Origin of the sequence: Lentibacillus jeotgali (genome assembly GCF_000224785.1) — a bacterium.
Classification (GTDB): Bacteria; Bacillota; Bacilli; order Bacillales; family Amphibacillaceae; genus Lentibacillus; species Lentibacillus jeotgali.
Genome location: NZ_AGAV01000025.1, coordinates 57,672 through 139,035, shown reverse-complemented (window position 1 = coordinate 139,035; position 81,364 = coordinate 57,672). Strand labels below are relative to the sequence as shown.

The 81,364-nt window shown below is 42.2% G+C and carries 85 protein-coding genes, 2 tRNA genes, 1 pseudogene and 1 other annotated feature (1 of these 89 running past the window's edge); of the genes and pseudogenes, 17 read left to right on the top strand and 71 right to left on the bottom strand.

The window, feature by feature from the left end; translation table 11 throughout:
• The 12 genes and pseudogenes from ON01_RS18340 to ON01_RS18290 form a co-directional block, all read right to left on the bottom strand.
• A pseudogene (locus ON01_RS18340) lies at positions 1-292 on the bottom strand (ArpU family phage packaging/lysis transcriptional regulator); the annotation flags it as partial.
• Between the two features lie 54 nt (positions 293-346).
• Entirely contained in the window at positions 347-517 is a 171-nt protein-coding gene (locus tag ON01_RS19715) for a hypothetical protein (RefSeq protein WP_175284980.1), read from the bottom strand.
• A 13-nt stretch (positions 518-530) separates the two neighbouring features.
• A complete protein-coding gene (locus ON01_RS18335) occupies positions 531-776 on the bottom strand; it encodes a hypothetical protein (protein WP_010532483.1) in 246 nt (81 codons plus the stop codon).
• Entirely contained in the window at positions 769-1,191 is a 423-nt protein-coding gene (locus ON01_RS18330) for a hypothetical protein (protein ID WP_010532482.1), read from the bottom strand. The genes ON01_RS18335 and ON01_RS18330 overlap by 8 nt, the downstream gene beginning before the upstream one ends.
• A 51-nt stretch (positions 1,192-1,242) precedes the next feature.
• Positions 1,243-1,470: a hypothetical protein gene (locus tag ON01_RS18325; RefSeq protein WP_010532481.1), complete on the bottom strand. Its 228-nt coding sequence runs from the start codon at positions 1,468-1,470 to the stop codon at positions 1,243-1,245.
• A 13-nt stretch (positions 1,471-1,483) separates the two neighbouring features.
• Entirely contained in the window at positions 1,484-1,687 is a 204-nt protein-coding gene (locus tag ON01_RS18320) for a hypothetical protein (RefSeq protein WP_010532480.1), read from the bottom strand.
• Between the two features lie 100 nt (positions 1,688-1,787).
• Complete coding sequence (locus tag ON01_RS18315) at positions 1,788-1,970, bottom strand: hypothetical protein (protein ID WP_010532479.1); 183 nt, start codon at positions 1,968-1,970, stop codon at positions 1,788-1,790.
• Between the two features lies 1 nt (position 1,971).
• Complete coding sequence (locus ON01_RS18310) at positions 1,972-2,751, bottom strand: ATP-binding protein (RefSeq protein WP_010532478.1); 780 nt, start codon at positions 2,749-2,751, stop codon at positions 1,972-1,974.
• Positions 2,752-2,764: 13 nt separating this feature from the next.
• On the bottom strand, positions 2,765-3,568 hold the full coding sequence (locus tag ON01_RS18650) for a phage replisome organizer N-terminal domain-containing protein (RefSeq protein WP_050901146.1): 804 nt from the start codon (positions 3,566-3,568) through the stop codon (positions 2,765-2,767).
• Positions 3,569-3,666: 98 nt separating this feature from the next.
• The gene (locus ON01_RS18300) at positions 3,667-4,179 is read right to left on the bottom strand and encodes a helix-turn-helix domain-containing protein (RefSeq protein ID WP_010532476.1); all 513 of its coding nucleotides are present in this window, start codon (positions 4,177-4,179) and stop codon (positions 3,667-3,669) included.
• Positions 4,180-4,228: 49 nt separating this feature from the next.
• Positions 4,229-4,435 carry a helix-turn-helix domain-containing protein gene (locus tag ON01_RS18295; protein ID WP_010532475.1) on the bottom strand — a complete coding sequence of 69 codons (207 nt, stop codon included), beginning with the start codon at positions 4,433-4,435 and terminating at the stop codon, positions 4,229-4,231.
• Positions 4,435-4,665 carry a helix-turn-helix transcriptional regulator gene (locus ON01_RS18290; RefSeq protein ID WP_010532474.1) on the bottom strand — a complete coding sequence of 77 codons (231 nt, stop codon included), beginning with the start codon at positions 4,663-4,665 and terminating at the stop codon, positions 4,435-4,437. Before ON01_RS18290 ends, ON01_RS18295 begins: the two co-directional genes overlap by 1 nt.
• A 174-nt stretch (positions 4,666-4,839) precedes the next feature.
• Between ON01_RS18290 and ON01_RS18285 the strand changes: the two genes are divergently transcribed.
• From ON01_RS18285 to ON01_RS18275, 3 genes are all read left to right on the top strand, one after another.
• Positions 4,840-5,235, top strand: a complete 396-nt coding sequence (locus ON01_RS18285) for a helix-turn-helix domain-containing protein (protein WP_010532473.1) — start codon at positions 4,840-4,842, stop codon at positions 5,233-5,235.
• A gap of 123 nt (positions 5,236-5,358) precedes the next feature.
• Positions 5,359-5,859: an ImmA/IrrE family metallo-endopeptidase gene (locus tag ON01_RS18280; protein ID WP_010532472.1), complete on the top strand. Its 501-nt coding sequence runs from the start codon at positions 5,359-5,361 to the stop codon at positions 5,857-5,859.
• 82 nt (positions 5,860-5,941) lie between these two features.
• Positions 5,942-7,120 carry a tyrosine-type recombinase/integrase gene (locus ON01_RS18275; protein WP_010532471.1) on the top strand — a complete coding sequence of 393 codons (1,179 nt, stop codon included), beginning with the start codon at positions 5,942-5,944 and terminating at the stop codon, positions 7,118-7,120.
• 124 nt (positions 7,121-7,244) lie between these two features.
• Here ON01_RS18275 and ON01_RS18270 read toward each other — a convergent pair.
• From ON01_RS18270 to ON01_RS18235, 8 genes are all read right to left on the bottom strand, one after another.
• A tRNA-Arg gene (locus ON01_RS18270) sits at positions 7,245-7,318 on the bottom strand.
• 15 nt (positions 7,319-7,333) lie between these two features.
• A tRNA-Gly gene (locus tag ON01_RS18265) sits at positions 7,334-7,404 on the bottom strand.
• Positions 7,405-7,623: 219 nt separating this feature from the next.
• Positions 7,624-8,136 (bottom strand): metallophosphoesterase, encoded by a 513-nt coding sequence (locus ON01_RS18260; protein ID WP_010532470.1) that lies wholly within the window; start codon positions 8,134-8,136, stop codon positions 7,624-7,626.
• A gap of 9 nt (positions 8,137-8,145) precedes the next feature.
• Positions 8,146-8,751, bottom strand: coding sequence for an XTP/dITP diphosphatase (locus tag ON01_RS18255; protein WP_010532469.1), 606 nt, complete (start codon positions 8,749-8,751; stop codon positions 8,146-8,148).
• A complete protein-coding gene (rph, locus tag ON01_RS18250; RefSeq protein ID WP_010532468.1) occupies positions 8,748-9,515 on the bottom strand; it encodes a ribonuclease PH in 768 nt (255 codons plus the stop codon). Before rph ends, ON01_RS18255 begins: the two co-directional genes overlap by 4 nt.
• Before the next feature lie 142 nt (positions 9,516-9,657).
• Positions 9,658-10,788 carry a GerMN domain-containing protein gene (locus ON01_RS18245; protein WP_010532467.1) on the bottom strand — a complete coding sequence of 377 codons (1,131 nt, stop codon included), beginning with the start codon at positions 10,786-10,788 and terminating at the stop codon, positions 9,658-9,660.
• A gap of 148 nt (positions 10,789-10,936) precedes the next feature.
• Positions 10,937-11,755: a glutamate racemase gene (gene racE / locus ON01_RS18240; RefSeq protein WP_010532466.1), complete on the bottom strand. Its 819-nt coding sequence runs from the start codon at positions 11,753-11,755 to the stop codon at positions 10,937-10,939.
• Positions 11,756-11,775: 20 nt separating this feature from the next.
• Positions 11,776-12,225, bottom strand: a complete 450-nt coding sequence (locus tag ON01_RS18235; protein WP_010532465.1) for a MarR family winged helix-turn-helix transcriptional regulator — start codon at positions 12,223-12,225, stop codon at positions 11,776-11,778.
• Positions 12,226-12,476: 251 nt separating this feature from the next.
• On the opposite strand from ON01_RS18235, the gene ON01_RS18230 reads away from it, so the two are divergent.
• Positions 12,477-12,701 (top strand): helix-turn-helix domain-containing protein, encoded by a 225-nt coding sequence (locus ON01_RS18230; RefSeq protein ID WP_010532464.1) that lies wholly within the window; start codon positions 12,477-12,479, stop codon positions 12,699-12,701.
• A gap of 169 nt (positions 12,702-12,870) precedes the next feature.
• Here the strand turns inward: ON01_RS18230 and ON01_RS18225 are convergent, their stop codons facing one another.
• The 4 genes from ON01_RS18225 to ON01_RS18210 all read right to left on the bottom strand — a co-directional run bounded on the left by ON01_RS18225 (position 12,871) and on the right by ON01_RS18210 (position 16,562).
• Positions 12,871-13,311 carry an acyl-CoA thioesterase gene (locus ON01_RS18225; protein ID WP_010532463.1) on the bottom strand — a complete coding sequence of 147 codons (441 nt, stop codon included), beginning with the start codon at positions 13,309-13,311 and terminating at the stop codon, positions 12,871-12,873.
• Positions 13,312-13,382: 71 nt separating this feature from the next.
• Positions 13,383-14,147 (bottom strand): succinate dehydrogenase iron-sulfur subunit, encoded by a 765-nt coding sequence (sdhB, locus tag ON01_RS18220; RefSeq protein ID WP_010532462.1) that lies wholly within the window; start codon positions 14,145-14,147, stop codon positions 13,383-13,385.
• Positions 14,148-14,149: 2 nt separating this feature from the next.
• Positions 14,150-15,913: a succinate dehydrogenase flavoprotein subunit gene (gene sdhA, locus ON01_RS18215; RefSeq protein ID WP_010532461.1), complete on the bottom strand. Its 1,764-nt coding sequence runs from the start codon at positions 15,911-15,913 to the stop codon at positions 14,150-14,152.
• A gap of 28 nt (positions 15,914-15,941) precedes the next feature.
• Positions 15,942-16,562 carry a succinate dehydrogenase cytochrome b558 subunit gene (locus tag ON01_RS18210; RefSeq protein ID WP_010532460.1) on the bottom strand — a complete coding sequence of 207 codons (621 nt, stop codon included), beginning with the start codon at positions 16,560-16,562 and terminating at the stop codon, positions 15,942-15,944.
• 287 nt (positions 16,563-16,849) lie between these two features.
• On the opposite strand from ON01_RS18210, the gene ON01_RS18205 reads away from it, so the two are divergent.
• Positions 16,850-17,287 carry a YslB family protein gene (locus ON01_RS18205; RefSeq protein ID WP_010532459.1) on the top strand — a complete coding sequence of 146 codons (438 nt, stop codon included), beginning with the start codon at positions 16,850-16,852 and terminating at the stop codon, positions 17,285-17,287.
• Between the two features lie 97 nt (positions 17,288-17,384).
• Here ON01_RS18205 and uvrC read toward each other — a convergent pair whose 3' ends face one another.
• From uvrC to zapA, 12 genes are all read right to left on the bottom strand, one after another.
• On the bottom strand, positions 17,385-19,178 hold the full coding sequence (gene uvrC, locus ON01_RS18200) for an excinuclease ABC subunit UvrC (protein WP_010532458.1): 1,794 nt from the start codon (positions 19,176-19,178) through the stop codon (positions 17,385-17,387).
• A 325-nt stretch (positions 19,179-19,503) separates the two neighbouring features.
• On the bottom strand, positions 19,504-19,821 hold the full coding sequence (gene trxA, locus ON01_RS18195; RefSeq protein WP_010532457.1) for a thioredoxin: 318 nt from the start codon (positions 19,819-19,821) through the stop codon (positions 19,504-19,506).
• Positions 19,822-19,966: 145 nt separating this feature from the next.
• Entirely contained in the window at positions 19,967-20,932 is a 966-nt protein-coding gene (locus ON01_RS18190) for an electron transfer flavoprotein subunit alpha/FixB family protein (RefSeq protein ID WP_010532456.1), read from the bottom strand.
• A 27-nt stretch (positions 20,933-20,959) separates the two neighbouring features.
• Positions 20,960-21,733 (bottom strand): electron transfer flavoprotein subunit beta/FixA family protein, encoded by a 774-nt coding sequence (locus ON01_RS18185; protein WP_010532455.1) that lies wholly within the window; start codon positions 21,731-21,733, stop codon positions 20,960-20,962.
• Positions 21,734-21,758: 25 nt separating this feature from the next.
• Complete coding sequence (locus ON01_RS18180) at positions 21,759-22,532, bottom strand: enoyl-CoA hydratase (RefSeq protein WP_010532454.1); 774 nt, start codon at positions 22,530-22,532, stop codon at positions 21,759-21,761.
• Positions 22,533-22,545: 13 nt separating this feature from the next.
• Positions 22,546-23,136 carry a fatty acid metabolism transcriptional regulator FadR gene (locus tag ON01_RS18175; protein ID WP_010532453.1) on the bottom strand — a complete coding sequence of 197 codons (591 nt, stop codon included), beginning with the start codon at positions 23,134-23,136 and terminating at the stop codon, positions 22,546-22,548.
• A 136-nt stretch (positions 23,137-23,272) separates the two neighbouring features.
• Positions 23,273-24,955, bottom strand: coding sequence for a long-chain-fatty-acid--CoA ligase (locus tag ON01_RS18170; protein ID WP_010532452.1), 1,683 nt, complete (start codon positions 24,953-24,955; stop codon positions 23,273-23,275).
• A gap of 334 nt (positions 24,956-25,289) precedes the next feature.
• The gene (locus ON01_RS18165; RefSeq protein ID WP_010532451.1) at positions 25,290-25,703 is read right to left on the bottom strand and encodes a DUF350 domain-containing protein; all 414 of its coding nucleotides are present in this window, start codon (positions 25,701-25,703) and stop codon (positions 25,290-25,292) included.
• 22 nt (positions 25,704-25,725) lie between these two features.
• Positions 25,726-28,068: an endonuclease MutS2 gene (locus ON01_RS18160; RefSeq protein WP_010532450.1), complete on the bottom strand. Its 2,343-nt coding sequence runs from the start codon at positions 28,066-28,068 to the stop codon at positions 25,726-25,728.
• Between the two features lie 59 nt (positions 28,069-28,127).
• The gene (polX, locus tag ON01_RS18155; RefSeq protein WP_010532449.1) at positions 28,128-29,849 is read right to left on the bottom strand and encodes a DNA polymerase/3'-5' exonuclease PolX; all 1,722 of its coding nucleotides are present in this window, start codon (positions 29,847-29,849) and stop codon (positions 28,128-28,130) included.
• Between the two features lie 164 nt (positions 29,850-30,013).
• Positions 30,014-30,571 (bottom strand): CvpA family protein, encoded by a 558-nt coding sequence (locus ON01_RS18150; protein ID WP_010532448.1) that lies wholly within the window; start codon positions 30,569-30,571, stop codon positions 30,014-30,016.
• Positions 30,572-30,574: 3 nt separating this feature from the next.
• Entirely contained in the window at positions 30,575-30,838 is a 264-nt protein-coding gene (gene zapA, locus ON01_RS18145) for a cell division protein ZapA (protein WP_010532447.1), read from the bottom strand.
• Positions 30,839-31,040: 202 nt separating this feature from the next.
• Between zapA and rnhC the strand changes: the two genes are divergently transcribed.
• Positions 31,041-31,970: a ribonuclease HIII gene (rnhC, locus tag ON01_RS18140; RefSeq protein WP_010532446.1), complete on the top strand. Its 930-nt coding sequence runs from the start codon at positions 31,041-31,043 to the stop codon at positions 31,968-31,970.
• Between the two features lie 139 nt (positions 31,971-32,109).
• Here rnhC and pheT read toward each other — a convergent pair whose 3' ends face one another.
• From pheT to ON01_RS18125, 3 genes are all read right to left on the bottom strand, one after another.
• Positions 32,110-34,536 (bottom strand): phenylalanine--tRNA ligase subunit beta, encoded by a 2,427-nt coding sequence (gene pheT, locus ON01_RS18135; protein ID WP_010532445.1) that lies wholly within the window; start codon positions 34,534-34,536, stop codon positions 32,110-32,112.
• Positions 34,536-35,585, bottom strand: coding sequence for a phenylalanine--tRNA ligase subunit alpha (gene pheS / locus ON01_RS18130; protein ID WP_010532444.1), 1,050 nt, complete (start codon positions 35,583-35,585; stop codon positions 34,536-34,538). The genes pheT and pheS overlap by 1 nt, the downstream gene beginning before the upstream one ends.
• A gap of 337 nt (positions 35,586-35,922) precedes the next feature.
• The gene (locus ON01_RS18125; RefSeq protein ID WP_010532443.1) at positions 35,923-36,660 is read right to left on the bottom strand and encodes a TrmH family RNA methyltransferase; all 738 of its coding nucleotides are present in this window, start codon (positions 36,658-36,660) and stop codon (positions 35,923-35,925) included.
• Between the two features lie 99 nt (positions 36,661-36,759).
• Here ON01_RS18125 and sspI point away from each other — a divergent pair, with 99 nt between their 5' ends.
• The 5 genes from sspI to ON01_RS18100 all read left to right on the top strand — a co-directional run bounded on the left by sspI (position 36,760) and on the right by ON01_RS18100 (position 41,740).
• Positions 36,760-36,978, top strand: coding sequence for a small acid-soluble spore protein SspI (gene sspI / locus ON01_RS18120; RefSeq protein WP_010532442.1), 219 nt, complete (start codon positions 36,760-36,762; stop codon positions 36,976-36,978).
• Between the two features lie 159 nt (positions 36,979-37,137).
• Positions 37,138-38,724 (top strand): flagellar basal body-associated FliL family protein, encoded by a 1,587-nt coding sequence (locus tag ON01_RS18115; protein ID WP_010532441.1) that lies wholly within the window; start codon positions 37,138-37,140, stop codon positions 38,722-38,724.
• Between the two features lie 16 nt (positions 38,725-38,740).
• The gene (locus ON01_RS18110) at positions 38,741-39,961 is read left to right on the top strand and encodes an ABC transporter permease (protein ID WP_010532440.1); all 1,221 of its coding nucleotides are present in this window, start codon (positions 38,741-38,743) and stop codon (positions 39,959-39,961) included.
• The gene (locus ON01_RS18105) at positions 39,958-41,076 is read left to right on the top strand and encodes an ABC transporter permease (RefSeq protein WP_010532439.1); all 1,119 of its coding nucleotides are present in this window, start codon (positions 39,958-39,960) and stop codon (positions 41,074-41,076) included. The genes ON01_RS18110 and ON01_RS18105 overlap by 4 nt, the downstream gene beginning before the upstream one ends.
• On the top strand, positions 41,069-41,740 hold the full coding sequence (locus ON01_RS18100) for an ABC transporter ATP-binding protein (RefSeq protein ID WP_010532438.1): 672 nt from the start codon (positions 41,069-41,071) through the stop codon (positions 41,738-41,740). The genes ON01_RS18105 and ON01_RS18100 overlap by 8 nt, the downstream gene beginning before the upstream one ends.
• Positions 41,741-41,957: 217 nt before the next feature.
• On the opposite strand, the gene ON01_RS18095 is transcribed toward ON01_RS18100, so the two are convergent.
• Together ON01_RS18095 and ON01_RS18090 are read right to left on the bottom strand one after the other, a co-directional pair.
• Positions 41,958-43,043, bottom strand: coding sequence for a M42 family metallopeptidase (locus ON01_RS18095; RefSeq protein WP_010532437.1), 1,086 nt, complete (start codon positions 43,041-43,043; stop codon positions 41,958-41,960).
• Positions 43,044-43,367: 324 nt separating this feature from the next.
• A complete protein-coding gene (locus tag ON01_RS18090) occupies positions 43,368-43,853 on the bottom strand; it encodes a dUTP diphosphatase (protein ID WP_010532436.1) in 486 nt (161 codons plus the stop codon).
• Between the two features lie 147 nt (positions 43,854-44,000).
• On the opposite strand from ON01_RS18090, the gene ON01_RS18085 reads away from it, so the two are divergent.
• Positions 44,001-44,393: a hypothetical protein gene (locus ON01_RS18085; protein WP_010532435.1), complete on the top strand. Its 393-nt coding sequence runs from the start codon at positions 44,001-44,003 to the stop codon at positions 44,391-44,393.
• Between the two features lie 43 nt (positions 44,394-44,436).
• On the opposite strand, the gene ON01_RS18080 is transcribed toward ON01_RS18085, so the two are convergent.
• The 12 genes from ON01_RS18080 to ON01_RS18025 all read right to left on the bottom strand — a co-directional run bounded on the left by ON01_RS18080 (position 44,437) and on the right by ON01_RS18025 (position 55,197).
• Complete coding sequence (locus ON01_RS18080) at positions 44,437-45,009, bottom strand: TVP38/TMEM64 family protein (protein ID WP_010532434.1); 573 nt, start codon at positions 45,007-45,009, stop codon at positions 44,437-44,439.
• A 73-nt stretch (positions 45,010-45,082) separates the two neighbouring features.
• The gene (locus ON01_RS18075) at positions 45,083-45,331 is read right to left on the bottom strand and encodes a DUF1294 domain-containing protein (protein WP_010532433.1); all 249 of its coding nucleotides are present in this window, start codon (positions 45,329-45,331) and stop codon (positions 45,083-45,085) included.
• 320 nt (positions 45,332-45,651) lie between these two features.
• Positions 45,652-46,008, bottom strand: coding sequence for a 50S ribosomal protein L20 (gene rplT, locus ON01_RS18070; RefSeq protein ID WP_010532432.1), 357 nt, complete (start codon positions 46,006-46,008; stop codon positions 45,652-45,654).
• A 61-nt stretch (positions 46,009-46,069) separates the two neighbouring features.
• Positions 46,070-46,267 carry a 50S ribosomal protein L35 gene (gene rpmI / locus ON01_RS18065; protein WP_010532431.1) on the bottom strand — a complete coding sequence of 66 codons (198 nt, stop codon included), beginning with the start codon at positions 46,265-46,267 and terminating at the stop codon, positions 46,070-46,072.
• 31 nt (positions 46,268-46,298) lie between these two features.
• Positions 46,299-46,802: a translation initiation factor IF-3 gene (gene infC / locus ON01_RS18060; protein ID WP_010532430.1), complete on the bottom strand. Its 504-nt coding sequence runs from the start codon at positions 46,800-46,802 to the stop codon at positions 46,299-46,301.
• 72 nt (positions 46,803-46,874) lie between these two features.
• Positions 46,875-47,002: a sequence feature (ribosomal protein L20 leader region), on the bottom strand.
• 311 nt (positions 47,003-47,313) lie between these two features.
• Positions 47,314-49,260 carry a threonine--tRNA ligase gene (thrS, locus tag ON01_RS18055; RefSeq protein WP_010532429.1) on the bottom strand — a complete coding sequence of 649 codons (1,947 nt, stop codon included), beginning with the start codon at positions 49,258-49,260 and terminating at the stop codon, positions 47,314-47,316.
• A 365-nt stretch (positions 49,261-49,625) separates the two neighbouring features.
• Positions 49,626-50,471: a sporulation protein YtxC gene (gene ytxC, locus ON01_RS18050; RefSeq protein ID WP_425357520.1), complete on the bottom strand. Its 846-nt coding sequence runs from the start codon at positions 50,469-50,471 to the stop codon at positions 49,626-49,628.
• A gap of 211 nt (positions 50,472-50,682) precedes the next feature.
• Positions 50,683-51,615: a primosomal protein DnaI gene (gene dnaI / locus ON01_RS18045; protein ID WP_010532427.1), complete on the bottom strand. Its 933-nt coding sequence runs from the start codon at positions 51,613-51,615 to the stop codon at positions 50,683-50,685.
• Between the two features lie 11 nt (positions 51,616-51,626).
• Positions 51,627-52,961, bottom strand: coding sequence for a replication initiation and membrane attachment family protein (locus tag ON01_RS18040; protein WP_010532426.1), 1,335 nt, complete (start codon positions 52,959-52,961; stop codon positions 51,627-51,629).
• A gap of 86 nt (positions 52,962-53,047) precedes the next feature.
• Positions 53,048-53,518 (bottom strand): transcriptional regulator NrdR, encoded by a 471-nt coding sequence (nrdR, locus tag ON01_RS18035; protein WP_010532425.1) that lies wholly within the window; start codon positions 53,516-53,518, stop codon positions 53,048-53,050.
• Positions 53,519-53,539: 21 nt separating this feature from the next.
• On the bottom strand, positions 53,540-53,932 hold the full coding sequence (locus ON01_RS18030) for a hypothetical protein (RefSeq protein WP_010532424.1): 393 nt from the start codon (positions 53,930-53,932) through the stop codon (positions 53,540-53,542).
• A gap of 233 nt (positions 53,933-54,165) precedes the next feature.
• Positions 54,166-55,197 carry a glyceraldehyde-3-phosphate dehydrogenase gene (locus ON01_RS18025; protein ID WP_010532423.1) on the bottom strand — a complete coding sequence of 344 codons (1,032 nt, stop codon included), beginning with the start codon at positions 55,195-55,197 and terminating at the stop codon, positions 54,166-54,168.
• 228 nt (positions 55,198-55,425) lie between these two features.
• On the opposite strand from ON01_RS18025, the gene ON01_RS18020 reads away from it, so the two are divergent.
• Positions 55,426-55,929, top strand: coding sequence for a GNAT family N-acetyltransferase (locus ON01_RS18020; protein WP_010532422.1), 504 nt, complete (start codon positions 55,426-55,428; stop codon positions 55,927-55,929).
• Positions 55,930-56,021: 92 nt separating this feature from the next.
• Here the strand turns inward: ON01_RS18020 and coaE are convergent, their stop codons facing one another.
• The 9 genes from coaE to citZ form a co-directional block, all read right to left on the bottom strand.
• Complete coding sequence (gene coaE / locus ON01_RS18015) at positions 56,022-56,621, bottom strand: dephospho-CoA kinase (RefSeq protein WP_010532421.1); 600 nt, start codon at positions 56,619-56,621, stop codon at positions 56,022-56,024.
• A gap of 9 nt (positions 56,622-56,630) precedes the next feature.
• Positions 56,631-57,461 (bottom strand): DNA-formamidopyrimidine glycosylase, encoded by an 831-nt coding sequence (mutM, locus tag ON01_RS18010; protein WP_010532420.1) that lies wholly within the window; start codon positions 57,459-57,461, stop codon positions 56,631-56,633.
• 12 nt (positions 57,462-57,473) lie between these two features.
• Positions 57,474-60,113, bottom strand: coding sequence for a DNA polymerase I (polA, locus tag ON01_RS18005; protein WP_010532419.1), 2,640 nt, complete (start codon positions 60,111-60,113; stop codon positions 57,474-57,476).
• Positions 60,114-60,248: 135 nt separating this feature from the next.
• The gene (gene pnpS / locus ON01_RS18000; protein WP_010532418.1) at positions 60,249-61,631 is read right to left on the bottom strand and encodes a two-component system histidine kinase PnpS; all 1,383 of its coding nucleotides are present in this window, start codon (positions 61,629-61,631) and stop codon (positions 60,249-60,251) included.
• On the bottom strand, positions 61,631-62,323 hold the full coding sequence (locus tag ON01_RS17995; RefSeq protein ID WP_010532417.1) for a response regulator transcription factor: 693 nt from the start codon (positions 62,321-62,323) through the stop codon (positions 61,631-61,633). Before ON01_RS17995 ends, pnpS begins: the two co-directional genes overlap by 1 nt.
• A 183-nt stretch (positions 62,324-62,506) precedes the next feature.
• Complete coding sequence (locus ON01_RS17990; RefSeq protein ID WP_010532416.1) at positions 62,507-62,980, bottom strand: hotdog family protein; 474 nt, start codon at positions 62,978-62,980, stop codon at positions 62,507-62,509.
• A 607-nt stretch (positions 62,981-63,587) separates the two neighbouring features.
• On the bottom strand, positions 63,588-64,526 hold the full coding sequence (gene mdh, locus ON01_RS17985) for a malate dehydrogenase (RefSeq protein WP_010532415.1): 939 nt from the start codon (positions 64,524-64,526) through the stop codon (positions 63,588-63,590).
• Positions 64,527-64,759: 233 nt separating this feature from the next.
• The gene (gene icd, locus ON01_RS17980) at positions 64,760-66,034 is read right to left on the bottom strand and encodes an NADP-dependent isocitrate dehydrogenase (protein ID WP_010532414.1); all 1,275 of its coding nucleotides are present in this window, start codon (positions 66,032-66,034) and stop codon (positions 64,760-64,762) included.
• A gap of 159 nt (positions 66,035-66,193) precedes the next feature.
• Positions 66,194-67,303, bottom strand: coding sequence for a citrate synthase (citZ, locus tag ON01_RS17975; protein ID WP_010532413.1), 1,110 nt, complete (start codon positions 67,301-67,303; stop codon positions 66,194-66,196).
• Positions 67,304-67,600: 297 nt separating this feature from the next.
• Here citZ and ytvI point away from each other — a divergent pair, with 297 nt between their 5' ends.
• Positions 67,601-68,710, top strand: a complete 1,110-nt coding sequence (gene ytvI / locus ON01_RS17970; RefSeq protein ID WP_029329192.1) for a sporulation integral membrane protein YtvI — start codon at positions 67,601-67,603, stop codon at positions 68,708-68,710.
• Position 68,711: 1 nt separating this feature from the next.
• Here ytvI and ON01_RS17965 read toward each other — a convergent pair whose 3' ends face one another.
• The 8 genes from ON01_RS17965 to dnaE all read right to left on the bottom strand — a co-directional run bounded on the left by ON01_RS17965 (position 68,712) and on the right by dnaE (position 79,510).
• Positions 68,712-69,101, bottom strand: coding sequence for an FxsA family protein (locus ON01_RS17965; protein ID WP_010532411.1), 390 nt, complete (start codon positions 69,099-69,101; stop codon positions 68,712-68,714).
• A gap of 37 nt (positions 69,102-69,138) precedes the next feature.
• On the bottom strand, positions 69,139-70,899 hold the full coding sequence (gene pyk, locus ON01_RS17960) for a pyruvate kinase (protein ID WP_010532410.1): 1,761 nt from the start codon (positions 70,897-70,899) through the stop codon (positions 69,139-69,141).
• Positions 70,900-70,921: 22 nt separating this feature from the next.
• Positions 70,922-71,881, bottom strand: coding sequence for a 6-phosphofructokinase (gene pfkA, locus ON01_RS17955; protein WP_010532409.1), 960 nt, complete (start codon positions 71,879-71,881; stop codon positions 70,922-70,924).
• Positions 71,882-72,010: 129 nt separating this feature from the next.
• Positions 72,011-72,967: an acetyl-CoA carboxylase carboxyl transferase subunit alpha gene (gene accA / locus ON01_RS17950; protein WP_029329191.1), complete on the bottom strand. Its 957-nt coding sequence runs from the start codon at positions 72,965-72,967 to the stop codon at positions 72,011-72,013.
• A complete protein-coding gene (accD, locus tag ON01_RS17945) occupies positions 72,964-73,824 on the bottom strand; it encodes an acetyl-CoA carboxylase, carboxyltransferase subunit beta (protein WP_010532407.1) in 861 nt (286 codons plus the stop codon). The genes accA and accD overlap by 4 nt, the downstream gene beginning before the upstream one ends.
• 113 nt (positions 73,825-73,937) lie before the next feature.
• Positions 73,938-74,552, bottom strand: a complete 615-nt coding sequence (locus ON01_RS17940) for a FadR/GntR family transcriptional regulator (RefSeq protein ID WP_040912610.1) — start codon at positions 74,550-74,552, stop codon at positions 73,938-73,940.
• Positions 74,553-74,584: 32 nt separating this feature from the next.
• A complete protein-coding gene (gene ystJ / locus ON01_RS17935) occupies positions 74,585-75,784 on the bottom strand; it encodes an NADP-dependent malic enzyme (RefSeq protein ID WP_175284981.1) in 1,200 nt (399 codons plus the stop codon).
• 360 nt (positions 75,785-76,144) lie between these two features.
• A complete protein-coding gene (gene dnaE / locus ON01_RS17930) occupies positions 76,145-79,510 on the bottom strand; it encodes a DNA polymerase III subunit alpha (RefSeq protein WP_010532404.1) in 3,366 nt (1,121 codons plus the stop codon).
• 145 nt (positions 79,511-79,655) lie between these two features.
• Between dnaE and ytrH the strand changes: the two genes are divergently transcribed.
• The 3 genes from ytrH to ON01_RS17915 all read left to right on the top strand — a co-directional run bounded on the left by ytrH (position 79,656) and on the right by ON01_RS17915 (position 80,790).
• Positions 79,656-79,988: a sporulation membrane protein YtrH gene (ytrH, locus tag ON01_RS17925; RefSeq protein WP_010532403.1), complete on the top strand. Its 333-nt coding sequence runs from the start codon at positions 79,656-79,658 to the stop codon at positions 79,986-79,988.
• Positions 79,988-80,488, top strand: coding sequence for a sporulation membrane protein YtrI (ytrI, locus tag ON01_RS17920; RefSeq protein WP_010532402.1), 501 nt, complete (start codon positions 79,988-79,990; stop codon positions 80,486-80,488). The genes ytrH and ytrI overlap by 1 nt, the downstream gene beginning before the upstream one ends.
• A gap of 104 nt (positions 80,489-80,592) precedes the next feature.
• Entirely contained in the window at positions 80,593-80,790 is a 198-nt protein-coding gene (locus ON01_RS17915; RefSeq protein ID WP_010532401.1) for a YtzJ family protein, read from the top strand.
• Positions 80,791-80,905: 115 nt separating this feature from the next.
• On the opposite strand, the gene ON01_RS17910 is transcribed toward ON01_RS17915, so the two are convergent.
• Positions 80,906-81,364, bottom strand: the end of a protein-coding gene (locus ON01_RS17910) for a DHH family phosphoesterase (protein ID WP_010532400.1). The gene runs 489 nt beyond the window's last position; the window shows 459 of its 948 coding nt (coding positions 490-948); its start codon lies beyond the right edge, outside the window; it ends in the stop codon at positions 80,906-80,908.

The following is an 81,364-nucleotide window of genomic DNA, read 5'->3' as shown; positions in this document are numbered from 1 at the left end:
TTAAAGATTGAATGGCTGAATGCAGCGTCTCCAACCATTCTGATACTTGTATTGCTTTTATGGCATACATTTCCGTCTTGCTCTTTTTGAAATTACTGGACCCATGAGGCATATCCGGTATGGAAGAAACAATGCTCGGTACTTGCGTTTCGTTTGCCATTGCTTTAACTTTGAAATACCGATTTAGCCAGTTTTTTTCCGCATGCTCAATATAGAAATTCTGTTCATCCTTTAAAATATCTTCAATTTCCGCTTGCGTGAATATGTTCTCAACATCCGTGCTGAATTGCATGATGCGATTCACCCTTTCTTACATCTTAGATATTGATTTCAACCCTGGTTTTCTTCAATTGGCAGGATGATGCTTAGCCAATGAATGCATGACCCATGCTATCCGTTGAAAATAAATTGAGGCATGATCCAAATCATCTTGTTGGATAGTTTCTAAAGCTTTAGCTAGGTTCATATCATAATAATCCCATTCTTGTTTCATATACCCTTGATCAATTTGAAACATAACTATCTCCCCTTTATAAGTTGTTACTTAAAATCTCACTGACACAATCATATAAATCTTCTTTATTGGAATAGCATTCATGGTTGGATTTCGTGACCATTTCGTACAGGCCATGCTGATTGACTTGAACAGTTGCTTTTATTTCAGGAAGAAATAGCGATTCTTCACCTTGCAACATACCGATGGCTATATACAATGGATCAGACGCTTTTCCCAGGTATTCATAAACGTGTAATTGATGAGCCATGTTATCAGTCACGATGTTCTTCCTTCCATTTGCGTATTCTCGCATCCCCAAAATGCCGCCCAGTCCAAGACGTCAATTCTTCTAGATAAAATGGTTCTTCACAACGTGGGCAGGATGGTAGCATCTTTTTTCCTCGATACTTTTGCTCTAAATGACGTATTGTCTTTAGCCATGGTTTATAATTAATAATTCGCTTTCGTTGTTCAAGCATGTATGCCAATTGTTCATTCATTTGCTCCCAGCGTGATGCCATATCATACATGGCATCATAGGGATCAATCATTGCCCCACAGCTTGAGCACATGACGCTTCTATTTCGTGTATCAAGCATGTATTTTCTTTTTTGGCACTTGCATATCTTTTCCATCCCACGATTGATTCGAATTTGATCCATATGAATGATCTTGTTAGGCAGTTGGTCAGTCATTTTACATCCCCCCATTCATGAAATATTACATTCAAACAGCTCTCCATCTCATCAGCTTTGCCATGCCATCACTTCTTCCTCGCAGACTTCTTCACACGTAACGCCATATTCGTTTGCTAAATTTTTGATATTACTTTTTGAATAATCATTTGCTAAACACAATCGCTCGTAAAATCCGGCTCTCGGATTCGTGATTTTTAACCAAAACAGCCTTCTCCTCACGGCTTTCATATAATTCAAGTTGCTTTTAACGTCGCGAATAGACTGATTGATGGTCATTTTGATCCCCCTATCATTCAGTAATTGTCTTTTCTGGTTCCGGGTTCATAAGATCATGCAGCAACTCACCTATCATTTTTTCTTCTTCACTATTTTTTCCATTCAATGCTTCCATCCGCAGCCTGTATAAAGATAACGCTTCCCGAATAAGGTGTGCTTCCGAATAGCCGGCATGAAGCACCAATATCTTGTCATCACTTTTATTGATCACTTGCATCTACATCCTCCTGATTAGGTTTATTTATTTGACGATTTTACATATCAGCTAAGCATGGTATAATGGAAGATATCTTCTTGAACATCAGAAAGTTTGATATTTAGGCGTGTCGTTGCTTTCTGTTTTCCAGTTCATTAAGATATTTTCTTGTTTCAGCTGCCGTTGGGACATATTTGTCACCAACGGCGCTTTTATGTTGCATCCATTCCCGCCACTTCCTGTCGGTCTCCACTTGGCTATCCTTCGGGTCAAACACCATCACACTTTTCATGCCTTGCCACATCTCAAAAATTCCTCCTTCTGTAATCTAAACCATTCATAACGATAACGTTTGTATTGTCCATCATTCTTGAAAAGTTCCGTTCATTCACCCGTTCTTTGAGTTCATCACTACTTAAATTAGTCGTATAAACGGTTGCTTTACCTGAGCGATCATCGATTACTTCGAAAAGTTTAGACGTAGACCATTCTGTTTTTTGTTCCGCCCCAATATCGTCCAGCACTAATAAGTCTACACGTTGAATAACGTTTAGCAGCTCATCTTCTGTGACGCCTTGTGTATTATAGGTTCGCTTGATCTTCGTTAGCAGTTTTGGAAGGGAGAGAAACAAGCATTCATAGTCTCTTTTCATCAACGCTTTTGTTATCGAAACCGAAAGATGACTTTTTCCTGTTCCATAACCGCCTGTCAATAAGAGATTCTGTTTTCGATCAAATGAGTGGCTATACGCCAATGCCTTTTCCTTAGCCTTCTTTAAATTGCTGTCAGGTGCATCAAAGTTATCAAATGTTGCTTCTTTCAGCGAGTCATTTATCAGTGAATAATAATTAAATCTATCCATCAGATTACGATGTTTGAGCTGACTGTATTTTTTTCTGGCTGCCTTTGCCAGCTTGATATCTTCACAACTGCATCCGTAATTTGCTATGACGCGCTCCCCTTCACGTGGTCCAGAAGGGATGATCAATTCTGTTTGTGACACATGCTGATGGCAACCATCACACACAAACGTTTGAAGTCGTTTTTGTTCTGGACTTGTTATATGCTGTTTGATACTTTCCATCAGGAATCCCCCCCTAAAATCCATAATGATAACCATCATCCGCAGCAGTTGGCTTCTTATGTTCCTTTTGGCTGTTTTCGATTTCTTCCAGCGTCAATAACGATTGATTTTCCCAGTTTCGAAGAATACCCTCAACGTAATTCAACTGCCTTTTATTATTGGCACATGCTATTTCCATAGCCTTGCGTATGATTTTTTCAGGTTGCTTAAAAGAAGAATCATCCAACCACGACAACAACTGGTTTTTTGCCTGAATATTATTTAACCCGAATCCGTTACCATCCCAAAATTGAATGATTGCTGACGTCTGTTGTTGTTCTTGTTCTTTGTCTTCTTTCTTCTTTCTTCTCTCTTGTTCTTGTTCTTCTTCTGTTGCGTGATTGTCACGTGACGTCACATTTTTGGGTTTTTGTTCAATTTGTTTAGCCTTCTCACGCTCCCTTTGTTTTTGTTTTCTAATTTTATTCTGGTGCCTCACTCTATCCATTCCTTCAACATTCTGGTGTTTTTCCCAATTGCTAATGTGAATAAAGGAATCTTCGTCGATATGAATCATTCCAAATTCACGTAGAGTTTTTAATGCAAGCCTTACGGTATTAACTGGTCTACCGAATATCGTAGCAAGCATTTCTTCCGTGTATGGAATATTTTCATTTAGATAAATATAGCCATTTGCATTTGTTTTTCCTGCTTGCGCCAATAGTCTTACCCAGATTATTAGAATTGTATCTGCCTCTGGCATTTGTTCGATTAGTTTAATCTTTTCATCTTCAAACATGGAGATATTTAATTTAATCCATTTTAACTCTCGCATCATTTTCCCCTTCCTTATTTTGAATAAAAATGGCACATTTAGCTCTTGTTCCGCTATTTACTTAAAAACATTCCCCAAAATGATAAAGCTGACATTTCAATCTAAATCCACTCCTCTGATTTCCAATATGACAATCTGCTTTTCATACATTCTCGAATGGAAATACCATATTCCTGTTCTAAACAAGCTAAAAATGAATTGATAATCATTTGTAGATCCAGTAATTCTTCAGCTCTTTCTTTTATTTGATCCAATTCGTCGTTATCAGCAAATTCTGGAGGTTGAACAAAACTAAATTCGTTAAATCGTTCTATAGCTTTTTTAGATTTGTTAATAAATACTTGTTCCAAAGCTAACCTGTGCCATTCAATCGCATCCCCTGTCGTAGTAAGTGGTGCAATATAATCCATCGCAGTTTTCCGAGCGATTTCAAATCCGTACTGTGCCTCATTAAAAGCAGATGCACTCGTTATTGCTAATTCCTTTGTCATTTCCCTCCTATCGTTTTCCAAGTGTGATGCAAAGGAATTGCTTACGTGTAATTCTGTAGCTACATTTTCTTGTGTGTATCCTTTTCTTTTTCTTAATGCTTTTAATTCAATGCCCGCCTTCATTTCTTCTTCTCCCTTTTTGTATAGATTTTCATGGATTTAAGTACCAAAATCAGTAGTAAGATAGAGTCATAGATTGTTCATCTTGAACATTGTTCTGTTCCTGCTCTCTTATCCAATTATCAATAGCTTCTTTCGAGAACATAATTCGGCGACGTAGGCGAAAATGCGGAATTTCCTTTTTTCGGACCATGGTGTAAACAGTATCTTCACAAACACCCAAATATTCTGCAGCTGCTTTAACGGTAAATCGATTCATTAGATTACCTCCTTCGAGTAATTTTCATTGCATCCTTTGTAATTTTTTTCAAAAAATACAGTCCAATCGAAGCCAAGAATTGACGATATTTTTTTTGCATTCTTTACGGTTGCACCACGTTCGCCTGTTTCAATCATAGAATAAGTTGTTCTGGCAATTCCTGCTTTTTTCGCAACTTCAGCTTGTGTAAGTTCCCTTTGTTTTCGAATGGATAAAAGCCAATCTCTCATGTTTTACCTCCCAATTACACATTGTGTGTATCTATGTTTATAATTATATGTCACACTTAGTGTATTAGTCAACCTTTTAACTATATTTTTACACGTTTTGAAACATTAGTTTAAAGTCACAAATTGTGAAGTTATAATAATAATATAATGAGGGACAAATCGAGAGGTATTTGTATGCTAAAAAAACGTTTGGCACATTTAAGGAAAGAAAAAAATTTAAACCAAGAAGAATTAGCTAAAATTATCGGTGTAGCTAGGACTACTTACGCTATGTATGAACAAGGCCATAGAAGTCCTGATTACGAAACACTTAATAGGATTGCCGACTTCTATGACGTAGATGCAGATTTCCTTCTAGGACGTACAGACAATCCAAAATCATCAAGTGACGACTTTGATTCTCTGACAGAAATAAAAAAAATAGTAGATGACCTTGGCGTCCAAGATTTATTTTTTAATAACATTGATGATTGGAAAAATCTCACTCCCGAAGATGTAGAAGAATTAAGACAAGATATGGAGTATATCATGAGGAAGGCCAGGCGAAGAAAAGAGAAAGAAGATAAATAGTAATCTTGATGTACTTTATTACAATTCTATAAATATAAAATAGGTCTATGGTGTACTTTAATTTGTACACCTTTTGTTTTACAATGACATCGAACAAATGTTTGCTTGTCTGGAGGATATATGATGAACTATATTACCACCCCATTAGAAGATCATGTAGCAAATATGTACTATAAAATTGGAATATCTGAACCGGATAGCTCAATAGAAGAAATTGCAAGAAGACTGGGCATAGTGCTTTTATACAGAAAAAAACCATCATTCAGCATGGAAGGCGTAATCACTTTAAATCCGTTCACCTCCAAGGAGGTAAGGAAGATAACATTTGCTCATGAATTATATCACACGTTATATCATGTCGGAACGCAAATTGACATGCCACACTTATTTAGACAGCTACAAGAATGGCAAGCAACTAACTTTGCTTATCATTTCTGTGTGCCAACATTCATGCTGCAAAAATTAAAATTACCAGCATATAGGTCAGAAGCAATAACATTTATTGCAGAAACCTTTTGCGTAACAAATCAATTTGCAAAAGAACGACTGACTATTTATGAAAAACAAATTATTGGAACGTTATTTCACGAAAGACTATCGAGTTCTAAGGAGCTGCCCGGCTAAATGATTTGAAATAAATTGTATAGTTTCCATGATACATTTATACATTTTACTATTTTATTTTGAATAAAAAGGAGTGAATAAAATGGCCTACATTGAGAGAAGGGGAAAAAATAGTTTTCGGTTAGTAGTTACAATCGGTTATGACGAAAAAGGGACACCTCTACGGGAAAGACAAACAGTTAAAGCTAAAAATACAACAGAAGCTAAAAAGAAGTTGTCATTATTTGAAGCTGAGATACTCACAGGCAAATATGTAAAACCCGAAAAAATAACTCTGAACAAATTATATGACGAATGGTTGAAGAACATCACTGAGGACGTTCTCTCAAAGCGAACAAAGAATGAATATGTAAACGTATTCGAAAAGCGTATAAAGCCCCTATATGGGCATATGAAGCTTTCAGAAGTTAAACCAATTCATGTATTAAACTTTGTGAATGGACTGAAAAAAGATGGCGCTCGTTTAGACGGCAAAAAAGGCTCATTATCAACTTCTAGCATTAACAATTGTTATAAAGCATTCAATCACATATTAGAATTTGCAAAGAAGATGAAATGGATATCCGAAAACCCTGGGGCAGATATAGATACACCTACCGTACATCATAAAGAGACAGAGATATACAGTACCAATGAATTATTAAAGTTCATCGATTATGTTCAATGTCTTTCCTTTCGGTGGCAGGTAATTATCACTCTTGCACTATCTTCAGCAGCACGACAAAGTGAAATCGCGGCACTTGAAGCAAAACATGTTGATTTTCAGCGAGGTGGTATTCATATCAATCAAGCGTTATCTATCGAAAAAGGATCAGGTGTATTTATTAAAGATACGAAAAATAAACGTAAAAGATTTGTATCACTCCCAGTTCAGCTAATGGAGTTACTTAAAAGGCTAATTCGTATTCGGAAGCAAGAAGAGCTTAAAGCTGGAGAATATATAGAATGGCCCGGTCATTTATTTCTTTTTGCAAATGAATTCGGTAGACCACTTCGTCCAGACTCAATAAGTCAATGGTGGGGTCGGTTCATGAAAAGTGATCAATTTAATAAACTTAATTTGAGACATATCCGATTTCATGATTTAAGACACTCCTCACTAACTTATTTAAGTGAGAAGGGGCTCAGGTCGAAAGCAGTACAAAATCGCGCAGGACATGCTCGTATTACAACTACATTTGATATTTATGGCCATGGGGTCGAATCGGATGAGAAAATTGCTGCTGAATTTATCGGTGAAATGTTTAAAAATAATGCCTAAAAACCAATCCAACCCCAATTCAACCCCAATAATATATCTTCTTTACTTAGATAAAGTGATTTGTTTATCACATGAAAAAGCCTCATCCCTTGTCTATCAACGGATGAGGCTTTTTTATTCTTTACGTCCCAGGCAGGATTCGAACCTGCGACCTACAGCTTAGAAGGCTGTTGCTCTATCCTGCTGAGCTACTGGGACATGTGATATGTATGAAGCGGGTGATGGGAATCGAACCCACGACATCAGCTTGGAAGGCTGAGGTTTTACCACTAAACTACATCCGCATGATAAGTAATGATTTCTATACTGCATTCATGCACTTCAACCACGTTGGCGACTTGTAAATTATGTATGCAAGTGTTTGTCTTTCATGAACAAAGATTATTATATGCACTATTGAACGATTTGTCAATAGTTTGAAGCAATGTGTTATTGACCAGATTTTAATCCTGCCAGATTAGCAGAAATCGGCGGCAGAGCCGATTTCGTACTATTTTGGTGTGTTACGGCAGGGAGGTTGTTAACGATAACTCCTCAACAAGTTCTCCGTCAGCCGTATAAAAATGAACTTCAATTTCATCCAGTGTTTCCCATTCCATAACAGCATATGTTTTCTCCGGTCTCGTCCGCGGCAGCAAAACGCTTCCCGGATTTATCATCAATTGATTACCTATTTTTTCTGCACCGGCAATATGTGTATGACCAAAACAGACCACCTGTGCCTGGTTTTCTTCAGCCCGATAGGCAATCGCGAGCGGATTCGTTTTTACCTGGTGCAAGTGGCCATGTGCAATAAAAAAAGTAATGTCTTCTATTGTGCTTACCTGTTCTTCAGGAAATCTGGCATCTGCATCACAATTGCCACTAACTTTGATAAATCCTTCCAATGCCGGGTCATCCATTTCAAGCTCTGAGTCCCCGCAGTGGATTTTGTGCTCAATGTTATGGCGCTTATTAATGACCGCAAGTTCTTCTGTCGACCCATGACTGTCACTTACAATCAGCACGCATGGCAAATTATCACCTCATTTGGTTACCGCAAATTTTTTGACCCATTCTCGCAATTGGCGAATAGCATCACTCCTGTGGCTGATCTGATTCTTTTCCTCTGAAGAAAGCTGTGCCATCGTTTCTGAATAGCCTTTTGGTATAAATATCGGATCATAGCCGAATCCGTTATGGCCTGCTTGTGCATCGGCAATTCTGCCATCACAGTATCCTTTTTTAAAAACCGTTTCTTCACCTGGCACAGATACTGCCAACACACATACGAATCGTGCCTTGCGCTCGTCCGATTCCACACCCTGCAATTCAGCCAGCACTTTATCAATGTTCTTTTGATCATCTTTCGGTTCACCGGCGAACCTTGCTGAAAAAACGCCAGGGCGTCCATCCAGTGCATCAATCACCAGACCGGAATCATCAGCCAGCACAGGGGTCTGCAGCAATTCCGCTATCTGCTCTGCCTTCAGTGCAGCGTTTTTTTCAAATGTTGTTCCTGTTTCTTCAATGTCGTCAACTTCACGTGATAGTTCGGGAAGTGACACAGCATTTATTCCATACTCGGCGAAAAATGTTTTGAACTCTTTGGCTTTACCAATGTTTTTTGTCGCAATAATCATGTTCTTCATGGTGAGTCTTCCTTTGCTTTTTTTGTCTCCCCAACTCGGTCAGCAAGCTCGCCCAGCACCGATTTTTGAATCGCACTTAAATCCTGTATTCCGCTGCCGACAAGATGAAGCATCGACTGGAGCTGATTGCCGGTGAACGTTGCTTCTTCACCGGTTCCCTGGATTTCAATGAATTCCCCTGTACCTGTCATCACCACGTTCATATCAACAGATGCTTCGGAATCCTCTCTATAATTTAGATCGAGCAATTCTGTCCCATCCGGTGCAATCCCGACTGATATAGCTGCCAAAAAATCTGTAACCGGCATTTTTTTAATCGTCTTAGCTTGAAGTAATTTATTAAAAGCCAAAACGACAGCCACAAACGCACCGGTTATTGAAGCTGTACGCGTGCCTCCATCAGCCTGGATAACGTCACAGTCGACCCATACAGTACGTTCGCCAATTTGATTCAAATCTACAACCGATCTCAGAGCACGTCCGATTAATCGTTGGATTTCCATCGTGCGTCCGCTTACTTTTCCCTTGGACGATTCTCGAATATTTCGCTGTTCTGTAGCCCGGGGAAGCATCGCATATTCTGCTGTGATCCAGCCTTTTCCTTGACCGCGCATAAAAGGGGGCACCCGATCTTCAATACTTGCATTGCAAATCACTTTTGTATCCCCAAATTCAATAAGGACAGACCCTTCCGGATGTTTAACAAAGTCCGGTGTTATGGTTACTGACCGCAGTTCATTTTGTTGACGCTGATCATATCTCAATAGACCCATGCCTCCTTCATCATGCATTATCAATTATCCTAACATATTTTTTACAAAGACACATGATTTATGAATCCGGAACAAAAAGAAAAAAGACTGCTTAGCGCAGCCTCCTGGCAACGTCGTTAAATATTCCTTCACACTACAATTTTTCTTTTGAAATAAATGTTTGTTTAGTAACAGGTTCCGTATATGGTTCACCGTTTTCATTAAAGAGCGTTTCGACGTCTTCCACTTTCACTTCCACCGCTTCTACCGCTTCATCTTGTGTCAGAGTTCTCACAAGCGTTCCCATAACTTTATTGGAGATAACTGCCTGATCGGTATCCTGTAATACCTCCTGATTGAATACCACTTCAAGTACGCCGTCATTCAAACTTGGCTTATTGGCCAACTCTGCAGAACTGTTAAAAACGTGCTGTAAATTCGTTTCGGTATCCGGTCCCTGCATTAACGCCTGAACCATGGATCCGTATAGATTATTGTTTTCAATATCAATGTGCTGGGTTACAGGAACAAAATATTCATTCTCACTTTGAGTTGACGGATAGTACAGTGTCACCGGCTCGCTTCCCAGCAAATCTACTGTATTGGATTGAACCAGATTAATGCCATTTACTCTTGAATAGCCATCACCAATTGGTGTGCCATCCACAGGCATAGTATCCTGCGGTGTTCCATTAATTCGCAGCTTCATATTGTCCACATTTTCAAACTGCGTTACTGTATATGTCATGGCCTGCAGTATTTCGAGCTCATTTTCTGCCTGATAATTTTTGAAATCCTCGGAAACATCAACAATCATCGTTCCATTATCCTGAAGATCCAACCCGTGAATTTGCGTCCCTGCAGGTAAAACTGCCTGAAAGCCATTTGGCAGCAGCGACGTGACCGGCCCATCTTTCACCAGATATTCCAATGATTGTTCTGCCACCGTATGCGATTCCGCTTGAGGCAGCTGTAGTGTCTGCGGCGCTACCATCCCATTGGCATCAAGCAAATACAATTGCCTGTCCACTGTTGACGAGGGAGAGCTCCCTTTCGTTTCACTTGCTTCTTCGCTTTTATTTTCTTTTCCGTTTTTACTTCCTTCTCCTTGCTTATTAGCTTTGTCGCTTTGTTCACTCGGCAATTCATCAACAGCTTCAGCATCTTTTGGCGGATCCATTTCTTCGTTGTTATTCTCCAATGATTGTTCCCCCTGAAAACACCCGGATAATATAATAGTGAGAAACACCGTTAGGCCCAATAACAATAGACTGCGCTTCTGCATTTTTTTCCCTCCTACGATGGTTTGTACTATTATATATACGAGCTCAGACGGAACTTTAGACCAATCTGTAAACAAAAAAATTGAATCCCTCCTGAAAATACGTATTAGGAAGGATTCAGCGTAAAAAATGACGGTTCATCCAATTGGCTTAATATGGAAGACTTGCTTTTTCTATTGTAACAGACTGAAAATAATCAGTTGCTTCTCTGAAAATCCCTTCTGTAATCTTAGCAAAAACACCCATTTCTCCCGTCGTATAAAAACGATGCCCGGGTGAACTCGTTCCATTATATAGTTGACCGTAAAACTCCAGAATGGTACTGACCTCACGTGCTGTTTCTTCGCTTGAAGAAATCACGGTGACCTGGCCGCCGATAACTTTTTGAATGGTATCTTTAATTAACGGATAATGTGTACAGCCAAGAATCAATGTATCAATATGATTTTGTTTTTTCATCGGCAGAAGCGTTTGTTCAACTATCTTCTCAGCTTCAATTCCCGAGAGCACGCCTTGTTCAACCATCGGCACAAATAATGGACATGCCAGCGAATTAACGCAGAGGTGGGCGCTTATGCTTTTCAACGCCTTCGTGTAAGCGCTGCTGCGGATTGTCCCTTCCGTGCCGATGACACCTATATGGGTGTTTTTTGTAAACTTGACAGCTGCCCTGGCCCCGGGTTTGATGACTCCAATAACGGGAATCGACAGCTGGTTCTGAAGTTCCTCCAGCGTAAATGCGGTAGCCGTATTGCATGCCACAACAAGCATTTTAATATTTTTTTCAACCAGGAAGTCTGCCATTTCCCACGTAAATTTTTTAACCTCATCTTCTGGCCGCGGCCCGTATGGACACCTGAGCGTATCACCCAAGTATATCAGACTTTCTTTTGGCAGCTGTCGCATTAATTCATGGACAACTGTCAGACCGCCCACTCCGGAATCAATCACTCCTATTGCCCGACTCAAATAATCCCCTCTTTATGCTGTTATTTGTGATCGACATGTTGCATTTCTTCATACAAAAATGTAAGCATTTCGTTTAATAATTCTGTCTGGTCTCCAGAAAAATTATCCAGAACATGACCTAAATATTTCTGACGCTTCTCAATGACCTCCTCTATTATCGTCCGGCCCTTTGACAAAATATGAATTCTTACGACACGTCGGTCATTCGTATCTCTTACACGCTCAACCAGTTTATTCTTTTCCAGGCGGTCCACCAGGTCTGTCGTCGTACTGAATGCTAAACCATTTTTATTTGACAGCTCGCCAATCGTCAAATCGCCCTCTATCAGAAACTGCAGGGCAATAAATTGCGGTGAAGTAATCGGGTAATGGTTCAATATTTTCCGCCCGTTCTGCTTGATCATACCTGATATGTAGCGTAACCGCTTTTCGAGAATTGCAATGGTTTCTGTTGATATTTCATGATTCAATACAGGTGTACCTCCTCAGGAATTTTCCATTTTTGTATACGTATTTTAACACATCACGACAAAAATAGCAGTGTTTCCAGTAGATCAGCAAAATAAAGTATGTGTGAGCAAACCCTATAATGGACTACTGTCATAATATTAAACTTCCTTTCAAAATGTGCTCACCGTTTACACATATTTTCATACGCTAATAGTGACTAAATAATTCACCCTTCATCTGCAGCTCTTTGACAGCAAGGAGGGGTTATCATTTGAAGGACGATACGTACAAACCAAAGCAACTATTAACAAAACGTGAAAAAGAAGTTTTCGAACTCTTAGTACAAGATAAAACAACCAAGGAAATTGCCCAGGAATTGTTCATATCTGAAAAAACGGTCCGGAACCACATTTCCAATTCAATGCAAAAATTAGGAGTCAAGGGGCGATCACAAGCAGTGGTAGAGCTTCTCCGCATGGGGGAGTTAAAACTCTGAAAAAAAACCGACTTTCTTCAAGGAAGTCGGTTTTCACATTGGTTATTTATAAATGATATTTTCATGACGATGTTAGTTTATTATATCCGAAAGGCGGAAAGTTTCCGTCAGCAGCGAATCCAACAAAGACAAGAGATATCGACATGGACAACTTCTAAAAACTTAAGTATTATTCAGCCTTAAGACTGCTTTTCATGGAGTCGGATAATGACACCGGCTCACCGGTTTTACGATCTATGTAAACCATTCTTCCGCGTCCTGTCAGACAGAGTTCATTTTCACCGTCTACACCCATGTAATGAACATCAAACGAAGTCGTCCCGATATGACCAGCTTTTACATACAGTTTCAAGTCTTCATTGAAATACAACTGCTTAAGATAATCGCACTGCAGGTCTGCCACAATCGGCATACCTCCACTGTAGTCATTATTAAACAGACCGATGAATTTCAAAAATTCAATGCGTGCCTCTTCGAAATAAATGAATGGTGATACGTTATTAACATGACCGAACATGTCAGTTTCAGAGAACCGTATTTTGATTGGAATATAGAAAGAAAACGCAGACCGCCAATCTTCCATGTTTTCAATATAAGAAACTTTACTCAATTTGATCGCCTCCCTATTAAAATGACCCCTGCCGCAATTTGACAAGGGTCATAAGATTCATAGATTCATAGTTAATGAGCTTCATCACTACCAAAGAAGTTCTTAAATGCCTGAATGTTGGTTGCGCGGTTCATAGCAGCAATTGATGTTGTCAATGGAATTCCCTTAGGACAAACCTGTACACAGTTTTGTGCGTTACTGCAGCCGCCAATCCCCCCATCTTCCATTAAGCCTTCCAGACGTTCACTTGCATTCATTTCACCTGTTGGATGTGAATTGAACAAACGAGCTTGTGATAAAGCAGCTGGACCAATGAAGTCCGACTTGTCATTAACATTCGGGCATGCTTCCAGGCAAACCCCGCAGGTCATACACTTTGACAATTCATAAGCCCATTGGCGTTTCTTTTCCGGCATACGGGGGCCAGGACCGAGATCATACGTTCCGTCAATTGGAATCCATGCCTTGACTTGTTTTAGCGCGTCAAACATCTGTTCCCGATCAACGAACAAGTCTCGGATTACCGGGAATGTACTCATTGGCTCCAAGCGAATCGGCTGTTCAAGCTCATCTACCAGTGCAGCACATGACTGCCGTGCTGTTCCATTGATAACCATGGAACAAGCACCGCAGACTTCCTCAAGACAGTTCATATCCCATTGAACCGGCGCTGTGTCTTCCCCATTGGCATTCACAGGATTTCTGCGAATTTCCATAAGCCCGGAGATAACGTTCATACCCGATTTATACGGGATTTCAAAGGTCTCTTCATAAGGAGAAGAATCCGGGCTGTCCTGACGAGTTATAACAAACGTTACAGTACTTTCTTCAGCCATTATTACTTACTCCCTTCGCTTTTTTTAGTGTAGTCGCGTTTACGTGGTGGAATATGCGATAAATCAACTTCCTCATATGTGATGACCGGGTCGTTGGTCTTTTCATCATAGTGAGCAATCGTTGTTTTCAGGAAGTTTTCGTCGTCACGTTCAGGAAAATCCGGTTTATAATGTGCTCCGCGTGTTTCATCACGCTTAAGAGCGCCATTGGTTATAACGCGGGCTAAATGAAGCATGCTTTCAAGCTGGCGGGTGAACATAACACTTTGGTTGTTCCAGCGGGATGTATCATTAATATTAATGTTTTCCCAGCGCTCCATCAGCTCCTGGATCTTCTTATCTGTCTCCTTCAGTTTATCGTTGTAGCGGACAACGGTTACGTTATCTGTCATTAACTCTCCCAGTTCTTTATGAATCTGGTAAGCATTTTCAGTACCGTTCATCTGCATCAGCTTTTCGAAATTTTCCTGCTCTTCTTTTTCTCTGTCTTCGAACAGTTTTGATGGCATATCATCAACATGTTTCTCAAGACCTTCAATATATTCAATTGCTTTCGGTCCGGCTACTGATCCGCCATAAATCGCGGAAAGTAATGAATTGGCTCCCAGTCGGTTGCCCCCATGCTGAGAAAAATCACATTCCCCGGCAGCGAAAATCCCAGGAATGCTTGTCATCTGATCGTAGTCAACCCAGAGTCCGCCCATTGAGTAGTGGACAGCAGGGAAAATTTTCATCGGCACCTTGCGCGGATCGTCACCAACGAATTTTTCATATATTTCAATGATACCGCCCAGCTTAACGTCAAGTTCTTTCGGATCTTTATGGGACAGGTCAAGGTAAACCATGTTCTCCCCGTTTATGCCAAGTTTCTGGTGAACACAAACGTCAAAAATTTCCCGTGTTGCAATATCACGCGGAACCAGATTACCGTATGCCGGATACTTTTCTTCAAGGAAGTACCATGGCTCGCCATCTTTATACGTCCAGATCCGGCCGCCTTCACCGCGTGCTGACTCACTCATCAGACGGAGTTTATCATCGCCCGGTATGGCAGTTGGATGGATTTGAATAAATTCACCATTTGCATATTTAGCGCCTTGACGGTATAAAATGCTGGCTGCCGATCCGGTATTGATCATTGAGTTCGTTGATTTACCAAAAATAATGCCTGGTCCGCCCGATGCCAAAATGACGGCATCAGCAGGGAATGACTTAATCTCATGGGACCGGATATTTTGACCGACAATACCACGGCCAGTGTTTTCTTCGTCAATAATCGCACCGACAAATTCCCAGCTTTCATATTTATTGACCAGACCTTCTACTTCATAACGGCGTACCTGTTCATCCAATGCATACAGCAGCTGCTGGCCAGTGGTCGCTCCTGCATATGCTGTGCGATGGTGCTGTGTACCTCCAAAACGACGGAAGTCAAGCAGCCCTTCAGGTGTTCGGTTAAACATAACGCCCATGCGGTCAAGCATATTGATAATGCTTGGAGCCGCATCACACATAGCTTTAACCGGGGGCTGATTGGCAAGAAAGTCTCCGCCGTAAACTGTATCGTCAAAGTGAATCCATGGCGAGTCGCCTTCACCTTTCGTATTTACCGCACCATTGATTCCACCTTGAGCACACACAGAGTGAGACCGTTTAACAGGCACAATAGAAAACAAATCAACATTCACACCTGCTTCTGCTGCTTTGATTGTTGCCATGAGACCGGCTAAGCCGCCGCCGACAACAATAACTTTACGATTACTCATATCGATTACTCACTCCTTGTTTTCTGTATTAAACTCCGTAAGCAAATTGAATCAGTGCTCTGACACCAACATAGCTAAGAGCAAGAAAGACGATTAGTGTTGCGTATGTAGCATATTTCTGGGATTTTGGTGATTGTGTGAAGCCCCATGAAACAAGAAAGCTCCAAAGACCATTGGCGAAATGGAATGTGGTCGAAATAACACCAATAATATAGAACCAGAACATGACTGGATTTGATAGAATATTTTCCATCAGATTATAATCAAGTTCCACATTGCCAAGACCAATTTGAACACGTGTTTCCCATACATGCCATGCAATAAATACGAACGTAATGATACCTGTTATCCGCTGCATCAGATACATCCAGTTACGGAAATAACCATAATGGTTTGTATTGCTCTTTCCAACAAAGACAATATAAACGCCCAAGATTGCATGGAATAAAATCGGCAGATATATCACCAGGATTTCCAGTGCTAACCGGAATGGCAAGTCATGCATAAAAGATGCTGCCTGATTAAAACTTTCCTCGCCATATACAGCGAAATGGTTAACAACAAGGTGCTGAATAAGGAAAACCCCGATTGGTATGACGCCTAATAGGGAATGGAGCCTGCGGTAAAAAAACTCTCGATGTTCTGCCATTTGTTTACCCCCCTCGTTTAAGATGTTAAGTTTTTACTGGATGCACATTTTTAACAATAAACCCCTATACTTTTATTGCCCAAAAATGTACAATTTATGACATATTTATTGTACTTCTAACTATGATGGGCGTCAAGAAAAGGAAATACTCTTGTGTGCCGCGGCACCAAAATCTTGCTGATGCCGCTTGAACTTTGACACTTTTGCATGGATAATAATAATAGAAGAACAATTGATTGAAACAATGAATTTGCCGTGCATTTGTTACTTGGGAAAGGATGACATCAATGTCAAAAGATCACGATTCCATGCCTATCACACTTCTGGACCAATTACATACAACTGGAGCCGGATACGACATTATCCGCTACATCGGTTTACCTGATGTATTTGGACAAGAATCACCCACCCTTCTCTATTTTATGGGGAAAAATATTGCCAGAAAATTGGATATGCAAACTGTATCAGATATTATCTATGCATTCGAAAAATTAGGGTGGGGGCATTTGGAGCTTGTTAAAGAAAAAAAGAATGAACTTGTTTTTCAATTGATGGCCGATTCAGTCGTATACCGTCTTAACGCCCCACTGAATACTGAGTTCCGTCTTGAAGCGGGATTTCTATCCGAATCAATTGAACGAATCAAAGAACGATCATGCGAATGCAAAGAAGAGCTGTATAAAAAGATTCACCAAATCGAATTCACTGTCGTGTTCTCGGATTAAAACATTCAGAGGAGACTCCCAACATGGTTTCTCCCACTGAATGTTACTTGAACAGTATCGGATATTTGCGGGATAAAATGGAGGGAAGCCGAATGACTTACGTTGTTTCGCTGCCCTCTTCATGGTTCAGGTGAGACAGTATTTTTTTAGCGACATCCTGCGGTACACCCAGTTTTGTAATATTCTCCACAGAGGCTTCTTTGATTTCGCTGATATTTTTGAAATGTGCGAGCAGAAGCCGTCTCCGCTGTTTGCCTACCCCAGGGATCTTATCGAGCTCTGATTGAACCAGATTTTTTCCGCGCAGCTGCCTGTGAAATGAAATCGCAAACCGGTGGACTTCATCCTGAACCCGCTGCACAAGATAAAACGCCTGGGATTTTCTTGACAATGGGACAATAGCAGGCGGATGGCCATATAGCAATTCGCTGGTTTTATGTTTATCATCCTTCACCAAACCACATAGCGGAATATCCAGGCCCAGTTCATTTTCCAGAACATCCAGCGCAGCACTCATCTGTCCCTTACCGCCATCGACAATAATCAAATCAGGGAGCGGATGCTTCTCTTTTAATACTCTTGTATACCGCCGGCGTATGACTTCCCGCATCGTTTCATAATCGTCCGGGCCTTTGACATCTCTGATTTTATATTTGCGGTATTCTTTCTTATCAGGTTTGCCGTCTGTAAAAACAACCATAGCCGAGACCGGATCAGTTCCCTGAATATTGGAATTATCAAACGCTTCAATTCTATGCGGCGTTTCAATACTGAGGGTCTCACCCAGCTTTTCAACGGCTTCTATTGTTCTCTCCTCATCACGCTCAATTAACGAAAACTTTTCATCAAGCGCAATGTCAGCGTTTTTTATGGCCAGCTCAACAAGTTCTTTTTTTCTGCCGCGAAATGGGGTGTGTACATTTATTTCCAACAGTTCACCTAATATATCTGTATCTGTTCCAATCGGCACCAGTAGCTGTTTTGGCTTCAAATGGCGCTGGTGTAAATAAAATCGTCCAATAAAACTGACAAACGTGTCATCAGGATCATCGAAAAATGGGAAAATCGACACATCCCGTTCAATAAGTTTTCCCTGCCTGACAAAGAATACTTGGATACACATCCAGCCTTTGTCATAGCTATAACCGAATATATCACGGTCAACCTGATCATTCAGTGTCATTCGCTGCCGCTCCATAACAGCCTCAAGATGCTGAATCAGATCACGGAGTTCTTTTGCCCGTTCAAAATTCAGCTCTTGACTTGCCTCGTGCATTTTTGCAGTAAGATCATTTTTAATCTCTTTATGTCCGCCCTGTAAAAATGATGTGATACTTTGCGTGATTTCTTTGTATGTTTCTTCCGGCACCGGTTTTTCGCTGCATGCCAGACACTGTCCCATATGATAATAAATGCATGGGCGACCGGGAGGATTGTTGCATTTACGCAACGGATACAGCCGGTCAAGCAATTTTTTGGCTTCCTTGGCCGCCATTACATTGGTATAAGGCCCAAAATACTTCCCTCTATCCTTTTTTATGTTTCTTGTGATAAGCAGGCGCGGATGCCGTTCAGAAGTGATTTTTAAATACGGGTATGATTTGTCATCTTTTAAGCGAACATTGTATCTGGGATCGTACTTTTTAATTAAATTCATTTCCAGAATCAATGCTTCCATTTCGGATGTGGTCACAATATACTCAAAATCCTGAATCTCCTGAACCAGCCGCTGTGTCTTTCGGTCATTTGCTCCTGTAAAATAAGATCGAACTCTGTTTCGAAGCTTTTTCGATTTTCCGACGTAAATGACAGTTCCGTTTTTGTCTTTCATCAGATAGCAGCCGGGTTGTGCCGGCAGAACCGCCAATTTTTCACTTAGTTGCTGGTTCATCTGCAAACTCATCCCCCGAAAAAAGTGTACCAGAATCTGTTCAAAAAGGAGGCTAAAAGGACCGAGAACTTCAAGGCAGCTCAGTTTCGAGCACAAGGAAAGCTTCCTTGAGTTTACATCACACGCGAGCATTAGTGCTTTTCTTTTCCAAGGAGCAGAATGTATGCATTTAGATACATGAACCGCGGAGAAACAAGCCAACGCCGAAATTCAATGTGTCAGTTTTACCGGACTTTTTGAACAACCTCTATCAGATTACACAGAATCCCTTGTCACATAATGTGGCAAGGGATTCTGTCAAGAATTCCAAATTCTATTATACACCTTAAGAGGCATGTTTGTTAATTAAATCAACTAAGGCTTCTTTTGGCTGAAAACCAACAACTTGATCGACGACTTTTCCGTCTTTGAAAAGCAGGAGCGTCGGGATACTCATAACCCCATATTTTCCGGCGGTTTCCTGATTTTCATCAACATCAAGCTTAACAATTTGTACTTTGTCTTCCATCTCACCGTCTATTTCTTCCAGTACGGGTGCAATCATTTTGCATGGTCCGCACCATGGAGCCCAAAAATCAGCCAACACTAAACCTTCAGCTGTTTCCTGGCCAAAGTTTTGGTCAGTTACATGTTCAATTGCCATTGTTATTTCCCTCCTCAATCAATAAACTATGTTTTGAGTATATCATCGTTAGTAATTCCTCGCGAATACTTTGCTTATTCCTCTGACGTAGGGCAGAAGGCGAAAAGGTCTGACCAGCAAGCGATCAGACCTCATTTAAACGTATCTACACTGTCTGTTTAAGCTCCTCAGTCAGCTTTGGAATGACTTCAAATATATCACCGACGATGCCATAGTCCGCGACATTGAAAATATTAGCTTCCGGATCCTTGTTGATAGCAACTATCACTTTTGAGTTGGACATACCGGCCAAATGCTGGATGGCACCCGAAATACCGACAGCTATATACAAATCGGGTGTTACCACTTTACCTGTCTGGCCAATCTGCAGGGAATAGTCACAGTACTCAGCATCACATGCACCACGGGATGCTCCGACTGCCCCACCCAGTATGTCGGCAAGTTCATAGAGCGGTTCGAAGCCTTCTGCGCTTTTCACACCGCGTCCGCCGGCAACAATGACATTTGCTTCAGATAGGTCAACGCCTTCAGAAGCTTTGCGGATGACATCTTTTATGACGGTATTGATGTCTTTAACATCAACCTCTTTTGACGTTACATCACCTGAGCGTGACGCGTCACGTTCTAATGCAGGAATATTGTTCGGGCGGATGGTTGCGAACGTTAAACCGCTTGTCATCACCTTTTTCTCAAATGCTTTTCCGGAATAAATTGGCCTGGTAAACACCGCTTTATCACCATCATTTTCAATATCAGTGGCGTCGGAAATTAAACCGGTTCCAAGCTTTGCAGCAAGTTTTGGTGTCAAATCCTTGCCGATGGCCGTGTGGCCCATGACAATTCCATCCGGTGATTCATCTTCAATAACGGCCATAACCGCCTGGGAATAACCTTCAGACGTATATGATTCCAGGTTATCATGCGTTACTGTTACGACACGGTCGGCACCATGATAGATGACTTCCTGCCCTGATTCATTCAGATCATCACTGCCGCACAAGACACCAACAATCTCCGCATCGGAATCGATTTTTTTGGCAGCTGCCACTGCTTCAAATGTGACATTACGCAATTCACCATCTCTTGCTTCCCCTATGACAAGTAGTTTCATACTGTTTTCCTCTCCTCTCCGTTATGTTTAAAGTACTTTTGCGTCATCTTTAAGCAGGGAGATCAATTCTTTCACCTGATCATCAATCTCGCCTTCCAGAACACGTCCTGCTTCTTTTTCCGGAGGCAGAAATACGTCAATTGTTTCAGTTTTTGCTTCGACATCATCTTCATCAAGATCCAAATCATCGAGTTCCAGTTCTTCCAGCGGTTTTTTCTTAGCTTTCATAATTCCCGGAAGTGATGGATATCTCGGCTCGTTCAGACCTTGCTGACAAGTTACGAGCAACGGAAGGCTTGTTTCGATTTTCTCAACATCACCTTCAACGTCTTTATCGATCTTAGCTGTATCGCTATCAATCTCAAGTGCCGTGATGGTCGTCACATAATTGATCCCCAGACTTTCAGCGAGTCTTGGACCAACCTGACCACTTGCTTCATCGATGGCTACGTTTCCTCCCAGGATAAGGTCAGCTTCTTTATCTTCAAAGTATGCATGCAGGATTTGGGCTGTGGTGAACTGATCCCCGTCCTCGACATCGTCTTCCGTGTTGATCAGCACAGCCTTATCAGCGCCCATAGCAAGTGCCGTGCGCAGCTGTTTTTCAGACTCTTCATCACCTACAGTGATAACCGTCACTTCTCCTCCGTGTTCGTCCCGCTGCTTAATCGCCTCTTCCACTGCATACTCATCATATGGATTGATAATATATTCAGCACTCTCATCTTCAATTCGTCCGTCAGATACGATAATCTTCTCTTCTGTATCAAACGTTCTTTTCAGCAATACGTAGATGTTCATATTTTTCCTCCTTATCCCTATCAATCTATTTATCACGAAAATTCGGTTTACGCTTTTCGATAAAAGCCTGAATGCCTTCTGAAGCATCTTCTGTTCCGAATACTTTCGCGAATGCTTTAGCTTCTTCCTGCACGCCTTTGGCAAATTGTTCAGATTTCGCATAAGGAATCAGCCCCATAACCGCTTCAACCGACAATCTGCTCTTACCGGCAATCGACTGGGCAAGTTCGTGTGATTTCTCAAATACTTCTTCATCCTGAACAACCTGATTTGCCAGCCCCGATTCTTTTGCTTCTTTTCCTGTGATCGGCTGACCGGTTAGTATCATTTCATACGCTTTTGCTGTACCAACATAACCTGGCAGGCGCTGTGTTCCGGCAAAACCCGGGATGATCCCCAGCGTCAACTCGGGCAGACCGAGTTTGGCGTTTTCACCAGCTATTCGGATGTGACAGGCCATCGCCAGCTCAAGCCCGCCTCCTAAAGCGGCGCCGTGAATGGCAGCAATGACCGGTATTTTGAAATGCTCGATTCTTTCAAACAGCTGATGACCTTTTTCGGATAAAGATTCATAATCAGAGTCACTTTGCAATGCCGTAAATTCTTTTATATCTGCTCCTGCAGAAAAGAATTTCCCTTCCCCATTCAGAACAACAGCTTTAGCCGTGTTATCGTTTTCAATTTCGTCAAGGCGGTTGCCTAAATCATCTAACAAACCACTGGATAATGCGTTTGCCGGTGGACTTTGTATCGTCAGCACCGCTACGTTATTTTTCACTTCGTACGCAATTGTCGTCATATCAATCCCCCCTTTATTTACTTTGTACTGAAAGTCCGTTAATGATGAATGCATGAACTTCCGGAGCCTTCCGGACAAGATCATATTTCTGTTCTTTCATGACCCAGTTCGTCACAATTTCATCCAGAGTACCAAAAATCATCTGTCTGATGAGGAGAACATTCAGATCATCCCGAAACATGTTTGTCCTGGTCCCCTCTATGATTATATCATCAATAACGGTTAAATAGGGTTTTAAAATCGAATTAATTTTCAGCCTTAGATCTGTATTGGATTGTCTTAATTCCAGCTGAGTCACAATAGCCAAGTGATGATCTTCGGAAAGCTGGTGGAAATGCATTTCAATCAGCTTTAAAAGTTTCTCCTCAGCATTATTCATGTTGCTGATGGCGTGGGCGATTTTTTCAATAAACTGACCCATTTTTTCCTCAAAAACAGATATTAGAATGTCCTCTTTATTATTAAAGTAAAGGTAAATGGTTCCATCAGCGACACCTGCTTTTTTAGCAATTTTAGATACTTGTGAAGCATGGTATCCATTTTCTGCGATAACTTCTACGGCTGCCTCAATAATTTGGTTGTATTTTGGTTTATTTTTTTTCATCTCTATCTCCTTAGCAAACACGGTATCCCCTGAAAGTGAATGAATAATCATTCATGTTTTAGTTTATAAAAATAATATGAATCTGTCAATATACAGCTTGTTCAAAAAACCACTAAAAAAGAGGGAGACTCATGTGTTAAACAGTCTTCTTATTCACTTCATCTTCTTTTTCGGTCAGCTTACGGCGCAAAATTTTTCCGACAGCTGTCTTTGGCAGTTCATCGCGGAACTCATATATTTTCGGTGCCTTAAACGCTGCGAGATTGTTCCGGCAATAGGCGTTTAATTCGTTCTCAGTTACTTTATAACCGTCTTTAAGCACAACATACGCTTTAACCGTTTCCCCCCGATATGGGTCTGGCAAACCTGCTACGACAGCCTCCTGAACTGCTTCGTGTTCGTATAATACTTCTTCAACTTCCCGCGGATAAATATTAAACCCACCAGCAATGATCACGTTCTTTTTCCGATCGGCCACGTAAAAATAGCCATGTTCATCCATGTAACCCATGTCCCCGGTGAATAGCCAGCCATCTTTAAGAACGTTGTCCGTTTCCTCCTTGTTATTCCAGTAACCTTTCATAATCTGTGGACCTTTGACGGCAATTTCACCAATCTCGCCTATTTCTGCTTCATCACCTGTTTCGGTAATGATTTTGGCATCAGTGTCAGGCCAAGGTACGCCTATACTGCCATTAATCCGCTTGCCCCATATGAAATTTGCATGTGTCACCGGAGATGATTCGGTTAATCCGTATCCTTCCACGACATTACCATTGGTGACTTTCTCAAACTGTTCCTGCACCTCTATTGGCAATGGGGCGGACCCGCTTATGCACGCTTCAATTGAAGAGAGGTCATATTTTTTCAGGTTCGGATGGCTTAACAGTCCGACATATATCGTTGGGGCACCTGGAAACATTGTCGGCTTTTGCTTTTGGATTGTTTTAAGCACGTCTTCTGCATTAAATTTCGGCATCAAAATCATTTCGTAGCCATACACAACAGACATATTCATGACAGCTGTCATCCCATATACGTGAAACAGCGGCAGTACTCCCAGCACCTTATCACCAGGTTTTGATTTATACAGCCATTTCTGACACATTTGAACATTGGCAACCAGGTTGTGATGAGTCAGCATAACACCTTTAGGATTTCCGGTTGTCCCGCCGGTATACTGCAACAATGCCAGATCCTCTTTGGCATCAATATCGACCGGGGTATAGCTTTCAGGCCCTTCATTCATAAACGTTCTCCATACGTGTGTGTCCTCTGACGGCTCCACTTTCACAACCATTTTATATTCTTTCTTCTGAATAAAGGGATAGACAAGACTTTTAGGGAAAGGCAGATAATCTTTAATCCCTGTTACAATCGTATGCTTTAATGATGTCTTTGCACGTACATTACTGACACGCGGAAACGATATGTCCAGACAAACAATAAATGCTGCCCCCGAGTCATTCAGCTGAAACGCCAGTTCCCTTTCTTTATAAAGCGGATTGGTTTGTACAACGATTCCCCCTGCAAGTAAAGCCCCATAATAACTGACGACAGCCTGTGGACTATTCGGAAGCATTATGGCGACCCTGTCTCCCTTTTCAAGACCCAGAGACTGGAAATAAGCTGCCAGCTTTCTTGCTTCGGAATAGACATCTGCAAATGTCATTTCCTTCCCCATAAAATGAAGCGCTTTCTTTTTCGGGAAATGCTCAGCCGTTGATGCCAAAAAGGAATCAAGCGGCTTCTCATCATATGCTATGGTTGTCGGGATCTCGTCAGGATAATGGGCATGCCAGCTCTTTTCTTCCCCCAATGAAATTCCTCCTTTGAGAATATGGTTATCTCTATTATACAAAGAAATAAGTGTTTTTTGAAACTTTAATCACTCATTTTCTAAATTTTTTCTAAGAGTTTATTCAAAAGGAAGTTAAAAAGGACCAAGAAGTTCGAGGCGGCGCAGTTTCGAGCAACGGAATGTATGGCATTTAGATACGTGAGTAGCGGAGAAACAAGCCAACGACGAAATTCGATGTGTCATTTTTACCGGACTTTTTGAACAACTTCTCTAAAGGAAATAGACAACCCCGACAATCATAAATATTACAGCTACGATGAACATCCATTTTGCCAGCTTATCCAGAAACAGTTTAATCTCCTCCAATACTCGCTCCGATGACGAATGATAAACCAACGGAAATAAGCATTGATATGAGTCCAACTGCCTTATTCCCGTTCCCGATTTCCTCATCCGTATTAATGGATGGTGTCATAAATTCAAAGATGATATAACCGAACAGCATCAAGACAAACCCAAAGGCACCCCACCCGATACTCTCGATTAGCGTATCATTATGCTCAATGGAATACCGGAAAACCGTTGCGATACCAAAAATTTTCCCTCCGGTTGCCATAGCCACTGCCAAATTGCCTTTTTTGATCTCCTGCCAGTTACGGTATGATGTAACGAATTCAAATATGGCCAAAAACACGATGGTACATAGGATGACAACACTGTACCTTGCAGCAGTCTCCACAAAAATATTTTCCCAAAAACCAGCCATTATAAATGAACCCCTTTACCGATTACTTTAATTCAAGAACTGTTACACCACTGCCGCCTTCACCTGTTGATCCCGGCCTCTCTGACGCGATGCGGGTGTGCTTTTTTGCGAATTCCTTTACACCCTTGCGAAGTGCGCCGGTTCCTTTACCGTGTATGATGAAAACTTTTGGGTATCCGGCAAGTAATGCGTCATCAATATATTTTTCCAAATCCCCCATTGCATCCTCGAAACGCTCGCCGCGCAGATCCAGTTCAGTTTTAACATGGAAGCTTGAGCCCTTAACTGTCGCGAGCGGTTTTTCGGTTACAGAGCTTTTATGTTTGATAAGCTGTATTTCACTGCGCTTCACTTGCACTTTCATGATGCCAACTTGAATTAAATATTCATTCTCATTCAGTTTTTCAAGAATGGTTCCCTGCTGATTCGCAGACAGTAACTTAATTTCATCACCAGGTTTAAATTCCTTTGCAGTATTTGGTTGTTGTTTGGGTTTATTCGCTTTTTTGGAAGACAGTTTCGGCTGCGCTTCTTCAAGCATCTTTCGGGCTTCAATCCATTCATGTTCTTTTAATTGGGCATCGGTTTTCATATGACGTATTTCATCTACGATCGTTTCCGCTTCATCTCGGGCTTTCTGTAATGCCTTGTCAGCTTTTTCCTCTGCTTTTTTATATAAGTCTTCCCGTTTATTTTCGTACTGCTGCCATGCTTTTATGAGATCGTTGCGCAACTCTTCACTTTCCTGCAAGATCTCGTGTGCTTCCTCGTAATCGGCTTCGGCCTGACGCCGGGACTGCTCGAGTGAAGCAATCATATTCTCAACACTTTCGGAATTCACACCAACCTGATTTTTCGCCCGGTCGATAATCGATTGAGCAAGCCCAAGCCGTCCTGCTATTTCAAAAGCGTTACTTCTGCCGGGCACACCAATCAATAACCGGTAAGTAGGCTGTAATGTTTCCACATCGAATTCGACTGACGCATTGATAACATTGTCACGATTAAAGCCATAAGCTTTTAATTCCGGATAATGTGTTGTCGCCACAACTCGAGCACCGCGGGACACGACATCATCCAGAATGGACATGGCAAGTGCAGCACCTTCCTGAGGATCTGTGCCCGCACCAAGTTCATCAAATAAAACCAGGGATTTATCATCTATCCCGCTTAATATCGAAACGATATTGATCATGTGCGAGGAGAAAGTACTTAAATTTTGCTCGATCGACTGTTCATCACCGATATCAGCAAAAACGTCGTCAAAAACTGCCATTTCACATCCATCAGCAGCAGGAATTTGCAACCCGGATTGGGCCATTAGTGTAAACAACCCGATCATTTTCAAAGTAACGGTTTTACCGCCTGTGTTAGGCCCGGTTATAACGATTGATGTATAATCCTTCCCGAGGACAACATCATTGGAGACAACCTCGTCATCAGGGATCAGCGGGTGGCGCGCCTGTTTGACATTGATAATGCCATTATCATTGATAGCAGGCATGGCAGCTTTCATTCCTCTGCCCAGTTTTGCTCTCGCTGTAATGAAATCAATTTTGGCCAAAACGGTAACATTCTCGGTAAGAATCGCTTCATCATCAGCAATTTTTCCACTCAATTCGCGAAGAATCCGTTCAATTTCCTTCTTTTCGTTTACTTTTGCTTCCTGGAGCTGGTTATTCAAATCAACGACTGCCTTTGGTTCCATAAACAGTGTCGCACCTGAAGCTGACTGATCATGGACGATTCCGCCGATAGCCCCGCGATACTCCTGTTTCACCGGAAGAACATAACGGTCATTGCGGATCGTGATGATGGCATCCGATAACATCTTGCTTTGCGATTTCGTATAGCTGTCCAGTTTATCGCGCACCCTGCTTTCGTAAGTTCGGATGGAAGAACGGATACTCCGTAATTTAACAGACGCACTATCCATGACATTGCCTCTGTCATCAATACAGCTGTTGATGTCTGTTTCCAGTTTGCGCAACGATATGATTTTTTCCGCAAGACCCTTTAAAATCGGCAAATCTTCTTCCATTTTTCCTAAAAAGTTTTTAGCCTGACGCCCCCCGTATAAGGTGCTGGCAACATCAAGACATTCACCGGCTGTCAGAACGCCGCCAATCACACTTCGCTTAACAGCAGCACGGATGTCGGCTACCCCGCCCAGCGGAATGGTCAGATTTAGCCGAAGAATTTGACTTGCTTCATCAGTTTCAGCCTGCATTTCCCTTACATCGGCTGCATCCGAGGAAGGCTTAAGCTGTGAAGCCAATTCTTTTCCGACCGACGTTTCCGCCTGGCTTTTTAATTGTTCTATTATCTTGTTGAATTCCAATGCCTTAAGTATTCGTTCGTTCATCAGGATTATCTCCTTCATGTGGCTCCAAGCACTCTGTGATCATCGCAATTTCATACGTATCATTTTCTTGTACGATTCATAAAGTCCATAAGTTTCTGTTTGGACCAGGTATTTAAAACTGTGTCTTTTCTTATCCAGCCTTTTCGCGCAGTGCCAACGCCATACTTCATATGCTCAAGCATAAAATAATCGTGGGCATCTGTATTAATGGCAAGCTTAACACCCGCTTCCTGTGCTTTCTGTACCCATTCACTGGAAAGATCAAGTCTGTTTGGATTCGCATTGATTTCCAGTGCTGTATCAGTTGCTTTGGCACGTTCGATCAACTGCTCAACGTCGGCTCTATAGCCTTCACGCCGCCCGATTAGTCTACCGGTCGGGTGGGCAATCAACGAGACATACGGATTATCAAGTGCAGCATTCAGCCGTTGCATGATTTTTTCCCGTGACTGATTAAAGCTTGAATGAATCGCACCAATTACAAAATCCATCTCCTGCAAAAATTCATCGCTGAAATCAAGTGACCCATCAGGCAGAATATCCATTTCAACACCGGCAAAAATGTGTATGTCATGATATTTTTCATTTAATTCAGCAATTGCATCACGCTGTTTCCGCAATCTGGTTTCATTTAACCCGTTTGCAACGCGTAAATACTTGGAATGATCTGTAATGGTGATATAATCGTATTTTTTCAAACGAGCCTGGTTCACCATCTCTTCCAATGATTGTCCGCCGTCACTCCAGGTCGTATGCATATGCAAATCACCCCGGATATCTTCTAACTCAACTAAGGGAACCGGCTCGCGATAGGTCTCGACTTCACCGGTGTTTTCCCGTACTTCCGGCGGGATATAATGTAAGTCAAAGTGATCAAAAAATTCCCGTTCACTCTTAAATGTCAGCGTCTCACCAGTCTCCTCAACCTCAACACCATATTCGTTAATTTTCTCACCTTTTGACTTGGCTAGCTGCCGCATTGCGACATTATGATCCTTTGATCCGGTGAAATGATGCAATGTCGAGGCAAATTCAACCGGTTCAACTATCCTGAAGTCCACGTTTATATCATAGACATCTTCCAGAGTGACCGATACTTTTGTTTCCCCCTGTGCAATCACTTCTTTTACCCTTTCCAACTCAAGCAGACGGTCACGAACCGCTGAAGGATTGTCAGATGCAATAATATAATCAATATCCTTAACCGTCTCACGCATTCTTCTCAGACTTCCGGCACGCGAATAGTCCTGGATCTCCGGTATTGTTTCCAAGTAATCTTCAATTTCCTCGGCAAGCGGCAACATGGTTGCAATCGGTAAGCGCTCGGGGCGTTCATTTGCTTCCGCCAGTGCCGTCAGGATTTTTTCAGCTGATTTTTTTCCGAAGCCTTCAAGTTGCTCAACTTCTTTCTTTTCACACGCCTTTTTAAGTGAGTCAGCATCCGTGATATTAAGCTCCTGATAAAGCTTGGCCAGTTTTTTACCGCCCAGTCCGGGCAAGTCCAGAAGCGGGATTAACCCTGCCGGAATTTCATTTTCCAGCTGACTGAGTGTCTCCGAAGATTCGTGTTGGATATATTCTGTGATGACAGAAGCCGTCCCATTGCCAATTCCCTTGATTTTAGTGAAATCATCGATAGCTGCAATCGATCGATCATCCCGTTCCAGTGCCTGGGAAGCTTTTCGGTAAGCCGATATTTTGCAGGGATTTTCCCCTTTCAGCTCCAAGTAAACAGCTATTTTTTCCAACAATTTAATCACATCTTTTTTATTCACGGCCATTATTAACCACCTGTTTCAGTATAGTATAAAAGCTTTATTCAGGGGACGCTTTTTCCAAAAAAAAGCATATCTGCCTCAACACGAAAAAAGACCGATTCATGCCCCGGGCTATATGCATTGTACGAAACATACAACCGTACTGCCTATGAACCAGCCATGTCACGTCAATCGGCGTTAATTAATTCATCCATGCCGGTCGACCATAACGCTTTAATCTGTTCGGATAAAACGGGGGTATGCTCAATAATAAACAATGCTATAAATGAATCATTGATCCATGATTGAATTACAGCTAATGGTGTCAATGCCAATATATATAACACGATAAATAATATTAAATATACCTCGACAAAGCCTAGAATGGACCCGAGTATTCTATTAAGTAAATGCAAGATCGGCAATTCAGCGACAAAATCAAGCATCGAGGCAAGTATCTGAAGAAGTATCTTCACAGCGAAAAAGATAATGGCAAACGCTATCGCACTGTAAAAAGTACCTTCAAGGGGGATAGCTTGCAAAAAATCCGCCCATGCACTGCTATCATCCAATTCGGGGTATGGTATCCATAACGCCAGCTGAGGTGCCAGTTTATCGTAGTATAAAGCGGCAACAATGAAGGCGGCAATAAATCCAGTCAAATGGAAAACCTGTAAAATAAACCCTCGTTTCAGGCCGATGAAAAAGCCAAAAATTAGTAATATGATTAAAATAAAGTCTATCATCTGCTATTTATCCTTTTTTTTATTTTGTGATCCAATCAGTGCTGCATACTCTTCCTTCAATTTCATGTAATCATTCATTGTATTAACCGCAGTTAATACAGCCAATTCAGCCGTTGTCAGCTGCTGATTCGCACTATGAATGTCACGCATTTTCTGATCGACCTGACTGGCTACCAGATTGACATGGTTTGAATCTTCTTCTCCGACAATCGTGTAGTTCTTATTATATATCTCAACTGTTATCCGTGTTTTATCATTTTGTGCCACACGCGACACCCTCCTGTATTTTTTCGGGAAAAACTGTTTGCCTTAAGTTAAAAATCAGTAATAACTATTGAGTTTCTACCGTTTAAAATAGTCCACTATATAGTAACACAAAGACTAGCAATCGGGAAATCCAAAACAGATTGTTGCCATTATAACTCCTGATTTGCTATAGTTTATCTAGTTCGTTGACTGGAGGATCAGTATGCCACAACAAGTACATAAACTGTCGCCTGAAACAATTGAAACAATGAAAAGATATTATACAAAAACGCTGCAAGCAACTCCTCAAGGGGCTGTTTTCCGCGCCAAAACACCAAATGCAGTTATCACCGCCTATAAATCCGGAAAAGTATTATTCCAGGGGAGCCACCCCGAAGCTGAGGCAGAAAAGTGGACTGACGGAAAGCAAGCAACCCCGAAAAAGCCGAAAAAAACTGAAAAGAAAAATTCATTCGCCCCGCCGGAGGCACTTTTAACCGGCAGTCATATCGGTTCCGATGAAGCAGGAACGGGTGATTTTTTCGGTCCTATAACCACAGCAGCCGTTTTTGTCAAAGAAGACCAAATTACACTGCTGAAAGAACTGGGTGTAAAAGATTCCAAAAACCTTTCTGATAATTCAATCCGTCAAATAGCAGAAAATATTTTGACGCTTGATATGCCCTATTCCCTTTTAGTGCTGCGAAATGAAAAGTATAACAAACTGCAAAAACGCGGCTGGTCACAAGGGAAGATGAAAGCAATGCTTCATCATCATGCGATTTCAAATGTCAAAGGCAAAATAAATTCTGCTGTATCAGAAGGCATATTAATAGACCAGTTCTGTGAGCCGGCAGTCTATAAACGCCATATTTCAGCTGAAAATGAACAACTGCATGCCAGAACATATTTCATGACAAAAGCGGAAAGTTATTCCATTTCAGTAGCCGCTGCTTCCATTATTGCCAGGACCAGCTTTTTGAAAGAAATGGACCAGTTATCCAAAGCAGCAGGGTTCACACTTCCAAAAGGGGCGTCTGGAAAGGTTGATCAGGCCGCTGTCCGCCTCATCAAATCTAAAGGCCGGCAAGAGCTGGACGCGTATGCCAAAACACATTTTGCAAATACCAAAAAGGCATTAAACCGTCTATAGAGGGAACTTCATTCAGTGAGGCGTTTTCCCACTGTATGTTAGTTGAACAGAATTGGGCATTGAGGGGCATTTAGCCACCGTACTTTAGCTGGATAAGAAAGAGCAAGCACCGGATCAGGGTGCTTGCTCCTTTTCAAAATTATGATCTTACAAATGCATTGAACTTCTCATTAACCGCACCGACAATTTCTTGATAGGATTGTTCAACCTCAACATCTTTAAGCGTTTTTTCCGGGTCTTGATAACGCAGACTGTACGCAATTGATTTCTTGCCTTCAGGTAAATTCTCACCTTTATAGACGTCAAAAACCTGTACATTTTTCACCAGCGGAGCTCCGGTTTCTTTAATCGTCTCTTTAATATCACCCGCCTGAACATCTTCATCTACAATGAAGGCAATATCTCTTTCGACTGACGGATATTTAGGTATCGGCCTGTAGCCAGGTGTGTTGGTATATGCTGTCAGAACAGCTTCCATGTCAATGTCAAACACATACGTTTCCTTTAGATTCATTGATTTTTCCAATGTCGGATGCACTTGCCCCAAGACTCCGACAAACCGGTCGTTTATTGAAATCGTGGCACATCGGCCCGGATGCATGTCAGTCAATTTGGCCTTTTCAAAACTGACCGGAATATCCAGGTAATCGAAGAGCCCCTCTACAATCCCTTTAGCCAAATAAAAGTCTACCTGCTTTTTCTCCTGCTGCCATGGATGGGAGACCCAAAGTCCGGTAAGCGCACCCGCTAAGCGCAATTCTTCCTCGGGTTGGCGTGTCATAGCTTTTTCATCAGTAATAAACACATTCCCTAGCTCATAATAGTGGATGTCAGTTTGTGTGCGTGCACGATTATGTGCCAGTGATTTCAGCAATTCAGGCAAGATGCTTAATCGCAGATATTTATGATCCTCGCTCATCGGCATTGCGAGTTTAACGGGATTTGGATGTTTTTCCTCCAGTTCCGGACTGATCAGCCGATCAATCATCGCATCATCAGTAAGTGAATAAGTGATTGTCTCCATCAGCCCAGTGCTCTCCAGGTAGTTTTTAACCTCGCGTTTCAATTGCTGTTTGTCCGTTAATCCGCCGGTTTGTGAAGCTCCTCGAGGAAGTGTGAACGGCAGATTGTCATATCCATAAATACGCGCGATTTCTTCCAGCATATCCTCGAAAATCGTAATATCGCCGCGCCGGGTCGGAACATGGACAATAAATTTCGAATTATCCTGCTCAAATGAAAACTGCAACCTATTTAAAATTGAAACAATTTCATCTTCTGTGATCACTGTACCTAGCCGCTTATTTATTTCATCCGTATCCATTTTTACTGTGTCTTCATTGCGGTCAAGCTCATCAAATGAAACAGGGCCAGCGAGGATGGTTGCGCCTGCATATTTTTCAAGTAAATGACACGCACGAAAACCGGCTTCTTCCACCCGATTTGGATCGACACCTTTTTCAAATCGCGTACTCGAATCACTGCGCAACCCTGTATCCCTTACTGCTTTTCTTACAGCAGTCGGGGCAAAATAGGCAGCCTCAAGTAAAACAGTTGTTGTATCTTCACTTACTTCCGTATTTAAACCACCCATCACACCGGCAAGCGCCACTGGTTCTTTCCCATTAGTAATGACAAGATTCTCATCCGACAGGGTCCTTTCTTCACCATCGAGTGTCAACATTTTTTCATTTTGCCCTGCACGCCGTGTGACAACCTGATCAGAGCCAAACCGATCATAGTCAAAAGCATGGAGCGGCTGGCCATACTCGAGCAGAACATAGTTTGTAATATCAACCACATTATTGATAGGACGTACTCCGGCAGCAGTCAGCGCATTGCGCATCCATAATGGTGCCGGCTTAATCTCAATATCCTTGGCAATGAAGGCGCCGTAATAAGGATTCAACGCCGGGTCTTCAACGCTGACTGAAATGTAATCCATAGCCTTTTCGCTGGTAGGATGGATCTCTTCATTCGGCGTTTTCACTTCCTGATTAAGAATAGCTGCTGTCTCGTATGCAACACCGAGCATGCTCAAAGCGTCTGCACGGTTTGGCGTCAAATCGAATTCCAGGACAGCATCGTTTAAATTAAGGAGCGGCTCGACACTCTCCCCAACGGTAACATCATCTGGAAAGACAAAAATGCCTTCAGAAATGTCTTTCGGTACATATTTCTCGTCTATTCCGAGCTCCTGCAGTGAACAAATCATACCATTGGATTCAACACCGCGGAGTTTAACTTTTTTTATCTTAAAATTATTTGGGAGGACGGCGCCGGGTTTGGCCACAGCCACTTTCTGACCCTGTCTGATGTTCGGTGCACCGCAGACAATCCGCAATTGTTGGTCGCCGGCATCAACCTGGCATAGGCTTAATTTATCAGCATTGGGATGCTGTTCGCATAACTCAACGTACCCGACAACAACATCACTGCTTTTTTCAGCAATATACTCAATGCCATCGACTTCGATACCGGTCTTCGTTATTTTTTCGGCCAGTTCCTCAGAGCTGATTGAACTGATATCGACGTAGTTTTTCAGCCAGTTTAGTGATACAAACATTATAATGCCCCTCCTTTTGCATGATGGTATTGGGTAAGGAATCGTTTATCATTTATATAGAAATTGCGAATATCATCAATTCCGTATTTGAGCATGGCAATACGCTCCGGTCCCATACCAAATGCGAAGCCTGTATATTTCCCAGAGTCATACCCCGCCATTTCTAATACATTCGGGTGCACCATTCCACCGCCAAGGATTTCGATCCAGCCAGAATGTTTACAAACAGAACAGCCCTCACCTTTGCAGACCTTGCACGAAATATCCATTTCAACAGACGGCTCAGTGAACGGAAAGAAGCTTGGGCGCAGGCGAATCTCCCTGTCTTCACCAAAAATACTTTTCGCAAAACGATTCAACGTTCCTTTTAAATCACTCATACGGACATTCTCGTCAACGTAAAGCCCTTCAATTTGTGTAAACTGATGTGAGTGCGTTGCATCATCCGTATCCCGGCGGTAGACTTTACCTGGACAGATCATTTTTACCGGCTGCATGCCGCCGTACTGTTGCATCGTCCTTGCCTGCACCGGCGACGTGTGGGTCCTAAGCAAAAGCTCATTTGTAATATAAAATGTGTCCTGCATGTCGCGTGCCGGGTGATCTTTAGGCAGATTCAGCGCTTCAAAATTATAATAATCAGTTTCGACTTCCGGGCCTTCTCGCACCTCATAACCCATTCCAATGAATAAATCCTCAATTTCTTCGATAATACTGGTAAGCAGATGAGGACCGCCTACTTGGACCGGACGGCCAGGCAGCGTCACATCAATAGATTCTTTTTCCAATTTTTCTTCCATTGCTTTATTTTCAAGTATTTCCGTTTTCTCATCAATTTCCTTCGTGATGGCTTCGCGTACATTGTTGGCAATCTCACCAACAATAGGGCGTTCCTCTTTGGACAGTTTGCCCATACCGCGCAATACACTTGTTAAGGACCCCTTCTTGCCCAGATAGGTTACTTTTATATCCTGAAGGTTTTTTAAACTTTGTGCTTCTTTTACTTCAGCTATCGCTTCCTGGCGAATCGTTTCCAGCTGCTCTTTCATAACTATGCCTCCCTCTCTTTTATCCATTAAAAAAAGCCCTCATCCCACTAAAGGGACGAAGGCTATTTTCGCGGTACCACCCTTGTTGACACAACTGTGTTGTGTCCAACTTCATCGTGATAACGGATTAACATCCGGGGCACCTTTACTCATATTAAGGTCCAAGTGCCAGCTCCAGAGTGAAATTGCAGTAAATGTACAGTGGAGGTGCTTTCAGTCCGTGACACCTCTTCCCTGTTCACTGTACAGGCTATTACCGCACGTCTCTTTCCAAGCTTTTAAAATGTCGTTAAATCAAATATCTTCTATTATAAAAAATATATAAGCAATATGCAAACTATTCTTTAAGATGATACATTAATATTCCTGCTGCAACACTGACGTTCAGTGATTCCGCCTGTCCGAATATCGGGATTTTAACAGTTTGATCCGCTGATTCAATAAGCTCGTTCTGAACCCCCGCCCCCTCGTTTCCTACGATTAAGGCGGTCTTGTCATCTGCCTTCATTTCTTTAAACGAAACAGCGTCTGTAAGCGCTGATGCCAATACCGTAAAGCCATTACGCTTCAACTCAGGTATTTTTTCTAGCAAATTTGTCTGTAAAATAGGTAAATGAAATAACGATCCCTGTGTTGCGCGAATCACTTTATCATTGTACAGGTCTACCGTGCCTTTGCCGAGCAAGACCATATCGAATCCCGCCGCATCCGCCGTTCGAATAATCGTGCCCAAATTACCCGGATCCTGCAATGAGTCGATTAACAGTACTGTATCACCGGCAAATTCCTTTGGTTCCTTCATTTTGACGACTGCAGCAATTCCCTGTGGCGTCTCGGTCCGGGTGATATGCTGCAGCACCTTTCTGCTGACAGTTACAGCGGAGAAATGATCGCGCCAGCCTGAATAATCAAGTCCGTCCTCTACAATAATTTCAGCTATCTCCCAATTACTATTATAGGCTTCTTCAACCAAATGGAATCCTTCAGCCAAAAACGTGCCAGATTGTCTGCGTCCTTTCCGCCTTTGCAGTTTCGCCCATTCTTTGACTTTCTCACTTTGAAGCGATGTTATCATCATATTCATCCCATTTCGACATTTTTTCTTTAATCATACATATTTTGTCCTCAACAGGTCAAACTATCGTTAGTTTAAACAATCTGAAGAGGTGGTTTCATGGATCTTAATTTACGAAAAGCCATTCTGTCCAATATTTCGGAAAATAACCAGGAACAGCTGGAAGCTACAATCTCCGATGCCATTCAGGACGGTGAAGAGAAAATGCTCCCCGGTCTGGGAGTACTCTTTGAACTCATTTGGAAGCAATCTGATGAAGAGGACAAGCAAGAGATGGTTGAAGCATTAGAACAAGGTGTTAAACAAGCTAATCAATAATCCGGACAAAGGTTCAGAGCCTTTGTCCTATTTTTTTCAACAATTTCCAGCAATAATGAGCAAAATTTTGAATAATGATATATAATAGAACTATTGTATTAAGACGAGGTCTTCATAATACATATTATTTTATAAGGACTCAGAAAGGAGATTAGCAGAATGGAAGAAAATGAACAAAACAAAAAGGGGATTTCTAAAAAAGTCATTGCCATTATTGTGGCGGCTGTTTTAATCGTGGGCGGAAGTGCAGCAGCATTTGTGCTTATTACCAGCTCACCAAAGGCGGAATATTTTAAAGCAGAAAAGAACACCGTAGAGTTTTTGGGAGAGAAGGTGGAAGAACGCTATCAGCCGGAATTTGATTGGGCAGAAAGTACGAGGGAAAATCCAACTGAAAATACGGTGGAATTATCCGCTAAATATAATGGGCCTCCAACCGGCGGAATGGGAATGAGTCCGGGACAGGTAATCAACAATTCTACTTTAACAATGACTTCGCAATTCAACCCGGATGAAAACCGGCTCGCAACTGACTTGCAAGTAAACTTTGCCGGAGTCGAAATGAAAGATATCAAACTATTCATGGGTGGCGATAATGCCTTCCTGCAGCTCCCTTTTCTCGAGGAAGTCTTGACAATTCAGGATAGTGAATTGAGTCGACTGCTACAGGAAGCCGACCCGGCATTTAAAGGTGCAGAGATTGATTTTGAAGCATTATTTAAACAAGTGGATGGTTTGCTGTCTGAAGAAGATAAGGAATATTTAACAGATGAGTATCTTATGATGATCTACAACGAATTGCCTGACGACGCCTTCAAATCAGAAAATGAAACCGTTACTGTCCAGGACGAATCGGTTGATGCTGAAAAAATAACGTTCAGCCTTTCAGAAGAGCAATTTAAAGAAATGATCCAAACCGTCCTAGAAAAAGCTAAAGATGATGATCGCTTAAAAGAAATCGTTGAAAAGCAAATCAGAAACCAATTTGGCATCTTTACCTCAGGGTCACTCCCTGCTGAAATGGAAAATGAAGTAAGTAGTGCTATGAAAGATTACGAGAAATCGATTGATGAAGCATTAAATGAATTGGCAGATTTTCAAATTCCCGATGGTTTGTCATCTGTCATTTGGGTCAAGGACAATCTGATTGTTAAACGTGATTTTTCAATCGGTATGGCTCCAAAAGATGAGGAGGTTTCCACACTATCGATTACCGGCGATCAATTGCTGAATGATTCGGAACAAAACCTGGCTTACGAATTTTCTGGGGACGCCTCGTCAGCAACAATTGATATTAATCTATCAAATCAGGATAATAATCTAGAAGACTCCATCACAATTGCTGGCGAAGAATTCGAACTTTCCTACAACGGTGAATCAACACTTGAAGATGGAACAAGAGAGTTTGAACGGACTTTTTCATTCTCTGCACCTGAACCAAACGGATCCGGCAGCCTGAATTGGAGTGGTGAGGCAACTTATAAGAATGACCAAAAAAGCGCAGATCATACATTCACCGTAGAACTGCCTGACCTGCCGCAAGATATTGTCAGCCTGAACATCAAGAACGACGCCAAAACAATTAAAGAGGTGGAGCAGCCAGATGATTCCAACGTGAAAAATCTGGGAGACATGTCTGCACAGGAATTGCAAAGATACTTCCAGACAGAGGTAGCCGGCAAATTCCAGCAGTGGCTGATGGAGACAATGGGGGTTCCCGGCGGTGGCAGCATGAACAGTTTTTAACTAAGGAAGTGCCGGTATGACTTTTGTAAAACACTACTTACTGTTTATACACAGCAATCTGAAGAAACTGCAGAGGAAGTGGCGATCACTTCCTCTGCTTTTGCTGTTTCCTGTTATACTCGTAGTGCTTATTGCCGTTATTGCCATAGCGATCTTTCTGCCCGATGAAAACGAACCAATTCGTGTCGGATTAGTGGACCTCGACAAATCACAGGAAACAAAAACGGTCATTAACTTAATTGAAGAGTCATCACAATTAGGCAGCTTTATCAAAATGGAAGCCCTGACTGAGTCTGAAGCTAAGGACCGCATAAACGGTCAATTAAGCGCTTATATCAGCTTTCCGGAAGGTTTTACAGAAAGTTTGTACAGCGGCGATTCTATCACCCTCGCCATCACAGGCAATCCCGGGAAACGAACAGAAAGCCATCTTGTAAAGGAATTGCTGGACAGCATAGCCAGACATATTCGTACATCACAGGCGAATATTTTAACGGTGAATTATTATTCGAAGCAATTATCCATTGACAGTGACACACGCCAGGACATGGTGCTGCAGCAATTTAATAACTTTCTTGTTTATACTGCGGGAAAAGACAAAATAGTGGATGAGGAAAAAATCAGCAACAATGCTACCAGTTCACCTGTACATTATTACAGTCTGGCTGGCTGGTTTATGATCCTTACAATCTGGCTATTGGCATTCTATTCATTTTTTACGAATGATGAGCAAATGCGTTTGCAAAGAAGAATGCGATTATATGGTGTTACACTTCTTCAGCAGCTGATAGCCAAAATAACAACATCATTCATACTCGCAGCCGTCTTTGCCGGGACTTTCCTGTACCTATGTGTCTCATTAATGACGATTCCATTATATAGTGAAGATTTTGTTCGAATCGCTCTGATAACCGGATTGTACAGTTTAATATACTTGAGCGTCCTGGCCATTCTGGAAACGATTTTTACAGGACAGAAAATACGTCTGCTGATGCAATCATTGTTGACACTGATTGTCTTGGCGGCGAGCGGAGCTATTATACCAACGTTATATTTTCCGTTATATATACAGAATTTGCTGCCATATTTTTTCGCGAGTGAAGGTTATCGCTGGCTGCAGGAGATCTTATTAAATGGCAGGCTTTACGCGGATTATATACCACTGACAATCATGCTGGCGGCAGCTGCCTTGGTGTTAATCGGCACCTCCGTCTGGAAGGAGCGTGTTCTTAGGTGAAACAGATTATCGCGACACGCTTGATGCATTGGAAGAAACAGTGGATCAGCCTTGTATTCTGGCTTTTGTTTCCGCTTATTGCCACGGTCAGCATCACGATGGTTATCGATACACTGCAGGAAGATGCTAAAGTGCCTGTCGGTATTGTCCTGAAAGAACAGACTGACGCAGCGGAAGAATTAGTGGCAGAAATAAAATCGGCACCGTATGTGAGGTTGCAGCTTCTTTCTGAAAACGAAGCATTACAGGAATTGGAGAAACAAGATCTCGACAGTGTGTTCGTGATTCACGGGGGCTTTGAACAAAACATTGAACAGGATAACCGATCCGGACTGATCACCGGCTATGAGTCCGATGTGTCGTTTGCCTACCTGCCTGTTAAGGAGATGATTATCTCACATGTTCAGCAGGAAACCGGAAGAACAAAAGCTGCATATGCTGTCAAAAATCTTGAACAGCAATATAATGGACAAGAAGAATGGACGCTTGAAGAAATCAAAGCTAAGAGTAAAGAAATACAGCAGGAAGAAAATCTTCTCAATACAGCATTAACGTTCCAGGGGACACCAGAAACGGTTAATGATAACCCGCGATTGTTTCCGGTATGGAACTTATGGGGAATATTCAGCCTTTTATCAACACTGCTCGTGTTTGATTGGGTTATTAAGGAAAAACAATCGAAAGCAATTATGCGCCTGGCATTTTCCCGCTGGTCACTAAAATCATATTTACTGCAAAATCTTGTTCTTTATACAGTTGTGTTGTGGATCATCAATCTATTAGCAGCCGGTTCATTGTATTTTATATTTGGAGAATGGATCAGTCCCGCGAACCTTTTATCTTTCCAAGTGTTACTCAGCATGGCGGCATTCCTGTTTGCCAATATGTTTAACAGTCCGTTTTATTATTACACGATGTCGTTTGCACTTGCATTAGTCGTTGGCGTCTGCAGTGGCGCTTTGCTTCCATCGGCAATCGCAGCCAATTGGAAGTGGTTCGATGCAATAAACCCCCTCAATCCGCTGCTTTCAGGTGACTACCTCAGCTTATGGACGGCTGCTGTTGTGTTATCATCTGTATTGTGGTTTTTCAGAAAGGAGCAATATCATGCTTGATGTCCAGTCACTTTCAAAAGCATATGGCAGGAAGCAGATATTGAAGAACCTGTCGTTTTCGGTAAAGCCCGGCGAAGTAATTGGACTTGTCGGGGAAAACGGGGCAGGCAAATCAACTTTGCTGCATATTCTAGCAACTTTATCCAATCCGACATCCGGTACTGTCATGTTAAATAATCATTCCTACCAAACCAGCATTAAGAAAATCCGCAAACGAATCGGATTTGTATCACAGGATATTGCATTGTGGGAGGAATTCACTGTAAAAGAGAATATGATTTTTTTCGAAAAACTTTCCTGGAACGATAAAACCAATGAAGAACTCAGGCAGCTGTGCAGCGACATGAAACTGAACAAGTGGAACGATACCGTTAAAAATTTATCCGGCGGCATGAAACGCAAATTGAATATCGCTGTCAGCCTGATCCATGACCCTGACCTGCTTCTTCTGGACGAACCGACTGCAGGTATTGACTTGAAATCCCGCAAAGAAATTGGTTCTTATTTATCCAGTCTGGCAAAAGCACAAGATAAAATGATAATATACACGTCACACGATATGGATGAAATCATGCAAGTATGCGACCGGATTTACTGTATCGGGGACGACCCCTTTTACCATGAGGTCCTTGAATCTTATGGTAAAAACCCGGAATTATTGTAAAAATAAAAGCTGGACAATCGTACTTAAGGCATAGAAAAATCCGAACGATGATTCAAGTTCCTTTAGATAGATTTTGAATCAGTTCGGATTTTTCTATCAGCCGCCCCGGAAAGCGAATATTTTTCCGCAGCGACGGTTAATACTTACCCAACATTCAAACCTTCAGATTATTTTGTTTTGCCCCAGCCTTATTTTTGTGTTTCTGTTCTGCTTAACACTAACCGAGTTTAATTTCTTTCACTTTATCTGCATCCAATTTTTTAATCGTGGCCACTATCAGCTTGACGGCATTTTCGAAATCATCACGGTGTAAGATCGCTGCATGTGAGTGAATATAGCGTGTTGCAATGGTAATTGACAGTGACGGAACACCGTCTGCCGTCAAGTGAATGGAACCGGAATCCGTTCCCCCGCCGGCAATAGAGGCAAATTGATATGGGATGTTCTGCTCATCCGCAGTATCAACAACCAAATCGCGCACACCCTTGCTCGGAACCATAGATGCATCATAAATAATAATTTGCGGTCCTTCTCCAAGCTTGCTGTCTGCTTCTTTATCAGATACCCCAGGCATGTCTCCAGCAATTCCCACATCAACACCGAAGCCGATATCCGGTTTAATAGCATATGCTGAGGTACGTGCTCCGCGCAAACCAACCTCTTCCTGAATGGTTCCAACACCATAAACGATGTTCGGATGCTTTTCACCTTTCAGCTGTTTTAATACCTCAATCGCAATAGCACAACCTATCCGATTATCCCAAGCCTTGGCCATTAGCATTTTTTCGTTTTTCATCTGTGTGAATTCAAAGTAAGGTACAATCGAATCGCCGGGGCGGACACCAAACTCTTGAGCTTCCTCTCTGCTTGATGCACCAATATCGATAAACATATTTTTAATCTCAACCGGTTTTTTGCGCTCTTCAGCTGACAATACATGCGGCGGTTTGGAACCAATGATACCAGTCACATCACCACGTGCTGTCATAACCGTTACTCGCTGCGCTAGCATGACCTGATTCCACCAGCCGCCGACAGTCTGGAAATACACAAAGCCCTTATCATCAATCCGTGTAACCATGAAGCCAACCTCGTCCAAATGACCAGCCACCATAATTTTCGGCCCGTTTTCCTCACCGGTCTTTTTCGCAATCAGACTTCCCAGGTTATCTGTATAAAGTTCATCAGCATAAGGCGAAATGTATTTTTCCATAACCTCCCTTGGCTCTTTCTCATTGCCCGGAATCCCCCGCGCATCTGTCAGATCTTTTAACATCGTGTTTGTCTCATCTAAATTTGCCATATGTATAAACCTCCTTCTTCATCCTCTTTTATTATAACGCCAACACCATAAATGACAAAATTTTTTTGCTATATAAGTTAGTGTTAAATTTAGCGGTGAATTTATACAAGATAAGCCACGTCCGGTTCCAGCGACTAGCGAGATCTCCCTCATCTCCGTCCGATAAGTTAACAGCGGTTCGCTTACGCTCATCGTGTTTCCTTCATCTCCTGCGGCTAGTGGGGTAGTTCGGCTAAAACCACCGCGATGCGCGGCAACGCCGACCCACCTGCGACGCGCAGGCGCAGTTCTTACGTCGCTAACCGGGCGCTAGCACCTTTGCACTTAATATCCCTGATTTTGTCGCTCATAATTGATTTCATTCTTTTTTAAATAGGCATCTTTTACCCCTTGTTCGTCAAATCCAAGCAAATTACCCAGATCCAGGTAACTGTCAAATAACTTATTGTAGTTTTTCTCCGATGGCTCTCGGTAAAATGCCGCGCATAAATCATATACACGGTTAAACTGCCCAGTTTCGTCGTTCTCAGTCGAATTTATCGAACCAGTAGCATAGCGGTAACCCTTGTCCAGTCCCAGTGAGAGAATAAAATGAATCCCGTCGACATATTCCTCTAAAATAACGGATTGATCATTCCGGGGTTTGACACTCCAAAATTTAAAACACCTTGTTTCATTAGCCAGCTCTCCCAACTCCACAAGCAAAGCCAAGTATTTCTCCTTGAACAAATCCTTGCCTGACAGATCATGCTGGGATTCAATATAGGCATCCAGCTGTTTTTGCATCGAATATAATGATGACCATTCCACTTTACCTTACCCCATTTCACGTTGCAGATACATAGCAACCCTCAAAATATTTGCTTATAATTGTATCATGAAATCATTATATTAGTGAAACCTCCAGAGAACTCGTAACGTATAGATACTATTAAGTGTTACAAGGAGACAGGGGATATGATTGTTCTTTTATTTCGATTGCTTATACTGATCGCACTTGCACTGATCGTCTATACAATTGTTCAATACTTCCGTAACCCAGACCGAAAACTGCAAATCGCCAAAGAAGCCAATACGTTCTATATGGTGGATGATCCCGGCAATTCCAAAAAGAATATTCAATTTGTATATAAAAGCTGTCTGTTTGAAGGCGAAAAATATATTGACGCGACCGAAGACTCGTTTGAAGTTGTTGATATTCACATATTTGCCCGTAATACCAATGAACTGGAAGGGATAACCCGGGATGATTTATATTTTATTGAAAAAGAATTATTAATCCGCTATCCGCACGCCGCCATAACGTGGAAGTACCCAATTAACAAACTGGTACTGACAACGATTGATTAAGAAAACAGAAGAAATGCGCATCCCGGCGTCGGATGCGCATAGTTCACGTGCTAACTTGGAAAAAGTCATTCCATTTAATAATAATTTCCTTTCGTCTCAGAATGTAGATAAATGGCAGCATTAATAATAATAGGATGAGAATGTGGAACGGGGACAAACTGGATATCCACTTGCCAACTGACGTGTAGACAAATGCCAGTGGAATGTTTGTCAGAATGGATGATTTGGTGTAATCTCTGAAGTTTGAGGATATTTCAATCAGACATAGAGACAGCAAATGGAAATGGATAAATGGAACGAGTCTCAGCAGAGCGATTTGCGATGTTGTAAATTCGGAATTCTTCCCCATCAGTTTCTGCTTCAAATTAACAAGTTTTGCGAAAGTGTTTGGCATCCAGCGAATAATTGCGTAAAAAATGAGACTGGAAAGTGTTATACCAATCACGGAGTATAATGTCCCTGCAACAGTCCCAAAAAGCACGCCTCCTGAAATACATATTAAAACAACGGGAAGAAAAAATAAGGGTCTTAATAAATGAAAGCTAATGAATAAAACCGGTGCAAACAGCCCGCCTGTTTCTATAAAAACCATTATATAATGGCTAACCTGCTCCATGCCCAGCCTCCTTCCCCGGTACTCGTTTCATACGCCAGTACAAGTATATGACAATAGACGAGCCATTATGACATTAAAATAATGAAACCGCGAAAACAACTTGAATACTAACTAACACCGGCATTCCTATCACAAATGAACGATGCCTTGTTTTATGCCGGAAGCTTTTCATACCGGCCCATATTCCAATTGCACCGCCCAATATAGCCAACCCCCAAAAGGTTCGTTCGGGAATGCGATATGATTCTCTTTTTGCTTTTTGCTTATCCACTCCCATAATCAGGAATGCTATTATATTAACGCCAAGTATATAAGCGATCATCATTTTTATCTCCCCTGCCAATTCTTAATTTTTAACATATTAAAATCTGATGGGAATAGACGGTCCTCATTATACCTGAAACAATTGGTCAATACGATCTTTATGAAAACTTAATTCATCGCTGAGCAAAAATTTCAATCTATCATCGAGTGCCGGTCAAAATAATATCACGAATTAATAATCATGATATAATGACAACTAATAAGTTTACGATCTTAATCAATCGAATAAGAGAGAATGACAAAACCTGCAACAAAAGTAAATTTTATATTAAAAAGCCAAACCCTGATGAAAATGGGTTTGGCTTTTTAATGATGTCATTATTTCAATGCTGCTTTAGCCTTATCGGCTAATTGCGCAAATGCTTTTTCATCACTGACAGCGAGGTCTGACAGCATTTTGCGGTTGACTTCGACGCCTGCTTGCCTTAGACCATGCATTAGTCTGCTGTATGAAATGTCATTCATGCGGGCTGCAGCATTAATGCGGGAAATCCATAGCTTGCGGAAGTCACGTTTTTTCTGTCTGCGGTCACGGTAAGCATATTGTCCGGACTTCATGACCTGCTGTTTTGCTTGTTTAAATAATGCTCTTTTCGAACCATAATAACCTTTAGCTAATTTCAATGTTCGTTTACGGCGTCTGCGCGTAACTGGTCCACCTTTTACACGTGGCATAGTAATTCCCTCCTAATACAATTGAAAATCGTTACTTATTTAAATGAGTACATCGGCCTTTTTATTTATACGGAAGCATTGTTTTAATACGTCTGAAATCACTCTTGGAAACGATAGCGGATTTACGAAGCTTACGTTTCTGCTTTGGTGATTTATGTGCGAACATATGACTTGTGTACGCATGTGCGCGTTTCAGCTTTCCTGAACCTGTTTTGCGGAAACGTTTTTGTGAACCTTTATGGCTTTTCATTTTAGGCATATTGATATCCTCCTTATTCGTTAAATGCTGCTTACTTTTCTTTGATTGGTGCAAGCATCATAAACATATTACGGCCTTCCATTTTTGCTTTGGATTCAATTGTGGCAACATCATTTGTTTCTTCAGCCAAACGGTCAAGCACTTCACGGCCTAAATCCTTGTGTGTAATAGCCCGACCGCGGAAACGGACAGAAGCTTTAACTTTGTCGCCTTTACTTAAGAATTTTCGTGCATTCTTCAGTTTTGTGTTGAAATCATGCTCGCCAATTCCTGGAGTAAACCGCACTTCTTTTACATTAATGACTTTTTGTTTTTTACGCGCTTCTTTTTCTTTCTTCTGCTGCTCATAGCGGTATTTGCCATAATTCATGATACGGCATACTGGTGGTTTAGCATTTGGTGCAACCAAAACTAAATCCAAATCGCGCTTTTGAGCAATATCCAGCGCCTCATTGCGTGATTTCACTCCTAACTGATCCCCGTTAGAGTCGATCAGACGTACCTCGCGGGCACGGATTTTTTCATTGACGTTCATTTCTTTGCTAATTGCCAGCCACCTCCAAAATATTTTTATTACCCTGATCCGTCATTGACAAGTGATTCTATCGCAAATAAAAAAGTGTCGGTACATACTGCACCCACACGTCTCCAATAAATCGCTATTGAAAAGTTCAGAACCAGCCGACTGCATAATTGCGTCGATCAGGTGAGAAGCGGGTGCTTCTACTTGTCTCAGACCATTTTGTTCAACTTTTATAGAATAGCATCTATTAAACCGTATGTCAACAGGTTTATGCTTCTTATAAAAGTTCTATAATCAGTTTATCATGATCACAGCCAAAAAGGAAGCCCAGATTCCTTTACTGTTCTGAGAAGACGTTCACGGTCCAATTATAATGTAGAGAAGCTGGGACAATCTTTAACGGCCAACTTTAAACAGCTTATGCAAAAACCTCTGCCAGCGCGATAATTAATTTTTTCTGCTGATGTTCCTGGCCATCTGCTGATATTTCTCCTCATCTGCAGATTGTCCCACTCTCTTACTGTTATTTTTTATTGAGAACCTTTTGATCAATTTCTTCCTCAATCAATGCTTTAAATTCATCAAAGCTCAATGTTCTGGATTCTTTTTCGCCATAACGCCGGACATTCACGCTATTATTCTCAATTTCATTATCCCCCAGCACTAAGCTGAAGGGAACTTTTTGTGTCTGTGCTTCCCTGATTTTATAGCCAATTTTTTCATCGCGTTCGTCAACTTCGACTCGTACACCCTCGAATCGCAATTTATCCGCGACTCCTTTCACATAATCGAGATGAGCATCTGGTGCGACAGGGATAACCTTTACTTGAACAGGTGCGAGCCAGGTTGGGAATGCACCCTTATATTCTTCAATTAGAAATGCCACGAAACGTTCCATCGTCGAGACAACACCGCGGTGGATGACGACCGGGCGATGTTCATTCCCGTCTTGACCGATATATGTCAAGTCAAAACGTTCTGGCAGTTGATAATCAAGCTGGACAGTGGAAAGCGTTTCGTCCTTTCCTAACGCTGTTTGAACCTGCACGTCCAATTTTGGACCGTAGAAAGCAGCTTCCCCTTCAGCTTCAACGTACTTGACGTCCATCTCTTCCATCGTTTCTTTCAACATGACCTGTGCTTTTTCCCACATTTCATCATTATCAATATACTTCTCTTTATCTTCAGGATCCCGGTACGACAGACGGAAATAATAATCCTTAATCCCGAAATCCTTATAAACTCTTTGCACAAGTTCCACAACCCGAATAAATTCATCCTTTAACTGATCAGGCCGTGCAAAGATATGGGCATCATTCAGGGTCATCGCCCGGACACGCTGCAACCCTGCCAGTGCACCGGACATTTCATGGCGGTGCATCATTCCCAGTTCAGCGATTCTAACCGGTAAATTACGATAACTGTATAATTGATTTTTGTACACCATCATATGATGCGGGCAGTTCATTGGACGGAGAACCAGATCTTCGTTGTCCATTTCCATTGTCGGGAACATATCATCCTGATAGTGATCCCAATGACCGCTTGTTTTATACAAATCAACACTGCCTAGAACAGGTGTGTACACATGGTCATAACCTAGGCGTTCTTCAATATCAACGATGTAGCGCTCAATAATACGGCGGATTGTCGCCCCATTAGGGAGCCATAACGGTAGCCCCTGTCCCACTTTTTGAGAAACGGTAAATATTTCCAGTTCCTTACCAAGTCTACGATGGTCGCGCTCTTTCCGCTCCTCGAGGATGTGCAGATGTTCCTCAAGTTGACTTTGTTTTTCAAAAGCTGTTCCGTAAATCCGCTGCAGCTGTTTATTATTGCTGTCACCCCGCCAATAGGCTCCGGATACACTCAGCAATTTAAAAGCTTTTATTTTACTTGTCGATGGAACATGAACACCACGGCACAGGTCAAAAAATTCACCTTGTTTGTAAATTGTCACCTGCTCGTCCTCCGGGATATCGTCGATCAATTCAAGTTTCAGATCGTCCCCGATTTCCTGGAACATCTCCTTCGCTTTATTGCGGGAGACCTCAATGCGTTGAATTTCCAAGTTTTCGTCAATAATTCGTTTCATTTCTTTTTCAATTTTAGGAAGATCTTCAGGTGTAAGGGCATGATCCAAATCAATATCATAATAGAAGCCTTCTTCAATAACTGGACCAACGCCGAATTTCACATTATCAAACAACCTGGTAACCGCTTGTGCCAGTAGATGGGCTGTTGAGTGGCGCATAATCTCAACGCCTTCCTGATTTTTATACGTCGTGATTTCAATCGCCCCGCCATGGGGAAGCTCCCGTCTGAGATCATATAATTTGCCATCGACCTTGACTGCCAGTGCCTGTTTCTTTAACCCGGGTGAAATCGAACCTGCAATATCTTCTCCAGTAGTTCCCGCAGGAAACGATTTGCTCGCCCCATCGGGAAATGTAATTGTAATATCCGCCATATTTATCACTCCTTCGGTATATGTTTGATTTAAATTTTTCAAAATAAAAACGCCCGTCCCTATGCTTCAAAGCAAAGGGACGAGCGTTCAGCACGCGGTTCCACCCTAAATTTCCGCAACAAATGCGGCTTCATTTATCCTTAACGCAGACGTTACGCTACTGCTTACTCCTTGTTCAACAGTAGAGTTTAAAGGCGGTAATCATTTGCAGGCATAGTGGAAGCTTTCAGCCAGCGGCTTCCTTCTCTTATCTATCCAAAAAGACAAACGATCATGTCCTTATCGTTACTTTTCCATTCATCAATTTATATAAATGGTATTATAGCTTGTGTTTCAAATAAAATCAAGTTTAATCATTTATTTTTTTAAGTCATGTGAAACGGAAATCTACTGTAAGGTTCAAATTCAACCCGTTCCTGAAAAATATTAATAACAGTTAGAGTTTTTGGATCTGACGGCTCATCACCAAACAGCTTGATTTTTTCGGGAGCCATGGCGATCAGCGGTGATAAATTCAGCTCATCAGCATCAAGGCCGACAAGGTAGAGCGGTTCTTTCTGCATGAGCACACGCAGTTCCATCCGTGAAAACTGTTTGCCATCCGGTTTAAAAAAAGAAAGCGGCTCACCTTGTACAACATGAATGGTTTCAAACACGGGTTCTCGCCTTATGATATAATTCCTGAGCGTATCGATAAATGCCTGGTGTTCCTCTTCTCGCTTAAATTCATCAATCGCAAGCCCGACATAGTGGACAAGCTGATCCTTAAACACTTTCAATTGAAAATTTATGAGTGAATCAAAATGGAGTATTCTCGAATTTTTAATATTGACGAGAAAAAGTGAGTGCAGCAATTTAGTTGGATCTTTATTATTTCTGACATGCTGACTGTCCTCATCATTTCCGGCAACAATCCAATGCGATAAATCCATGATACGCTCAATCTCATCAGAATTTGAATAATAATAATTATGTTTAATAACCCGATTGATCATGTTTGTAAGCCGGTGTGCTACGAACACCCTGACCATTGAACCGGCGATGGCTTCGGTAAATTTATCACCTGATTCCTGATAATCCAGCTGCAGATGATTTCCCCATTTCTCTGTTGTTTTCCAATGTAATTCAATTTTTTTATTCAGTTGAAACAAATTCTCGCAGAAACTTATGGCTTCTTTATCCGACTCAAAGTACACTTCCAGCAAAAACATCACCCTCACCCAAGACCAAACTGTTACATTATATGGACATCCCTCTTAAAAAATGTATGCTCCAATGAAACTAGTAAATATCTATAGCCCGGGTGATTAAGATAGGGCGTTGTTTAGTTATGTCCCAACCTCTAACTGAAAAAAGTGTCATACCCTGTGAGCATAACACTTTTAAACTAACTGTATTGAGAAAGTATATGAGACAAGACAATTATGATTCACGGCGATTTTTACCAGACAACTTGACTTCCTTGCTGACCTGCTTAATACGTTCAATAATCCGACCTGCTTTGACCGTTTCACTGCCTCCGCGGCTTGTGGTAGCAAGCTGCTCCTCTAACTGCTGCAGACTATAATTGGATGTGAAAAAGACCGGCAGCTTTTCCATCATTCGGTACTGTAAAATAGATCCCAGAATTTCATCTCTGAACCAGGCTGATTGTGTCTCTGCACCAATATCGTCAAGAATCAGGACATCAGTTGTTTTAAAATAATTGATTTTTTCGTTAATGGAATCGTCTTTGATAGAGCCTTTCATCTCGCGGACAAATTCAGGCATATAAATAAGCATTGATGATATATGATAGTCTTTTAAGGCATTCGCCAGCGCACCAAGCAAATATGTTTTCCCGACACCAAAAGGGCCGTGAAAGTAGATGCCTCTTGCAGGGAGTTCTGTACGAGCATTTTCCAGGAAAAGAAGCAATTCATGTATACCGCTACCCCGTTGATTATCATGATCAATATCGTCAATAGTGGCGTTTAATATATCTTTCGGCATATATAAACTCTGAATCAGCTTTTGCTGTTCCCGTTGTTTTTCAGCATCCACAAGTTTATGGCATTTCTCATATACCAGGTGTATTTCATCGTTTTCCACACGAAGGATTGGCGAGTAGCCTTGAATCATGTTAATGCAGCCGCCAACTGATTCACACCTGTCACATTGTTTGGACTGTGACTTATACTCGTATAGCTTTATCAGGTTTTTATTGATTTCTTTTTGCGGTAGCTGCGGATGTAATGAGAGAAACTCGCTGATTTCCGGGTCAGTCAGGACTTCCTCTCTTACTTTCGTGTAATTCTCCTTGAAGTTTTTATTTTGCTGCATCCATTTTTTTAATTCAGATTGAACCGGCTTCATTTATACCATCCTTACAAATGACTATTCTTCTTTTTAGAATACTTTTTCAGAAGTGCTTCCGTTTCTTCCCATTCTTTATCTGCATTACCATTCTGCTGTGCAGTACTGACCGCTTTCTGTCCCTTTTTCCGTTCTTTGAACCAATCTGGAATAACCTCTTTTGATGCAGGTTTTCGGTTGTTTTTAGGATTATTTTTACGCTGTTGGTACTGGGCCTTCTGCTTTTTGGCAAATGCCATCGCCTCTCTGGCCGTCTTCAGATTAGCCCGTGACCAGTGGCTGGCGATGGTTTCCATATATGCTTTTGATAACTTCATGTCGGTTTGCAGCAGGACATAATGAATCAGCACATTCATGACCGGTGAGGGCAGTCCCTGCGTTGTCATGACTTCACGAATCATCTTTAAGTCCTGACCGGATGCCTGCCCACCGCTTGATAAATCTTCAAGCAGGTTTCTCGGTGAGATGTTTTCAAGTTTTTGAATCAGCTGTTCTTCTTTCGTTGTCGGTTCATACACGTCCGTTGTTTCGTTCTGTTTTTTATCAGTTAATCTAATGGCCGACTGATGTTTCGATTGGAACAGATCATGGCAAGCTTCTTTGAATTCTTTGCTTGCGAGTGTGTTCTCGTCGGTCAGCGCCCATAAAACGGCTTTTTCCACTTCAAATTCAGCCAAGTCATACAGCGCCATCATTTGTGACATCATTTTTTTATTAACTGGCGTCAGCACTTTATTAACCGGAATCATCCGTGTCTGCAGCATTTGTTCCATCCAGGCGAAATCAATTGATGGGACATTTTCTTCCGCATTGTGATCTTCCGCTGGAATGTCCATCCCAATTGAGTGCGGCTGGAATGTTTGAAACACGTCATTAAATAAAGCGGTAATGTCCGACCCTTTGTGGCCAGTCTTTGTGCGGAAATGTTTCTGCAGCATGGTAAACTTTGCCTGTCCGATATGGTGGTACAGCAACTGTGTAAGCATATCATCGGTAAAAAATTCAGCTGGGGCAAACGGACGCTGAATTTCATAAGCATAAGTGTTTTGCTGATCGGATTCCTGCTGATACGTCTTTAAGAGACCGATTCCTTCCAATTTCAGTCTGGCCCGGTAAATGTCATCCAGTGGCAAATTCATATAGTTCATCAATGTATGATGCGTCTGGGTTGTGTTCCCATCCTGAAAATCCAATTCATTGATTAAAGTCAGATACAATGATACCGCCTGTATTCCAATCATTGGCTGATAAAGGTGTGTTAGTGATTTAGTGTAGTCTGCGGGCAGACTTCCCTTCAGTAAAACCCGGTACCCCTCAATTGGCAGAATTTTTCCGATATCTCGCATGATGTTATCCCTTTCTTCTAGAGTCTGTTCAAAGCTGTGTCATTTTTACCGGACTTTATTGAACAACCTATTCTACCCAAACTTCCTTATTCGGATTGCTCTTTATCCGATTTAATCAGATCTTTCAGTTCGTCCAAAAACACCGATATATCCTTGAATTGGCGATAAACCGATGCAAAACGAACATAGGCAACTTCATCAATCTCTGAAAGCCGCTCCATGACCATTTCACCTATTTCATCGCTCTCAACTTCGGAAACCCCTGTGTTCCGGAGTTCTTTCTCTACATCGATTGCAATGCCTTCAATCTTCTCAAGCGGGACAGGCCGTTTTTCACAAGCTTTAATCAATCCCCTGATAAGTTTTTCTCGACTATATTCCTGTCTGGTACCGTCTTTCTTAACGATAATCAGCGGCACTTCTTCGATCCGTTCGAATGTCGTGAACCGGAAGCCGCACCGCTCGCATTCCCTCCGTCTGCGAATTGACTGGCCTTCTTCAATCGGTCGAGAATCCAATACTTTTGTACTTTTGTTTTGGCAATTTGAACATCGCATGTTGTCCAACCCCATTCATTATTACTGCCGCTTATTGTCCACCAGCGGCAGTTCTCTGTCGACATATGTATATAATTGCTGCATCAGTCTGTAACTGTAGCCAAAGTCAATTGGGAGCATCGACTCGGTTGTGACCGAAAAATCAATCGCCGTTCTGTACGGTCTGACCATAATAACCGTTGCGACGATGAATGCTTTTTTTCCTTTGACAATCGTTGCGCTGATTTCTCCGCGGTCTTTGGACACCGCATTAATATGGTATTTGGAATTGTTTTGAAATAAATTTTCAAGTATATTCAGGCCTTTTTCACCTGTCGTTTTATAATAGTGTGTCTGCAACGATTCATCGATATGTACATCGTTTGTTTCGGCATGATCACTGAAATACCTTGCAATAGTTTGACGAAACGACATTTCGTGCACCTCATCCCGAAGAACTTCTTGAGATTTGCATACGCTAATACCTTCATAATCCATGTCTTTATATTGTAACATGATTTTTATCGTTTCAGTAGGCTATTTTCTTAAAGAATACTGTTTTATGACACTGATATCGACAGCCACATTGTGATATGACCAAAAAAGATTGACCCTTTTATTGAACAGGCCAATCTCTTCTACGGTTTTACATATTATTAATTCTGTCATCACGAAACTTTGACATGACGCTGTTTCATATAGCTTCCCACATGTCTTGCAAGGTCGACGACACGTGTGGAGTAGCCCCACTCATTATCATACCAAGCTAGAATTTTAATTTTATTATCTTCCATCACCATCGTCGTAAGTCCATCTATAATAGCTGAATAATCGGTCGTTGTATAATCAATTGATACAAGCGGTTCCTCACTGTATTTGATAATCCCTTTCAATTCATTTTCTGAAGCTTTACGGAAGATATTATTAATCATTTCACTGGTTACAGATTCCTCTACATCAACGACAAGGTCAACGAGCGAAACATTCGGAGTCGGAACTCGCAGTGCCATACCGTGCAGTTTTCCTTCCAAATGCGGTATTACCTTGCCAAGCGCTTTTGCCGCACCGGTGGATGTCGGGATAATCGATTGTGTGCATCCGCGGGCACGACGTAAATCTTTGTGCGGGTTATCGAGGTTTTTTTGATCATTTGTAAACGAATGAACAGTCGTCATCAAACCGTTTACAATCGTTAAGTTAGCATCCAATACCTTTACAATCGGTGCAAGGCAATTAGTTGTACAGGATGCATTAGAGATAACCTCATCTATTTCAGGATTATAGGATTGTTCATTGACGCCCATGACAATTGTATTATCGACTTGTTTTCCGGGAGCTGTAATGACAACTTTTTTGGCTCCTGCCTGAATGTGACGTCCGGCCTCTTCTTTCGTTTTGAACTTTCCAGTCGCTTCAATCACAATATCAATTTCATGTTCTTTCCACGGAAGCTCTTCCGGATCTCGGGAACTGACAATGTTTATGAACGCCCCGTCAATCTCCAAACCGTTTTGGAGCGCTTTAACTTCTCCGTCAAAGATGCCATGGATGCTGTCATACTTAATCAAATGTGCCAGTGTTTCGGGAGGATAATTGGCATTTATTGATACGACGTCTAAATCATTATTTTTCACCGCCTGACGAAAGACCATCCGGCCAATGCGGCCAAAACCATTAATAGCAATCCGGGTTCTACTCATTTTACATCCCCCAATTTATGTTATACTTTTTCAACTGTCATTTGCAATTAGTATAACATATTAAACCGAAGAATGTGCTATTTTTTATTAAAAAATTTCCCTTGATTTAAAAGATGTTCTAATGCCTATGTTAAAATAGAGTGAAAATTCAATCAGCGGGGCGCTTTTATCCATCGTCTGAACTGGGTCTCGTTCCGGCAAATGATTATTATTATGGAGGTGCCATCCTTGAATATATCCGTTATTAAACCGCAGACAAAACACGCAGCAGCGATTGCAGAAATTTGTGCAACAGGCTGGAAACAAACAGTCGAAGGAAAGCTAAGTGAAGAATACCAGAAAAGGAATGTTGAATTTTGGTATAACCACGAACGGGTACTCAACGACATCAATGGAGGAGCTTACACACATGCTGCACTGATCGAATCAGACATTGCCGGTGTGATTGGCGGCGGTATGACCAGTTCGGATACCAGCGAAATATTTCTGCTTTATGTAGATGAAACGTTCCGGTATCAAGGGATAGGCAAACGGTTGCTTGAATCACTGACCCGGGAGCAAATTAACCAGGGAGCAACGGGGCAATGGGTTTCTGTACAGGAGGAGAATCAGCTTGGTATCCCTTTTTACGAAGCAAGAGGCTTTATGTATCAAGAAAAAAGGCTAACGCCAACTGAAACGGGCGAAGTACAGGTATCCATTCGATACGCACGGTCTTTACTTGATACTTAGGACAACGCGATTATACTGCATTAATTAAGCTCGGTTCAGCAAAACCGAGCTTAATTTTGTAAGGATGTTTTGGTTATACCGAACACTTGACTTCAAATAACCTCCCATTCTTTAAGCAGCGATTCAAGCTGTTCATAGGAATCATGCTTTGATCCATTATTATCAACAACGGCATCAGCAAGATCAGCCTTTTCTTTGACCGGCATCTGTGCATTAATCCGCTGGTAAGCTTCTTCTTCCGAGTAACCGTCACGTTCCATCAGACGCTTCAACTGCACATCTTCATTAACATAGACCACAAGGGTTTTATCCACAAAGTGTGTCAGTTTGCTTTCGAATAACAATGGAATGTCGAGCACAACACTTCTTTCACCGGCTGCCGCAAATGCATCCCGGCGTTCGATCATTTTTTCCCTGACGGCCGGGTGCACAATACTGTTTAAAATTTTACGTTTTTCTTCATTTTCAAATACAATAGCGCCTAATTTCTTCCGGTCGAGTGATTTGTCATCGCGTAACACACCCTCACCAAATGTATTCACAATCTGTTCGTATGCCGTCTCACCAGGTATGACAACTTCGCGTGATAATTTGTCTGCATCGATCACTGGAATATTAAAATCATCAAACATTAATGAAACGGTACTTTTACCGCTCGCGATACTCCCTGTCAACCCAATAACTAGTGTCATTTGCAATCCTCACTTCATTTTTTGGCACGAAACACAAACGTGAGTGCCTCGACCACCGATTTTCATTTTCACAATTGGCTTGCCGCATGTTTTGCATGGTTCATTCGCCTGGCCGTACACAAACAGTTCCTGTTGAAACATACCCATAACGCCCTGGGAATTGACGTATGATCGAATCGTAGTACCTCCTTGGGCCACCGCCTCTTTCAAGGTGTATATCGCTGCTTCCCAGATCACTTTCACTTCTCTTTTCTTCAATTTATTCGCTTTACTTAACGGGTGAATATTTGCTTTAAACAACGTTTCATCAACATAAATATTTCCCAACCCGGCAACAATCGCCTGATCCAATAACACCGATTTGATGGCACGGTCTGTTTTTTTCAACTTTTGGTAAAAATAATCCAGCGTGAATGCCTCATCAAATGGATCAGGACCCAATTGATTCAACGGTTTATTATTCCGTTCATCACCTTTTTTAAACAAATGCATCGTCCCGAATTTGCGTACGTCATTATAGCGGAGTTCCTCGCCATCGCTGAATTTAAAAATGACGTGTGTATGCTTTTTAACTGGTTCTCCTGATGGATGGACACTGTACTTGCCTTCCATCCGTAAATGGGATACCAGTACAGCATCATCCAGTTCAAACAACAGGAACTTGCCTCTTCTGTGTATATCTTTGATCGATTGTTTCATTAAAAGATGTTTAAAATGATCAATATCATCAGGCTGTTTAATAATATTTGGCCAAAATACAGATACATCTATAATGGTTTTATCGATTACAAATCGTTTGAGCGTATTTTTTATTGTCTCGACTTCTGGTAATTCCGGCATGCCATCTTCCCCTTATTTTGCATTAAACCAGCTGTCACCATATTCATAATCAACTTTCAATGGCACATTCAAGTCCACGGTATTCTCCATGACGGCTGGTACGATTTCTTTTAGTTGCTTAATCTCTTCTTTTGGTGCTTCCAGGATCAATTCGTCATGCACCTGAAGCAGCATCCGTGCTTCGAGTTTCTCATCTTTGAGTTTTTCATGCAGATCAATCATTGCTTTCTTGATAATATCAGCAGCACTGCCCTGAATTGGCGTATTCATAGCCGTACGTTCAGCAAAGGAACGCCGGTTGAAATTTCTGCTTGTAATTTCAGGCAAATAGCGTCTGCGATTCATGATTGTCGTGACGTAACCCTGATGTTTTGCCTCCTGGACAATGTCATCCATATACGCTTTTACATCAGGATAGCTATCAAAATAACGTTCGATGAACTGCTTGGCTTCCTTTCGTGTTATACCAAGGCTCTGCGAAAGACCGTAATCGCTGATACCATAAACAATCCCAAAGTTCACAGCTTTGGCCTGACGGCGCATATTGGATGTTACCTCTTCCCGCTCAACATGGAATACATCCATTGCTGTCTGGGTATGAATATCAAGGTTATTCGTGAATGCTTCAACCAGCTTTTCATCACCCGCTATATGGGCGAGTACCCGTAGTTCAATTTGCGAATAATCGGCAGCAAACATAACCCAGTCTTTCCTGGACGGCACGAATGCCTGTCGAATCTTACGCCCCTCCTCCAGCCGGATTGGGATATTCTGCAAATTTGGATCGACCGAACTCAAACGGCCTGTCTGTGTCAACGCCTGATTATAGCGCGTGTGGATTTTATGGTTATCCTGATCCACCACTTTCAGCAGTCCTGCAATATAAGTCGACTGTAATTTTCCCAATTGCCGGTAAAGTAGCAGTTTCGGAATGATCTCATGTTCATTTTGCAGCTGTTCGAGAACATCCGCTGCTGTTGAATAACCCGTTTTCGTCTTTTTGATCACTGGAAGACCAAGTTTTTCAAACAAAATCGGTCCAAGCTGTTTCGGTGAATTCAAATTAAATTCCTCACCGGCCAGTTCATAAATTTCACGCTCAAGATCACTGAGCCGCTGTTTCAGATCATCGCCCATTTCCCGAATGCGCTCAACGTCAACAAGTACACCGGTATGCTCCATTTCACCCAGAATAAGGGCAAGCGGCATTTCCAATTCTTTGAGCAGTTCATATTGTTCATTCGATTTTAGCTGCTCTTTCATATCATCTTTAATCTGAAACAGAACGTTTGCTTTTCGGGCAACATGTTCACTCAGCTTGTCCTGTTCAGGCACCTGCATCTTGGCGCCTTTTCCGTAAACCTCTTCATCAAACAGCACATCTGTCGCGCCCAACCTGTGAGCAATCGCCGGAATATCATGATTGTTCTCAGCCGGATTGAGCAGGTAAGATGACAGCAGCATATCAAACGTGATGCCCTTAATATGGATATCCTTATTCAACAAGGCCACCAATGTTTTCTTCGCATCAAATACGACTTTGGATTTACTGCTGTCCTCAGCCCATGATTTAAATGCTTTTGACTCAGTGGCCGTTTCGGCCGGAATAAAATACGCATTGGATTGATTCACGACACCAATACCTTCAATCGTGCCATAATGATAGTTTTCCTCAAGCATTTCCAGCACCAACGCGGCCTCATCACCCAGCATGTCTTCAGTGACATTGTCAACAACTGTATAATCAATGTCACTTAGTTCAACTTTTTCCTCGTCAGCGTCATCCGTCTCACCGCCAATCCGGTTCAACAGTGACTGAAAACCCAGATCCTTAAATATAGCACTGACTTCGGCTTGCGGATAACCTGCATAAGTTATCTTCTCAAGCGAAACGTCGATTGGTGATTCACGGTCAATGATGACAAGCTTCTTGCTCATAAACGCATCATCTTTATGATTTTCCAGCTTTTCTTTTAATTTCTTACCGCTCACTTCAGCAAGATTCTCGTATACATTATCAACCGTTTCGAACTGTTTCAGCAGTTTGACAGCCGTCTTTTCCCCGACTCCCGGTACTCCCGGGATATTATCCGAACTATCGCCCATTAATGCCTTCAGATCAATAATCTGTTCGGGAGATATGGACATCTTTTCCTGCATGAACCCAGGTGTGTATGCTTCAATGTCGCTGATGCCTTTTTTGGTCAGGTTCACTGTTACCTTGTCCGACACAAGCTGAAGCAGGTCCTTGTCCCCGGAGATAACCGTAACATCCCAGTTCTCCCCCTGCGCCTGCTTTGAAAGCGTGCCGATGATATCATCAGCTTCATACAAATCAAGCTGATAATGCGACACATGAAACGCATCAAGCACTTGTTTCAAAAGCGGAATCTGTTCCGATAATTCAGGCGGCGTCTTCTGCCGACCGCCTTTATATTCTTTATATGTCTCATGCCGGAAAGTCGTTTTGCCGGCATCAAAGGCAACGAGCATATGTGTCGGTTTTTCATCCTCAATAATTTTCAAAAGCATATTGGTAAAACCATAGACGGCATTTGTATAAACGCCCTTATCATTATTCAATAATGGCAGTGCAAAAAATGCCCGGTAAATGACACTGTTCCCATCAATCAGTACAAGTTTATTACGCATCAAAACATCCTCCGATCATAGCGTTATCATGCATCAATAATCCGCCAAAGGACGACGGCTAACTGTCCATAAATACCCGATTTTGTTCAACTTATCATCATTATTTTAACATAGTATAACAAAAAGCACCCCCGATTAAGAGGATGCCGGATCATTTTTCGGTAAATAGACATGAAAGGTTGAGCCTTTATCCGGTTCACTTTCTACCGATATGTTTCCATCATGCACTTCAACAATGTGTTTGACAATTGCCAGACCCAGTCCTGTGCCACCGGTATTCCGACTTCGTGCCTTATCAACCCGGTAAAAACGCTCAAATATTCGCGTAATAGCTTCTTTCGGGATTCCGATGCCGTCATCTGATACGTGTATGTGGATCGACTCGCCTTCATCCGTCACAGCCAGATTCACTGCGCCGTTTTCACCAGTGTAACTGATGGCATTGGTTAGTAAATTCATGATAATCTGTTTGATTCGTTCACCATCAGCCCTAAGCGTTATGTCCCCTTTCACATCTGTTGTCAGCGTAATGTCTTTCTGTTTCACCCGCTGATCAATAACCGGCAAAACTTCTTCAATCAGCTGATTCATATCCACATCGGTCCGGGCTATTTTGAATTCATCAGATTCAAGTCGAGACAGGGTCAACAAATCTTCAATCAGGCCCTGCAGACGCGAGCTTTCATCATAAATAATCGTTAAAAACCTATCGAGTGATTCCTTATCATTTTTTGCCCCGCTGAGCAGTGTTTCCGCAAAGCCGCTGATTGATGTGATCGGTGTTTTCAGCTCGTGCGAAACATTTGCCACAAAGTCTTTGCGCATCAGTTCGAGCTTTTTCAAATGGGTTATATCATACAGCAGAAGAACAGCACCTTTCAGCATTCCGCGTTCATTAAATATCGGCGCACCGACAATTTCAATGTATTTAGTATCGATCTCGAACGTCTGGGTGAACGAGTGTTTGATGTTTGTCTCGTACAGGAACGCTTCCTGAACAGTTTCATGTATTGTTTCATCTGCGAGCACGTCGTAATATAAATAACCCTGATAGTCATGGGCGTTCCCGCCAAACATGGATATAAACTTGCGATTGACCAAATGGATATAGCCTTTTTCATCAATCAGCACTAAACCACTCTGGGTATTGTCAATTACCGTTGAGAGTCTGTCTTCCTGCATCTGTTCCTGAATTTCAAACTCACTCAGATTCCGTGCCAACGCATTTAATTTATTGTTCAACTCAGCAATATTGCCGCCTGCCGAATGATGAATCCGTACCCGATAGTTGCCTTTAACAAGTTCGTTTACTGTCTGAGTCGTCTTTTTTATCGGTTTCATATATTTATCATAAAGATGAAGCATGATAATTAGCAGAATGAAATATTCCACAAACAAAATTGATCCGAGGATAATGTATTCAGATGTCAGTTGGGCTGCAGCGACCCCCGTTAGAAAAACGAGCGAAAACAGACCTGCATGATAAGCTAATAGCGGTTTTTTAAATAAAGGCAGCATTATTTCGGTTCCTCCATTTTATAGCCAAGCCCGCGGACTGTCTTAATATAGACGGGCTTTTTCGTATCCGGCTCAATCTTTTCGCGCAAATGGCTGACATGGACATCAACAATACGGGTGTCCCCCACAAAGTCATAATTCCACACAGCGCTCAGAAGCTGGTCACGTGACAGAACAATTCCTTTATGGGAAGAAAGGTAGTATAAGAGCTCAAATTCCTTTCTGGTAAAAGTCAGTGCATCGCCATTTATCTCAGCTTCATAACGATCGGGATAAATGATTAAATCTCCAATCTGTGTTGAAAGTGTATTTGCCTCTTCAATTTTTTCCGACCGTCTTAGAATTGCTTTTATCCTTGCAACAACCTCTTTAGGGCTGAACGGCTTCGTTAAGTAGTCATCTGCGCCAAGTTCCAGTCCCAATACCTTATCAAATTCCTCATCTTTTGCGGTCAACATCAGAATCGGGGTGTCAATTTTGTTTGTCCGCAAATGCTGGCAGACCTCCATGCCATCCATTTCAGGAAGCATCAGATCAAGGATAATCAGGTCAAAAACTGCTGATTCAGCTTTAGATATGGCTTGTCCACCATCATAAGCAACATCCGTTTCAAAGCCAGCCTGCTCAATATTAAATTTTAAAAGTGTCACGATTGATGCTTCATCATCAACAATCAAAATTCGCTTCCCCATCAACAATCCCCATTTCTATCTCAATATATTCTACCTTTATCTTACAATGAAAGAGACGCAAAGTGAACAGATGGAGATGTAAAGAAAAATTTACAAAGGCTAATAGCGGCGCCATTATTGCTTTGCAGTTCTTGCCCGGAAAGAAGTTATGAACTGGGATTAATATTCTAAAAGCATTAACTGTTAAAAGAAATTCTCCAGTGAACTCCCTGTCAGTGATTCAGGTTCATAGGCAGGTGAGGCATTCAGTTTTCCCTGCAATATTGCATTACCGTCACCATCAAAACCGATAATTGAAAGTGTTGCTTCATGATTCTCAAAATCTATCGCAATGACTTCAAGTGTTATTTTCACTTCGGAATAATGGAACAGTGGTTTTGGAAATGTTATCTCATGCTGGGTGATATGACTGCCTGGTCCGGGCAGATGCAGGGAAACAATGGATGATACCATGCCAAACAGCATGACGGACGGAACGACAGGTTGTTTATATGGGGTCTGCGAAGCATAATCATGCTGAAGGTAGAGCGGATTGGCATCATCAGTCAACCCTAAATATAATAATAAGTCCTTGTCTTCGATAATATGAGATGCTGTGTACGAATCCCCGATCCGCAAATCCTCAATCCTTTTTCCCAGCTTTCGTTTGCCAATCATTGAATCACCTCCATTCCTGTAAGCGCTTTCCATTATACCAGAAAATGTGAACTGCCGCTATAGCAGTTATTAAATAAAGCTTCTCTTTAACATCATGAATAAAGAGAAGCTTTTTCTATAAGACTCTTAAATTTAAGATTGTTGTTACACAACGTTACAGTTGAGATAAACTGCGACATAAACCAGAAGTTAGCGAGAATCTCTAACGACGCAGCTGGAATATACTCGCTTCCCGTGGGCTCACCACAAGCCTCCTCGCTCGCAAAGAACGCTCGCTGTCGGGTCTCTTAGGCTCGCTTTCCCACAGGAGTCTCACATATTCCAGCTGCTTTTAAGCGTTAAGCAATCCAGTTTTATCTGTCATAAAATATTTTGTTTTACCAAGATATAGTGAACAAAACTTAGCGGAGGAAATACACGGAGACTCCTGTGGGAGCAGAGGCATAGGTGAGACCCCGCAGTGCGTCAGCACGCGGAGGCTCACCAGCCCCCACGGAAAGCGTAGTGTATTTCCGAAGCGTTATTATCGCACACAAGTTTTTTGTGTCGCAGTTTATAGATTTTGTGTCAAAAAGCACCTTTTAGTAAACAACTTTCAGAAGTTTATTTACTTAAATACATCAAGTACATTCTTCACGGATTCTGCTGATTTGTCCAATTGGGCTTTCTCATCGTCAGTCAGGTCAAGTTCGATGATTTCTTCCAGACCGTTCCCGCCAATGATAGTAGGGACACCTAGATAAATGTCTTTGTAGCCATATTCGCCTTCCAGATAGGCAATTGATGGAAGGACGCGGCGCTGATCTTTCAGGATTGCTTCCGCCATAACAGTCAAGGAAGCAGCAGGTGCGTAATAGGCACTGCCATTACCCAATAAACCAACTATTTCTCCGCCGCCTTTGCGGGTACGTTCAACGATTTCATCGAGACGCTCTTTGGAAATCAATTTTTCGAGTGGGATTCCGCCGGCATAGGAGTAACGGATTAATGGCACCATGTCATCGCCATGTCCGCCGAGAACAAAGCCGGTAATATCTTTTACAGACAGATTCAGTTCCTCAGCGACAAATGTGCGGAACCGTGCCGTATCCAATACACCTGACTGCCCGATAACCCGCTCTTTAGGAAGCCCGGATTCTTTGAAAACAGTATAAGTCATTGCGTCTACCGGATTGGTTAAGACAACAATTGTCGTGTCCGGTGAATATTTTACGATATCCTTTGTGATGGTCTTCATGATTTTAGCATTAGTATTGACAAGATCATCACGGCTCATGCCTGGCTTACGGGCAATACCGGCAGTGATGATGACAAGATCGGAATCCTTCGTGTCTTCATAATCGGCTGTACCGGTAACATTGGCATCAAAGCCCTGTATAGGACTTGCTTCCTTCATATCCAAAGCTTTCCCTTTTGCCGGGTCTTCCATATCCGGAATATCAACCAAAACGACATCCCCCAGTTCCTTTTGTGCCATCATTAAGGCTGTCGTAGAACCGGTGAAACCAGAGCCAATGACAGAAATTTTCCTCCGTTTAATAGCCATGCAAATCCCCTTCCAGCATTAAGAAAGATATTATTTTATAAAGTGAAATTTCATTCACCGGGGTGCATTTCCCCGTTGAATGTTAGTTGAACCGAATCGGGCATTTACGAACAGTTAGTCGTCGTTTTTTGACGGGTTACTGTTCGTTACATGCGGGAAAAAGCAGCTGACAAAACAAGCAATGTCAGCTGCCATATCCCTTTTATAACAGTAAGAGCACTTCCGTTTTCACTTTAATCCATGTTTTTAATCAGTTCATCGCCGAACTCGGATGTTTTCACTTCGGTCGCGCCATCCATCATACGGGCAAAGTCATAAGTGACCACTTTAGAGGCAATTGTTTTATCCATTGCTTTCATAATAAGGTCACCCGCTTCTCTCCACTCAAGATGGTTAAGCATCAGAACAGCTGATAGAATAACAGAAGACGGATTAACTTTGTCCATGCCCGCATACTTCGGTGCGGTGCCGTGTGTCGCTTCAAAAATCGCATGGCCGGAATCATAGTTGATGTTTGCTCCCGGCGCAATGCCGATACCGCCAACTTGGGCTGCCAGCGCATCAGAAATATAGTCACCATTCAGGTTCATTGTGGCAACAACATCAAATTCTTTCGGTCGAGTCAGAATCTGCTGCAGGAAGATGTCGGCAATTGCATCTTTGACAAGAAGTTTGCCAGCAGCGACCGCTTCATCTTGTGCTTTGTTTGCCGCATCTTTGCCATCTTTTTCAACGATACGGTCATACTCAGCCCATGTGAAGACTTTATCGCTATATTCCTGTTCAGCAACTTCATATCCCCATGCTTTAAAGGATCCTTCCGTGAACTTCATGATGTTACCTTTATGTACTAAAGTAACACTCTTACGTCCTTCATTAAGCGCATAGTCAATTGCAGCGCGGACCAAACGCTTTGATCCTTCTTCAGATACTGGCTTCACACCGATTCCTGAAGTCTCAGGGAAACGGATATTGTTGACATCCATTTCATTTTGCAGGAAGTTGATGACTTTTTTCACATCATCTGAGCCTTTCTGCCACTCAATACCTGCATAAATATCTTCAGTATTTTCACGGAAAATGGCCATATCCACATCTTCAGGATTTTTGACCGGTGACGGAACACCTGTGAAATATTGGACAGGTCGCAGGCAGGTAAATAAGTCCAGTTCTTGACGCAATGCAACATTGAGGGAACGAATTCCACCGCCGATTGGTGTCGTAAGCGGACCTTTTATTGCGATTTTATATTCGTCTATCGTTTTAAGCGTTTCATCCGGCAGCCATTCACCAGTTTTATCATATGCCTTCTGACCAGCATAAACTTCTTTCCAGTCAACCGCTTTCTCGCCATTATAGGCTTTTTCCACGGCAGCTTCAATGACCCGGCGTGCTGCAGCCCAAATATCCGGCCCAGTTCCGTCACCTTCAATGAAAGGCACAATTGGACGATTTGGAACATTCAGCTTCCCATTATTATCAACTGTAATCTTTTCCCCTTGTGTCATATAAAATACCTCCTATTTCTTCTTTAAACAATTATCAGTGTATCATAAAGTGAAATTTCATTCAGCAGACAGTTATTCTGCTGAATGTTAGCTGAACAGAATCGCAGTGAAACTTCCTCTGCAGAGAGTTTTTCCGCTTAGTGTTAGGCATCGAATGTGTTATCGATTTTCAATGGCTACATATTCCTGATTTTTGGGACCGACATATTCTGCACGCGGACGGATTAAACGGTTGTTATCGTATTGTTCCAGAATATGTGCGAGCCACCCGGATATACGGCTTGTTGCAAAGATTGGCGTAAATAGGTCATGGTCAATTCCCAGGCTGTGGTAGACGGAGGCTGAATAAAAGTCCACATTGGCTGGAAGACCTTTCTCTTCTTTAATAAACTCTTCAATTTTTACTGACATGTCATACCATTTTGCTTGTCCGGTGATTTTCGTCAATTCTTTTGACATTTCTTTCAGGTATTTGGCTCGGGGATCGCCATTTTTATAGACACGGTGTCCCATACCCATGATTTTTTCGTCGTTTTCCATTTTTTCTTTGATATATGGAATGGCATTTTCCACATCACCTATCTCTGTGAGCATAGCCATTACGCGCTCGTTAGCACCGCCATGAAGCGGTCCTTTCAACGCGCCGATTGCAGCCGTTATACCGGAGTAAATATCAGACAGGGTAGCGACACAAACACGTGCTGTAAATGTTGAAGCATTTAACTCATGATCGGCATGCAGGATGAGTGCTTTGTTAATTGCCTCTTCTTCGGTATCCTTTGGCTCTTCACCATTCAGCATGAACAGGAAGTTTGCCGCAAAGCTTAGGTCCTTCTTCGGTTGAATAGGCTCCTGACCTTTCCGGATCCGAGCGAAGGCCGTCACAATCGTAGCTATTTTGGCCTGGAGCCGGACTGCTTTTCGCTTATTTGCAGCCTGGTCCATCACATCAGCTTCTTCATCATAAAGCCCCAAAATAGATACTGCAGATCGTAATGCGGCCATTGGATGGACAGTTGACAGATCATATGAACGAAGATGCTTTATTACTGCTTCAGGCAGCTCCATTTCAGCTGTCAAATCAGCTTTAAATGCTTCCAGTTCTGTTTTAGTCGGCAGCTTCAAATTCCATAAAAGATAGACAACTTCTTCAAAACTAGAATTTTCAGCCAGGTCATCAATAGTATAACCGACATAAGTCAGCTGGTCATTAATAATTGAGCTGATGGATGTTTCGGTTGCGACAACCCCTTCTAGCCCTTTTGCCATAACAAACCCTCTCCTTTTTCTATGAATTGTTCATTAAGTTAGGATAAAGTAACGTATTACTGTATGTGACAATATTTTAACACGTAACATTGCCATCCCCACGGACAATTATAAAGTATTATAACCATTATGTGAATTGAAACCGATTAAATTTGGCAATATTTTTTTGCATAAATAAACATTTTTATAACCTTTTCATCGGTTTTAACCCTAAAATTTCTGTCTGAAGTCTATTTTACCGTTTTTCGTCATATGTAAAATAGTACAGGCCATTTTCTGCCGTTTGGGGGTTTCAGAGTGTCTAAACAGAGGATGCACCAATTCTTTCGATTCTGCATAATCATATTATCCATCGTGGCAATGTTTTTAATCTTACAGTACATATTTTCTTATATTTACCCTTTTTTGCTTGCTGTTATTCTTACCCTGTGTCTGAACCCTGTCGTTACATTTTTGGAGAAGACAATTAAAATGCCCCGTGGCCTTGCCGCATTTGTGGTACTCGCCTTAACGGCAACAGCTATACTGGGAATTATTATCCTTCTGATTTCCGAATTGATTCAGGGCACCACTTACTTAGCAAAAAATATGCCCGATTATTTTCGCACGTTTGCAATGATTGTGGAAACATATATTAACGAGCATCTTCTGCCATTATATCATAAGCTTGCTTCCTTTGTTCATACATTAAACCCTGAGCAGCAGGCAAACATAAATGAAAGCATTAACGGTATCATTGATCAGTTTGCGTCATTCAGCACTAATGTCGTGCAAAATCTTTTGCTGCAAATACCAGCGGCAGTGACCTTATTGCCCAGCTCTTTTACGTTTTTCTTATTCACGATTCTGGCAACATTTTTCGTGACAAAAGACTGGTACCGGCTTGTTTCCACATTCAAAAAAGTGACCCCAAAAAATGTGCTGCACTCAGGCAGCAGTGTCTGGAATCACTTGCGAAGAGCCTTTTCCGGTTTTATCAAGGCACAGCTATTGATCATGTCACTGACCTCATTCACAATATTGGCAGGCCTTTTGCTGTTTCAGGTGGATTATGCATTGACGATTGCGTTGTTTACAGCGCTGGCAGATGTTTTGCCGTTCATCGGAACAGGGCTCATTTTTGTACCGTGGATAATTTATTTGTTTTTGACAGGCAGCTATCCGCTGACCATTGGTCTATCTATTTTATATATGATCGTTGTCATTCAGCGTCAGCTGCTTGAACCAAAAATAGTGTCAGACAAAGTGGGGGTGAACCCCCTTATTACTTTGATCGCTTTGTTTATTGGTCTCCAGATATGGGGGGCATTTGGCTTAATCCTTGGCCCATTTCTGGTGATTACCGGTGATGCCCTTTACCGGGCGGGGGTTTTTCATCAGGCCGCCCGGTTCATAAAAGGGTCATGAGCTACCATCTCCGGTAAATAAAAGTGCTCTTTGACGCCAAATTGCGCAATAATCTTTCCAACATTCCTTTAAAAGGGCTGCGGGTGGGCGGGAGCACTAGAATAAAACCGGCTATGTCTGTAATAAAACCGGGAGCAAACAGGAATACCCCGCCGACAAAAATACATATGCCATCGATAATCGCATCACCTGGCGGCTTGCCCTGATTCATTGCAATCTGAGCCCTTCTCCATGCATCAAGACCTTCTTTCCGGGCCAGCGAGACACCAACTATCCCAGTTAAAATGATTAATCCAACAACCCACCATGGGCCTATGACGCCGCCGACCCAGACGAATACTCCAATTTCAACGGCAGGTACGATTATTAACGCAAGCAACAGCCAACGCATTGTTTGCCCCCTTTACATCCAAACTTCAATGTCTATTCTAGAGTACTCTTGCATGTCCTTTGTAAATATCACCTTTTGCGCCATCGATGGTAATATCGGTTCCATTCTCAATTTGCTCAAATACGTCTTTGACGCCGACGATAACCGGTATGCCAAGACTCAGTCCGACAACAGCAGCATGCGAGGTCAGACCGCCTTCTTCAGTTACAATACCTTTCGCCTTTTCGACTGCTTCCATCATATCCCGGTCTGTGCCATACGTTACGAGAATGTCATTTTCGGTGACCTTCTCAATCGCTTCTGAAGCATTTTTTGCTATGACAGCGTTACCGTATGCACTGCCACGTCCTATGCCTTGACCTTTAGCCATGACATCACCTATCACATGAACCTTCATAAGATTTGTTGTTCCGCTTTCTCCCATTGGCACACCGGCTGTAATGATAACTCTGCTTCCGCGTTCAAACAGATTCGTGCTTAATCCCTGATCAACTGCTATATCGAGCATTTCATCCGTGGAATCTGACTTGCTTCCCATAACAGCATGTACGCCCCATATGAGTGACAGCTGACGATTAACATGTTCATTAAATGTCACGGCAATAATCGGCGCTTCCGGACGGTATTTTGAAATCATTCTGGCAGTATGCCCGCTTTCTGTTGGGGTAATAATGGCGCTGACTGACAGGTTCACCGCTGTATGCGTGACCGATTGGCTAATGGCATCGGTCATTGTCATATCAACAGTTCTCGAGCGGTTATCCAGAATAAGTTTATGATCCAGAGCGCTCTCTGCTTTTAAGGCAATGTTGCTCATCGTTTGGACCGATTCGACCGGATAATCGCCCGCAGCTGTCTCACCTGAAAGCATAATGGCGTCTGTACCGTCAAAAATCGCATTGGCCACATCGGATGCTTCAGCCCGTGTTGGTCTCGGATTACGCTGCATTGAATCAAGCATTTGCGTTGCGGTAATGACCGGTTTTCCAACAGTGTTACATTTTGTAATCAACTTCTTCTGCACAAGCGGTACATCCTCAGCTGGCGTTTCTACTCCTAGATCCCCACGCGCGACCATCACACCGTTGCTTACTTCCAGGATGGAATCGATATTGTCGACCCCTTCCTGATTCTCGATTTTTGGAATGATTTTAATGTGTGTCGCATCATGTTCTTCCAGGAGTTCTTGTATTTCCAAAATATCGGATGGACGGCGAACAAACGAAGCTGCAATATAATCAATATCCTGTTTAATACCGAATTTGATGTCTTCTGCATCTTTTTCCGTGATTCCGGGCAATTTCACACTAACATTTGGCACGTTTACACCTTTTTTGTTTTCAATAACGCCGGAATTCAGTGCCTTTGTTTTTAATTCCTGATTTTCAGGATCAATCTCCAGTACTTCCAGTTCAATTAATCCGTCATCAAGCAAAATTTTAGAACCGGGATGTACATCATTGATCAGTCCGGGGTAAGTAACGGAAAAACGTTCAGCAGTCCCTTCCACTTCTTTCATAGACACATGAACAACACTGTCTTGGATAATTTCAGCTTCACCATATTTAAAGGTGCCCGTTCGGATTTCAGGACCTTTTGTATCCAGGAGAATCGCAATTGTTTTTCCTGTTCTTTCAGCCGCCTCCCGGATATTTTGAATCCGCTGCCCATGCTCGGCGAAATCGCCATGAGAAAAATTCAGCCGGGCAACATTCATACCGCCCTCAATTAGCTGTGTGAGTGTTTCTACTGATTCTGATGCAGGACCGATCGTACATACAATTTTTGTTTTCCGCATTTCCTGCGCCTCCTTCTGTTACTCATATCGACAGTTCTTTGGATAATTGATACATGTCCAAGTCTATTTGATGTTTTTCTGCTAAAACTTCAGATATATCATGGCTGACCAATTGGTTGTTTTGGATGCCTGCTATTTTTCCCGCTTCACCATTCAACAGCAGGTCAATTGCCTGGGCGCCAAGACGGCTTGCCAGCACACGATCTGATGCAGTCGGAGAGCCGCCGCGCTGAATGTGACCTAATACGGTTACACGCGTCTCCAGGTTAGCTGCTTCTTTAATCTGTTCGGCATAATCAAATGCACTGCCGACACCCTCGGCAAGAATGATGATGCTGTGCCTTTTACCGCGCTCCTGACCTCGTCTGAGACGCTCAATGATTTCCCCGAGTTCATCCTCTTTCTCAGGAATAAGAATACTTTCCGCACCATCGGCAAGGCCGGCCCATAGTGCCAGATCGCCTGCATCTCTGCCCATGACTTCAATAATAAATGTCCGTTCGTGCGAAGAAGCAGTATCACGTATTTTGTCAATCGCTTCGATTACGGTATTTAAGGCCGTATCAAATCCGATAGTAAAATCAGTACCAGCAATATCATTATCTATGGTGCCCGGGATTCCAATACACGGATATCCTTTTTCAGTCAGTTTTTGCGCCCCCCGAAAACTGCCGTCACCACCAATCACAATCAGACCTTCAATGCCATGTTTTTTCATTTGCTCAATACCTTTATTCTGTCCCTCATCATATTTAAATTCCTCACATCTAGCAGAATGCAATATCGTACCGCCGCGCTGAATAATATCACCGACAGAACCGATGTTCATTTTTTCGATACTGCCATCAATCAACCCCTGAAACCCGTTTTTAATACCATAAATTTCGATTTCGTGGTAAATGGCTTTCCGTACAACCGCACGGATAGCGGCGTTCATACCCGGGGCATCACCGCCGCTTGTCAGCACACCAATCTTCTTCATGCTTTCACCTCATGTCTTCGTTGTTACTACTTCCAAGATAATTGTAAACGGCAAAAATATCAATTATTCAGCTAAAAACCTCTAGGCAACCCCTTTGAAGTGCGAAAGAGGCTGACGCCTGTCAACCTCCTAAAGCTGTTTATAATCGCCGATTTTTTGATACTTTTCCCATCTCTTTTCAAGTAATTCATCTGATGCCAGGTTATGCAGGTCTTCCAGTGATTTGGCCAAAACGGCATCAATATTTTCAGCCTGCATTTCAATATCACGGTGTGCACCGCCTCTTGGTTCGGGAATAATGCTATCCACAATATTAAGCTCTTTCAGATCATATGATGTAATCTTCATATTTTCTGCTGCCTGTTTTGCCATTCCAGAGTCTTTCCAGAGCAGAGCTGCCGCGCCTTCAGGTGAAATCACCGAATAGGTGGAATTTTCCAGCATATGGATCTGGTCACCAACTCCCAGTCCCAGCGCACCACCGCTTCCACCTTCTCCAATAACAATACAAATAATCGGAACAGTGAGCCCGGCCATTTCCATCAGGTTTCTGGCGATCGCTTCACTTTGACCGCGTTCTTCGGCAGCCTTGCCCGGATAGGCTCCCTTAGTATCTATAAAACATATAATCGGCCGGTTAAACTTCTCTGCCTGCTGCATATGCCGCAATGCCTTGCGATAACCTTCAGGGTGCGGCATGCCGAAGTTACGGCGGATATTTTCCTTCGTATCCTTGCCGCGCTGATGCCCGATCACGGTCACAGGCTTATCCTGGTAGCGTGCGATGCCGGAAACGATGGCTTCATCATCGCCGTATAAACGATCACCGTGAAATTCAATAAAATCCGAGAATAACCGTTCAACATAATCAAGTGTTGTCGGCCGTTCCTGATGCCTTGCCATCTGAACACGCTGCCAAGGTTGAAGGTTTCCGTATATGTCATTTTCCAGCGTTTCAAGCCGCTTTTCAAGTGTGGTGATTTCATCTGTTAAATCAATCTCACTGTCGGCTGTAAACGTCTTTAATTCAGCAATTTTGTCTCTTAGGTCTACAATCGGCTTTTCAAAGTCCAGCACTTGTTTCATGAAACCTCCCCGCCTTTCTGGTGCATGGAAAGCAATCTTGAAAGAAGGGATTTTAATTCATGCCGGTGAACTACCTTATCAAGCTGGCCATGTTTTAATAAAAATTCGGCCGTCTGAAAATCATCCGGAAGTTTTTCGCGAATCGTCTGTTCAATAATGCGACGGCCTGCAAAGCCAATCAGGGCCCCTGGTTCAGCGAAATTATAATCACCGATCGATGCAAAACTGGCAGAAACTCCACCTGTAGTCGGATGTGTCATGACGGAGATCATCAGACCGCCTGACTCGGAAAAACGCTTCACGGCAACCGACGTTTTCGCCATTTGCATCAAGCTAAGAACACCTTCCTGCATGCGAGCACCGCCAGAAGCAGTGAAGATAATAAACGGTAGTGATTGAGTATTCGCTTCCTCAATGGCACGGGCGATTTTTTCGCCTACCACCGACCCCATACTTCCCATCCGGAAACTGGAATCCATGACACTAAAAGCAGTCAACTGGCCGTCGATTGACCCCTTCCCTGTCACAACACCTTCATTCAATCCGGTTTTATTTCGATCCTTCTCAACTTTGGCTTCATACTCGGGAAATTGCAACGGGTTTGTTGTTGTAAGCTGTTTGTCCCATTCTTCAAATGATCCCTCGTCGAATAAACTATCAATCCGCTCCCAGGCTGTCATCTGATGATGGTAGCCGCAATTCGGGCAAACATTGATGTTTTTGTTCATTTCTTTACGGTAATAGATTTTATGACAGTTTGTGCATTTTTTCATTAATCCTTCGGGAACTTCAAGTTTGCTTTCTTCACTCGGTATTGTAGCGTATTTCTTTTTCTTGCCAAAAAAATCTTTAAGCAAGGGAATTCCTCCTTTATTAAAACAGCAAAGGCAAGCTTTTATTCACTGTACTAAGGAAGCACTCAGCTGATATCACACGTCTCTTCAGGGATTAAAAGCCAAAAAACCGGAGATTACTCACTTGCCGGCAGTGCATAAAATAATTTTTCTATTTCACCATAATTTTTGTAGCGATAGAGATTTATAAGTTCCAAATAAAACGTTTGGTCGTAAGAAATACTGGAAATACTGTAGGAAAACTCATCCATAAGTTGCCACACCCTGGCGAGCAAGAGATTTTCGGTTTTGTAAAATAAAAATTGAAAAAAAGCCACATGTTTCTCATTGCTGTTTAAGGTCGTGTCATGTACAATTCCATACAATTCCTTGATATCCTCTTCGCAAATATGATCATAAGCAATTCTTGCCGCTTCTTTTTCAATAATTTTTTTAGCAAATAACAGATCGTTCTTTGTTTTGGCTCCCTGAAGAACAAAGGACGACAGCACTTCAACTGAGTGGTAAGGCCGGTAATGGCTTAAAAATGTGCCTTCACCGTGCCTTGTTTCAATCAGTCCCAGCAATTCCATTGCCCGCAGAGCTTCACGGACGGAAGATCTGCCGGCCTGCAGCTTTTCTGAAAGTTCCCGCTCAGATGGAAGTTTATCCCCCGGCTTTAATTCATGAGTATCGATGTATTTACGGATTTCATGCAAAACCCCTTGATATACTTTTTGTTTTGGTGACATGGACACCGCCGCAGCCACTCCTTTAAGAAGTTTTATTCCTCATCAATTTTTGTGAGGCTTCTTGTTTTTTCGGCCACACTTTCAGGATCAACATTAATTCTGGCGACACCTGATTCCATTGCGGCACGTGCAACGCTCGATGCAACCAGAGGCGCAACCCTTGGATCGAATGGGGCCGGAATAACATAATCTTCGTTCAGCTCATCCTCTGTTATAAGTGATGCAATAGCTTCAGCTGCAGCTGTCTTCATCCGTTCATTGATGCGGGTTGCCCGGACATCCAGAGCCCCTCTGAAAATACCTGGAAATGCAAGGACATTATTAACCTGGTTCGGGAAGTCAGAGCGGCCGGTTCCAATCACTTTGGCACCCGCTTCTTTTGCATCGTCTGGCAAAATCTCCGGATCAGGGTTTGCCATGGCAAAGATGATTGGATCGTCATTCATTTTCTCTACCATTTCTTTGGATAAAAGACCGCCGACAGATACACCAATAAATACATCTGCATCTTCAAGAATCTCTTCTAGTGATCCTTCTTTTTTATCTTTGTTGGTCATTCTGGCAACTTCTTCCTTGACCTCATTCATGCCATAGTTTCTGCCTTCGAAAATGGCGCCCTTTGAATCACACATAATCATGTCGCGCACGCCAAAGTTATACAATAATTTCATAATTGCTATACCCGCTGCACCGGCCCCGTTAGCAACTACTTTGATATCCGAAAATGATTTGCCGGATAGTTTCAGTGCATTAATTAGCCCGGCAGCCGTCACAATGGCCGTACCATGCTGATCATCATGAAAAATAGGGATGCTTGTTTCTTTCTTCAGGCGTTCTTCAATGATGAAGCAGTTTGGTGCCGCGATATCCTCCAGGTTGATACCGCCGAATGTCGGCTGCATCATTTTAACAGTCTCAACGATTTTATCAACATTATGCGAGTCCAGACAAATTGGAAAGGAATCCACCCCCGCAAAACTCTTAAACAGGACTGATTTCCCTTCCATTACAGGCAGTGACGCTTCTGCTCCGATATTACCCAGACCCAGCACCGCGGATCCGTTACTTACGACTCCAACCATGTTTCCCTTCATCGTATATTCATATACGTCATCATGATGGTCATAGATTTCTTTGCATGGCTCCGCCACACCGGGAGAATATGCTAAACTTAAATCCCGTGCATTACGGACAGGCACTTTTGCTTCTGTTGAAAGTTTTCCTTTATTCATTTTATGAATATGCAACGCTTCATCTCTTAAATCTGGCACACTATCCACTCCTTTATAGGGTAGCCCAATAAGTCATTTTGGCTATTCTTCTCAAACCGTCCATCCATGTGGGCAGCCTGGAAGTCACTAAATGTTTTGGGAATCAATTTGACAAGGTGGTCAGACCACTTAGTGGTTTCATTATAACAAAAAGCCTGTCTATGTAAAGAATAAATTCAATGAGATGTTTATTCCCACTGAATATTAGTTGAAAAGAACCGAGTGTTTATAGGGCTGAAACATAACTAAAACCACTAACTCTTAAGCAGAACGATCCCGTTAATGCGGGAGAAAATGATTCAGTCTTTATTTTTCTTCATATCATTGTGCCCTGACCGAATCGAGTACAACATTGCCTGTACCAAAGTGATTTTGCAGCATATCCAGACAGGTTTCATCCGGCTCGATAAGATATTCATATGACAGCTGATAAGTCTGCCCTTCTTTCTGGTCGTAGACAATAACAGGCGTTCTGCCGTTGTTTTTATTTGCGATATCTTTAATAACTGTGAGTGCATTCCTGCGATTGTCTTCAGTTAATTTAATAAATAAACGCTCGCTTTGATCGATATCCCAGTCCTGCTCATTAAACTTTTCCATACCGGCCATAATCCATTGAAGCTGATTATTACGGCGCTCGACTTTCCCGGTAAATGCCACGAGCATTTCTTCGGCAAGCCAGCGGTGCACTTCCCTGTATAAATCCGGAAACACGACGGCCTCCATGTCACCTGTTTCATCGCCAATAGTCAAAAATGCCATTGGATCACCGCGCTTCGTACGGATTGTTTTAATCGTTTGTACGATTCCAGCACTTTTCAGGTTTCGTTTTCCTTCCATTTTTTCAGCATCTGACATGGTGATATAGCCATTTGCCTTTAATATATTCCGATAATTATTAAACGGGTGACTTGATACATAAATGCCGAGCAGTTCTTTCTCATCAGCAAGCTTTTTCATCACACTGAAATCTTCTATCGCTACATAGTTAACTTCCAGATCAAGCTTATCCTGGAACAGACTTGACTGTCCGCTAAACTCTTTAAACAGCTCCCCCTGCTCCAATGCCTGGTCAATTGATGCCAAAAGACTTGCCCGGTTGTCATAAATCTCATCAAACGCCCCTGCCATCACCAGTGTTTCCAATGTCTTGCGGTTGATCACCGACAGTGAAACCCTTAGGCAAAAATCAAAAAGACTTCTGAACGGGCCTTCTCTCCTTACCCGAATTATTTCTTTAATGGCCTGATGCCCGATCCCTTTAATCGACTGGAAGCCCATCCGGATTTGCTTATTTTCCACAGAATATTTGCCGAAGCTTTTGTTGATCGACGGCGGAACTAACGATAAACCTGATGCTTTCAATTCTTTTATATAGGTATCCGCTTTGTCCTGCTGATTGACTGCAGAACTCAATAATTCCGCGAAAAAACTAGCCGGATAATGAGCCTTCAGATATGCAAGCTGATAGGATATTTGACTGTATGCCACCGCATGACTTCTGTTAAAACCATAATTGGAAAACTTAACAATCCACTGGAAAATCTTCTCGGCAACAGGTTCCGCATACCCGTTATCCAGACAGCCCTGAATAAAAATGTCGTGCTGTTCATCCATCACCTGCTGCTGCTTTTTACTGACTGCCCGGCGCAAAATATCAGCCTGCCCTAGGGAAAAACCGCCAATATGGTGGGCAATTTGCATGATTTGTTCCTGGTAAATCAGGACACCATATGTTTTTTTCAAAATTGGTTCCAGATCGGGATGCAGGTACTCGATTTTCTCCCGCTCGTGTTTACGGTCGATGTAGACTGGGATGTTTTCCATCGGACCAGGGCGGAACAGGGCATTGACCGCCACAATATCCTCGAATGTTGTCGGCTTTAATCGTGTCAGAACCTGTTTCATACCTTGGGACTCCAATTGAAATACACCATTCGTTCTGCCCCGTTGAAGCAGATTGTAAGTATCCTCATCTTCAGCCGGTATATCTTCCAGCGTAATCGTTTGTTTTTCAGTATATTGAATTGTCTGCAGAATCCTTTCCAATAACGTTAAATTGCGCAGTCCTAGAAAATCCATCTTCAATAACCCGATTGATTCGAGGTCATTCATGGCATATTGTGTCAAATACGTATCATGGGTCCCGGCGGTCAGCGGAACATGGTCAACGAGCGGTTCCTCGCTGATAACGACCCCGGCAGCATGTGTTGACATATGCCTAGGCAATCCTTCCAGTTTCGCAGCAATGGAAAATAGAACCTTCAGTTTATCCGATTGTTTAACATATTCCTGAAGATCCTGTGATTCTTTAACATATGTCGCAATCGGATGTCTCGCTTGAACCGGCATTTCTTTTAAAATAAAACTAGCGTCCTGCTGGTCAACATCCATTGTCTTAAAAAGTTCACGCAATAGGGATCTGGCTGCAAATGTGCCAAATGTAATGATTTGACCAACATGTTCATTACCGTATTTGGCACGGACATAATCAATGACTTCATCCCGTCTGTGATCGGAAAAATCAATATCAATATCGGGCATCGTGACACGTTCAGGGTTGAGGAATCGCTCAAACAGCAAATCATATTTTATCGGGTCGACTTCAGTAATTCCCAGTACATAGGCCACAAGCGAGCCTGCTGCAGATCCCCTACCCGGGCCGACCAATATGTTATGCTCTTTTGCGTAAGCAACAAAATCCCAGACAATCAAAAAATAATCACTGAATTGCATTGACCGGATGACATTTAATTCGTAATCAAGGCGATCTTCTATTTCCTTTGTAACAGTCTTATATTTATGTGTTACATTTTCTTGGCATATTTTTTCGAGATATGTATGGGCACCCGTCTGTTCCGGAACAGGATAGGATGGCAGCATTCTCCTGTCAAAATCCAGCTTTACATGACAGTTCTCAGCGATGACACTCGTTTCCTCAATCACTTCAGGCCAATCATGCCCAAACAGCGCCTCAACCTCAGATGCCGACCGTAAATGACGTTCTTTAACCGCACGGTCGGTTATACGAAGCGGCCAATTTCTGTCATGCCGCATCGCACGCAAACAATCATACGCTGCGTCATCTTTTTTATCAATGTACCTGACGTCATTTACCAGTACCGCTTTGGTGTGATTCGTTTCCCGGAAAGCTTTGATGGCCTGATTGATTCTCTCCTCTTCGCGCAGGCCATGGTCCTGGACACCAAGATAAAAATCTTCCCTGTCAAACATATGCCATTTTGTATCCAGGTATTCCTTCACTCGATCATATGGCTCATCCATTAATAATAAACCCGCTTGAGAATCTGCGGTTATTAAAATACAGATTAAATAATCACTGTAATATGCAAGCTCAGAGTGATCAATTCCATCTTTTTGCGATAATTGCAGTTGTGTGCTTAATCGGATTAAATTTTGGTAGCCCTGATTATTTTTAGCTAAAAGAATACAATAGTCCGGGCCCTCTCCCTCGGAAGTAACGGTCGCGTACATCCCAATGATCGGCTTTATCCCGTTCCGCTGGCATGCTTTATAGAATGGGATAGCGCCATATAACACATGTTCATCGGTAAGAGCCAGTGCCTCAAACTCTGCTTCACGCGCTTTTTCAGCCAGTTTTTCAACGGTGATGGTGCTTTTCATGAAACTGTATCCGCTCCGGACTTGTAAATGCGTAAACGACATGCTATCCCACTTCTCCTTTTATGTACGTACTTCAATTATAGCTAAACTTGTAACAAACTGCACTTTATACATTTCACCCACTCAGACATATCTTGTCCAGCCAAATCATAAAATTCTGGTAGTACGGTTACAAGGAGCGTTAATGATGGAAGAACGGTTCATAGCTCAGCTCATTCATTGTTTTTTCATAGCATTCGGTGTCATTGTGGGCGGCGCCATAATCGGCAGTATTGGCGCATTCGCAACAGGAGACGCCCCTTTCACCCAAATGAACAGGATTGCAGACAGACTACGAATCTGGGCCATTGTGGCGGCAATTGGCGGCACATTTGACGCTATCGCCAATTTTGAAAAAGGCATTCTGGATGGATCCACTTATGACCTCTTTAAACAAATCATGCTTATTTTAACAGCGATGGGCGGTGTTAAGGCCGGGATTATAATCATCAGCTGGCTGATTCAGGAGGATATCGGATAATGCATATACCACCGTATTTTAAAAAGAAAGCATTTCAGCGATTCCTGGCAGGCGCTTTTGCTGGTGCAGTCGTTGCCTATTTAATGTTTGTTTATATGCATGGTTCCATGTATGGACAGCTTCTGGAAGAAAATCGTGACCTGAAATCAGAGGTAACCGAACTGGAGAATCAAAATGAAGCCTTGCTGGAAGATAACGAAAATCTCGATGAAAAATCAAAAGAACCGGTTAAAGTGGAAACGATTGAAATAACGATTATAAATGAAGAGGACTTGCCTGACAGCCTAATTATACATGACCTGGAAGAATTAATAAAAGAAGAAATCGTTCATATTGTCGGAAAAGATGTATCAATTATTTCTGAAAGTGATGGGTTATTAAGGGCAACAATTGAGAACAAAGATTTCACAGTTGATGATTTTGCCTACCAATTTACTGTCGATACACTCATTATTCATAACACAGTTAAAATTGCAGTTGAGGCTGAAGTAGCCGAATAATATGACTATTTTATGAAACATTGATATTTTCACGGTAATTCCCTCTCTTAACAGCTATAATAACATTAGATTTAAATTATATTCTAAGAAGGAGTTGGATTAATATGCTAGTAATCAATCACCGCCGGCTGCGTGATGAAAAAATTGCCCAGCTAAGAAAGGGGATTACAGCTTATGCTGAGTCTGCAGAGTTAATCCGGCTGATGCAGCGTTCAATTGACCGAGAAGGCCTCTATGTTCATTATGAGCAAACCAACACCGGATGCTGGTTCATCCCATTTACTGCACAGAAAAGCTCCTAGAAACGACCGAATTATGTACCCCAGCCATCAGAATACAGCCTGCAGAACAACTCAACAGCCAAAACCTGCATAATGTCTCTATTAAAAGAGCTGCGACCGTTTAGGGCAGCTCTTATCACGCTTCATAATTCCTGCATGCTTCATCGAGATCTATAATCACTTTATCCGTCTCCTCCCAGGTATAGACAGTAGCTCCCGAAGCCATCGGATGTCCCCCGCCATTATATTTAGCAGCAATTTCATTAATGGCCGGACCTTTTGAACGAAGGCGAACGCGGATTATATCCTCCTCTTCAATAAATAATACCCAGGCCTTGATGCCTTCGACGTTGCCCAGAACGCCTACCAGCTGACCAGTTTCATTCGGACTGACGCCATGGTTGTCCAAAAGTTCTTTTGTTAATTTAACCGAACTCAACCCAAAGTCGGAAAGCTCAAATTGCTCCAGAATATAACCCTGCAGTTTCGCTATATTTTCTTTAATATCATATATGCCGTCATAAAGACTTGGGCGGTCAAAATCATATGTAACAAGTTCAGCGGCGTGCTGAAATGTTTTCTTACTCGTGCTTGG

Excerpts from the sequence above, each read along its gene's own strand:
- ON01_RS19715 (WP_175284980.1), bottom strand. The coding sequence starts at position 517 with ATGTTTCAAATTGATCAAGGGTATATGAAACAAGAATGGGATTATTAT.
- ON01_RS18330 (WP_010532482.1), bottom strand. The coding sequence starts at position 1,191 with ATGACTGACCAACTGCCTAACAAGATCATTCATATGGATCAAATTCGA.
- ON01_RS18325 (WP_010532481.1), bottom strand. The coding sequence starts at position 1,470 with ATGACCATCAATCAGTCTATTCGCGACGTTAAAAGCAACTTGAATTAT.
- ON01_RS18320 (WP_010532480.1), bottom strand. The coding sequence starts at position 1,687 with ATGCAAGTGATCAATAAAAGTGATGACAAGATATTGGTGCTTCATGCC.
- ON01_RS18315 (WP_010532479.1), bottom strand. The coding sequence starts at position 1,970 with ATGTGGCAAGGCATGAAAAGTGTGATGGTGTTTGACCCGAAGGATAGC.
- ON01_RS18310 (WP_010532478.1), bottom strand. The coding sequence starts at position 2,751 with ATGGAAAGTATCAAACAGCATATAACAAGTCCAGAACAAAAACGACTT.
- ON01_RS18650 (WP_050901146.1), bottom strand. The coding sequence starts at position 3,568 with ATGATGCGAGAGTTAAAATGGATTAAATTAAATATCTCCATGTTTGAA.
- ON01_RS18300 (WP_010532476.1), bottom strand. The coding sequence starts at position 4,179 with ATGAAGGCGGGCATTGAATTAAAAGCATTAAGAAAAAGAAAAGGATAC.
- ON01_RS18295 (WP_010532475.1), bottom strand. The coding sequence starts at position 4,435 with ATGAATCGATTTACCGTTAAAGCAGCTGCAGAATATTTGGGTGTTTGT.
- ON01_RS18290 (WP_010532474.1), bottom strand. The coding sequence starts at position 4,665 with ATGAGAGATTGGCTTTTATCCATTCGAAAACAAAGGGAACTTACACAA.
- ON01_RS18285 (WP_010532473.1), top strand. The coding sequence starts at position 4,840 with ATGCTAAAAAAACGTTTGGCACATTTAAGGAAAGAAAAAAATTTAAAC.
- ON01_RS18280 (WP_010532472.1), top strand. The coding sequence starts at position 5,359 with ATGAACTATATTACCACCCCATTAGAAGATCATGTAGCAAATATGTAC.
- ON01_RS18275 (WP_010532471.1), top strand. The coding sequence starts at position 5,942 with ATGGCCTACATTGAGAGAAGGGGAAAAAATAGTTTTCGGTTAGTAGTT.
- ON01_RS18255 (WP_010532469.1), bottom strand. The coding sequence starts at position 8,751 with ATGAAGAACATGATTATTGCGACAAAAAACATTGGTAAAGCCAAAGAG.
- ON01_RS18245 (WP_010532467.1), bottom strand. The coding sequence starts at position 10,788 with ATGCAGAAGCGCAGTCTATTGTTATTGGGCCTAACGGTGTTTCTCACT.
- sdhB (WP_010532462.1), bottom strand. The coding sequence starts at position 14,147 with ATGGCTGAAGAAAGTACTGTAACGTTTGTTATAACTCGTCAGGACAGC.
- sdhA (WP_010532461.1), bottom strand. The coding sequence starts at position 15,913 with ATGAGTAATCGTAAAGTTATTGTTGTCGGCGGCGGCTTAGCCGGTCTC.
- ON01_RS18210 (WP_010532460.1), bottom strand. The coding sequence starts at position 16,562 with ATGGCAGAACATCGAGAGTTTTTTTACCGCAGGCTCCATTCCCTATTA.
- ON01_RS18205 (WP_010532459.1), top strand. The coding sequence starts at position 16,850 with ATGTCAAAAGATCACGATTCCATGCCTATCACACTTCTGGACCAATTA.
- uvrC (WP_010532458.1), bottom strand. The coding sequence starts at position 19,178 with ATGAACCAGCAACTAAGTGAAAAATTGGCGGTTCTGCCGGCACAACCC.
- trxA (WP_010532457.1), bottom strand. The coding sequence starts at position 19,821 with ATGGCAATTGAACATGTAACTGACCAAAACTTTGGCCAGGAAACAGCT.
- ON01_RS18190 (WP_010532456.1), bottom strand. The coding sequence starts at position 20,932 with ATGAAACTACTTGTCATAGGGGAAGCAAGAGATGGTGAATTGCGTAAT.
- ON01_RS18185 (WP_010532455.1), bottom strand. The coding sequence starts at position 21,733 with ATGAACATCTACGTATTGCTGAAAAGAACGTTTGATACAGAAGAGAAG.
- ON01_RS18180 (WP_010532454.1), bottom strand. The coding sequence starts at position 22,532 with ATGACGACAATTGCGTACGAAGTGAAAAATAACGTAGCGGTGCTGACG.
- ON01_RS18175 (WP_010532453.1), bottom strand. The coding sequence starts at position 23,136 with ATGAAAAAAAATAAACCAAAATACAACCAAATTATTGAGGCAGCCGTA.
- ON01_RS18165 (WP_010532451.1), bottom strand. The coding sequence starts at position 25,703 with ATGGCTGGTTTTTGGGAAAATATTTTTGTGGAGACTGCTGCAAGGTAC.
- ON01_RS18160 (WP_010532450.1), bottom strand. The coding sequence starts at position 28,068 with ATGAACGAACGAATACTTAAGGCATTGGAATTCAACAAGATAATAGAA.
- polX (WP_010532449.1), bottom strand. The coding sequence starts at position 29,849 with ATGGCCGTGAATAAAAAAGATGTGATTAAATTGTTGGAAAAAATAGCT.
- ON01_RS18150 (WP_010532448.1), bottom strand. The coding sequence starts at position 30,571 with ATGATAGACTTTATTTTAATCATATTACTAATTTTTGGCTTTTTCATC.
- rnhC (WP_010532446.1), top strand. The coding sequence starts at position 31,041 with ATGCCACAACAAGTACATAAACTGTCGCCTGAAACAATTGAAACAATG.
- pheT (WP_010532445.1), bottom strand. The coding sequence starts at position 34,536 with ATGTTTGTATCACTAAACTGGCTGAAAAACTACGTCGATATCAGTTCA.
- pheS (WP_010532444.1), bottom strand. The coding sequence starts at position 35,585 with ATGAAAGAGCAGCTGGAAACGATTCGCCAGGAAGCGATAGCTGAAGTA.
- ON01_RS18125 (WP_010532443.1), bottom strand. The coding sequence starts at position 36,660 with ATGATAACATCGCTTCAAAGTGAGAAAGTCAAAGAATGGGCGAAACTG.
- sspI (WP_010532442.1), top strand. The coding sequence starts at position 36,760 with ATGGATCTTAATTTACGAAAAGCCATTCTGTCCAATATTTCGGAAAAT.
- ON01_RS18115 (WP_010532441.1), top strand. The coding sequence starts at position 37,138 with ATGGAAGAAAATGAACAAAACAAAAAGGGGATTTCTAAAAAAGTCATT.
- ON01_RS18110 (WP_010532440.1), top strand. The coding sequence starts at position 38,741 with ATGACTTTTGTAAAACACTACTTACTGTTTATACACAGCAATCTGAAG.
- ON01_RS18100 (WP_010532438.1), top strand. The coding sequence starts at position 41,069 with ATGCTTGATGTCCAGTCACTTTCAAAAGCATATGGCAGGAAGCAGATA.
- ON01_RS18095 (WP_010532437.1), bottom strand. The coding sequence starts at position 43,043 with ATGGCAAATTTAGATGAGACAAACACGATGTTAAAAGATCTGACAGAT.
- ON01_RS18085 (WP_010532435.1), top strand. The coding sequence starts at position 44,001 with ATGATTGTTCTTTTATTTCGATTGCTTATACTGATCGCACTTGCACTG.
- ON01_RS18080 (WP_010532434.1), bottom strand. The coding sequence starts at position 45,009 with ATGGAGCAGGTTAGCCATTATATAATGGTTTTTATAGAAACAGGCGGG.
- ON01_RS18075 (WP_010532433.1), bottom strand. The coding sequence starts at position 45,331 with ATGATCGCTTATATACTTGGCGTTAATATAATAGCATTCCTGATTATG.
- rplT (WP_010532432.1), bottom strand. The coding sequence starts at position 46,008 with ATGCCACGTGTAAAAGGTGGACCAGTTACGCGCAGACGCCGTAAACGA.
- rpmI (WP_010532431.1), bottom strand. The coding sequence starts at position 46,267 with ATGCCTAAAATGAAAAGCCATAAAGGTTCACAAAAACGTTTCCGCAAA.
- infC (WP_010532430.1), bottom strand. The coding sequence starts at position 46,802 with ATGAACGTCAATGAAAAAATCCGTGCCCGCGAGGTACGTCTGATCGAC.
- thrS (WP_010532429.1), bottom strand. The coding sequence starts at position 49,260 with ATGGCGGATATTACAATTACATTTCCCGATGGGGCGAGCAAATCGTTT.
- ytxC (WP_425357520.1), bottom strand. The coding sequence starts at position 50,471 with ATGTTTTTGCTGGAAGTGTACTTTGAGTCGGATAAAGAAGCCATAAGT.
- dnaI (WP_010532427.1), bottom strand. The coding sequence starts at position 51,615 with ATGAAGCCGGTTCAATCTGAATTAAAAAAATGGATGCAGCAAAATAAA.
- ON01_RS18040 (WP_010532426.1), bottom strand. The coding sequence starts at position 52,961 with ATGCGAGATATCGGAAAAATTCTGCCAATTGAGGGGTACCGGGTTTTA.
- nrdR (WP_010532425.1), bottom strand. The coding sequence starts at position 53,518 with ATGCGATGTTCAAATTGCCAAAACAAAAGTACAAAAGTATTGGATTCT.
- ON01_RS18030 (WP_010532424.1), bottom strand. The coding sequence starts at position 53,932 with ATGTCGTTTCGTCAAACTATTGCAAGGTATTTCAGTGATCATGCCGAA.
- ON01_RS18025 (WP_010532423.1), bottom strand. The coding sequence starts at position 55,197 with ATGAGTAGAACCCGGATTGCTATTAATGGTTTTGGCCGCATTGGCCGG.
- coaE (WP_010532421.1), bottom strand. The coding sequence starts at position 56,621 with ATGACACTAGTTATTGGGTTGACAGGGAGTATCGCGAGCGGTAAAAGT.
- mutM (WP_010532420.1), bottom strand. The coding sequence starts at position 57,461 with ATGCCGGAATTACCAGAAGTCGAGACAATAAAAAATACGCTCAAACGA.
- polA (WP_010532419.1), bottom strand. The coding sequence starts at position 60,113 with ATGCGTAATAAACTTGTACTGATTGATGGGAACAGTGTCATTTACCGG.
- pnpS (WP_010532418.1), bottom strand. The coding sequence starts at position 61,631 with ATGCTGCCTTTATTTAAAAAACCGCTATTAGCTTATCATGCAGGTCTG.
- ON01_RS17995 (WP_010532417.1), bottom strand. The coding sequence starts at position 62,323 with ATGGGGAAGCGAATTTTGATTGTTGATGATGAAGCATCAATCGTGACA.
- ON01_RS17990 (WP_010532416.1), bottom strand. The coding sequence starts at position 62,980 with ATGATTGGCAAACGAAAGCTGGGAAAAAGGATTGAGGATTTGCGGATC.
- mdh (WP_010532415.1), bottom strand. The coding sequence starts at position 64,526 with ATGGCTATTAAACGGAGGAAAATTTCTGTCATTGGCTCTGGTTTCACC.
- icd (WP_010532414.1), bottom strand. The coding sequence starts at position 66,034 with ATGACACAAGGGGAAAAGATTACAGTTGATAATAATGGGAAGCTGAAT.
- citZ (WP_010532413.1), bottom strand. The coding sequence starts at position 67,303 with ATGGCAAAAGGGCTAGAAGGGGTTGTCGCAACCGAAACATCCATCAGC.
- ON01_RS17965 (WP_010532411.1), bottom strand. The coding sequence starts at position 69,101 with ATGCGTTGGCTGTTGCTTGCGTTAATAATCGTACCTGCCGTTGAAATT.
- pyk (WP_010532410.1), bottom strand. The coding sequence starts at position 70,899 with ATGCGGAAAACAAAAATTGTATGTACGATCGGTCCTGCATCAGAATCA.
- pfkA (WP_010532409.1), bottom strand. The coding sequence starts at position 71,881 with ATGAAGAAGATTGGTGTGCTGACAAGCGGCGGTGATGCCCCGGGTATG.
- accA (WP_029329191.1), bottom strand. The coding sequence starts at position 72,967 with ATGAAACAAGTGCTGGACTTTGAAAAGCCGATTGTAGACCTAAGAGAC.
- ON01_RS17940 (WP_040912610.1), bottom strand. The coding sequence starts at position 74,552 with ATGTCACCAAAACAAAAAGTATATCAAGGGGTTTTGCATGAAATCCGT.
- ystJ (WP_175284981.1), bottom strand. The coding sequence starts at position 75,784 with ATGAATAAAGGAAAACTTTCAACAGAAGCAAAAGTGCCTGTCCGTAAT.
- dnaE (WP_010532404.1), bottom strand. The coding sequence starts at position 79,510 with ATGTCGTTTACGCATTTACAAGTCCGGAGCGGATACAGTTTCATGAAA.
- ytrH (WP_010532403.1), top strand. The coding sequence starts at position 79,656 with ATGGAAGAACGGTTCATAGCTCAGCTCATTCATTGTTTTTTCATAGCA.
- ytrI (WP_010532402.1), top strand. The coding sequence starts at position 79,988 with ATGCATATACCACCGTATTTTAAAAAGAAAGCATTTCAGCGATTCCTG.
- ON01_RS17915 (WP_010532401.1), top strand. The coding sequence starts at position 80,593 with ATGCTAGTAATCAATCACCGCCGGCTGCGTGATGAAAAAATTGCCCAG.